Origin of the sequence: Candidatus Pelagibacter sp. HIMB1505 (assembly GCF_052047915.1) — a bacterium.
In the GTDB taxonomy this organism is placed as follows: Bacteria; Pseudomonadota; Alphaproteobacteria; order Pelagibacterales; family Pelagibacteraceae; genus Pelagibacter; species Pelagibacter communis_A.
Window position 1 is genome coordinate 1,087,920 of record NZ_JBNAIR010000001.1, and the last position, 94,728, is coordinate 1,182,647.

General features: G+C 29.8%; 99 protein-coding genes and 1 pseudogene (1 of these 100 cut by a window edge). 47 read left to right on the forward strand and 53 right to left on the reverse strand.

What is annotated here, in order from left to right; genetic code table 11:
• The 7 genes in view from purB to grxD are tightly spaced (at most 3 nt apart) and all read left to right on the forward strand, a layout consistent with a single transcriptional unit that may run on beyond the window.
• Positions 1-866, forward strand: partial view of an adenylosuccinate lyase gene (purB, locus tag ACTTAU_RS05815; RefSeq protein ID WP_438303904.1) — the 3' portion only. The gene continues 427 nt to the left of window position 1, outside the view; 866 of the gene's 1,293 nt are visible here — the last part of the coding sequence; its start codon lies beyond the left edge, outside the window; it ends in the stop codon at positions 864-866.
• The gene (purC, locus tag ACTTAU_RS05820) at positions 866-1,651 is read left to right on the forward strand and encodes a phosphoribosylaminoimidazolesuccinocarboxamide synthase (protein ID WP_438303907.1); all 786 of its coding nucleotides are present in this window, start codon (positions 866-868) and stop codon (positions 1,649-1,651) included. Before purB ends, purC begins: the two co-directional genes overlap by 1 nt.
• Positions 1,648-1,890, forward strand: a complete 243-nt coding sequence (purS, locus tag ACTTAU_RS05825) for a phosphoribosylformylglycinamidine synthase subunit PurS (protein ID WP_438303908.1) — start codon at positions 1,648-1,650, stop codon at positions 1,888-1,890. Before purC ends, purS begins: the two co-directional genes overlap by 4 nt.
• A gap of 3 nt (positions 1,891-1,893) precedes the next feature.
• Positions 1,894-2,577 (forward strand): phosphoribosylformylglycinamidine synthase I, encoded by a 684-nt coding sequence (gene purQ / locus ACTTAU_RS05830; protein ID WP_438303909.1) that lies wholly within the window; start codon positions 1,894-1,896, stop codon positions 2,575-2,577.
• On the forward strand, positions 2,574-4,766 hold the full coding sequence (purL, locus tag ACTTAU_RS05835; RefSeq protein WP_440632922.1) for a phosphoribosylformylglycinamidine synthase subunit PurL: 2,193 nt from the start codon (positions 2,574-2,576) through the stop codon (positions 4,764-4,766). The genes purQ and purL overlap by 4 nt, the downstream gene beginning before the upstream one ends.
• A gap of 1 nt (position 4,767) precedes the next feature.
• The gene (locus ACTTAU_RS05840) at positions 4,768-4,998 is read left to right on the forward strand and encodes a BolA/IbaG family iron-sulfur metabolism protein (RefSeq protein WP_438303912.1); all 231 of its coding nucleotides are present in this window, start codon (positions 4,768-4,770) and stop codon (positions 4,996-4,998) included.
• Entirely contained in the window at positions 4,998-5,333 is a 336-nt protein-coding gene (gene grxD / locus ACTTAU_RS05845) for a Grx4 family monothiol glutaredoxin (protein WP_438303913.1), read from the forward strand. The genes ACTTAU_RS05840 and grxD overlap by 1 nt, the downstream gene beginning before the upstream one ends.
• A gap of 8 nt (positions 5,334-5,341) precedes the next feature.
• Here grxD and ACTTAU_RS05850 read toward each other — a convergent pair whose 3' ends face one another.
• The 10 genes from ACTTAU_RS05850 to ACTTAU_RS05895 are packed head-to-tail and all read right to left on the reverse strand — an operon-like array spanning position 5,342 to position 15,823.
• Complete coding sequence (locus ACTTAU_RS05850; RefSeq protein WP_438303916.1) at positions 5,342-5,953, reverse strand: class I SAM-dependent methyltransferase; 612 nt, start codon at positions 5,951-5,953, stop codon at positions 5,342-5,344.
• A 5-nt stretch (positions 5,954-5,958) separates the two neighbouring features.
• Positions 5,959-6,576 carry a 30S ribosomal protein S4 gene (gene rpsD, locus ACTTAU_RS05855; RefSeq protein WP_438303918.1) on the reverse strand — a complete coding sequence of 206 codons (618 nt, stop codon included), beginning with the start codon at positions 6,574-6,576 and terminating at the stop codon, positions 5,959-5,961.
• A gap of 40 nt (positions 6,577-6,616) precedes the next feature.
• Complete coding sequence (locus tag ACTTAU_RS05860) at positions 6,617-7,327, reverse strand: RNA methyltransferase (protein ID WP_438303921.1); 711 nt, start codon at positions 7,325-7,327, stop codon at positions 6,617-6,619.
• A 2-nt stretch (positions 7,328-7,329) separates the two neighbouring features.
• Entirely contained in the window at positions 7,330-8,193 is an 864-nt protein-coding gene (locus ACTTAU_RS05865) for an urea carboxylase-associated family protein (protein WP_438303923.1), read from the reverse strand.
• A gap of 2 nt (positions 8,194-8,195) precedes the next feature.
• Positions 8,196-9,797: a citramalate synthase gene (gene cimA, locus ACTTAU_RS05870; RefSeq protein ID WP_438303925.1), complete on the reverse strand. Its 1,602-nt coding sequence runs from the start codon at positions 9,795-9,797 to the stop codon at positions 8,196-8,198.
• On the reverse strand, positions 9,794-11,143 hold the full coding sequence (gene cysS, locus ACTTAU_RS05875) for a cysteine--tRNA ligase (protein WP_438303927.1): 1,350 nt from the start codon (positions 11,141-11,143) through the stop codon (positions 9,794-9,796). The genes cimA and cysS overlap by 4 nt, the downstream gene beginning before the upstream one ends.
• Before the next feature lie 45 nt (positions 11,144-11,188).
• Complete coding sequence (gene nadE / locus ACTTAU_RS05880; protein WP_438303929.1) at positions 11,189-11,926, reverse strand: NAD(+) synthase; 738 nt, start codon at positions 11,924-11,926, stop codon at positions 11,189-11,191.
• Between the two features lie 39 nt (positions 11,927-11,965).
• Positions 11,966-13,345 (reverse strand): class II 3-deoxy-7-phosphoheptulonate synthase, encoded by a 1,380-nt coding sequence (locus ACTTAU_RS05885; RefSeq protein WP_438303931.1) that lies wholly within the window; start codon positions 13,343-13,345, stop codon positions 11,966-11,968.
• A 31-nt stretch (positions 13,346-13,376) separates the two neighbouring features.
• Positions 13,377-15,197, reverse strand: a complete 1,821-nt coding sequence (glmS, locus tag ACTTAU_RS05890) for a glutamine--fructose-6-phosphate transaminase (isomerizing) (protein ID WP_438303932.1) — start codon at positions 15,195-15,197, stop codon at positions 13,377-13,379.
• Positions 15,198-15,199: 2 nt separating this feature from the next.
• A complete protein-coding gene (locus tag ACTTAU_RS05895) occupies positions 15,200-15,823 on the reverse strand; it encodes a DapH/DapD/GlmU-related protein (protein ID WP_438303933.1) in 624 nt (207 codons plus the stop codon).
• Positions 15,824-15,895: 72 nt separating this feature from the next.
• Here ACTTAU_RS05895 and ACTTAU_RS05900 point away from each other — a divergent pair, with 72 nt between their 5' ends.
• From ACTTAU_RS05900 to ACTTAU_RS05915, 4 genes are read left to right on the forward strand one after another with little or no spacing between them, the layout of a single operon-like run.
• Positions 15,896-16,579 carry an HAD family hydrolase gene (locus ACTTAU_RS05900; RefSeq protein ID WP_438303934.1) on the forward strand — a complete coding sequence of 228 codons (684 nt, stop codon included), beginning with the start codon at positions 15,896-15,898 and terminating at the stop codon, positions 16,577-16,579.
• A 53-nt stretch (positions 16,580-16,632) separates the two neighbouring features.
• Positions 16,633-18,135: an MmgE/PrpD family protein gene (locus ACTTAU_RS05905; RefSeq protein WP_438303935.1), complete on the forward strand. Its 1,503-nt coding sequence runs from the start codon at positions 16,633-16,635 to the stop codon at positions 18,133-18,135.
• On the forward strand, positions 18,135-19,031 hold the full coding sequence (gene prpB, locus ACTTAU_RS05910; protein ID WP_438303936.1) for a methylisocitrate lyase: 897 nt from the start codon (positions 18,135-18,137) through the stop codon (positions 19,029-19,031). Before ACTTAU_RS05905 ends, prpB begins: the two co-directional genes overlap by 1 nt.
• Positions 19,031-20,155, forward strand: a complete 1,125-nt coding sequence (locus ACTTAU_RS05915; RefSeq protein WP_438303937.1) for a bifunctional 2-methylcitrate synthase/citrate synthase — start codon at positions 19,031-19,033, stop codon at positions 20,153-20,155. The genes prpB and ACTTAU_RS05915 overlap by 1 nt, the downstream gene beginning before the upstream one ends.
• A gap of 12 nt (positions 20,156-20,167) precedes the next feature.
• Here the strand turns inward: ACTTAU_RS05915 and ACTTAU_RS05920 are convergent, their stop codons facing one another.
• Together ACTTAU_RS05920 and ACTTAU_RS05925 are read right to left on the reverse strand one after the other, a co-directional pair.
• On the reverse strand, positions 20,168-21,181 hold the full coding sequence (locus ACTTAU_RS05920; protein ID WP_438303939.1) for a ribonucleotide-diphosphate reductase subunit beta: 1,014 nt from the start codon (positions 21,179-21,181) through the stop codon (positions 20,168-20,170).
• Positions 21,172-23,106 (reverse strand): ribonucleoside-diphosphate reductase subunit alpha, encoded by a 1,935-nt coding sequence (locus ACTTAU_RS05925; protein WP_438303942.1) that lies wholly within the window; start codon positions 23,104-23,106, stop codon positions 21,172-21,174. Before ACTTAU_RS05925 ends, ACTTAU_RS05920 begins: the two co-directional genes overlap by 10 nt.
• Positions 23,107-23,263: 157 nt before the next feature.
• On the opposite strand from ACTTAU_RS05925, the gene ACTTAU_RS05930 reads away from it, so the two are divergent.
• The gene (locus ACTTAU_RS05930) at positions 23,264-24,718 is read left to right on the forward strand and encodes a phosphomannomutase/phosphoglucomutase (RefSeq protein WP_438303943.1); all 1,455 of its coding nucleotides are present in this window, start codon (positions 23,264-23,266) and stop codon (positions 24,716-24,718) included.
• 65 nt (positions 24,719-24,783) lie between these two features.
• On the opposite strand, the gene ACTTAU_RS05935 is transcribed toward ACTTAU_RS05930, so the two are convergent.
• From ACTTAU_RS05935 to ACTTAU_RS05955, 5 genes are read right to left on the reverse strand one after another with little or no spacing between them, the layout of a single operon-like run.
• Positions 24,784-25,230: an HIT domain-containing protein gene (locus tag ACTTAU_RS05935; RefSeq protein ID WP_438303945.1), complete on the reverse strand. Its 447-nt coding sequence runs from the start codon at positions 25,228-25,230 to the stop codon at positions 24,784-24,786.
• A 2-nt stretch (positions 25,231-25,232) separates the two neighbouring features.
• A complete protein-coding gene (locus tag ACTTAU_RS05940) occupies positions 25,233-26,018 on the reverse strand; it encodes a sulfite exporter TauE/SafE family protein (protein WP_438303946.1) in 786 nt (261 codons plus the stop codon).
• Between the two features lie 40 nt (positions 26,019-26,058).
• Positions 26,059-27,051 (reverse strand): tRNA dihydrouridine(20/20a) synthase DusA, encoded by a 993-nt coding sequence (gene dusA, locus ACTTAU_RS05945; protein ID WP_438303947.1) that lies wholly within the window; start codon positions 27,049-27,051, stop codon positions 26,059-26,061.
• Positions 27,052-27,073: 22 nt separating this feature from the next.
• A complete protein-coding gene (rpoZ, locus tag ACTTAU_RS05950; protein ID WP_438303949.1) occupies positions 27,074-27,625 on the reverse strand; it encodes a DNA-directed RNA polymerase subunit omega in 552 nt (183 codons plus the stop codon).
• A 44-nt stretch (positions 27,626-27,669) separates the two neighbouring features.
• The gene (locus ACTTAU_RS05955) at positions 27,670-28,875 is read right to left on the reverse strand and encodes an MFS transporter (RefSeq protein WP_438303951.1); all 1,206 of its coding nucleotides are present in this window, start codon (positions 28,873-28,875) and stop codon (positions 27,670-27,672) included.
• An 11-nt stretch (positions 28,876-28,886) separates the two neighbouring features.
• On the opposite strand from ACTTAU_RS05955, the gene ACTTAU_RS05960 reads away from it, so the two are divergent.
• Positions 28,887-29,756, forward strand: coding sequence for an NAD(P)-dependent oxidoreductase (locus tag ACTTAU_RS05960; protein ID WP_438303953.1), 870 nt, complete (start codon positions 28,887-28,889; stop codon positions 29,754-29,756).
• A gap of 6 nt (positions 29,757-29,762) precedes the next feature.
• On the forward strand, positions 29,763-30,362 hold the full coding sequence (locus tag ACTTAU_RS05965; RefSeq protein WP_438303956.1) for a flavin-binding protein: 600 nt from the start codon (positions 29,763-29,765) through the stop codon (positions 30,360-30,362).
• Between the two features lie 11 nt (positions 30,363-30,373).
• Here the strand turns inward: ACTTAU_RS05965 and ald are convergent, their stop codons facing one another.
• Together ald and ACTTAU_RS05975 are read right to left on the reverse strand one after the other, a co-directional pair.
• Positions 30,374-31,486 carry an alanine dehydrogenase gene (gene ald, locus ACTTAU_RS05970; protein ID WP_438303957.1) on the reverse strand — a complete coding sequence of 371 codons (1,113 nt, stop codon included), beginning with the start codon at positions 31,484-31,486 and terminating at the stop codon, positions 30,374-30,376.
• 35 nt (positions 31,487-31,521) lie between these two features.
• Positions 31,522-32,868, reverse strand: coding sequence for an aminotransferase class III-fold pyridoxal phosphate-dependent enzyme (locus tag ACTTAU_RS05975; protein WP_438303959.1), 1,347 nt, complete (start codon positions 32,866-32,868; stop codon positions 31,522-31,524).
• Positions 32,869-33,058: 190 nt separating this feature from the next.
• Here ACTTAU_RS05975 and ACTTAU_RS05980 point away from each other — a divergent pair, with 190 nt between their 5' ends.
• The 3 genes from ACTTAU_RS05980 to ACTTAU_RS05990 all read left to right on the forward strand — a co-directional run bounded on the left by ACTTAU_RS05980 (position 33,059) and on the right by ACTTAU_RS05990 (position 36,803).
• Positions 33,059-34,000: an ABC transporter substrate-binding protein gene (locus tag ACTTAU_RS05980; protein WP_438303960.1), complete on the forward strand. Its 942-nt coding sequence runs from the start codon at positions 33,059-33,061 to the stop codon at positions 33,998-34,000.
• Between the two features lie 84 nt (positions 34,001-34,084).
• Positions 34,085-34,879, forward strand: coding sequence for a taurine ABC transporter ATP-binding protein (locus ACTTAU_RS05985; RefSeq protein WP_438303961.1), 795 nt, complete (start codon positions 34,085-34,087; stop codon positions 34,877-34,879).
• Between the two features lies 1 nt (position 34,880).
• Positions 34,881-36,803 (forward strand): ABC transporter permease subunit, encoded by a 1,923-nt coding sequence (locus tag ACTTAU_RS05990; RefSeq protein WP_438303963.1) that lies wholly within the window; start codon positions 34,881-34,883, stop codon positions 36,801-36,803.
• A 7-nt stretch (positions 36,804-36,810) separates the two neighbouring features.
• Here the strand turns inward: ACTTAU_RS05990 and ACTTAU_RS05995 are convergent, their stop codons facing one another.
• Complete coding sequence (locus ACTTAU_RS05995; protein WP_438303964.1) at positions 36,811-37,689, reverse strand: hypothetical protein; 879 nt, start codon at positions 37,687-37,689, stop codon at positions 36,811-36,813.
• Positions 37,690-37,763: 74 nt separating this feature from the next.
• On the opposite strand from ACTTAU_RS05995, the gene ACTTAU_RS06000 reads away from it, so the two are divergent.
• From ACTTAU_RS06000 to hisD, 7 genes are all read left to right on the forward strand, one after another.
• Positions 37,764-39,113 carry a B12-binding domain-containing radical SAM protein gene (locus tag ACTTAU_RS06000; protein ID WP_438303966.1) on the forward strand — a complete coding sequence of 450 codons (1,350 nt, stop codon included), beginning with the start codon at positions 37,764-37,766 and terminating at the stop codon, positions 39,111-39,113.
• 3 nt (positions 39,114-39,116) lie between these two features.
• Complete coding sequence (locus ACTTAU_RS06005) at positions 39,117-39,965, forward strand: glycosyltransferase (protein ID WP_438303967.1); 849 nt, start codon at positions 39,117-39,119, stop codon at positions 39,963-39,965.
• Entirely contained in the window at positions 39,962-40,987 is a 1,026-nt protein-coding gene (locus ACTTAU_RS06010; RefSeq protein ID WP_438303969.1) for an NAD-dependent epimerase/dehydratase family protein, read from the forward strand. Before ACTTAU_RS06005 ends, ACTTAU_RS06010 begins: the two co-directional genes overlap by 4 nt.
• 4 nt (positions 40,988-40,991) lie before the next feature.
• Positions 40,992-42,050 (forward strand): NAD-dependent epimerase/dehydratase family protein, encoded by a 1,059-nt coding sequence (locus ACTTAU_RS06015; RefSeq protein WP_438303970.1) that lies wholly within the window; start codon positions 40,992-40,994, stop codon positions 42,048-42,050.
• The gene (locus ACTTAU_RS06020) at positions 42,028-43,032 is read left to right on the forward strand and encodes an Ldh family oxidoreductase (protein ID WP_438303972.1); all 1,005 of its coding nucleotides are present in this window, start codon (positions 42,028-42,030) and stop codon (positions 43,030-43,032) included. Before ACTTAU_RS06015 ends, ACTTAU_RS06020 begins: the two co-directional genes overlap by 23 nt.
• A 66-nt stretch (positions 43,033-43,098) precedes the next feature.
• Complete coding sequence (locus tag ACTTAU_RS06025) at positions 43,099-44,010, forward strand: bifunctional enoyl-CoA hydratase/phosphate acetyltransferase (RefSeq protein WP_438303974.1); 912 nt, start codon at positions 43,099-43,101, stop codon at positions 44,008-44,010.
• A 163-nt stretch (positions 44,011-44,173) separates the two neighbouring features.
• Entirely contained in the window at positions 44,174-45,460 is a 1,287-nt protein-coding gene (hisD, locus tag ACTTAU_RS06030; protein WP_438303977.1) for a histidinol dehydrogenase, read from the forward strand.
• Here the strand turns inward: hisD and ACTTAU_RS06035 are convergent.
• On the reverse strand, positions 45,457-46,065 hold the full coding sequence (locus ACTTAU_RS06035; protein WP_438303980.1) for a LysE/ArgO family amino acid transporter: 609 nt from the start codon (positions 46,063-46,065) through the stop codon (positions 45,457-45,459). The two genes, hisD and ACTTAU_RS06035, sit on opposite strands and share 4 nt — an antisense overlap.
• A gap of 44 nt (positions 46,066-46,109) precedes the next feature.
• Positions 46,110-46,520, reverse strand: a complete 411-nt coding sequence (locus tag ACTTAU_RS06040; RefSeq protein ID WP_438303982.1) for a VOC family protein — start codon at positions 46,518-46,520, stop codon at positions 46,110-46,112.
• A gap of 72 nt (positions 46,521-46,592) precedes the next feature.
• Between ACTTAU_RS06040 and epsC the strand changes: the two genes are divergently transcribed.
• Together epsC and ACTTAU_RS06050 are read left to right on the forward strand one after the other, a co-directional pair.
• A complete protein-coding gene (epsC, locus tag ACTTAU_RS06045) occupies positions 46,593-47,177 on the forward strand; it encodes a serine O-acetyltransferase EpsC (protein ID WP_438306224.1) in 585 nt (194 codons plus the stop codon).
• Complete coding sequence (locus ACTTAU_RS06050) at positions 47,170-48,174, forward strand: cysteine synthase A (RefSeq protein WP_438303984.1); 1,005 nt, start codon at positions 47,170-47,172, stop codon at positions 48,172-48,174. The genes epsC and ACTTAU_RS06050 overlap by 8 nt, the downstream gene beginning before the upstream one ends.
• Here ACTTAU_RS06050 and ACTTAU_RS06055 read toward each other — a convergent pair.
• Positions 48,166-50,379 carry a hypothetical protein gene (locus ACTTAU_RS06055; RefSeq protein ID WP_438303986.1) on the reverse strand — a complete coding sequence of 738 codons (2,214 nt, stop codon included), beginning with the start codon at positions 50,377-50,379 and terminating at the stop codon, positions 48,166-48,168. The genes ACTTAU_RS06050 and ACTTAU_RS06055 overlap by 9 nt on opposite strands.
• Positions 50,380-50,411: 32 nt before the next feature.
• On the opposite strand from ACTTAU_RS06055, the gene ACTTAU_RS06060 reads away from it, so the two are divergent.
• Positions 50,412-51,125 (forward strand): glycosyltransferase, encoded by a 714-nt coding sequence (locus tag ACTTAU_RS06060; RefSeq protein ID WP_438303988.1) that lies wholly within the window; start codon positions 50,412-50,414, stop codon positions 51,123-51,125.
• A gap of 10 nt (positions 51,126-51,135) precedes the next feature.
• On the opposite strand, the gene ACTTAU_RS06065 is transcribed toward ACTTAU_RS06060, so the two are convergent.
• Positions 51,136-51,939, reverse strand: a complete 804-nt coding sequence (locus ACTTAU_RS06065) for an inositol monophosphatase family protein (protein WP_438303989.1) — start codon at positions 51,937-51,939, stop codon at positions 51,136-51,138.
• A gap of 66 nt (positions 51,940-52,005) precedes the next feature.
• On the opposite strand from ACTTAU_RS06065, the gene ACTTAU_RS06070 reads away from it, so the two are divergent.
• A complete protein-coding gene (locus ACTTAU_RS06070) occupies positions 52,006-53,106 on the forward strand; it encodes a TauD/TfdA family dioxygenase (protein ID WP_438303991.1) in 1,101 nt (366 codons plus the stop codon).
• Here ACTTAU_RS06070 and ACTTAU_RS06075 read toward each other — a convergent pair.
• Genes ACTTAU_RS06075 through iolD form a run of 6 tightly spaced genes read right to left on the reverse strand, consistent with a single transcriptional unit; the run spans position 53,096 to position 59,188 of the window.
• Positions 53,096-53,683 (reverse strand): FMN-dependent NADH-azoreductase, encoded by a 588-nt coding sequence (locus ACTTAU_RS06075; RefSeq protein WP_438303993.1) that lies wholly within the window; start codon positions 53,681-53,683, stop codon positions 53,096-53,098. The genes ACTTAU_RS06070 and ACTTAU_RS06075 overlap by 11 nt on opposite strands.
• Before the next feature lie 9 nt (positions 53,684-53,692).
• On the reverse strand, positions 53,693-54,400 hold the full coding sequence (locus ACTTAU_RS06080; protein WP_438303994.1) for a cytochrome c biogenesis CcdA family protein: 708 nt from the start codon (positions 54,398-54,400) through the stop codon (positions 53,693-53,695).
• Positions 54,401-54,406: 6 nt separating this feature from the next.
• Positions 54,407-55,252: a fumarylacetoacetate hydrolase family protein gene (locus ACTTAU_RS06085; RefSeq protein ID WP_438303996.1), complete on the reverse strand. Its 846-nt coding sequence runs from the start codon at positions 55,250-55,252 to the stop codon at positions 54,407-54,409.
• A 21-nt stretch (positions 55,253-55,273) separates the two neighbouring features.
• Positions 55,274-56,176 carry an ROK family protein gene (locus ACTTAU_RS06090; RefSeq protein WP_438303998.1) on the reverse strand — a complete coding sequence of 301 codons (903 nt, stop codon included), beginning with the start codon at positions 56,174-56,176 and terminating at the stop codon, positions 55,274-55,276.
• A gap of 3 nt (positions 56,177-56,179) precedes the next feature.
• On the reverse strand, positions 56,180-57,337 hold the full coding sequence (locus ACTTAU_RS06095) for a Gfo/Idh/MocA family protein (protein ID WP_438304000.1): 1,158 nt from the start codon (positions 57,335-57,337) through the stop codon (positions 56,180-56,182).
• Between the two features lie 6 nt (positions 57,338-57,343).
• Complete coding sequence (gene iolD, locus ACTTAU_RS06100) at positions 57,344-59,188, reverse strand: 3D-(3,5/4)-trihydroxycyclohexane-1,2-dione acylhydrolase (decyclizing) (RefSeq protein ID WP_438304002.1); 1,845 nt, start codon at positions 59,186-59,188, stop codon at positions 57,344-57,346.
• A gap of 64 nt (positions 59,189-59,252) precedes the next feature.
• Here iolD and ACTTAU_RS06105 point away from each other — a divergent pair, with 64 nt between their 5' ends.
• From ACTTAU_RS06105 to ACTTAU_RS06120, 4 genes are read left to right on the forward strand one after another with little or no spacing between them, the layout of a single operon-like run.
• The gene (locus ACTTAU_RS06105; RefSeq protein WP_438304004.1) at positions 59,253-60,695 is read left to right on the forward strand and encodes an NAD-dependent succinate-semialdehyde dehydrogenase; all 1,443 of its coding nucleotides are present in this window, start codon (positions 59,253-59,255) and stop codon (positions 60,693-60,695) included.
• Positions 60,695-61,486: an HpcH/HpaI aldolase family protein gene (locus tag ACTTAU_RS06110; protein ID WP_438304006.1), complete on the forward strand. Its 792-nt coding sequence runs from the start codon at positions 60,695-60,697 to the stop codon at positions 61,484-61,486. Before ACTTAU_RS06105 ends, ACTTAU_RS06110 begins: the two co-directional genes overlap by 1 nt.
• Position 61,487: 1 nt before the next feature.
• The gene (locus ACTTAU_RS06115; RefSeq protein ID WP_438304008.1) at positions 61,488-62,453 is read left to right on the forward strand and encodes a hydroxyacid dehydrogenase; all 966 of its coding nucleotides are present in this window, start codon (positions 61,488-61,490) and stop codon (positions 62,451-62,453) included.
• A gap of 2 nt (positions 62,454-62,455) precedes the next feature.
• Positions 62,456-62,956, forward strand: coding sequence for a hypothetical protein (locus ACTTAU_RS06120; RefSeq protein WP_438304009.1), 501 nt, complete (start codon positions 62,456-62,458; stop codon positions 62,954-62,956).
• Position 62,957: 1 nt separating this feature from the next.
• On the opposite strand, the gene iolE is transcribed toward ACTTAU_RS06120, so the two are convergent.
• Positions 62,958-63,851 (reverse strand): myo-inosose-2 dehydratase, encoded by an 894-nt coding sequence (iolE, locus tag ACTTAU_RS06125; RefSeq protein WP_438304011.1) that lies wholly within the window; start codon positions 63,849-63,851, stop codon positions 62,958-62,960.
• A 32-nt stretch (positions 63,852-63,883) separates the two neighbouring features.
• Between iolE and ACTTAU_RS06130 the strand changes: the two genes are divergently transcribed.
• The 6 genes from ACTTAU_RS06130 to ACTTAU_RS06155 all read left to right on the forward strand — a co-directional run bounded on the left by ACTTAU_RS06130 (position 63,884) and on the right by ACTTAU_RS06155 (position 69,564).
• Positions 63,884-65,017, forward strand: a complete 1,134-nt coding sequence (locus tag ACTTAU_RS06130; RefSeq protein ID WP_438304013.1) for a Gfo/Idh/MocA family protein — start codon at positions 63,884-63,886, stop codon at positions 65,015-65,017.
• On the forward strand, positions 65,014-66,015 hold the full coding sequence (gene iolG, locus ACTTAU_RS06135) for an inositol 2-dehydrogenase (protein WP_438304015.1): 1,002 nt from the start codon (positions 65,014-65,016) through the stop codon (positions 66,013-66,015). The genes ACTTAU_RS06130 and iolG overlap by 4 nt, the downstream gene beginning before the upstream one ends.
• 116 nt (positions 66,016-66,131) lie before the next feature.
• Positions 66,132-67,055 carry a sugar ABC transporter substrate-binding protein gene (locus ACTTAU_RS06140; RefSeq protein WP_438304016.1) on the forward strand — a complete coding sequence of 308 codons (924 nt, stop codon included), beginning with the start codon at positions 66,132-66,134 and terminating at the stop codon, positions 67,053-67,055.
• Between the two features lie 68 nt (positions 67,056-67,123).
• Positions 67,124-68,251, forward strand: coding sequence for an ABC transporter permease (locus ACTTAU_RS06145; protein WP_438304018.1), 1,128 nt, complete (start codon positions 67,124-67,126; stop codon positions 68,249-68,251).
• Positions 68,251-69,045, forward strand: a complete 795-nt coding sequence (locus ACTTAU_RS06150) for an ATP-binding cassette domain-containing protein (RefSeq protein ID WP_438304021.1) — start codon at positions 68,251-68,253, stop codon at positions 69,043-69,045. Before ACTTAU_RS06145 ends, ACTTAU_RS06150 begins: the two co-directional genes overlap by 1 nt.
• A 195-nt stretch (positions 69,046-69,240) precedes the next feature.
• Positions 69,241-69,564 (forward strand): GYD domain-containing protein, encoded by a 324-nt coding sequence (locus tag ACTTAU_RS06155; RefSeq protein WP_438304022.1) that lies wholly within the window; start codon positions 69,241-69,243, stop codon positions 69,562-69,564.
• A gap of 24 nt (positions 69,565-69,588) precedes the next feature.
• On the opposite strand, the gene ACTTAU_RS06160 is transcribed toward ACTTAU_RS06155, so the two are convergent.
• Complete coding sequence (locus ACTTAU_RS06160) at positions 69,589-70,419, reverse strand: phytanoyl-CoA dioxygenase family protein (RefSeq protein WP_438304024.1); 831 nt, start codon at positions 70,417-70,419, stop codon at positions 69,589-69,591.
• A 46-nt stretch (positions 70,420-70,465) separates the two neighbouring features.
• Here ACTTAU_RS06160 and msrP point away from each other — a divergent pair, with 46 nt between their 5' ends.
• Both msrP and ACTTAU_RS06170 read left to right on the forward strand, forming a co-directional pair.
• Entirely contained in the window at positions 70,466-71,374 is a 909-nt protein-coding gene (gene msrP, locus ACTTAU_RS06165; protein ID WP_438304026.1) for a protein-methionine-sulfoxide reductase catalytic subunit MsrP, read from the forward strand.
• Entirely contained in the window at positions 71,374-71,958 is a 585-nt protein-coding gene (locus ACTTAU_RS06170; protein ID WP_438304027.1) for a sulfite oxidase heme-binding subunit YedZ, read from the forward strand. The genes msrP and ACTTAU_RS06170 overlap by 1 nt, the downstream gene beginning before the upstream one ends.
• Here ACTTAU_RS06170 and ACTTAU_RS06175 read toward each other — a convergent pair.
• The 7 genes from ACTTAU_RS06175 to ACTTAU_RS06205 form a co-directional block, all read right to left on the reverse strand.
• Positions 71,944-72,513 carry a nucleotidyltransferase family protein gene (locus tag ACTTAU_RS06175; RefSeq protein ID WP_438304029.1) on the reverse strand — a complete coding sequence of 190 codons (570 nt, stop codon included), beginning with the start codon at positions 72,511-72,513 and terminating at the stop codon, positions 71,944-71,946. The genes ACTTAU_RS06170 and ACTTAU_RS06175 overlap by 15 nt on opposite strands.
• Positions 72,510-73,190: an XdhC family protein gene (locus ACTTAU_RS06180; protein ID WP_438304031.1), complete on the reverse strand. Its 681-nt coding sequence runs from the start codon at positions 73,188-73,190 to the stop codon at positions 72,510-72,512. Before ACTTAU_RS06180 ends, ACTTAU_RS06175 begins: the two co-directional genes overlap by 4 nt.
• Positions 73,190-73,519 (reverse strand): XdhC family protein, encoded by a 330-nt coding sequence (locus tag ACTTAU_RS06185; RefSeq protein WP_085114031.1) that lies wholly within the window; start codon positions 73,517-73,519, stop codon positions 73,190-73,192. Before ACTTAU_RS06185 ends, ACTTAU_RS06180 begins: the two co-directional genes overlap by 1 nt.
• Before the next feature lie 21 nt (positions 73,520-73,540).
• A complete protein-coding gene (locus tag ACTTAU_RS06190) occupies positions 73,541-74,326 on the reverse strand; it encodes an FAD binding domain-containing protein (RefSeq protein ID WP_438304033.1) in 786 nt (261 codons plus the stop codon).
• Positions 74,327-74,338: 12 nt separating this feature from the next.
• Complete coding sequence (locus tag ACTTAU_RS06195; protein WP_438304035.1) at positions 74,339-76,717, reverse strand: xanthine dehydrogenase family protein molybdopterin-binding subunit; 2,379 nt, start codon at positions 76,715-76,717, stop codon at positions 74,339-74,341.
• A gap of 17 nt (positions 76,718-76,734) precedes the next feature.
• The gene (locus ACTTAU_RS06200) at positions 76,735-77,196 is read right to left on the reverse strand and encodes a (2Fe-2S)-binding protein (protein ID WP_085114028.1); all 462 of its coding nucleotides are present in this window, start codon (positions 77,194-77,196) and stop codon (positions 76,735-76,737) included.
• 123 nt (positions 77,197-77,319) lie between these two features.
• Positions 77,320-77,895 carry an SRPBCC family protein gene (locus ACTTAU_RS06205; RefSeq protein ID WP_438304037.1) on the reverse strand — a complete coding sequence of 192 codons (576 nt, stop codon included), beginning with the start codon at positions 77,893-77,895 and terminating at the stop codon, positions 77,320-77,322.
• A 22-nt stretch (positions 77,896-77,917) separates the two neighbouring features.
• Between ACTTAU_RS06205 and ACTTAU_RS06210 the strand changes: the two genes are divergently transcribed.
• The gene (locus ACTTAU_RS06210; protein ID WP_085114026.1) at positions 77,918-78,163 is read left to right on the forward strand and encodes a DUF1244 domain-containing protein; all 246 of its coding nucleotides are present in this window, start codon (positions 77,918-77,920) and stop codon (positions 78,161-78,163) included.
• Here the strand turns inward: ACTTAU_RS06210 and ACTTAU_RS06215 are convergent, their stop codons facing one another.
• Positions 78,164-78,664 (reverse strand): molybdenum cofactor synthesis domain-containing protein, encoded by a 501-nt coding sequence (locus ACTTAU_RS06215; protein WP_438304039.1) that lies wholly within the window; start codon positions 78,662-78,664, stop codon positions 78,164-78,166. It lies immediately after the preceding gene.
• Between the two features lie 14 nt (positions 78,665-78,678).
• On the opposite strand from ACTTAU_RS06215, the gene ACTTAU_RS06220 reads away from it, so the two are divergent.
• Genes ACTTAU_RS06220 through ACTTAU_RS06230 form a run of 3 tightly spaced genes read left to right on the forward strand, consistent with a single transcriptional unit; the run spans position 78,679 to position 80,967 of the window.
• Positions 78,679-79,425 (forward strand): sulfite exporter TauE/SafE family protein, encoded by a 747-nt coding sequence (locus ACTTAU_RS06220; protein ID WP_438304042.1) that lies wholly within the window; start codon positions 78,679-78,681, stop codon positions 79,423-79,425.
• Positions 79,426-79,453: 28 nt separating this feature from the next.
• Complete coding sequence (locus tag ACTTAU_RS06225; RefSeq protein WP_438304044.1) at positions 79,454-80,044, forward strand: putative 2OG-Fe(II) oxygenase; 591 nt, start codon at positions 79,454-79,456, stop codon at positions 80,042-80,044.
• Positions 80,045-80,061: 17 nt separating this feature from the next.
• Complete coding sequence (locus ACTTAU_RS06230; RefSeq protein WP_438304046.1) at positions 80,062-80,967, forward strand: homocysteine S-methyltransferase family protein; 906 nt, start codon at positions 80,062-80,064, stop codon at positions 80,965-80,967.
• Here ACTTAU_RS06230 and ACTTAU_RS06235 read toward each other — a convergent pair.
• Positions 80,960-81,847: a DMT family transporter gene (locus ACTTAU_RS06235; RefSeq protein ID WP_438304048.1), complete on the reverse strand. Its 888-nt coding sequence runs from the start codon at positions 81,845-81,847 to the stop codon at positions 80,960-80,962. The two genes, ACTTAU_RS06230 and ACTTAU_RS06235, sit on opposite strands and share 8 nt — an antisense overlap.
• On the reverse strand, positions 81,844-82,323 hold the full coding sequence (locus ACTTAU_RS06240) for a YbaK/EbsC family protein (protein ID WP_438304050.1): 480 nt from the start codon (positions 82,321-82,323) through the stop codon (positions 81,844-81,846). The genes ACTTAU_RS06235 and ACTTAU_RS06240 overlap by 4 nt, the downstream gene beginning before the upstream one ends.
• Before the next feature lie 143 nt (positions 82,324-82,466).
• On the opposite strand from ACTTAU_RS06240, the gene glnA reads away from it, so the two are divergent.
• Entirely contained in the window at positions 82,467-83,873 is a 1,407-nt protein-coding gene (gene glnA, locus ACTTAU_RS06245; protein ID WP_438304052.1) for a type I glutamate--ammonia ligase, read from the forward strand.
• Positions 83,874-83,880: 7 nt separating this feature from the next.
• Here glnA and ACTTAU_RS06250 read toward each other — a convergent pair whose 3' ends face one another.
• The 9 genes from ACTTAU_RS06250 to ACTTAU_RS06290 all read right to left on the reverse strand — a co-directional run bounded on the left by ACTTAU_RS06250 (position 83,881) and on the right by ACTTAU_RS06290 (position 90,284).
• Entirely contained in the window at positions 83,881-84,051 is a 171-nt protein-coding gene (locus tag ACTTAU_RS06250) for a hypothetical protein (RefSeq protein WP_172819937.1), read from the reverse strand.
• 66 nt (positions 84,052-84,117) lie between these two features.
• Positions 84,118-84,453: a HesB/IscA family protein gene (locus ACTTAU_RS06255; protein WP_438304055.1), complete on the reverse strand. Its 336-nt coding sequence runs from the start codon at positions 84,451-84,453 to the stop codon at positions 84,118-84,120.
• The gene (locus tag ACTTAU_RS06260; protein ID WP_438304058.1) at positions 84,453-84,749 is read right to left on the reverse strand and encodes an iron-sulfur cluster assembly protein; all 297 of its coding nucleotides are present in this window, start codon (positions 84,747-84,749) and stop codon (positions 84,453-84,455) included. Before ACTTAU_RS06260 ends, ACTTAU_RS06255 begins: the two co-directional genes overlap by 1 nt.
• A gap of 5 nt (positions 84,750-84,754) precedes the next feature.
• Complete coding sequence (sufU, locus tag ACTTAU_RS06265) at positions 84,755-85,225, reverse strand: Fe-S cluster assembly sulfur transfer protein SufU (protein WP_438304060.1); 471 nt, start codon at positions 85,223-85,225, stop codon at positions 84,755-84,757.
• The gene (locus tag ACTTAU_RS06270) at positions 85,225-86,442 is read right to left on the reverse strand and encodes an aminotransferase class V-fold PLP-dependent enzyme (RefSeq protein WP_438304063.1); all 1,218 of its coding nucleotides are present in this window, start codon (positions 86,440-86,442) and stop codon (positions 85,225-85,227) included. Before ACTTAU_RS06270 ends, sufU begins: the two co-directional genes overlap by 1 nt.
• Complete coding sequence (gene sufD / locus ACTTAU_RS06275; RefSeq protein ID WP_438304065.1) at positions 86,432-87,679, reverse strand: Fe-S cluster assembly protein SufD; 1,248 nt, start codon at positions 87,677-87,679, stop codon at positions 86,432-86,434. Before sufD ends, ACTTAU_RS06270 begins: the two co-directional genes overlap by 11 nt.
• Positions 87,679-88,413, reverse strand: coding sequence for a Fe-S cluster assembly ATPase SufC (gene sufC, locus ACTTAU_RS06280; RefSeq protein ID WP_438304067.1), 735 nt, complete (start codon positions 88,411-88,413; stop codon positions 87,679-87,681). The genes sufD and sufC overlap by 1 nt, the downstream gene beginning before the upstream one ends.
• 1 nt (position 88,414) lies before the next feature.
• Complete coding sequence (gene sufB / locus ACTTAU_RS06285) at positions 88,415-89,857, reverse strand: Fe-S cluster assembly protein SufB (protein WP_438304069.1); 1,443 nt, start codon at positions 89,855-89,857, stop codon at positions 88,415-88,417.
• Entirely contained in the window at positions 89,847-90,284 is a 438-nt protein-coding gene (locus ACTTAU_RS06290) for an RrF2 family transcriptional regulator (RefSeq protein WP_438304071.1), read from the reverse strand. The genes sufB and ACTTAU_RS06290 overlap by 11 nt, the downstream gene beginning before the upstream one ends.
• A 145-nt stretch (positions 90,285-90,429) precedes the next feature.
• Here ACTTAU_RS06290 and ACTTAU_RS06295 point away from each other — a divergent pair, with 145 nt between their 5' ends.
• Entirely contained in the window at positions 90,430-91,074 is a 645-nt protein-coding gene (locus tag ACTTAU_RS06295; RefSeq protein ID WP_438306226.1) for an alpha/beta hydrolase, read from the forward strand.
• Here ACTTAU_RS06295 and ACTTAU_RS06300 read toward each other — a convergent pair.
• Complete coding sequence (locus tag ACTTAU_RS06300; RefSeq protein WP_438304073.1) at positions 91,071-92,216, reverse strand: anhydro-N-acetylmuramic acid kinase; 1,146 nt, start codon at positions 92,214-92,216, stop codon at positions 91,071-91,073. The two genes, ACTTAU_RS06295 and ACTTAU_RS06300, sit on opposite strands and share 4 nt — an antisense overlap.
• 48 nt (positions 92,217-92,264) lie before the next feature.
• On the opposite strand from ACTTAU_RS06300, the gene tyrS reads away from it, so the two are divergent.
• Positions 92,265-93,494 (forward strand): tyrosine--tRNA ligase, encoded by a 1,230-nt coding sequence (gene tyrS, locus ACTTAU_RS06305; protein WP_438304075.1) that lies wholly within the window; start codon positions 92,265-92,267, stop codon positions 93,492-93,494.
• Here tyrS and ACTTAU_RS06310 read toward each other — a convergent pair.
• Positions 93,491-94,728, reverse strand: a pseudogene (locus ACTTAU_RS06310) (hypothetical protein); the annotation flags it as partial. The gene tyrS and the pseudogene ACTTAU_RS06310 sit on opposite strands and share 4 nt — an antisense overlap.

Below are 94,728 nucleotides of genomic sequence, written 5' to 3' on the forward strand. Positions count from 1 at the left end.
TTCATGCTGAACCTATAACATTTGGATTAAAATTGGCTTCGTTTTACGAAGAATTTAAAAGGAACCGTAAAAGACTTGTTGATGCTATAAATGAAGTTTCTACCTGTGCCATTTCAGGTGCTGTTGGAACGTTTGCAAATATTAACCCAAATGTTGAAAAACATGTTGCAAAAAAATTAGGATTAAAAGTAGAACCTATATCAACACAAGTTATTCCAAGAGACAGGCATGCATTTTATTTTTCTATTTTAGGAATTATCGCAGGTTCAATTGAAAGAGTTGCAATTGAGATCAGGCATCTACAAAGAACTGAAGTATATGAATTACAAGAATTTTTTTCAAAAAATCAAAAAGGTTCATCGGCAATGCCACACAAAAAAAATCCAATTTTAAGTGAGAATTTAACTGGACTAGCAAGAATGGTTAGAAGTGCTGTTGTGCCTGCCTTAGAAAATATTGCCCTATGGCATGAAAGAGATATTTCACATTCAAGTGTTGAGAGAAACATTGGTCCAGATGCAAATATTACAATTGATTTTGCATTAGTAAGATTAACAAACATTCTTAATAATATGGTTGTGTACCCAAAAAAAATGTTAGAAAATTTAAATTTAACTAAAGGATTAATCTTTTCACAAGAATTAATGCTAGAACTTACCAAATCTGGTCTAAGCAGAGAAAAATCTTACAAAATGGTACAAACATACTCAAAAAAATGTTTTGCTGAAAACTTAAATTTATTTGATGTAGTATTAAATGATAAATTTATCATGAGCAAAATTACTATAAAAAAATTAAAAGAAATTTTTAGCTACAATAAACATTTCAAAAACGTTAATTTAATTTTTAAAAGAGTATTTGAATAATGAAAAAAGGTAAAAAACTTTACGAAGGAAAAGCAAAAATTATTTATGCTACAACTGATAAAAATTTAGTTATTCAGTATTTTAAAGACGATGCAACTGCTTTTAACAATCAAAAAAAAAGCACTATTGAAGGAAAAGGTGTTTTAAACAATAGAATTTCAGAACATATTCTTTCAAACTTATCTCAAATAGGAATTAAAAATCATTTAGTTAAAAGACTTAATATGAGGGAACAGATTATAAAGTTAGTAGAGATAATTCCTATTGAATTTATTGTAAGAAACGTTGCAACAGGTTCTATTACAAAAAGACTTGGAATTGAAGATGGAACAGTTTTAAAAGAACCTCTAATTGAATATTGCTTAAAAGATGACAAACTTGGAGATCCATTAATAGCTGAGGAACATGTCTATGCTTTTGATTGGGCTACAAAGAAAGAAATAGAAAAAGTAAAAAAAATGATTTTAAGAATTAATGACTTTATGATTGGTATGTTTAGAGGTGTTGGTATTAAACTAATTGATTTTAAACTAGAATTTGGAAGATATAAATTTAATGGAAAATCAGAAGTAATTTTGGCTGATGAAATAAGCCCTGACACATGCAGATTGTGGGATAGTATTACTGACAAAAAACTTGATAAGGATAGGTTTAGAAAAGATTTAGGTGATCTAATTCCAGCATACACTGAAGTGGCCAAAAGACTTGGTATACTTCATGAACAGTCTAACGTTTCAGCAGTAAATGTCACAAAATTGTCTTCAGTCAAAAAAAAACGTAAATGAAAATTTCAGTAATCATCACACTTAAAAAGGATGTACTTGATCCACAAGGAAAAGTTATCCAGCAAACTTTAAATGGTATTGGATTTAATAACATTAATGAAGTTAGGCAAGGTAAATACTTTGAAATAGATACAAAAGAAACAGATCCAAAAAAAGCTAAAGATCAAGTAGAAGAAATGTGTAAAAAACTTTTAGCAAATCTTGTCATTGAAAATTATAAAATTATTGATGCTCAATAATTAATGAAATCATCAGTCATTACATTTCCTGGTTCAAATTGTGACAGAGATATGGACGTTGCTTTAAAAAAATTTGGTTTCAAAAATAAAATGGTTTGGCACAATGATGTTGAATTACCAAAAAGTGATTTGGTAGTTCTTCCTGGCGGTTTTTCATATGGCGATTATTTAAGATGTGGAAGTATGGCATCTAAATCCAAAATAATGCAATCTGTTATCAATTTTGCAAATTCTGGAGGCATGGTAATGGGTATTTGTAATGGTTTTCAAATTTTAGTTGAAACAGGTTTGGTTCCAGGGGTGCTGTTAAGAAATAAATATCTAGAATTTATTTGTAAAAATATTTTTGTAAAAATTAACAACAAGCAGAACACTTATTTTAAAAATATTGATAATGAAATTTTAGAATTGCATATAGCTCATAACGAGGGTAATTATTTTTGCACTAATGATCAATTAAAAAAAATTAAAGATAATGAGCAAATAGCAATTAATTATTGCAGTAAAGATGGAAAAATTGATGAACAATTTAATCCAAATGGTTCAATTGAAAATATTGCGGGCATTTTTAATAAAGAAAAAAATGTTTTGGGGATGATGCCCCACCCTGAAAGAATGATTGATAAGTACTTATCTGGAGAAGATGGGTCACTTTTTTTTAACAACCTTCTTAATAATATGAAATGATTGTAAACGAACAAGTGGCTATAGATCACGGTCTTAAAAAAGAAGAATATAAAAAGATATGTGAACTTTTAGATAGAACTCCTAATATTACTGAACTTGGAATATTTTCTGCAATGTGGAATGAACATTGCTCTTATAAATCTTCAAGACTGCATCTTAAAAAACTTCCAACTAAAGGGAGACAAGTAATTCAGGGTCCTGGTGAAAATGCCGGTGTAGTTGATATAGGAGATGATGATGCAATTGTATTTAAAATAGAAAGTCATAATCATCCATCATTTATAGAACCTTATCAAGGTGCTGCAACTGGGGTTGGTGGAATAATGAGAGATGTGTTTACTATGGGTGCAAGACCTATTGCTAATTTAAATTCAATTCACTTTGGTTCTCCTCAACATAAAAAAACAAAAAATTTATTAAGAGGTGTTGTTCATGGAATTGGTGGCTACGGAAATTGTATTGGAATTCCAACTATAGCTGGTCAAACAAGTTTTGACAGCTCTTACAATGGTAATATTTTGGTAAATGCAATGACTTTGGGTTTGGTTAAAAAAGATAAAATATTTTACTCAAAAGCTGCTGGATTAAATAAGCCAGTAATATATGTAGGTTCTAAAACTGGTCGTGATGGCATTCATGGTGCAAGTATGGCCTCAGCTAGTTTTGATGAAAAAATTGAAGAAAAAAAACCAACTGTCCAAGTTGGAGATCCTTTTACTGAAAAATTATTACTTGAGGCTTGTCTCGAGTTAATGGCTGGAGATTCAATTATTGCAATTCAAGACATGGGCGCGGCTGGACTAACTTCATCAAGTATTGAAATGGCTTCAAAAGGAAATTTAGGAATAGAAATTGATTTAAACAAAGTGCCCACAAGAGAGGCAAACATGACTCCATATGAAATTATGTTGTCTGAAAGTCAGGAAAGAATGTTGATCGTTCTTGAAAATGGTAAAGAGGAAGCTGCAAAAAAGATATTTGATAAATGGGATCTAGATTTTGCTGTAATTGGAAAAACAACTAAATCTAAAAAAATTGAACTTTTTTTTGATAAAGAAAAAGTTGCAGATATCCCTGTAAATACATTGGTTGAAAACTCACCTATGTATGATCGTAAATGGAAAAAAGCTAAACTTCCAAAAAAAATTAAAATTAAAAAAGAAGATGTTAATAATTTAAAAATTATTGAAGTTCTTAAGAAAATTTTATCTAATCCAAATATTTGTAACAAAGAATGGATTTGGCAACAATATGATCATACTGTTATGGGAGATACTATTCAAAAACCAGGCGGAGACTCAGGTGTGGTAAGAGTGCACGGCACAAATAAAGCTGTAGCTGCATCTGTGGACTCATCTGCCGTTTATTGTTGGGCTCATCCACTAACAGGTGGAAAACAGGTTGTTTGTGAAAGTTTTAGAAATTTAATTTCTGTCGGAGCAAAACCTATTGCTATTACAAATTGTTTAAATTTTGGAAGCCCTGAAAATGAAGAAAATATGGGTGAGTTTGTTGAATGTGTTAAGGGAATTAGTGAAGCTAGTGAATATTTAAAATTTCCAGTAGTTTCAGGAAACGTGTCTTTCTACAACCAAACAAAAAACATTGGTATTAAACCAACACCCTCAATTGGTGGAGTAGGATTAATTAAAGACTATCAAAAAATGATTACGATGGATTTAAAAGAGGTAGATAATATTGTTTTAGTTATAGGAAAAACTGAAGGTCATATTGATCAAAGTGTGTTTGCAAGAAATATTTTAGATGAAAAAAATGGTCCTCCTCCTGACGTTAATCTTTTTAACGAAAAAAATAATGGTGAAACAGTATTAAAACTAATTGATGCTGGCTTAATTAAAAGTGCTCATGATGTTTCTCTTGGTGGAATTATAACTGCAATTAGCAAAATGTGCATAAAAGGAAATAAAGGAATTAATCTTAAAAAATCAAAATATCTTATCAGTGATATTGAGTATTTCTTTTCAGAAGATCAGGGTCGTTACTTAATTGAAGTAACCAAGAAAGATTTGAAAAAAGTAACTAATGTGCTTGATAAAAATGCAGTTCATTATGATGAATTAGGAATAATAAATGAAGATCAACTTTATATTAATGAAAAGTCAAAAATTACAATTGACGAGCTAAAATCATCAAATACAAGTTGGTTGAGTAAATATATGGATAATTAAAATGGCAATGGATTTAAAAGAAATTGAGAGTTTAATTAAAGATGCATTGACTGATGCAACTGTTGAAATTCAAGACTTAGCAGGAGATGGAAATCATTATTCTGCGACAGTAACCTCTTCTCAGTTTTCTGGTAAAAGTAAAATTGAACAACATAAGATGGTATACAATTCTCTAAAAGGCAAAATGGGAAACGAATTACATGCACTAGCAATTAAAACAAAGGAACAATAATGGATGAAGATATAAAAAATTTGATTGAAAATCATATTAACACAAATGAAGTATGTTTATTTATGAAAGGAACACCGGATGCTCCGCAATGTGGATTTTCAATGGCAGTTTCAAATATGCTTAAAATCTTGGATGTTAGTTTTAAAGGTATAAATGTTTTAGAAGATCAGAATCTAAGAGAAGGTATTAAAACTTTTAGTGACTGGCCAACCATCCCGCAGCTATATATCAAAAAGGAATTTGTTGGCGGTTGTGATATTGTTAAAGAAATGTATGAAAATGGTGAGCTTAAAAAAATGCTTGAGAGTAAAGGGATAAACTTCAAAAAAAATTAATTTTAAATCTATCTTATTATATTTCTTAATATTTTTGAAAAAAACTTTCTGATTAACGTTAATCTTGAAATTTTTTCAAACCTAAAACTATCATTTTCAATTAATTCAAATTCAATTGAATTTTGCCAGAATAATTCCAGTATTAAGCTCTGCCTAAAATATTTTGAGAGTTTTTTTGCAGTAGAGACAGTTATTAATGGTTCTAAATATTGAATTCTTTTTTTAATTAATAATCTATTCTCTATATCATCAAATTCCACATGCCAAATATGATCATTTTTATTTTCAAAAACCAAATTATCTTCTAATGGAGTTGGTAACTCAATATAACCTGTTGAAGAAATTCTCTCTAATTCTTTAATAAAAAATGTTACATCTTCAACGTGTTCAATCACATGAGAGGCTATTACAAAATCAAATTCTTTATCTCTAAAAGGTAATTTTTTGTCATTAAGTTTAATAAATTTTTTATCTTTATAGAAATTTGATAAATCTTGAACATCACATACTACGTTAGCTTTTTTATGTGCCGTAAAACCACAACCGATATCTAATACCTTCCAATCTGGATTTTGGATAATTAGGTTATCTATGAATTGTTTTGAAGATCTTTTGATCAAAACTATTATCTTGAATAATATTCAATAACCAGGTTTGGCTCCATCACAATAGGATATGGAACCTCTTCAAATTTAGGTATTCTTACAAATTTTAATTTCTTATTTTTTTCATCCATTTGAATATATTCTGGCGTTTCTCTTTCTTTATTTGCTAGAGCTATATCAATAATTGCAAGCTGTTTAGACTTGTCTCTAATTTCAATTGAGTCTTCTTCTTTAGCTGAATATGAGGCTATGTTAACTTTTTTACCATTCACTTTTACGTGACCATGGTTAATTAATTGTCTTGCAGAAAATATAGTAGATGCAAATTTTGCCCTATAAATAATTGCATCAAGTCTTCTCTCTAAAAGACCAATTAAATTCTCACTTGTATCACCTTTAAGCATAGTAGCTTTTTTGTAAATATTTCTAAACTGTCTTTCATTAATATTACCATAATAAGCTTTTAATTTTTGCTTAGCTTGCAACTGAATTCCATAATCAGATGGTTTTGAAGATCTTGTTTGACCATGTTGACCAGGCCCATATGCTCTTGTGTTAAAAGGACTTTTTGGTCTTCCCCATAAATTAACCTTTAATCTTCTATCTACTTTATGTTTAGAGTTTAATCTTTTTGTCATTTGAATATGGGTTTTATAAACTTACTCTTAAGATTGTCAATCAACGTTTTTTTCCTAAACTTGCAAATACACCAGATAAAATGCGGGTTTCTTTAGATGATAATTCCATTCTGTAAAAGATATTTCTTAAGTTCTCCAACATAATTGCTTTCTTTTCCTTAGGTTTAAAAAAATTAATTTCATCTAAATTTTTTACACATAAATCAGCCATCAGTAAAATTTCTTGCTTTGAAGCTGGTCTAATTTTGCTTGATTTTAAAAACTTTAAAGTTCTAGATCTAAGAATACTTGAAGCATAATTGGCAATAATTATTAGACTATGAGATAAATTTAATGATTTAAATTTAGGATTAGTTGGTATTTGTAAAGTATAATTGCAATAACTTATTTCATTATTTGATAATCCTGAAGCTTCTGAACCAAAAAGAAAAGCTATTTTTTTTTTAAAATTTATTTCCTTTAAATCTTCTAATTGAATATGTTTAATATTTTTATTTCTAAATCTTGCTGATGTTGCAATAACAATATCAATATTTTTAAGAGCAGATTTTAAATCTTTAAAAGTTTTACTTCTATTTATAACATCTTTAGCACCAACAGAGGTTGCTAGAATTTTATCATTTGGAAAAATTGGTTTAGGGTCAACTACAATCAATTTTTGAAAATCAAAATTTTTCATTGCCCTAGCACAAGCACCGATATTCTCTGAAAGTTGAGGCTTATGTAAAATAAAAGAAATATTATTCGGCATAATTATTTTATGCCATGATCTCTATTATAATTTGAAATATTTGATGCTTTAAAACCATTTAAATATTCTTGATCAACTAACCAAATACTAACTTTTAGTGGATAGCATTTTGCAGTATCTGATGAATGTTCTGAACCGCAATCTCCCCCAGGACAAGCTGAAAGAGCACCCAGGATATCTGTCTCAGCATAGAATTCTAAATAGTCACCTGGTCTAACTGGACTTGCCTTCATAAAATATTGTTTAGTGTCATTTGTAAATCCGGTTAACATAAAAACATTTAATACATCATGAACAATTTTTTCAGCTTCATCAATATTCAGATTTTTTTCCTTAACTAAAGCTCTGGTTAAATTTGAGTGACAACAGTAATGATAATCATTACCCGATAATAATTTAGAAGTATAAGGATCACATCTCGTTCCAATTACATCATGAACTGAGCCTCCGTCTTCATCATAATCATACCAGTCCAATGTATCCCAAGTTATCGTTGCTAGAGACCTTAAATAAGGAAAGCTACTGAACATTTTGTCCCCAACGGATAAATGTGTCCCATAAAGTGCTCTAGTTTTACCAGAATAAAATTTTTCATCTAAATTATTCAAATTAAATAAATTTAAATCTCCAACTTGAGGACCCTCAACACTTTCAATCCTAAAAAATTCTCCTTCTTTAACCTCAAAAGTTTTTGCATCTCTAGGTGGAATTAAAATTTCACTTTTTTTAACAAGGTTTTTTCTAGCTTTATGAAGAATATCTAAATTTTTTTCCTCTATATTATTATTGGGGTAACAAACAATGGGTTTAGCCCCTATTCTATCATTTATATCATCAGGTTTTTTTGAAAATTTTTTAATTTTCATACTTAATTGCTTGCAGGTGCATTATCTTTAAATAATTTATAATCTAAACTGTCTATTAATGCTTTAAATGATGCATCAATAATATTTGGTGATACCCCAATAGTAAACCAGTTGACCCCTTTTGCATCAGTGCTTTCAATGCTTACTCTTGTAACTGCTTCTGTGCCTGTATTTAAAATTCTTACTTTGTAATCGACTAATTTTAAATCTTTTAAGTACGAAGAATACTTTTCAAGTTTATTAACATTTTTTCTAATTGCGTTATCAAGAGCATGAACTGGCCCATTACCTTCACCTTCACATAATATTTTTTGACCATCTACTTCTAATTGTGCTTTTGCATAAGAAATTATTTCTCCTGAGACATTTTTCTTAACTGAAACATCATATTCATTAATTGAGATATATCTTGGGATTTCACCCATCAAACGCCTTGCTAATAATTCAAATGATGCATCAGCACCATCATAACTATAACCAATAAACTCCCTGTCTTTAACTTCGTTTAAAAGTTTTTTGATTTTAGGATCATTTTTTTCAATTTTTACACCTATTGAATTTAATCTTGAAATAATATTCGATTGACCTGATTGATCAGACACAACAATATTTCTTGAGTTTCCAACTGCCTCTGGCTCAATATGCTCATAAGTCTTAGGATCTTTTTGAACTGCTGAGACATGCATACCACCTTTATGTGAAAAAGCTGACGCACCAACATAAGGTAAATGTTTGTTTGGTTTTCTGTTTAATAATTCATCTAATAGTCTTGAGCATTGAGTTATTTTTTTTAAATTTTCTGGTTTAATATTTAATTCATAATTTTCAGAATAATCTTTTTTTAAAAAAAAAGTTGGTATTAGAGATGTAAGATTGGCGTTTCCACATCTTTCACCTAGCCCATTAATAGTTCCTTGAACTTGACGTACACCAGCTTGGACAGCTGCTAAACTGTTTGCAACTGCATTCTCTGTATCATTGTGAGCATGTATACCTAGATTATTTCCAGGTATAAGTTTTGAAACCTCAGAAACAATATTTCCAACTTCATGAGGAAGTGTTCCACCATTTGTATCACATAAAACAATCCATCTTGCGCCATTATCATAAGCTGATTTTATACATGCTAATGCATATTCTGGATTAGACTTGTATCCATCGAAAAAATGCTCTGCATCAAACATAAATTCCTTGCCTGATTTAACAATATGTTTTGTACTTTCACTGATATTGATAAGATTTTGTTCATTAGTAATACCTAAAGCAACATCAACTTGAAAATCCCAAGACTTACCAAACAGACAAACGGAAGAGCTTTTTGAGTTAATTAATGATGCTAACATTGGATCATTTTCGGCACTGTGTTCTAATTTCTTTGTCATTCCAAAAGCTGTAAGTTTTGCATTTTTAAATTCATGATCTTTATTAAAAAATTCAGTATCTGTCGGATTAGCTCCAGGCCAACCTCCCTCAATGTAATCTACACCTAAAATATCAAGTGAGTTTGCTATTTTTTGTTTATCATCAATAGAAAAATCTACACCTTGAGTTTGAGCTCCATCTCTAAGTGTTGTATCAAATATGTAAAGTCGTTCTTTACTCATTTTAATTTCCAAGAAGTTTTACCATCTTTATCTTCTATTAAAACACCTTTGTCTAAAAGGTAGTCTCTAATATTATCTGCTTCTTTATAGTTCTTATCTGCTCTAGCTTTGTCTCTAAGCTTTATTTTTTTTTTAATTTCTGCATCAGAAATTTCTACTTTAATCTTTTTAAAATCTAACCATTCTTTTTTAGTCTCATGAAGTAAACCTATAAAATTACATGCAGAATTAAAAATTTGTTTATCTTCATCATTTCCTTTGTAAGCTTTATCATAAAGCTTATGTAAATTAGCAATAAATCCTGGAGTATTTATATCATCATATAAAGGTTTAATAATTTCATCAGTTATTTTTTTGTTTGACGGTAAATAAACATTATACCATTTATCAATCGTATTTTGACAATCATCTAATAATTTATCATTCCAATCTAACGGTTGCTTATAGTGAGCGCTAATCAAAGCTAACCTTAAAACTTGTCCACTAATTTTTCCTTTAAAATCTTTAATCTTTAAAATATTTCCTTGAGATTTTGCCATTTTTTCATTCGACATAGTAATAAAAGCATTATGTAACCAATAGTTAGCAAAAACCTTGGTGTCATTTGCACACCTTGATTGAGCTATTTCATTTTCATGATGTGGAAAAATTAAATCAATGCCCCCACCATGTATGTCAAACTCATTACCTAAAAATTTCTTAGACATTGCAGAACATTCTAAGTGCCAACCAGGTCTACCTTTGCCCCAGGGAGAGTCCCATGATGGCTCATTTTCTAAAGAAGGTTTCCATAATACAAAATCTTCTGGGTTTTTTTTATTTTCACTTACTTCAATTCTTGAGCCTGCAATTAATTCATCTAACTTTTTATTTGATAATTTGCCATATTCATCAAACTTTTTAACTTCAAAATAAACATGGTTTTTATTTTCATAAGCATAACTTTTTTTAATTAGTTCAGAGATCATCTCGATCATTAAATTAATATGTTCAGTTGCTTTTGGTTGTTCTGTAGGATTTTCACAGTTTAAAAATTTACAATCATCGCTGAAACTTTTAATAATAGTTTGTGTTAAGTCAGAAATAGATATTTTTTTTTCCTCGGAAGATTTAATAATTTTATCATCTACGTCTGTAATGTTTCTAACATAAGTGACTGATGAATATTTGCTTTTAAGTATCTTAAATAAAACATCAAAAATAACTAAAGGTCTTGCATTACCAATGTGTGGATCATCGTAAACTGTTGGGCCACAAACATACATCCCTACATTTTTTTCATCAATCGGAACAAATTTTTCTTTTTTGTTATTTAGATTATTGGTTAAAAAAATATCATTACTCATAATTTTAGAAATATACCTAATTTATAGATTTGTGAATCTAATTGATTAATTTGGAATTTTGCAAACTGGAATTGGCTCCATTTTATGCAAATTTTGTTTTCTAATACTCTCGTATTTTTCTCTATTTACTGAATTGGGATTTACCATTGCTTCTTCTAACTCTTTATATTTTAATCCTAACTGACCTTCGTCAGTTCTTGCATCATCCCATAATCCATCAGTTGGTGCAGCCACTATAATTTCTTCAAGTATTCCAAGTTCTTTACCAAGTTCCCATACTTCTGTTTTGTTGCAATCAGCAATGGGTGATATATCTACTCCACCATCACCGTATTTAGTATAAAATCCAACACCAAAATCTTCAACCTTATTACCTGTGCCAACAACTATTCCCTTATTTGCAGCAGCTACTTGATAAAGTGTTGTCATTCTTAATCTTGCCCTAGAGTTTGCCATTCCATGCTCACTATTAAATTTAGATAAACTAGAAGTAAAAGATTGAAATAAATTATCTAAATTAATGGTGTACGCCTCAACATTTTTAAAATTTTTAACCAGCCAATCTTGGTGTTTTAAACTTAAATCATGTTGATTTGTTTTTTGTCTAATTGGCATAGACAGTGCAATTGTTTTGATACCCGTCATAGCACAAAGAGTGCTGGAAACAGAAGAGTCGATTCCACCTGATATTCCAATCACAAGTGATTGTGCTTTTGAAGGCATATTATCTACATAATTTTTTATCCAATTTGATATGAATATTTTTTTTTCTGAAGCTTTCATTATATTTAATAAATTTTTTAAAACTTTAAATTACAATACTTAAGATGCAACTTTATTTGCATTTTTGGAATAAGAGCTATTCTTTTTAATCTCATCTGAAATCAAAAAGGCTAATTCTAAAGCTTGATTTGCATTAAGTCTTGGATCGCAATGGGTATGGTATCTTGATGATAAATCCTCTTCTGAAATTTTATGAGCTCCACCAATACATTCTGTTACATCTTGACCAGTCAGTTCAATATGTAAACCGCCAGCATAACTGCCTTCACTTTGATGACATGCAAATACATTTTGTACTTCTTTTAACACACTATTAAAAGGTCTTGTTTTAAAACCAGTTGCAGCTTTAATAGTGTTACCATGGCATGGGTCACATGACCAAATAACGTTTAATCCTTCTTTTTTAATGGCTCTTATAAGTTTTGGTAAATATTTAGAAACATTATCAGCACCAAATCTTGAGATTAAGGTAATTTTTCCCTTTTCATTATTTGGATTAATTCTGTTACATAAATTAATTAAATCATCAGGTTCAAGAGTTGGACCACATTTGATACCTATTGGGTTTTCTATTCCTCTGCAAAATTCAACATGACCACCATCTAATTGTCTTGTACGGTCACCAATCCAAACAAAGTGTGCAGACGTATCATGATTTTCACCAGTTGTTGTATCAGTTCTTGTCATTGCTTCCTCAAATGGCAATAACAATGCTTCGTGTGAAGTCCAAAAATTAACAGTGTATAACCTATTATTGAAATCAGAATTTATTCCACATGCTTCCATAAAAGCTAAAGCATCTGCAATTTTATCCTCTAATTCTTTAAATCTTTTTGTTTCTGGGGTTTTTTTTATATAATCCAAGTTCCATAAATGAACTTTATTTAAATCTGCAAATCCACCTTTAGAAAATGCTCTGATTAAATTCAAAGTTGAAGCTGATTGTGAATAAGCTCTAAATAATCTTTTTGGATCTGGAACTCTAGCACTTTCTGAAAATTCCATCCCATTAATGTTATCCCCTAAATAGCTTGGTAATTCTACTCCATCTTTTACTTCAACAGGTGAGCTTCTTGGCTTAGAAAATTGACCAGCAATTCTTCCTAGCTTAACAACTGGTAAAGAGGCTGAATAGGTTAATACTAAAGACATTTGTAATAATAATTTAAATGTGTCTTTTATATTATCAGGATGAAACTCTGCAAAACTCTCAGCACAATCTCCTCCTTGTAATAAGAATGCTTTGCCATCAACAACATCAGCTAATTGAGATTTTAAATGTCTAGTTTCACCTGCAAATACTAATGGTGGAAATGCCTCAATTTTTTCCAAAACATTATCTAATTCTTTTTTATCTGGATACTCCGGTATGTGTTTAACAGGATAATTTCTCCAGCTATTTTTTTTCCAATTTTTCATACAACTAGGAATTGTTAACAGAGTTTAGGAATTATTCAACTGTGACTGATTTTGCTAAATTTCTAGGTTTATCAATATCATAACCCATTTTTAAAGCAGAATAATAAGCTAACTTTTGTAAAGGAATTGTAAGTAAGAAGGGTAATAAATCATCATTTGTATTTTCAACTTCGATTTTTTCCCAAATGTTTTCAGATAATACTTCATCTTTACTTTTATTGGTTATCAATAAAACTCTTGCACCCCTTGCTATAACTTCTTGCATATTTGAAATTGTTTTTTTGTAATAATTATCTCTAGGAGCTAAAACTACAACGGGCATTCCTTCCTCAATTAATGCAAGTGGGCCATGTTTCATTTCTCCAGCAGGATAACCTTCTGCATGAACATATGATAGTTCTTTTAGTTTTAATGCACCTTCAAGAGCGATTGGAAACGAAAAACCTCTACCTAAAAACATTGAACCTTTAGCTTCATTAAAAGTTGAAGATATGGCTTGTATTTCATTATCTAATAGTAAAGTTTGTTCAACTAATTTTGGTAAATTTTTCAATTCTTTAATTTTTTCCTTATAATCTTCTGTTTTAATATCTTTTTTCAAATGACCTAATTTTAAAGATAAAATATATAAAATTAGTATTTGACCTAAAAAAGCTTTTGTTGAAGCTACCCCAATTTCTGGACCACAATGAATAGGTAAAACAAAATTAGCATCTCTTGCTATCGAACTTTCTATCACATTTACAACAGCACAAGTTTTCATATAATTTTTCTTACACAAATCTAAAGCTGCGTATGTGTCTGCAGTTTCTCCTGATTGTGAAACAAAAATATATAAATTCTCAGACTTAAATCGGTTTTTTCGGTATCTAAATTCAGATGCTATATCAACATTTACATCTAATGATGTTAGTTCTTCAAACCAATATTTTGCCATTAAGCAAGAATGATAGGCAGTACCACAACCAATTAATGTGATGGATTTAATATCATTAATGTTCCATGGAAAATTAATAATATTTATATCTTCATTAATACTATCAACATACTCCTTAATTCCTGTTTTTAATGTTATTGGCTGTTCTTCAATTTCTTTAGCCATGAAATGTTTAAAATCACCTTTATCGTATATTTTTTCATTTGAAGAAAGTTCTAGTATTTTTTTATTAATTTTTTTTCCATCATCATTAAAAAAAGAAACGTGATCTTTTTTTATAATACAAAATTCTCCATCTTCTAAATATGAAATTTTATTAGTCATAGATTTTAATGCATAAGAGTCTGAGCCTAAATAATTTTCATTTGGACCATAGCCAACTGCTAATGGTGACCCTCTTCTTGCTCCAACAATTAAATCAGGAAGATCTTTAAAAACAATACCAAGAGCAAAGCTGCCATGTAATTGTTTTAAAGTTTTAGTGATCGCATCCTCTAGTTCTAACTCTTTTAAATTTTCAGTAATCAAATGTACGATTACTTCAGTATCGGTTTGAGATTTAAATTTATGACCTTTATTTGTTAAAAATTTTTTTAATATTGTTGAATTTTCAATAATTCCATTATGAACAATTGAAACATTCTTCGATGAATGTGGATGAGCATTAACACTATTGGGGATGCCATGAGTTGCCCATCTAACATGTCCAATGCCAACATTTCCTTTTAAATCTTTTAGATTAAAGTTTTGCTCTAGTTCATCTACTCGCCCTTTTGATTTAACTTCATTAATTTCTCCGTCAAAAAGAGTGGCTAATCCTGCTGAGTCATAGCCTCTGTACTCAAGTTTCTTTAATGAACTAATAATGTTAGCTGAAACAGATTTATGACTTGAGATACCTATTATTCCACACATAATTATCTTACTTTTCTCTTATAGTTCATAATTTCAGTTTGAATAGATCTTGTTAATGCCAATGATTTCTTTTTTACATTTTTAGTAATAACAGAGCCCGCTCCTACTACACTGTCACTATTAATAGTTATTGGAGCAACTAATGATGAATTTGACCCTATAAAAACGTTATCTTTAATTTTTGTTTTACTTTTCTTAAAGCCATCATAATTACAAGTTATTGTTCCAGCACCAATGTTAACTGATTTTCCAATTACGCTATCTCCCACATATGATAAATGATTAACTTTAGATTTTTTTCCAATTGTACTTTTTTTTATTTCTACAAAATTTCCAACCTTAGATCCTTCTTTAAGAATTGTGTCCGGACGTATTCTAGCGTATGGACCAAGCTCAACTTTATTTTCTATTTTACAAGACTCTAAGTGAGAAAAAGATTTAATAATTACGTTATTTCCAATTTTAACATTTTTTCCAAATACAACATATGGTTCTATTGTTACATTTTTTCCAATTTTTGTATCTTCAGAAAAAAAAACAGTTTCTGGACCTTTCATTTTTACTCCAGATTTTAAAAATTTATTTCTAAGTTTGTTTTGAATTTTGCTAATATTTAAAGCTTTCATCTTTGAAATTCTTTATATTAAGTATATAGCTAAATTAATTCACATAATATTTCTTAAAAATACTTTTAAACTATGAAGCAAATTTTTACTGTTTTATTCGATCTTGATGGAACATTAGTTGATACAGCGCCAGATTTAATGAGAGCACACAATCATGTTATGGAAAAATTTGGGTATCCTACAAAATCTACAGAAGAAATACGAAATCTAGTTGGGCAAGGTGCTGGTGCTATGCTTGGAAGATCCATTTGGGGACAAGCTAAAAAAGAATTTGGAAAAGTTGAAGATCAAAAAATTAAAAAGCAAATGATTGATGCATTTATAGATTATTATGGAAAAAATATTATCAATGAAAGTACTCTGATTAATGGAGTTAAAGAATTTTTGAAATGGTGCAAAGAAAAAAATATTTCAATGGCAGTGTGTACTAATAAACAGGAGCACTTAGCAATTGACCTTCTTAAAAAAATTGGAATTTATGATTATTTTGAATATGTAGCTGGATCTAATACTTTTGATTACTGTAAACCTGATCCTCGACATTTAACAAATGTAGTTGAAATTTTAGGTGGGGAAATAAAAAAATCAATTATGATTGGTGATAGTGAAACAGATGCTAATGCAGGAAAAAATGCTGGTATCCCAGTAATTTTACTAGAGGATGGTTATACAGAAAAAAATACTATAGAAATTTATCACAATCACCTAATTAAAGACTTTGTAGGTATTGAGAAAATTATCTCAACCTATCTTTAAGATTGATTATTTTATTTTTGACTATAAAACTCATTTAAACCTAAGGAGTTATCTTGATCAATCATAAAGTTAGAGTTTATCCATCAAAAATACCATTACCAAAAAAGAAACAACTTGCTTGGAAAATTGCAGAAATAGCCAGTGATAATGCAAAGCTTGATAAAGATGCAGTTGAAATGGTAATTAATAGAATTATTGATAATGCTTCAGTTGCTATTGCCTCTTTAAATAGAAGACCAGTTATTTCATCAAGAGAGATGGCATTAAAACACTCAAGAAAAAATGGTGCTACACTTTTTGGAGTAAGTAATAAGTTAAAATTTGATTGTGAGTGGGCTGCGTGGTCAAATGGAACTGCAGTAAGAGAATTAGATTTTCATGACACTTTTTTAGCAGCAGATTATAGTCACCCAGGTGACAATATTCCTCCGCTAATCAGTGTTGCTCAACAAAATAAAAAAAGTGGTTTAGATCTTTTAAGAGGAATAATTACAGCATATGAAGTTCAAGTAAATTTAGTAAAAGGTATATGTCTTCACAAACACAAAATCGATCACATAGCTCATCTTGGACCAAGTGTTGCAGCAGGATTAGGATCAATGTTAAGATTAAATACTGAAACAATTTACCAAGCAGTGCAACAAGCGCTTCATACAACTATTTCAACAAGACAATCTAGAAAAGGGGAAATTTCTAGTTGGAAAGCATATGCACCAGCTCATGCAGGAAAACTTGCTATAGAGGCAGTGGATAGAGTTATGCGAGGTGAAGGAGCTCCTAGTCCAATTTATGAAGGTGAAGATAGTGTAATTGCAAGAATATTAGATGGAAAGAAAGCACTATATAATGTTCTACTTCCAAAAAAAAATGAGAGCAAAAAAGCTATTCTAGAAACATACACAAAAGAGTATTCTGCAGAATATCAATCTCAAGCTCTCATTGATTTAGCGAAAAAACTTAAGAAAAAAATTCCAAATCTTAATCAAATAAAAAAAATTGATATTTTCACTAGCCACCATACTCATTATGTTATTGGGACAGGTGCAAATGATCCACAAAAAATGGATCCAAATGCTAGCAGAGAAACTTTAGATCACTCTATTATGTATATTTTTGCTGTAGCATTAGAAGATGGTGATTGGCACCATGTAAAATCTTATACAAAAGCTAGAGCTAACAAAAAAAGTACAATTAAAATTTGGAGATCAATTAAAACATTTGAAGATAAAAAATGGACTAAAAAATATCATGATCCAGATCCAAAAAAGAAATCATTTGGTGCTAAAGTTGTCGTCACTTTAAATAATGGAAAAAAAATTATTGAAGAACAAGACAGAGCAGATGCGCATCCATATGGCTCAAGACCATTTAAAAGACAAAATTATATCAATAAATTTTTAACTCTTACTGATGGGATTTTAGACAAAAAAGAAAGTAATAGATTTATTAAAACTGTGCAAAAACTAAAATCATTAAAACCTGGTCAACTTGATCAACTTAATATTGAAGTAAAAAAAAGTAAGATCAAAAGAAATTTAAAAAAAGGAATATTTTAGTGCACTTTGTTGAAAAAGAACCAAGTCAAAAGAGAATAGATTTTTCTGAAAAACTAAAATCAAATAAAATTTTAAGAGTGCCTGGTGCATATAATCCTTTAACAGCAAAACTTATTGAAGAAATTGGTTATGATGCAGTTTATGTGTCTGGGGGTGTGATGGCAAACGATCTTGGTTTTCCTGATATTGGATTAACAACTTTACAGGACGTAAGTACAAGATCTTATTTAATTTCACGAGTTACAAATTTACCAACAATAGTAGATATTGATACAGGATTTAAATCTTGCAAAGAAACTATTCAAACATTTGAAGATTTTGGAATAACAGCTGTTCACTTAGAAGATCAAATTGAGAGAAAACGTTGTGGTCACCTAGATAATAAAGAATTAGTTTCAACAGAAGCTATGGTTAAAAAAATCAAAGAATGTGTTGATGCAAAAAAAGATGAAAACTTTAAAATTATAGCAAGGTCTGATGCTAAAGGTGTTGAAGGTATCGATAAAATGATTGATAGATGTAAGGCTTATATTGATGCGGGTGCAGAAATTGTTTTTCCAGAGGCATTATATGATGAAAAAGATTTTGAAAAGGTCAGAAAAGAATTATCCTGTTACTTGTTAGCCAATATGACAGAGTTCGGGAAATCAAAACTTTTTAACTACAAAGAATTGGAAAATTTTGGCTATAATATTGTAATTTATCCAGTTACAACCCAAAGATTAGCAATGAAAAATGTCGAAGATGGCTTGAGGGACATTTATACTAATGGACACCAAAACAATATTATTGATAAAATGCAAACTAGAAAACGTCTTTATGAACTAGTAGAATATGAAAAATATAACTCATTAGATGAAAAGATTTATAACTTTAGTACGGAAGGACATGAATAATGGCTGACGATGTAAAAAAAGGATTACTTGGAATAGTAGTTGATGAAACAGAGGTCTCTAAAGTTATGCCAGAAATTAACTCTCTAACATATAGAGGTTATGCTGCTCAAGATTTATGTGAATATTGTAAGTTTGAAGAAGTTGCCTATTTAATTTTGAATAAAGATTTACCTAACTCAATTCAATTAAAAAAATTTGAAAAAGAAGAGAGAAATAATAGAGAACTATCAAAAGATCTTTATGCGATGATTAAAAGAATGCCAAAAAAATCTCATCCTATGGATGTTGCAAGAACAGCTGTAAGTTTTATGGGATTGGAAGATAAAGAAACCTCAAACTCATCTCCTGAGGCAAACATGAGAAAAGCATTAAGAATTTTTGCAAAAACTCCTACTGCACTTGCTGCATTTTATAGACTTAGAAAAGGAAAAAAAATTATAAAACCTAAAAAGAAATTAAGTTTTGCTGAAAACTTCTTTTATATGTGTTTTGGTAAAGTGCCTCAAAAAGAGATCGTAAAAGCTTTTGATGTATCTTTAATTTTGTACGCGGAGCATAGTTTTAACGTCTCAACTTTTACCGCAAGAACAATTACTAGTAGTTTATCTGATATTCATGGAGCAATTAGTGGAGCAATAGCTAGTCTTAAAGGCCCTCTTCATGGTGGTGCCAATGAAGAAGTGATGCACATGATGGATAAGATTAAAAAACCTGAAAATGCACTTAAATGGATCAATAATGCTCTTGAAAATAAAGAGGTTGTGATGGGATTTGGTCATAGAGTTTATAAATCTGGAGATTCTAGAGTTCCAACAATGAGAGAATACTTTGGTAAAGTTGCAAAAATTAAAAAAGACAAAAAATTTGAAAAAATTTATGACATTGTTGAAAAAGTTATGATTGAAAAGAAAAATATTTATCCAAATGTCGACTACCCTACTGGCCCAACATACCATTTAATGGGTTTTGATACAGATTTCTTTACACCAATTTTTGTAATTTCACGTATTACAGGTTGGTCAGCTCATATCATGGAGCAACATGCCGCAAACAAACTTATTCGACCACTTGCGAAATACAAAGGTAGTAAGCATCGAAAAGTAATGCAGCTTAACTACAGATAAATTTAATAAAACTTAACTAAAAACTTCTGACCAAGTTCCTTGAGTTGATGCTTTAGAATATTCAGTTGCTCTTCCTTCAAAGAAGTTCATATGTTCAACTGCATTCAACATAGTATCAAGCCATCCAAGAGGATTTTTTTGAACATCATAAATATCCTCTAAGCCTAGCTGAGATAATCTTCTATTTGCGATAAATCTAATATATTGTTTAACATCATTTGCAGTTAAACCTTCCATTGGACCCATTTCAAAAGCTAAATCAATAAAAGCATCTTCATGTTTAATTATTGTTCTGCAAGCTTCATAAAGTTCTTTTTTAAGTTGAGGTGTCCAAGTTTCAGGATTTTCTTTAATGAAATCTTTAAACAATCTAATCATTGAATTACAATGCAATGTTTCGTCTCTTACAGACCAAGTAACTATTTGACCCATACCCTTCATCTTATTGTGTCTTGGAAAATTTAATAAAATTGCAAAACTTGCAAACAATTGAAGACCTTCAGTGAATGCACTAAATACAGCAATTGTTTTTGCAATATCATGGTTTGATTTAACATCAAATCCTTGCATATAATCATACTTGTCTTTCATTTCTTTATATTTCATGAAAGCAGTATATTCAGTTTCTGGCATACCAATTGTATCAAGTAAATGCGAATAAGCAGCAACATGAACTGTTTCCATTGATGCAAATGATGACATCATCATTAAAACTTCAGTAGGTTTAAATACATTCATGTAATGTCTGATATAACAATTACTTACTTCAACATCAGCTTGTGTAAAAAATCTAAAAATTTGGGTTAGTAAATTTTTTTCAGAAGTGCTAAGATTTTTTTGCCAATCCCTAACATCATCCCCAAGTGGTACTTCTTCTGGTAACCAGTGAATTCTTTGTTGTGTTAACCATGCATCATAACACCATGGATATCTAAAAGGTTTGTAGACAGGATTTGCAACTAACAATCCATTATTATTTTTTTTTGGGTTTGTTTCTTCAGAATTAATTTTCTCTGCTACTGACATGATAGACACTCCTCGTACTCTGGTTCTTTTTCGGTTGATTTATTTTTATAAACATTTGCAAGAATATCTGTTGATTTTGCATCATTAATATTCTCTGCTCTTTGGATTGATTTTGATCTGCAATAATAAAGGCTCTTTAAACCTTTTTTCCAAGCATCAAAATGAATTTTATGTAATTCTTTTTTATGAACATCGGCTGGTAAGAATAAATTTACAGACTGTGCTTGAGAAATAAATGGTGTTCTGTCACCACTTAACTCAATTATCCAACTTTGGTTCAGTTCAAAAGCTGTTTTAAAAACATCTTTCTCTAAATCAGTTAAAAAATCTAAATGAGAAACAGAGCCTTGGTTAGTTGTTATTGTCGACCAAGTTTCATCATCATTTTTTCCATGACTTTCAAGAATTTCTTCCAAATATCTATTTCTAACATTAAAGGATCCAGATAAAGTTTTATGTGTGTAGCTATTAGCTGCAATTGGTTCTACCCCAGGTGAGGCACCACCACAAATAATTGAAATTGAAGCTGTAGGTGCAATAGCTGTTTTATTTGAAAATCTTTCTTGATAACCATATTCAGCTGCATCAGGACAAGCACCTCTTTCATCTGCTAAATCTTTAGATGCTTGGTTTACTTTTTCATGAATATTTTTAAATATTTTTTTATTCCAGGCTTTAGCCATTACTGACTCAAGAGGAATTCTATTCTTTTGTAAATAAGAGTGAAAACCCATAACACCAAGACCAACACTTCTTTCTCTTTCAGCAGAATATTTGGCATCTTTAAATTGGTCTGGGGCTTTATTAATGAAATCAGTTAATACATTATCAAGAAATCTCATAACATCATTGATCATGTTAGGATCATCTTTCCATTCATCATATTTTTCTAAATTTAGAGAAGATAAACAACAAACAGCCGTTCTATCTTTTCCATCTTTGTCTATTCCAGTTGGCAAAGTAATTTCACTACATAGATTTGAAGTTTTAACAGTTAAGTTTGCAAGCTTATGGTGTTGTGGAATTTGTCTATTAACTGTATCGATGTAAATGATATAAGGTTCACCAGTTTCAATTCTTGCAGTTAATAATCTTATCCATAAATTTCTTGCAGAAATAGTTTGTTGAATTGTTCCGTCAGCAGGACTTTTTAATGCCCACTGTTCATCAGTCTCAACAGCTCTCATAAACGCATCTGATATTAAAACACCATGATGAAGATTTAGTGCTTTTCTATTTGGGTCACCGCCTGTTGGTCTTCTCATCTCAATAAATTCTTCAATTTCAGGATGATCAACTGGAAGATAACATGCAGCCGAACCTCTTCTTAAAGAACCTTGACTGATTGCCATAGTTAAAGAGTCCATAACTTTAATAAAAGGAATTATTCCTGATGTCTTTCCAACCTTACCAATTTTTTCACCAATAGATCTTAAGTTACCCCAATAACTACCAATTCCTCCGCCCTTTGCTGCTAGCCAAACATTTTCACTCCATAAATCTAAAATACCACCTAAGCTATCTGAAGCTTCATTTAGAAAACAAGAAATAGGTAAACCTCTTTTTGTTCCACCATTTGAAAGCACTGGTGTTGCGGGCATAAACCACAAGTTACTTATGTAGTTGTAAATTCTTTGAGCGTGTAAATTATCATCTGAATAAGTGCTTGCTACTCTTGCGAATAAATCTTGGAAAGATTCATTGTGACCTAGGTATCTATCTTTAAGTGTCGCTTTACCAAAGTCAGTTAAATTAGCGTCTCTAGAACGGTCAATTTTAATAATAATACCTTTGTCATTTTGAAAAAGTTCAGTTTCATTATTTAATGAAAATAAATCAGGTCTTGTGCCTTTTGGAACTTCATTTACTGATGGGCTATATTCAGAGACAGCTTTCTTGAGTGCTTGTGATAGAATCTTGTTCATATTTTTATTATAAATTGTTGTTTAAGCGAAAACAACTATATGTTGTATGCGCTTTGACTTAGTACACTATATAAATAGCTTTTCAATAGAACATTTATAGAACACGACAAAAAAATTATCAATAAAAAAATTGGAAAAAGTGTAAGTAATTAACAATATGAGTGAACAACTTAAAATAGACCCCTACGGATTTAGAGAATACGACGCGCGATGGTTGTATGAAGAAAACATAAATAAATTTGGAATAACGAATCTAGGCAAAGGTTTAGGAACACAAATTATAAACCATACAAAAAAAAATAATCCTAGAGTAATCGTTGGTCAAGATTATCGATCTTATAGTGAAGAAATAAAAGAAGCTTTGAAGGAAGGATTAATTTCAACAGGATGCTTGATTGAAGATGTTGGGCTATCTTTATCTCCAATGGTTTATTTTGCTCAATTCAATTTAGATGCAGATGCTGTTGCTATGGTTACAGCAAGTCACAATGAAAATGGTTGGACGGGGGTAAAAATGGGTATTGCAAAAGGGTTAACACATGCTCCAGAAGAGATGAAAGAATTAAAAGAAATTACACTCAATCAAAAATTTATTAAAGGAAAAGGACAAGAAAAAAAAATTAATAATTTTCAAAAAATTTATAAAGACGATTTAATAAACAAAAATCAAATCAAAAAAAAGATAAAAACTGTTGTGGCATGTGGAAATGGTACAGCAGGAATATTTGCACCAGATATATTAAGAGGAATAGGTTGTGAAGTAATTGAGTTAGACTGTAATTTAGATTGGACATTTCCAAAATACAATCCAAATCCAGAAGATCTTGAAATGCTACATGCGATTGCAAAAGCAGTTAAAGAAAATAAAGCTGATATAGGTTTTGGATTTGATGGAGATGGAGATCGAGTTGGTGTTATAGATAATAATGGTAATGAAATTTTTTCAGATAAAATAGGTTTATTAATTGCTCGAAACCTAGCTCCAAAACATAGTAACTCAAAATTTGTAGTGGATGTAAAATCAACAGGGCTTTTTTCTAAAGATGAAATATTAAAAGAAAATAACTGTGAAACTGTTTATTGGAAAACCGGTCATTCCCATATTAAAAGAAAAGTTAATCATGAAAAGGCTTTGGCTGGTTTTGAAAAAAGTGGTCATTTCTTTTTCAATCAACCATTAGGTTATGGTTATGATGATGGAATTAACTCTGCAATTCAAGTTTGTCATTTATTAGATAATCAAGATAAGACGATGAGTGAAATTATTAAAGAACTTCCAAATACCTTTCAAAGTCCAACAATGGCTCCATTTTGTAAAGATGAAGAAAAATATCAGGTAGTAGAAGATATTGTAAAAGAATTTGAGGAATTAAAAAAACAAGGAGCTGAAATCGATAATCAGCCCATAAAAGATATTCTAACAGTAAATGGTGTAAGATTTACATTTGAAGATGGTTCATGGGGGCTAATAAGAGCCTCATCAAATAAACCTTCATTAGTGATCGTAACTGAGAGCCCAACTTCAGATGAAAGAAAGAAAAAGATTTTTGAATTTATTGATCAATTACTCCAAAAAACTGGGAAGATTGGTGAATATGACCAAAAAATATGAGTTTTTTTATTGTTCACAAAATTAAATTACAACTATTAAGTGTTCATAAAACTGTAAAGAATCAATTAAATTTTATTCTGAGGTGATAGAGGGAGACTGAAGTCACCTCTTTTTTTTATACCCTCTTCTAACTTTTTAATCATACTTTTAAGTAGAGATTTTTTATAAGGTTTTCCCTTAACTACCCACACAGACAAAGGCCAAGAACTATCACTTTTTTTTCTAGCTATAATATGAATATGTAACTGTGGAACTATATTACCAATTTTTTCAACATTTAATTTGGTAGTTTTAAAGATTTTTTTCATAACATTACTGCAAAAAACGATTTCTTTGATTAAGGTAACTTGATCCTTGGAATTTAGATTGGTTATATCAGTTACCTTGTTTCTTTTGGGGACAAGTATGATCCAGGGAAATTTTTCGTTATCAATAAGTCTGACACTGCACAATTTCAAGTCTGTTATATAATGAGAGGTTTTTAAAAAATTCTTATTAACTTTATTTACCATGATTATATCTTGAAATATTCGTACAGAAATTTACCAGCAACGATTAATAAAAATATCCCAAAAATTTTGCTTATTTTATTTTTATCAATTTTATGAACTGTACGAGCACCAATCCTTGCCATAAATGTTGTTATCGGGATAAAGATTAAGAAAGCTGGAATGTTTAAAAAACCAATGCTAAGTGGAATATTAGTTTTTAGATAACTGCCAGAGATTAAAAAACCTATTGCACCAAATACTGATATTAAAAAACCAATTGCAGCAGCACTACCTATTGCTCTGTTTATTGAATAACCAAAGAATTTTAATATTGGCACATTCATAATAGCTCCTCCAATTCCCATTGGAGCAGATATAAAACCAACGATTGTTCCCAATATAATTTTTAAATGTAGTTTTATTGGAATTATAATGGACTTCTCTTTTTCCTTAAGCAACAATAAATAAATACTGAGTAAAAGTATAACAATAGAAAAAAATAAAATAAGTGTTTTTGTTTTGAGAGATGCAGCAAAAATTGTTCCAAGTACAACGCCCATTACAACAAATAATCCATAATTTTTTACAATTTCAAAATCGACTGCTTTAAATTTATGATGAGTTAATACAGATACTGTTGATGTAGGAATTATTATTGCAAATGAAGTACCTACGGCTAAATGCATTAGATATTGTTGATCTACTCCTAAAGAATTAAAGATATAATACAAAAATGGTACAGTTATTAATCCACCTCCAATACCAAATAATCCGGCAACAAATCCAACAGGAAAAGCTGTAAATAACATTAATAAAATTGGATAAAAATATTGGCTATCTAGAATTGTATTAAGCAGATTGACCTACGCTATTTTCAACATTGTTATATTTTATCTTATCCATGATGTGATCTATTTTTTTAACATCAGCATCACGTACACACATGTTTTCACTTAAATATCTTTTCCAATGACTTGCACCTGATTGACCATGAAACAATCCAAGTGTGTGTCTCATAATTTGATTCAGTCTTGTCCCTTTTTTAAGTTCATCTTTTACATATGGAATTAATTGCTCAATTACTTCCTGTCTGCTTAATATATTTTCGTTATTAAAAATCTCTCTTTCAATATCTGCTAAAATATAAGGTGTGTGATAAGCTGATCTTCCGATCATTACTCCATCAGTTTTTTTAAGATGTTGCTTAACTTGTTCAACATCAGTAATTCCACCATTTATTATTATTTCATCTTCTGGAAAATCTTTTTTAAGATTATAAACATAATCATATTTTAAAGGTGGAATGTTTAAATTTTGTTTTGGAGTGAATTTTCCAAGCATTGCTTTTCTTGCGTGGATAATAAAAGTTTTTACTCCAGTCGATTTGATTGTTGAAATAAAGTTATAAAAAGTTTCATAGTCTTCAACATTATCATAGCCAATTCTTGTCTTAATAGTAATTGGTAGTTTTGTAACTGATTGCATTTTACTTAAACAATCAGCAACCAAATTAGGCTCCTTCATTAAACATGCACCAAATTTATTTTTTTCGACTTTTTTACTAGGACAACCAAGATTTAAATTTATTTCATCGTATCCAAAATCTTCTCCAACTTTAGTAGCCTCAGATAAAAGTTTAGGAGAAGAGCCTCCTAATTGAAGTGCTACAGGTTTTTCATTGATATTAAATTCAAGTAATTTTTTTTTATCTCCTCTATTGATAGCCTCATCAACTACCATTTCAGTATAAAGAAGAGTGTGTTTTGAAATTAATCTTAAAAAGTACCTTTCATGACGATCTGTGCAATCCATCATAGGAGCAACTGATACTTTCCTGTTCATAACTGGACTTTATATGATTTTATTAAGAGTTTGAAGTTTCGTTATCTTCAGAGTTTTCTTGCACTTCTATAGCAGCATCTTGTTGGCTTTCTGTCTCAGAAACTTCATCTAATGAAACTTCACCATCTTCAGAAATGTTCTCCTCAGCAACAGAGCTTTCAACATCAGGTTTTGCCGTTTGTGATAATTCTGCTAAATCTTCTTGTGATACTTGAATTTTTTCAGGAGCTTTCCTAGCTCTTTTTGAAGGAAGTATTGGTACACCACTTTTTGAAATTTCACCTTTGTATAAACTTTCAAAATCATCACCTACTTCTTCATCATCTTCAGCTCCATCATCAACTTGCTCGACATGTTTTCTAAGCTTATAAACTGCACTTTCAGTTAAATCTGGAACTTTAATTTTTTCTTCAGCAATTTCTCTTAATGCAATTACTGTATTTTTATCATTATCTCTATCAAGGGTTGGTTCTATACCTGAATTCAATTGCGTTGCTCTTTCTTTTGCAACTAAAACTAATTCATAAGGACTATCTACTTTATCGATGCAATCTTCTACGGTCACTCTAGCCATGCGCAGTATCTATACAGTAGCCTTTAAAAAATCAAGCTTAAATTCTAAAGATATTCTGGGTTTAGCTTATTTTTAATTGAAAATAACAAGATAATTGAAGCTAGGATGTAAATCCCAGCAACAATAGATATTTGTTCTATAGAAAAGCCAAAATCTATTAATATGCCAAATAAAGCGGTTCCAAATGCAGTTGAAAAAACCATTAGAGCTGTAGTTAAAGCTTTTATTGAACCAATATGTTTAACGCCATAAATTTCTGCCCAAGTTGAAGAGCCTAAAACATTAGCTAGACCATTTGAAATCCCTATTAAACCTAAAAAAATAAATGATGAAATTTCAGAATTAAAAAAATAAAGAACAACTGCTGAAAAAAATAAAGGAATATTAATAAACAATAATAATTTTCTACTTGTAAATTTGTCAATTAAAAAACCTGAGATAAATAAAGTTATAACTGACAGTATTGAATAAACCATAAATGATTGTGCAATAACATATGGTCCCCAATTTTTTGATGTTGTGATAAATGACTGGTAAACAAAAGTACCAGTAGCAATCCAAGGCATCGCTAACATAGTCATGCAAATGATATAAAATCTGAAATCCTTTAAAACTTCAATTCTCTTCCATTGTCTAATCTCTCTTGAATTATTTAATTCTTTTGCTTCTTCACGAGTGTCTAGCTTAACATCTCTAATAAATACGTATGCAACTATTGGTAAGATTATTATTACAATGATTGAAATTGTAATCCATATATCTCTCCAGCCTAAAAAAGTTAAAAGAAAAACGATTAATACAGGCAATATAAATTCAGCTAAAGACAAACCTAACCAACAAGTGCTTAAAGCTTTTCCTCTACTTTTTTCAAAAAATCTAGATACTGTCGTTGTAGCAGTATGCGTGGTTAATCCTTGACCAGCTAAACGCATTAAAAAAATTCCAAAAAATAAAAAGATGACTGAAGAAATTTTTGAAAATATAAAACAGGATACTGCTAAAAAAATTATCACATAAGATGCAAATTTTATAACATCTACATCATCTATTTTTTTTCCAATCCAAACTAAAACAAAACTACTTAAAAGTGTTGCTGAAGCATAAATTGAACCGAATTGTCCATGACTTATAGATAATGCATCTCTTATACTTGAATTAAACAAGCCAAGAAAAAAACTCTGTCCAAAACTAGAAAAAAATGTAAAAATGAATCCAAATATAATTACTTTTAAACTTAAACTTTTAAACATAGAGAGAATTTATGACTTGTAATGTTGCTTTCATAGGTCTTGGGGTAATGGGCTACCCAATGGCTGGATATATATCAAAAGCCGGACACAATGTAACTGTTTTTAATAGAACTAAATCTAAAGCTGAGAAATGGGTTTCTGAATACAAAGGTAAATTAGCTGACACTCCTGCTGAAGCAGCAAAAGATGCTGAATATGTTTTTACATGTGTAGGTAATGATAATGATTTAAGAGAAGTAACATTTGGTGAAAATGGAGCTTTTAAAACAATTCAAAAAGGATCTATCTATATTGATAACACAACTGCATCAGCTACAATTGCAAGAGAGATTTATGATCATGCAAAAAAAAATGGATTTGGTGCATTAGATGCACCTGTATCAGGTGGTCAAGCTGGAGCTGAAAATGGTGCGCTGACTGTAATGATAGGTGGTGATCAAGCTGATTTTGATAAAGCACAAGATAAAATTGATTGTTACAGTAAAAAAATGAAATTACTTGGCAATGCTGGTTGTGGACAACTTGCTAAAATGGTTAATCAAATATGTATTGCTGGATTAGTTCAAGGTTTATCTGAAGGTATAAACTTTGGAATGAAAGCTGGCCTTAATATGGAAGATGTAATTGAAGTCATATCAAAAGGTGCTGCACAATCTTGGCAGATGGAAAATAGATACAAAACAATGATTGAAGATAAATTTGATTTTGGTTTTGCAGTAGATTGGATGAGAAAAGATCTTAAAATTGCTATGGATGAAGCTAAGAATAATGGAGCTTCATTACCTGTTACAGAAATTGTAGATAAATACTACGGAGAAGTTCAGGAATTAGGTGGCAATAGATGGGATACATCAAGCTTAATTAAAAGATTCAGAAAATAATATCGTATGCAACCAGCATACTATGAAAATTTTGATGAGATAATTAAAAAAATTTGGTTGATGCTTAATGATGCAGTAACCAATAGAAGTTCTCAATTTAGAATACCTGTTTTTATTTGTGGCACTCAAAATGATTTTGATGGAAGAATTGTTGTCTTAAGAAAATCAGATCAAGATAAAAATCTAATTCAATTTCATAGTGATATTAGATCAGATAAAGTTGAAAAGCTTAAATCAAACAACAGAGCTAGTTTAATTTTCTATGATAAAGAAGAAAAAATACAGGTAAGAACTAAAGTTGAATGTACTGTTAATCATAAAAATGAAGTTACTGAACAATCTTGGTTAAAGACTGCACATATAAGCAGAAAATGTTATCTTGTTGATAATGGTCCTGGCACAGAGTCGGATGAACCTACTTCTGGTCTAAAACCTGAAAAAGATAATTTTGATTACACAATGGAAGAAAGTGAAAAAGGATATGAAAATTTCACTGTCATTCAATGTAAAGTTAAATCTTTTGAGTGGTTATATCTTGCAGCAAAAGGTCATCGAAGAGCAAGATTTGATCTTAAAAATGATAAAAGAACTTGGTTAGTGCCTTAGTAAGTTGAAAATTAGATAACTTTTAAAGGATCTGTATACTCAAGACCAAAAACATCTGCAACTGCCTTATAAGTAACTTGACCTTTGTGAACATTTAATCCTGCAAGAAAGTTTTTATCCTCACCTAAAGCTTTTTGATATCCTTTGTTAGCAAGTTTTACTAAAAAAGGCAGTGTTGCATTATTTAATGCAAGTGTTGAAGTTCTTGGAACTCCGCCTGGCATATTGGCTACACAATAATGAACTACATCATCCACAATATAAGTTGGATCACCGTGTGTAGTTGGTTTACTAGTTTCAACGCAACCTCCTTGATCAATTGCGACATCAACAATTACAGATCCTCTTTTCATTAATTTCAACATATCTTTGGTGACTAATTTTGGTGCCTCAGCTCCTGGAATTAAAACTCCACCAATTAATAAATCTGCTTCTGCCACCAATTTATTTAAATCAATTTTATCACTTTGTTCTGGGATTATTTTATCACCAAACATTCCAACTAATTGTTTTAGTCTTGCCTCTGATTTATCAACAATATGAACTTTTGCTTGCATACCAGTTGCAATTACAGCAGCATTTTCTCCAACAACTCCACCACCTAAAATTACAACGTTTCCACCAGTAACTCCTGGTGCACCACCCAATAAAAGCCCTCTTCCTTTTTGGTTTTTTTCTAAGCAATGTGCCCCGGCTTGAACAGACATACGTCCTGCAACCGCACTCATGGGTGCTAATAATGGAAGTCTTCCGTTATCATCTGTTACAGTTTCATAAGCAATGTTAATGCTTTTAGATTTAATCAAACCTTCTGTTAATTCTTTTGCAGCAGCTAAATGAAGATAAGTATAGACAATTTGATTTTCCCTAATCATGTCTACTTCAACTTTTTGAGGCTCTTTTACTTTAACTATAATTTCAGCATCATTAAAAATATCAGAGGCTTTATCTACTATTTTTGCACCCGCAGCAGTATATTGCTCATTTTCAAAACCTGCTTCAAAACCACCGTTATTTTCAACTAAAACTTCATGACCTTCGGAAACTAAAGTTTTAACACTTTCAGGTGTTAAACCAATTCTATTTTCTTGAGGTTTAATTTCTTTAGGTACGCCTATCTTCATAACACTCCTACAATTTAATAATAAAAAATTAGAAACTAATTTTTTTGATTTTTTTGGTAATTAGTTATTCCAGTTCTTAGTTTATCAATAATCTCATCAATATGTTTTTCTTCACATATGAATTGAGGAGCAATGATTAAACAATCTCCTGTAGCTTTGAAATTAACTCCAGCTTCGTAACAAGCTTTAAAACATTCATAACCTGCTTTACCTGGTTTGGTATTTAATTTCATATCAATACCACCCATCATTCCGTATCCTCTTATATTATCAACAGACTCTAAATCTTGAAGAGAGAACAATCCTTTTTGAAAATAAGGTGCTAAATTTTTTGCTCTTTCAAAAATATCATCTTTTTCAAAAATATCTTGTACTGCTAATGCTGCGGCTACTGCAACTGGAATTCCAGAGTAAGTATATCCATGAAATAACTCCACAGCACCTTTCGGACTATCATCCATAACTGCATCGTAAATTTCATCTTTACATGCAACCACACCCATTGGAACAACTCCATTGGTTGTTGCTTTTGCCATTGTCATTATATCCGGAGTAACTCCAAATTCATGCCCTGCAAATGATGAACCAGTTCTTCCCCATCCAGTAATAACCTCATCAAAAATTAAAAGTATTCCGTGTTTATCACAAATCTCTCTTAATTTTTGTAAATATCCCTTAGGTGGAACTAGTGTTCCAGTTGAACCTGCAATTGGCTCAACGATACATGCTGCAATGTTTTCTCCACCAAAGTTTGCTGCTATTCTATCTAAATCATCCGCAAGATCTGCACCTGTTTCTGGTTGACCACTAACAAATTTATGTTCTGGTAAATGCGTGTGTCTCATGTGTTGGACGCCTGGCATTAAAATACTTGCAAACGTTTTAACATTGTTAATCATTCCACCAACAGACACACATCCAATGTTCATTCCGTGGTATCCTCTTTCACGTCCAACAAATCTAAATCTTTTGCTATCCCCTTTTGCTCTATGATAAGCTATTGCAATTTTAATGGCTGTTTCAACTGCTGTTGATCCACAAATAGTATAAAAAATTTTATTTAAATTTCCTGGTGTGTGTTTTGAAATTCTTGTAGCAAGTTCAAATGATCCTCCAAAACCTTGTTGGAAAGGTTGAGCGTAATCTAAGGTATCTAATTGCTTTGTAACAGCTTCAGTAATTTCTCTTCTTCCATGACCAAGTGGATTACAAAATAATCCTGAGCTTGCATCAATTTGAGTTTTGCCGTGATGAGTTTTTAAATAAACGCCTTTAGCTTCAGTAATTAATCTCGGGTTTTCCTTAAAATCTTTATTAGATGTAAACGGCATCCAATGTTCATTTAAAGAATTAGGTACTGAAGTTCTGTTTTCTGCGCTCATATTTGTCTCTCTATATATAAGTTAAATTAAGTTAATAAACTTCTTTAGACTAAATTTATTTCCTGTACCACCATATTTTTGACTACAACCTATAATTGTACATTTAATCACGTGCGACTTTTTTTGTTTTACAACTCTTATAAATTAAAATTAAAGTTGCAATTATTACAAATCAAAAAGAGAGGAATAAATGAAAAAAATATTAAGTTTTATTCTTAGTTCAATCGTAGCTCTTAATCTTTCAATTTCAGTTGCAAACTCTGCAGCGAACGAAGTTAGAGTTGCTTACTTCTTAGAATGGCCAACACCAAACTTAGAAGACATGAATAAGAAAATGTATGAAAAAGCATTAGGAGTACCAGTTAAGTGGACAAACTTCACTAACGGTGGAGCAATGACTGATGCAATGTTAGCAGGAGATATTGATATCTCTTACTCACAAGGTTTAGTGCCTTTCATCAATGCTGTAAAATCTAAAGCGCCTATCAAGTTAGTTGATATTGCAATGGAATACGGAATGGGTGGAACAACTTGTGTAACATCAAATGCTTCTGGAATTACAAAAGCAAATGGTTCTGAATTAGAAGGTAAAAAAGTTGCTGTTCCACTTGGAACAATGGCTGAATACGTTTTTGATGAAAGTATGAAAGTTGTTGGTGCTGACAGAAATAAAATGGATATCATTCAAATGGACCCTGAAGAAGGTGCTGCTGCTTTAGTAAGTGGTGACGTTGTAATGGCTTGTCTATTTGGTGGTAACTCTATAAAAGCTGCAACAGCAGTTGGATCAAGACTTTTAACAGTTCAAGAAGCTAGAGATGCTGGAATTTTAGGTATCGATATTACTTCTGTAACTTCAAAGTTTATGAAAGAAAATCCTGGAATGGTAAGAACTTTCATCGAAGTAACTCATGAAGCTAACGCTAGATATGCTGCTGGTAAATCAGATCTTAATGCAATGGCAAAAGAGTCTGAAATGTCAGTTGCAAACATGAATGAGACTTTGGCTGGATTTAAATTTTTAAATGCTGAAGAAACTGCAGAGTCTATGACTAAGGGTAACCTTCACAAATTCTTAGAAGGAATGGGCACACCTAAAGGAAATGTAGACACTAGTTTCTTACCTCTATAATTTTGTAGAGATTAAAACTTTAATAGGCACCAAATTTTTTTTTGGTGCCTATTTTTATTAAAAATTCTAATATACAATTATTCAATGAGTGAATTAGTTTCTCAAGATCTAAACATGATTTTTAAAACTCCTAAAGGAGAAACTGTTCATGCTTTAAAAGATGTAAATTTCACTCTAAAAAAAGGTGAACTCTTAACTGTTCTTGGCCCTTCTGGATGTGGAAAAACAACTCTATTAAATATTACTGCTGGATTTATAAGACCAACGTCTGGCAAGATAACTCTAAACGATAATGAAATTGATGGACCTGGTGTGGAACGAGGAATGGTTTTTCAACAAGGTGCTTTATTTGAATGGTTAACGGTTGCTGAAAATGTAAACTTTGGTCTTCGTATGAAAAAAGAAGATCCATCAACAACTCAAAAAAAAGTTAATGAATGGTTGGATATTGTTGGTTTAAAAGGATTTGGTAATACACCAACTTATCAATTGTCAGGAGGTATGCAGCAAAGAATAGCGCTTGCAAGATGCTTAATTAATGACCCTGATTTAATTCTAATGGACGAACCTCTTGGTGCATTGGATGCATTAACACGAGAAAAGATGCAGTCATTAGTCTTAAAAATTTGGAAAGAAACCGGAAAAACAATTATTTTAATTACACACTCTGTAGAAGAAGCATTATTACTTGGTGAAAGATTATACGTAATGGCTCCAAGACCAGGGAGAATTCACAAAGAATATACACTTCCGTTTGCAAACAGAGGGCTAAAAGAGGATCTAAGAGAAATTAAAAAAGATAAAGAATTTTCAAAAACACGTGAAGAAATCTTAACCATGATTTGGAACATGGAAGAAGAAATTATGGGTAAAGAATAAAATGCTTACACAAATTCTAACAATTTTAATTTTAGCTACAATTATTGGATCTATTGTTTACGGAAGAAAATTAATTCAAACTGAAAAAGTCGATGCAGTTTTTGGTAATCCAGAACGATCAAAAGGCGGTACTCATTGGGTAATTTTAGGAAGCTGCACAATACTTTTAATATGGATGTACTATTCTTGGGACATTGCAAGAGGATTTTATCCAAAATCTGCAAATGAGCTTTGCCAAGTTGCAAAAGTAAACGACTCATTACTAGGATTAAAATATCAATTTCCAATCGAGCAAAGAGAACTTAAAAGTACAGCGCAAATTAAAAAAGAAAATGAAAACATTGGAAACTTATCTATCGAAATTCAAAACTCAGATGTAAGTACTCAGCAAAAAGAAATTTTGATTGGTTTTCTAAATCAAACCTCTCAATTAATTCCATTATTAACTAACGAAGATTTAATTGAAAATGAGACCAAAGAGAAAATAAAGGAAATTACTGGAAAAATAAATCTATTAACTGAAAATTTTGAAAAGCCTGATTATCCATTTGAAACTGAACAACAACTTCAAACAAGACTTCAAGCAGCAAATGATGAAGGTGGTTGGGGTATTGTAAAAGTAAATGCTGGATCGGGATCTATTGAAAATACTCTTGAGGTTCCATTAGTTCCATCAACTAAAAAAGGTTTAAAATTTCATGCAGCAGCAGAGGAGATAAGTTTAATAAGTGAAGAATTTTTTAAACTCAGAAATCATAATGTACAGTTTAAAAATCAAATTAAGGAAATCAAAGATCAAATTAAAATTTATAGAAGTGAGTTAAGTGATAGCGAAGAAGTAGCGTCTGAGTATGCAAAAAATATTGTAAAGATTGCAAGACGTATAGAATTTGCAAGTATCTATCCACCAAATGCACTAGATAATCTACAAGAAGCAGTTGTTAATTTTGACAATGCAAAAAATGATGTTCAGGGTGGATTAAAATTAATTGATGCATTGTTATTTCCTGCTGGAACTATTGTAGCTAGTGGACAAAGTTGTTCTGAACAAGGTTCAGGTAGATGGCTTCCAAAACCATCTGATACATTTAATAAATTTGTTTTAATGTCAAAACCGAGTGTTGGTTATAAGGATGTACCGCTTTTATGGATCCAATTAATTGATGTTAGTCAAATGATTGGTTTTATTTTACCTGATTGGATTGCAGATATCATACCAGGTGAGTACCCTATTCACACTAAAGAAGGTGTTGTTGAACAAAACTTTAAAGGAAATGTTTTAAAAATTGTTACTGGTGACTTTAGTTTATTTAAAGTTCCTGTTCCTTATGGACACATTTGGGATTCATTTTTAAGAGTTTTATTGGGTTTAATTTTTGGAATAATAATTGGTGTTCCTTTAGGATTATTTATGGGTCTTAATAGATTTGCTAAAGGATTTTTTGATCCTCTAATTGAACTTTATAGACCAGTTCCTCCTCTTGCGTGGGCACCGTTAATTATTTCTGTACTTGGTATAGATAACTCAGGAAAAATCTTCCTACTTTTCATGGTCTCTTTATCTATCATGATTATATCAGCAAGAGCTGGGGCATCTGGAACACAGTTATCAAAAATTCATGCTGCTCACTCACTTGGAGCATCTAAAAAACAAATTTTAAGATATGTAATTTTTCCTAATTCATTACCTGAAATACTGACAGGGATAAGAGTTGCAGTTGGTATGTGTTGGGGAACTTTAGTTGCGGCTGAGTTTTTAGCAGGAACTACTGGAATTGGGTTTGTTGAAAACGTGGCTAAAAAGTATTTCCAATATGAAGTAATTTGGATCACAATTTTTATCATGGGTATGCTTGGTTTATTGTTTGATGTGACTTTAAGAAAACTTATCGATAAATATATACCGTGGCGAGGAAAAGGATAAATTTAATTCAAACAATCCAGCTTTTGTATTTTTCTAGATTTTTTTTAATGTATTCAGGTAAATCTTCTATTCCAACTAAGTTTAATTTAAATTGATTATTTTGTTTTTGACTTGAAGATTTTTTAGAATCAGCCATATGGTCATAATTTACATAACCATTTAAAATTTTATTTTCAATTTCCGCTAAACTTACTTTGTGTTGTTCAAATTCGGAATGCATTTCATCATTTAAGTACTTTTTTAATAAATCTCTTGGGCTTTTTAAATTTGTAAAATGCCAACCACCATTCTCAATAATTTTTAAATCAATATATTTTGATGAAGAAAATAAGGTATCAATTCTGAAAAAATTGTACTTTTTGGTTTTAATATTTCTTAACCAAGATACATTTTTTAAGTTTTTAAATCTACAAGCCTTACTACCATACCAGCTTAATTTGTCATAATGTAAGTTAAATTTATAATAATAAAGTTTTTGCCTAAAAAGGATAATTTTTGAATTAATCTTTTTAAAATTAATATTTTCTAATTTTGGAATCTCATCATTATCACTATAAATTATAAGATCATTTGGATTGGCATCATTTAACCCTTCAAAAATTTTATTTCTTTGAAATTCAATTCTTTTAATACTGTTAAATCTTTGCTCTAAAGAATTATAATTCTTACTGATTGCTACTGGGTCCTTATCAACAATTATATGTATTATTTTATCCTTAAATTTTTTAAAATTATTTGGATCAAATTTAATTTCCTTTTTTTGACCACTGTGCGAAAAATTTGCTTCACAGACAATAAATTTATCAACATATTCATTGAGAATATTGAATCTTAAATCCATCATCAAATCTTCTTCATAATATGTAGTTGTGTCGTATATTTTCATTTTAAATTTTAAATTAATGATAGAAAATGTATTATTTGTTAACTTAAATATGATATTTAATATATAAAAACTTTATGTCTATTTTATTCAGTAATCCACCTTGGTGGGAAGGTAAAGAAAGTAGAGGATTTTTAAGAAAAAAACGTTGGCGTAGAGGAGTAAGGGCTGGTTCTAGATGGCCATTCACTTACCAAGGCCGATGTACTCCTGATAATCCAAGAGCAAAAGATTATATTCCATATCCTTATTTTTTAGGCTACGCCACTAGTTATATTTCTAAGAAAATAGGACAAAAAAATGTTTTTTTTAGAGATAGTATAGCGCTCTCAGAGTCATATAAATCTTTTTATGATTATTTAGATTCTATAAAAGATAAGATTGAATACTTCTTAATTGAAAGTGCGACCCCTTCATGGGATCATGATTATAAATTAATAAAAGATATCAAAAATAAATATCCAAAATTAAAAATTATTGTAGCCGGACCTATTTCTACATCCCAACAGAATTGGGATAGTGAGATTGTTTATGCAGTTCTTAAAGGTGAATACGAAAAAAATACAATGAAAATACTCGATGGACAAAACGGTTTGAAAGAACATGATTTATTAACTTTAGATGAAATGAATCAAGCACCTTTTCCTTATTATGATGAATTTATTTTTGACAAATACTTTGATGGGAATCCAATACCAATGAATACATTAAGCCCTCAGGCACATATCCTTACTAGTAGAGGGTGTCCCTTTAAATGTATATTTTGTGTATGGCCTGCTGCGATGACAGGAAATGATCCTGATGGAGAAAACAAAAGATCTGTAAGACAATATAAACCAGATTACATTGAGGGACTCCTAAACGAAATTACAAATAAATATAAATTTAAAGCTATCTACTTAGACGATGATACTTTTAACATTGGAAATAAACACACGGAAAATATAAGTAAAGTAGTTGGTCAATATAACATACCTTGGTTTGCAATGTGTAGAGCCGATACATGTAGAAAAGAAAGCTGGAAAATAATGAGTGATAATGGATGCAAAGGAGTTAAAATTGGAATTGAATCTGGTAGTCAATATGTTGTTGATAAAATTGTAAATAAACATCTTGATCTAGAATATACTAGAAAAATAGTCGATCATATTAGAGAGCTTAATATGTCGGTGCATGGTACTTTTACTTATGGTTTGCCTGGTGAAACAAAAGATCAAATGTTAGAAACAAAAAATTTTATTAAAAATACTAATTTTAATACTGTACAAGAATCTGGCACTGCAGAAATTGAAGGGACTCCCTTACACACATTGAATTCAAAAAATTTAAAATCTTATCCAGGTGCAAGCCTAAATACAGAATATGACAGACAAAAAGATGGTGGTAAAAAATGGCAAAGTCTTGTTAAAAGTCTACAAAATAATTAAAAATTGAATTTTCAAAAAGTAACAATCTACATTGCAGCATATAATGCAGAACGCACAATTGTACAATGTATCAATTCTATTTTAAATCAGACTATCAAATTTAACGAAATTATTATAATTGACGACCATTCTTCAGACAATACAGTAAATTTAGTAAATAATTTTAAAAATATAAAACTAATCAAAAATCAAAGTAACAAAGGTTTAAGTTACTGTAGAAACCTAGCTTTCAAGAAAAGTCAAAATGATATTATAGCAAGTATCGACTCTGACGTTGTCTTAGAAAATAATTGGTTGGAAATCATGCTCCAAATGATCAAAAAAAATGATTTAACTCTATATGGTGGTAAAATGGTTGAAAAATATACCAATAATATATTTAATAATTGGAGAGCAAAATATTATAGTCAAAACTGGGGTCTCAATGATCTAGACAATCCACCATTTATTTTTGGCTGCAATTCAATACAAAAAAAAGATGTATGGAGAAAAGTTGGTGGTTACAATGAAAATCTTATGACAAATGGTGAAGATGTTGATTATTCTAATAAAGTCAAAATGATTGATGAATTTAGTCTTTTTTATTCCTCAAAAGCTATAAGTTATCATTTGCAAGAAGATGATTTGAAAAGCTTATCAGCTCGTGTTTGGCGATATCATTCCTTTGGTTACAAATTGAAGAAAATTACTTTATTAAGATTTTTTAAATTAAGTATTAAACAAATAAAATTTTTTTTCCAAAGAACATTTGAAGATTTTTTGACTTTAAAGTTTAACTATATATTTGTAAATTTTTTTGTATTAATAAAATTTATACAATTAGAATTTAGAAATTATCTTGATAACAAATGAAAAATATACTGATCACTGGAGGCTGTGGATTTGTTGGTACTAATTTAGCAGTTTTTTTAAAATCTAAAAAATTTGTTGTTAATACATTAGATAATTTTATCAGGAAAGGATCAAAGTATAATTATAGGATTTTAAAAGATAATAAAATAAAAAATTTTAATATCGATATTACTAATTTAAAAAAAATTTTAAATCTTCCAAAATATGATTTAATTATTGATTGTTGTGCAGAAGCTGCTGTGGAAGTTTCAAAAAATGAGATAGATCGAGTTTTTAATACTAACTTAGTTGGAACTCTCAATATTCTTAAAAAAGTTCGCAAAGATAAATCTAAAATAATTTTTTTATCAACTAGTAGAGTTTATCCTCTAAGAGATTTAAATAATTTAGTTAAGAATAAAAATATTAAAAAAAAAATAAATTTAAAAAAAAAATTTAACGAGAAAGATAATATTCAAGGACCTAAAAGCTTATATGGTTTTACAAAATTGGCCTCTGAAATGTTAATTGAAGAGTTTTCTTTTTTATTTAAGATAAAATTTATAATTAACAGATGTGGGGTTTTATCTGGTCCTTTGCAATTTGGCAAACAAGATCAAGGATTTGTAAGTTTATGGATTTGGAATCATTTAAATAACAAAAATATGAAATATATTGGTTATGGTGGTCATGGAAATCAACTAAGAGATGTTCTTCATATAAATGATCTGTGTAAGTTGATTTTTCTTCAAGTTAAGAAAATGAATATCATAAACAATAAAATTTTCACAGTTGGAGGATCAAAAAAAAGTTATACTTCTTTAAATTCTTTAACAAAATTATGTGAAAATATAACTAATAATAGAATAAAATTTAAAAAAATTAAAAAAACATCAGATTATGACATTCCTTATTTTATTAGTGACAATAAAATGGTTAGTAAAACTTATAGATGGAAACCAAGAAAAAATATAAGAGATATTGTGGAAGATACCTATAATTGGCTTAAAGCAGATAAAAAAACATTAATAAAATATTTATAACTATATGAGTATAGCTCTTATAACAGGTGCAACTGGGTTAGTGGGATCAGAAGCTGTAAGTTTTTTTCATGAAAAAGGGTTTGAAATTATTGGTATAGATAATAACTTAAGAAAATTTTTTTTTGGAAAAGATGGTTCAACAATTAATGTTAAAAAAGATTTATTAAAAAAAAATAAGAGATTTACAAATTTTAATTTAGATATTCGAAATTTTAATCAATTAGAAAAAATTTTTAAAAGATATAGTAAAAATATCAAAATTATAATTCACTGTGCTGCTCAACCCTCACATGATTATGGAAAAAATTATCCAAGAATAGATTTTGATGTAAATGCTTCAGGAACTTTAAATCTCTTAGAATTAACAAAAAAATACTGTCCAAATTCAGTCTTTATATTCATGTCAACTAACAAGGTTTATGGAGACAATCCAAATAAATTAAAAATAATTGAAAATAAAACTCGATGGGAACTTAATAAAAAAGATATTAATTATAAAGGTATTAGTGAATCTTTTTCTATAGATAATTGCATACATAGTTTTTTTGGAGCATCTAAAGCATACTCAGATTTAATTGTTCAAGAATATGGTAAAAATATTGGTCTAAAGACTGTATGCTTTAGAGGAGGTTGTATTACTGGACCTAACCATAATGGAGCTAAATTGCACGGCTTCCTTTCATATTTGGTTAAAAATACTTTAAATCAAAAAACATATTCTTTGATTGGTTATAAAGGAAAACAAGTAAGAGATAATATTCACAGTTTAGATTTAATTAATTGTTTTTGGGAATTTTTTAAAAAACCAAAAAGAGGTGAAGTTTATAATATTGGTGGAGGTAGATTTTCTAACTGTTCAATAATAGAGGCTTTGGATCTAGTTGAGAAAATATCCAAAATAGAAATCAAAAGAAAATATATAAAAAAGCCAAGAACTGGAGATCATATATGGTATATATCAGATATTTCAAAATTTAAAAAAGACTACCCAAACTGGAAACAAGTCTATAATACCAAAAAAATAATAAATGAATTAATTGATGAAAATTTCGAAGCTAAATAATCTTTTAAATTTAATTTTTATAAAACATGGTCTTAAAAAAGATCATGCTTCTACATCTGCTAAGGCTTTAATTAATGCTGAGTTAGTTGGCGCGTACGGTCATGGTCTATCTAGACTTAAAATGTATTGTGAGCGTATAAAAAGTGGTATTATTAATCCAAAACCAAAAATTAAGATAAAAATAATTTCACAATCTATTTCGCACGTAGATGCAAATGATAGTATTGGTTTTGTTGCAGCAGATATCGGTATTAAAAAAGCAATCGATAATGCCAAAAAAACTGGAATTGGTTTAGTTGCAGTAAAAAATAGTGGGCATTATGGTTTGTCAGGTTATTACGCAGAGCAAGCTGTTAAAAAAAATTTAATCACCATGATTTATACAAATGCGCCTCCTGCTGTAGCACCCCATGGAGCATTGAAAAGTTTGTTTGGAACAAATCCAATATGTTTTGGAACTCCCACTGGTTCTAAAATTCCTTTTATTTTAGATACATCGATATCAATGATTAATAGAGGTAAAATAAGAGTTGCTGCGAGAAATAATCAAAAAATTCCTGAGGGAGTTGCTTTAGATAAATTTGGAAATCCTACAGTTGATGCAAAGAAAGCTTTAGCTGGTGTTCAGTTACCTATAGCAGGTTTTAGAGGATCTGGTCTTGCTTGGATGGTTGATATTTTGAGTGGAACTTTAACTGGTGGAAATCATGCTGGAAAAGTTAAAGACCCATTTGATGATTTTTCAGGACCACAAAATATTGGACATTTATTCATAACCTTTAAGGCAAATTTATTTCAAAAAAATTATAACCAAAGAATAAAAGAAAATATTAGAACAATTAAAAGATTGCCTAAAATAAAAGGAGTAAAAGAAATTATGTATCCTGGTCAAAACAAATTCAAAAGGTTTAAAGAGAATTCAAAAAAAGAGATCAATATTCCAGAAATCATAAAAAAAGATCTAGAAACACTACTAAATTAGACAAATTAAAACCATATTATTGATTTAATTTATTGTTCTTTTATTAGAAGATTATATTTATACGAAATGCTTTCAAACAAAGAAATAGTTTGTCCAAATAATTTATTAGACTTTGCTCATAAAAAAAAAGGAGTAAAAGTTGCTGTGGTTAATGCAGGAAAGCCTTTACCAATGCTTTCTGTACAAGATGCAGTAAATGAAAATTTAATAGAACCAATATTTATTGGAGATAAAGAAGAAATTAATAAGTGTGCTCAAGATTTAAAATGGGATATTTCTGATTTTGAGATTATTCATGAACCTGTTGAAAATAATACAGCTACAATTGCTGCAAAATTAGCATCAGAGGGAAAGGTTAAAATTATAGTCAAAGGACACATTCATACTGACGTACTAATGAAAGAAGTTTTAAAAAGAGAATATGATTTATTAGGTAAAACTAGATTAAGTCATATTTGGCATATGACAGTTGGTAAAAATGACAAACCCTTAATTATCACAGATGGTGCACTTAATGTTTTACCAAATGTAAAAACCAAAATGCATATTTTAAAAAATGTAATTAATTTTTCAAAACGAATTGAAATTGTGAGACCAAAAATTGCTCTACTGTCTGCCACGGAAGAAGTATTGGACAGTGTGCCAAGTTCAAAAGATGCAGCAGAGATTACTAAACTTGCAAAGGAAGAAAATTTAGATGCAGATGTTTTTGGACCTTTAGCATTTGATAACTGTGTTTCAAAAAAATCAGCTGCAATTAAAGGAATTAAAAATGAAGTTGCAGGTATTGCAGATGTTTTGCTAGTACCAAGTGTTGAAACAGGAAATAGCTTAGTAAAAATGATGATTTATTTCTGTGGTGCTTGTGCTGCTGGAGTTGTGGTTGGTGGTAAAGTTCCAGTGGTTATTACAAGTCGATCTGATGAAGCTCAAGCAAGACTTGCATCTATTGCAGCGGCAGTTGTTGCTTTAGATTAATTTTAATGAGACCTATTGATTATATTAGCCTATATTTGCTGGTAACTATTTTGTGTGTAGTTAGTGTAAATTTTTTCTACAGAGTGTATTTTTAATAACACATTGAAATATAATTGTTTTTAATCTATTAAAGCCTTTCAAAATTATTAAAAGGAACATTATAATGGCTATTAAATATTTAAAGAAATCACCAAAGACATCTTCAACAGATGACACTAAAACGACTGGAATTGTTCAGGATTTATTAAAAGATTTAGAAACTTCAAAAGAACAAGGTTGTGTCGATTTAACAAAAAAGTTTGATAAATATGATGGTGAAATAATTGTTTCAAAAGAAAGAATTGAGGAAATCAAAAAAACTTTAGATCAAAAAACTAAAGATGATATTCAATTTTCATACGATAGAGTTAGAAAATTTGCCGAAGCACAATTAAAAAATTATGGACAAGATTTTGAAGTAGAATTATCAGATGGCTTATATGCTGGACAAAAGCTTGTGCCAGTAAACACTGCTGGATGTTATATCCCTGGTGGAAGATACGCTCACATAGCATCAGCTGTAATGAGTGTAACAACAGCTAAAGTTGCAGGGGTTAAAAATATAATTGCATGCAGTCCGCCAAAAGAAGGTGTCGGCGCACATCCAACAATTGTTTATACTGCTGATTTATGTGGAGCAGATGTAATTCTTAATTTAGGTGGAGTTCCTGCAATTGCATCAATGACTAACGGTTTATTTAACAATCCCCCTGCAGATATAATTGTAGGTCCAGGTAATCAGTTTGTTGCTGAGGCTAAAAGAATTTTGTTTGGAAAAGTTGGAATTGATTTATTTGCTGGTCCAACAGAAATCGGAATTATTGCTGATGCTAAAGCAGATCCTGAAATAGTAGCTGTTGATTTAGTAGGCCAAGCAGAGCATGGCTACAATTCACCATGTTGGTTATATACAACCAGTAAAAAGCTAGCTGAAAAAGTAATGAAAAGAGTTCCAGAATTAATTGCAGAACTTCCTGAAGTTCCAAGAACAAATGCAGATGCTGCATGGAGAGATTATGGTGAGGTGATACTTTGTGACACTGATGAAGAAATGGTTAAAATCAGTGATGAGTATGCTCCTGAACATTTAGAAGTTCAAACTGAAAATTTAAAATGGTTCCATGAAAGATTGACAAATTATGGTTCACTTTTTGTTGGTGAAGAAACAACAGTTGCTTATGGAGATAAGTGTTCTGGAACTAATCATATCTTACCAACTAAAGGTGCTGGTAGATATACAGGTGGATTATTTGTAGGAAAATTTATTAAAACATTAAGTTTCCAAAGAATGACTAAAGAATCTACTGAGCTTGTTGGAGCTGCAGCTGCTAGAATATCAAGATATGAAGGTATGGAAGCGCATGCTAGAACTGGTGATGTCAGATTAAAGAAATATGGTTATTCAAATTAAAGAATAATCCCTTTAATAACTATTAATACCAAAACACTCATAAAGATTATTATAGAGTAATTGATGTATCTCCATATTATTTCGTTATGAGCATATTTTGAAAAATATTTAGCCATATAACCAATTAAGAAAAAAAATAAAAAAGAGGCTACAGATGCCCCTACTCCAAATTTAATCTTTTCAAAAATTGAAAAGTTTTTTGAAAAATTACCTAAGAAAAAAACAGTATCTGAATAGACGTGAGGATTTAAATAAGTAAAACCTAATGTTTTCAAAACAATACTTTTAAGTGATATTTCTTCAATTGATTGATTAAAGTCCGTTTTATTATTTCTTGATTTAATCTTTGAATAGATGAAATGGATAAGAAATATTAACAATAAAATATTGAATATTAATTCAACAGTGGAATTAAAATATTGATTAAAATAATGAAAAAGAAATAAACCTAAAAATATTAGCAACCCATCAGAAACTGAACATATTAAACAAACTGTAAAAATATATTGTTTTTTAAGACCTTGTTCTATGACAAAAATATTCTGCGCACCAATTGCTAATATTAAACTTAAACTAGTTAAAAACCCTAATAGTAAATATTCCATTAAGAATTTTTATATACAAATTTAAAGATTATTTAATCTTAAAATTAATCTGAGTTAGCGGTTAGAGTTTTGATCTCTAAAATATTTTCATTTGGATCTTTTACAAAAAAAGTTTCTTGCTCATACTTTGTGCCTTTAAATCTTAAGTATGGCTCATCATAATATTTTGTACCATTATTTTTTAGTCTTTGTTTAAGAGCATCAAAATCTTTTCTAGATAAATGCACACCAAAATGTGGGACAGACACATTGCCCATATCTACATCATGTCTTTCATTTTCTAATTTTTGTTCACTTGCATGGAGTGTTAACTCGTTTCCCCAAAAATCCACATCTGCCCATTCTTGATCAGCATTATCTAACCTACAGCCTAATGTCTCGCTATAAAATTTCTTTGCTTTTTCTAAATCACCACAAGGTATTGCTAAATGAAAACAGTTAGTATTTTTGTACATATTTAGTTCTTTAATAAAATTATTTAATAACTATATATGTCAGTAATTTTATATCAACCTGGCAAAAAGCTCATGAATGATTTTTTACAATCCATAATTGATAGAGATCCTGCTGCAAAATCAAAATTAAGTTTAATTTTAACCTATCCAGGTGTTAAAGCTGTTTTTTTTCACAGATTTGCAAATTTTTTTGCTAAAGCAAAATTCAACTTGATTGCAAGAATCATCTCGCAATTTTCAAGATTTCTAACTGGAATAGAAATTCATCCAAATGCAAATATTGGAAAAAATTTATTTATTGATCATGGTATGGGAGTTGTGATTGGTGAAACATCCGACATTGGAGATAACGTAACTATTTATCATATGGTAACATTAGGAGGTATTGCACCAAGCATTAATTCAAACAATCAAAGAAACGTTAAAAGACATCCAACAATTCAAGATGAAGTGGTAATTGGTTCTGGTGCGCAAGTACTTGGTCCAGTTACAGTTGGTAGATGTGCAAAAATTGGTGCAAACGCAGTAATCACTAAAGATGTTCCTGAAAAAGCTGTAATGGTTGGAATACCTGCTAAGAACGTTGGATTAGCAGATAGTGAATTTAAACCGTATGGTATCACTCCAGATAGTGATGCTAAAAAAAATAATGAGTAACATTCAAGACGATTTTATTTCAGGGATTGGGAATACTCCTCTTATCAAATTAAGAGCAGCATCAGAAATTACTGGCTGTAATATTTATGGAAAAGCTGAATTTTTAAACCCAGGTGGATCTGTGAAAGATAGAGCTGCATTAGCTTTATTGAAAGATGCTCAAGAAAAAAAACTTATTTCCAAAGGTGGAACAGTTGTTGAAGGTACTGCGGGTAATACCGGAATTGGCTTAGGGCTTCTTGGAAATTCACTTGGATATAAAACAATTATTGTTATGAACGACAATCAAACTCAAGAAAAAAAAGATATATTAAGGAATTTAGGTGCAGAGTTAAGATTAGTGCCTGCAAAACCCTACAAAGATGAAAATAATTTTGTAAAAGTTGCTGCAAGACTTGCTGGTGAATTAAGACCAACTAATAACAATGGAGTTATTTGGGCCAATCAATTTGATAATACCGCAAATGCTAGAGGTCATTACGAAGGAACAGGCAGGGAAATTTGGGAACAAACTGAAGGTAAAGTAGATGGATTTGTTTGTTCTTCAGGAACTGGAGGAACAATTTCTGGAGTTAGTAATGCTCTCAAAGAAAAGAATAAAGATATAAAAATATATTTATCTGATCCAAAAGGTTCTGCTCTTTACAATTATATCAAGAATGGTGAATTAAAATCTGAGGGTGGTTCAATTACGGAGGGAATTGGATCAAGTAGAGTTACAAAAAATTTTGAAAATGCAAAAATAGATGATGCATATTCTATTGATGATAAAGAAGCATTACCCATATTGTATGATTTAATCCAAAATGAAGGTTTAAGTTTGGGTACAAGTTGTGGGATTAATATTGCTGGAGCAATAAGAATGGGTAAAGAATTAGGACCTGGAAAAACTATTGTTACAATTCTTTGTGATAAAAGCGACAAATATTCATCAAAAATGTTTAATAAAAAATTTCTTGAGGAAAAAGCACTTCCCTACCCAAGTTGGCTAAAATAAATCATCAAAATTTAAATTAAATGGTTTGTAGGTAAATTTTACTGTTGATATTCCCTTTTTAATAAAAACTGATTTATATGCTTGAAATAACTTATTCATTTTAACATTTTCATTATTTACCGTTGAAGTCCAATTAGGATCCCAAGTGTCAATATATGTCAACCAACCAGATTGACTAGTGCTGATAATGATTTGAACTTCATTACCATTATAAAAAGAAACTTTGCTATTAAATTCACTCTCTGACTCTTTTTTTATGCTATCCGATATAAAATCATTAATTTCTAAATGATCAATTTTATTAGAAAAAAAAAGTTTTTTTGCACTTTTATCAAGACCAAAAAAATATTTTACGTTTTTAATTGTATTTTTTTCTAAATCTTCTTTAAATTCTCCGTTAGATTTAAAGTATTTCTTAAATATTTGAACATGATTTTTGTTACCCCAATTAGAAATATGATTTATGTTAAATTTCTTGTTATTTCTGTAGTAGGTATTACCCTCATAGTGGTTATTTCCACTTTTTTCGATTGAAATTCGACTGGCATTAAATGCTTTTTGTAAATCTAATAAAGGATCTTCATTAAATGAATTGTAATTTACCTTTAAGTTTAAATTCTTAAATCCTGTGTCATAGTACCTATATGGTATTGCCCATTGAATATTAGTAAGAAAAAATAATTCAGTAAATACTATTATTGCAAAAATAAAACAAATCTTTGTAGAATTTTTAATCAAATAAATATTTAATTTTTTATTTCTAAATATGAAGAAAATTAACAGAAAAGATATTGTAAAGAAAAAAGGATACAGAAAATTATTATAAGAAGCTGCTAATATTTTTAAAAAATAAGGAAATAAATCTATAGCATAATTAATTCTTTTTTCGTGCCATGTATCCCAATAATTATTTTCATAATTACTAAAAAAAATAAAATAAATTTGTAGTAAAATAATTACTATAAAAATTATAAATAATTTTTCTAAAATTTTATTTCGTATTAAAATTTCTCTTTGTTTTAAAAGCATAATAATAAGGTTTAACGATATTGCTAAGGCAAGAGAAATAATAGGAACTAAAATAACATTAATTCTTATCCAAAATCTAAAATTTTGAATAAAATCTAAATTGTCCCAAAAAATTCTAAATATTAATGAATCTTTTGGATTAGAAAATTGATATGTAAAAAATAATAAGAATATTAATAAAATTAGAATAAATTTGTTTTGATAAAATTGAGTTTTTTCTTTTTCTTTAACAAATGTTATTAACAAAGATGTGATAATCAACATCACGCTTAAGGCTCCAAAGTAATACCAACCTTCTGTATTAGCAAAGGGAGGGAATATCCAAGAACCTAATTGATCTACTAAATTGCTACTTAAATTTAATGAAAAATTGTAATCTAATTGATCTCTTCCATCCGTAATACTCATTAATTGAGAAACTTTCAGTAGCCATGGTAATGAAAAAAGTAACGAAAGAAGAGATGGGTATAAACATTTTAAGAAAAACTTATATTTTTTTTCTATTATATCTTTTTGACAATTAAAAATTAAGTTTTTTTTATTATTTAGGAAAATAAAAATGAAATAAACTGAAGACAAAATAAATCCATAAAATATATAGTATGGATATCCTGCAGTAAAAAGCATTAAAGTTGAAAAAAATATTACAAAAAAACTTTTTTTTGATTCATTTTTTATTATTGCTAAATTAATCCCATGTAGTACCCAGGGAAACCATGCAAGTGAATGTAAAGCATTTGGAAATCGTAACAATTCTGTGACTTTTAAGCTTAAGCAAGTTATGAAAATTGTACAAATTATAACTTTATAATTAATCTTAAAATCTTTAAGAAACTTATAAAGTCCTATATTAAAAATTGAAATTGCAAAAATCGTATAAACTAAAAAACTATACTTACTTAATTCTCCAATAACTAAACAAAAAATATAAAATATCCAAGATGGTAAATAAAAAAATTGAGATAAAGGATTAAATATTAATGAATAACCAGATGCTTCGGCAGGAGACCAAAAAGGAATTATTCCAATTCTAAAAAATTCAAAAATATATTTTTTATATGTGAAATAATATAGTTCAAAATCATTTCCTACTTCAATAAACTTAAATACATAAGGTGCTAAAATAAAATAGGGAATTAGCACCAAATATAAATTAATGAATGTATTTTTCTTCACAGGCGATATATTCTATACCAAATAAGTAAATAATGAAATTTTCAATTATAATTCCTATTTTAAACGAAAAAAAAAATATCACTATTTTAATTAATAGAATCAATTACTATCTTAAATATAAAAATTACGTTTATGAAATCATAGTTGTTGATGACTCATCAACTGATGGATCTATAGAGACTTTAAAAAAATTAAAAAAAAAAATAAAAAGATTAAAAATAATTTTTAGAAATAAAAAAAGAGATCTGTCACAATCATGCAAAGATGGTTTTGAATTCTCAAAATTTGATAATATTTTAGTTATGGATGGAGATCTTCAGCACAATCCAAAATATATCAGAAAAATGTTTGATAATTTCAGAGATAATAATTATGATTTTGTAATTGGTGCAAGAGATCTCTTAAATAAAAGGGTTAAAAGTTTAAATATATTTAGGCAATTTTCATCTATATTTTTAATAAAGATTTTACATATCCTATTTGGAAACTCTACGATTGATCCTATGAGTGGTTTTTTTTTATTTAAAAAGAAAATTTATATAAATAATAAAAAAAGGCTTTTTTTGAATGGATTTAAAATTTTAGCTGATCTGATTTATACAAACAAGAATTATAAGGTCAAAGATATAAAAATTAAATTTGATTATAGAGTTAAAGGCAAAAGTAAACTTAACATAAGAATTTTATTAATATTAATTAAATTTATATTTATTAGATGTTTGCAAAAAATAAATATTATTAGGTAAAAATTTAAATTTACTTAATTGGTTTTAATAAGTTTATTAATTTTTTGTGTATGTTGATGTTTGCAGAACAAACAATGTTTCCAGCATTAACTGGATCTTCATTTTTCCAAGTACTAACAAAACCACCGGAAGCTTTAATAATTGGTATTAATGGATGGATATCCCATATCTTATTGGAACACTGAATTACTACATCAATTTTCCCTTCAGCAAAATGAGAATAACTCAGAGCATCAGCACATGGAAATTGCATTAATTCTAAAATTTTTGGAATTTTTTTCTGCTGATTGAGAGTTAAACCACCATGAAATGCTGCTGACATTTTCATGTTGGCAAAATCTACTTTGGAATTTACTTTGATTTTATGTTTTTTTCCATTTTCAACTACATGTGATGATTTATTTGATGAATTAAAATAATATTTTTTAAGTATTGGAAAATTAGCTAAACCAACAATTGGTTTGTCTTTATAATTTAATGATATTAAATTACTCCAAGTAGGGTTGCCAATTACAAATGATCTTGTTCCATCAATTGGGTCAATAACCCAAGTAAAATCACTTTTCGATTTTTGGTGCCCAAACTCCTCACCAATAATTTGATGCTTAGGAAATTTTGAATTGATTTCTTTTCTAATAAATTTTTCAAAAGCTTTATCGGCAGTAGTTACAGGATCGTACCCTCTTCCTTTTAGTTTATTAGATGTAGTGAACTTTTTGTTTAATTTTGAATAATAAAATTTAGTTAATTTTTTGGCTAAATTTTCAATAAAGTTTGAAAAAGTTCTATAATCTGATGGTTTTATAATACTCACATTAATCTATTACTATTTTATTGATATTGATTAAAGCTAAAATTTAAATAATCATCAAACAATCTTATGAAAATTGAATTATCTGAAAATAAAGTTTTTTATAATGAGAATGGTCAAAAAAAAGAAATACATCCCTTTTGGCTTAGAGAAAGAGTAGATGGTGATCAATATGTTGATAGCATAACTAAGCAAAGGTTATTTGATCCTACACAATTAAAAGAAAATGTGGAAGTTTCTAAACTTAATTTGTCTGAAAACTTTTTGGAAGTAATTTTTAAGGATGGAGTTACCACTAAAATAGCAATCGAAAATATTTTTAAAGAAATTTCAACTGATAGCGACTTAAAGTTAATTAGAAAAATTAAATGGGATTCTAATCTTAAAAATTTTAATTATTTTGATTTTAAAGAAAATTTTTTTGAAGAAAAATCAATGTTTGATGCCTTAAATAAATTTTATCAATATGGTTTTGTTATTTTTAGAAAAGTACCTACATCCAATAATTTTTTAGTAAATTTTGCAAACTCAATTGGAAATATTCGAAGAACAAACTTTGGTGAGTATTTTGATGTTAAATCGAAACCAAATCCAAATGATTTAGCCTACACATCATTGCCACTAGCACCACATACTGACAATCCATACAGAAACCCTGTTCCTTGTATTCAAATTTTACATTGTATAAAAAATGAAGTAAGCGGTGGATACTCTACTTTAGTTGATGGATATACGGTAACCGAACAACTCAAAAATGATTTTCCAGAATTTTATGAAATTTTAACTGAAATTAAAATAAGATTCCAATTTATAGACGAAAGTGTAGTTCTCGAAAGCTGGGCAGAAATGATAAGTCTAGATGAAAATAATCAGTTTAAACAAGTAAGATTTAGTCCAAGATTAGATTTTGTTCCACTACTTGAAAAAAGTAAATTAGAACTTTTTTATAAAGCAAGAAATAAGATTTCTGAATTGTATAACTCTAATGATTTTAGAATTGAATTTAAATTAACACCTGGAGATTTATTAATGATGGATAATCATCGATTATTGCATGGTAGAACTGTTTATGACGCTAATGAAGGTAATAGATTTTTACAAGGTTGTTATATTGATTATGATAGCACCGAAGGTAAATTAAAATATTTAAAACGAAAATTTAATCTATAGATATATTTTCAATTTGAGTCTCAGCCTCTTTAATAGATTTTTCATAATCTAGAGCCATTTGATCTGCACTAACTACATCAACTTTTTCAATTCCAAAAAAATTTAATATAAATTTTAACCATGGGGTTAAAAAATCCTCATTACTATTAAGTTTTGTACCGCCAGAAGTAATCACTAAAAAGGCTCTCTTATTGCTAAGAAGACCTTCTCTTCTTCCATCAGGTTTAAATCTAAATGTTTCACCGACTCTTGCAGCAAGATCAGCCCAAGCTTTTAATGTTGCGGGTGGTCCATAATTATAAATTGGAGCAGAGATTATTATTACATCACTTTCTTTTAATTCGCTGACTAACTTATCAGATAATTCAAACATTTTTTTATGATGTTCAGTTCTATCTTTTTCCTCAATTTTCATACCCGACTCTGTTAATCCAGATACAAAAACCATCTCATCATCTAAGTCTCGATAAATCACCTCATCTTCAGGTTTCTTAATTTTATCTAAAAGTTTTTTTGCTAATGCTCTAGATGTTGATCCATCTTTTCTAGCACTTGAGTCAATTTGATAAAATTTCATAAAGATAAACTATCCTAAATTTTGTAAAAAAGGAAAAATATTAAGTAAATAGAAACCTAATGTTTGTAGTTGATTAGTTAGGATTAATACACCTGTAATCAATAAGATAATGCCACCAATTTTAGAGATTAAATTTATATTTTTTTTAAAATTTTTAGAAAATATCAAAAATTTCTGTATCAAAGCTCCAGATAAAATAAATGGAATAGCTAAACCCAATGAATAAAGACTAAGCAAAATTACTGCTTTAATTAAAGTTTCTTCAATTGCAGCAAGAGTTAATATTGAACCTAAAATTGGACCTATGCAAGGCGTCCAACCAAAACCAAACGCAAGACCAATTAAATATGGAAAAAAAATATTATTAGTTTTTTTTGCCTCAAATCGTTTTTCAAAATTTAAGAAATTTAAATTTAATATTCCAATTAATTGAAGAGAAAAGATTATAATAATAAAACCAGCTACAATCCTTAAAATATCTGAATTTTGTAAAAATATTTGACCAATTACTGATGCGGTAGCACCTAAAAGAATAAATACAGTTGAAAAACCTAGGCAAAATAAAACTAGTGGTGTTAGATTATTTTTTTTTTGATTGATGATCTCTTGTAAAGATTGCCCTGATACAAACGAAATATATCCTGGTATCAAAGGTAAAACACAAGGTGATAAAAAGCTTATCAGACCTGCTCCTATAGCAATTAGATATTCTGTCATTTTAAGTTATTTTTCAGAGACAACTTTGGACTTTTGTTCTCCTAGATGATCTACTTTTAAAAACAACTCATCACCATCTTTTAAAAATTTAGGAGGATTCATTCCCAAACCAACTCCAGGGGGTGTGCCTGTAGTAATTATGTCTCCAGGCATTAAAGTTATAAAACTACTTAAGTGAGCAATTAGATAATTAAAATTAAATATCATTAAACTTGTGTTTCCTGTTTGATGTCTATTGCCATTTACATCCAAACTTAAATTAAGATTATTCAAATTTTCTATTTCATCTTTAGTAACAAGATAAGGGCCTAAAGGTCCAAAAGTATCGCCTGATTTACCCTTAACCCACTGACCACCTTTATTTTTTTGCCAATCTCTTTCACTTACATCATTACAAATACAGTAACCAAATACATAATCTTGAGCCTCATTCTCATTTATTCTTTTTGCTTTTTTTCCAATGACCATGGCAATTTCAACTTCATGATCTAATTTTTTTGAATTTTTTGGGATAATAATATTGTCATTTGGACCTACAATTGAATGTACAGACTTATTAAATACAACTGGATAATCTGGAGCTTTAGCGCCTGTTTCTTCGGCATGTTCTTTATAATTTAACCCTATTGCAAAAAAGTTACCTGGTCTAGAAACACATGATCCAATTCTGATATCAGAACTAATCTCAGGTAAAGCTTTTAAGTCTATATTTTTAATTTTCTCAATTGTATCAAGGTTTAATGATCTTGAATTAAAATCATCAATATAACTTGATAAACTTCTTAATTTATTATCTGAGTCTAAAATTGCTGGTATCTCTTGATCAACCTCGCCAACTCTAAGTAATTTCATAATTTTATATTAACCTCATATTTAATAGTTTGTTCTTCTAGCTAATCGAGCAGCTCCTCTCACACCACTTGCGTCACCAAATTTTGGTTTTAAAAAAACACCTTCAAATTCACCACCTGCAACATATTTTTTAATCTTTTTTTTAATTTCATCAAAAAAATCTATCTCGTTTGAAACACCACCGCCAAATACAAAAACATCTGGGTCTAAAATATTTATTACTATTGCTAAAGACATCGCTAAACGTTCTTTATACTCATCAATAAAATTCTCAGCATCTAAGTCATGTTTTCTATAGAGTTCAAAAACTCTTTGAGCAGTAAAATCTCTTTTATACTTGTCTTTAAATCCCCTAGATACTCCAAGTCCTGCAACATATTGCTCTATCTCTCCGGCTCTTAAATTTGTTTTTTTAATTTTAGTCTCTCCCAAACCAACACTTGGTAACTGATTGTGCCCCCATTCTCCAGTAATTCCATTTGGCCCATTTACAATTTTCTTATCGATTACTAAACCTCCACCGATACCTGAACCCAAAATTAGACCAAAAACAATATTGTAATGTTTGCCAGATCCATCAATCGCCTCTGATAATGCAAAGCAATTAGCATCATTTTCACAATAAATTTCCTTGCTCAATGTTGTTCTAAGATCTTTTTGAAGAGGTTTTTCATTAATCCAATAAGAATTAGGTGCGTTTTTAACTAAACCAGTTTGAATGGAGTGAATACCTGGATGACATACCCCAACAGGTAAATCTTTACCTGCTTTTTTTTCAAGTTGAATAACTATATCCTTTATAGCTGATAAAGTTTTTTTATAGTCTTTTGGTGCATCAATTCTCTCTCTATGATGTTCATTGCCATCTTTATCCAATAAAACAAATTCAATTTTACTAGCTCCTAGGTCAATTCCAATTTGCATAATTTATATCAAAATTTTTTTAATGTCTTTCAAAGTAAATGAAGCAGGTTTCTTACAGCTTGTTTTAATCGCTTGTGTTTTGCCAGACTTACAAGCTTTCATAGTTGATTGAATTATGTCTAATACATGTAAAGATAATTCACCATTACATTTATTAATTCTCTTATTTTGAATTGAATAAGCCATTTCAGCTAAACCTACTCCTCGATAATTTGCATTAGTTGGAGACTCATTTGCTCTAGAGCTTTGGGATCTGATATTAATTTTTCCCAAAGGCATTTTATTTGTTTTATATTCTTTCCAAGGTCCACCTAAATTTTTACATACAAAAACTGAACCACCAAACATATTTGGATCTGGGACTATCATTGAACCTTTTTCACCATATAATTCTATATGATTTCTTTGATGGGCTATCACATCAAAAGAAAGAGTTAGTCTTATAATTGTTCCTTTTTCAAATATAATTGTTGATAAATAAGTTGTTGGGCATTCAACTTTAAATGTTTTGTTTTTTCTAGGGCCAATCCCAATTGTTCTTCTTTTAACTCCATTCAAAATACTTCCTGTTACTTTTTTTGCAGGTCCTAGCAAATTTACTAGAGCTGTTAAATAATAAGGACCCATATCAATAACTGGACCTCCCTCTTTTTTAGCAAACCAGGGCTCTGGGTTTGGATGATAAGATTGAATTCCTGGATAGGCAAAGATTGCATTTCCCAAATTAATTTTACCAATAATTTTTTTATCAACTAATTCTTTTGATCTTTGAATTCCTCCTCCTAAAAAAGTATCTGGGGCATTGCCTATATATAGTTTTTTCTTTTTTGCTATTTTAACTAAATCTTTCCCATCCTTAAAACTTATTGCTAATGGTTTTTCAGAATAAACATGTTTCCCGTTAACTAGCGCTTGTTTTGCAACTTTATAGTGAGCTTTTGGAATTGTTAAATTTAAAATGATTTCAACTTCTTTATCTTTTAAAAGTTCATTAACAGTTAGTGCTTTTATTTTATATGTTTTTGCACATCTGACTGCATTGTTGTGATTAATATCTGCACATTTGATAATTTTTATATTATTAAAATACCTTTCAGCTCTAAAATAAGTCTCTGATATATGTCCACACCCAATTAATCCTACTTTAAAAACTTTATTCATTAGGATTTAAATACCTTGTCTTTGTTTGCTTTTTCCTTCTTTATAAAGTTTTATTGCATCTTCATTTTCTTTAGTAGTTGGAATTTCTAATGTTGGGCTATCCCAGAAAGCTGAGCCTTCTAACCATTTATATGCATGAGTTTTTATTGAAATTACATAAGTAACATCTGATTGTTTTGCTCTTTTAAAAGCTTCAGCTAGTTCGGTTAAACTTTCTACCTTTTCTGATTTAGCTCCCATACTTTCTGCATGTTTAGCAAAATCAACATCTACTAATCCTGGTGTATTAGAACTTTTTAATAAATTATTGTATTCTTTGCCACCTTTGAATAATTGAAGACGATTAATTACGGCAAATCCTCCATTATCACAGACTATGATAATTAATTTATTCTTGGTAATTACTGATGAATATATATCAGTATTATTTAACAAATAAGAACCATCACCAACAAAAGAGATTACTTCCTTATCTGGATTTGCCATTTTAATTCCCAAAGCGCCGGATATTTCATAACTCATACAACTAAAACCCCATTCTGTTTCATGAGTATTGAGCTCTCTTGGACGCCAAACTTGTACTACTTCCCCAACAAGTCCACCTGCAGCTGTAACTGCAATATCGGATGGGTCTGAATTTTTATATATTGTACCAATTACCTGAACATAACTTGGTATCTCTTGATTAGAAGGTGCACTTTCCTTATCAACTTGTTCGTTCCAAGCTTTTAATTCTACTTGTGATTTTTTATTCCACTCATCACCTAATTTCCAATCTCCTAAAGCATTTGATAATTCTCTCAAAGAAACTTTAGCATCCCCTACAACTGCTTGAGCCAAATGTTTGTTTGCATCAAACCTAGAAACATTAATTGTTACTAATCTGAATTTTTCATTTTCAAAATTTGCCCATGAGCCTGTAGTAAAATCTGCAAGTTTTGTTCCCACTGCAATTGCAAGATCAGTTTGTTTTGCAAGTGTATTGGTATTTTTTCCTCCTAGACCACCTATTTGACCTGCAAAGTGTGAGTGGTCTCTTTTCATGGTGGAATATCCCATAACAGTTTGAGTAACAGGTATATTATGTTTAATAGCAAAATTACTCAAATCCTCCATTGCATCTGAATAAAAAACTCCACCGCCTGAAATTATTATAGGATTTTTTGATTTTTTTATTATTTCTGCAGCATCTTTTATTTGAAATTCATCTGGTCTAGGTCTTCTAATTTTATGAATTCTTTCCTCAAAGAATTCTTCAGGATATTCAAATGTTTGACCTTGTATATCTTGACTTAGTGCTATGCATGCTGGTCCACAATCAGCTGGATCTAACATGGTTTGAACTGCTGCTGGAAAAGATTGAATGATTTGTTCTGGCCTTGTAATTCTATCAAAATATCTTGTAACTGGTTTAAATGCATCATTTGCTGTAATACCTGGATTATTAAAATGTTCTACTTGCTGTAAAACTGGGTCTGGCATTCTATTGGCATAAGTATCTCCAGGTAAAAACAAAATTGGAAGCCTATTACTCATTGCAACTGCAGCAGCTGTTACCATGTTTGTTGCACCCGGACCTACTGATGAAGTTGCTATAAAAATTTGTTGTCTTCTCTTAGCTCTAGCATATCCAATTCCTGTTAAAGCCATATTTTGCTCATGATGGCCTCTATATGTTGGTAGTTCTTTTTTATTTTCCTCTAAAGCTTGTCCTAAGCAAGCAACGTTGCCGTGCCCAAAAATTCCAAACACACCTGGGAATAATGGCTCTTTTTTGCCATTTATAATAATTTTTTGAGAAATTAAGTATTTAACAATCGCATGAGCACATGTAAGCTTTAATTTTTTCATAATGGGGTATATAAAACGAAAATTAAATTAATTTCATTAAAAAACTTTAAACAAAAAATAGACTATGTACGAAAAATTTGGACAATTCATTAATGGTAAATGGCAAAAATCAGAAAACAATGAAACTTATGATGTAATAAACCCCGCAACCGAAGAAATTATTGGTAAGGCCTCAAAAGCAGGCAAAGGTGATGTTGAGAAAGCTCTTAAAGCTGCTGAACAAGGTTTAAAAGTTTGGAGAAACACAACTCCTTGGCAAAGATCCTATATAATAAGAAAAATTGCAGACAGAATTAGAGAAAAACAAGACGATCTAGCAAAATGGATGACTTTAGAGGTTGGAAAACCATTGGCTGAAGGTGTTGGTGAAGCTGGAGGTGCTGCAGATATCTTTGAATGGAATGCTGAAGAAACAAAGAGAATTTATGGTCAAACAGTGGAGAGTAGATTTCCTGAAACTAGAGTGCACGTTTATTACCAACCTGTTGGTGTAGTTGCGGCTTTAGTTCCTTGGAACTTTCCTTTAATATTAGCTTCAAGAAAAATATCTACAGCTTTAGCTGCTGGTTGTTCAGTAATTTGCAAACCTGATGTGATTACACCAGGCACTGTAATGGAATTAGTCAATATATGTAAAGAGTGTGGAGTTCCAGATGGTGTTGTTAATTTATTATCAGGAGATCCTGCATCAATCTCAGAACAATTAATTGAGTCTGATATTATTAAGAAAGTATCAATTACTGGATCAACAAGAGTTGGAAAGTTAATTTTAAAAAAAGCAGCAGACAAAGTTCAAAGAGTAACAATGGAACTTAGTGGTCATTCACCTTTTATTGTCTTTGAAGACTCAAATATAGATAAAGTTGCTGATATGGCGATTACTGCTAAATTTAGAAATAATGGTCAAGTATGTATTTCTCCTAATAGATTTTATATTCAAGAAAGTAAAAAAGAAGAATTCATTTCAAAATTTATTGAAAGAGCTAAAAAATTAAAAATAGGTAATGGAATGGATGAGGGTGTTCAGCTAGGTCCTTTAACTACTGATAAAAGATTAAGTGAAATTGAACAATTAGTTGAGACTACAAAGAAAGAAGGTGCTAAAGTTTTATTGGGTGGAAAAAGACCATCTGGATTTAACAAGGGTTATTTTTATGAACCTACTGTTTTTGATGATGTTAAGGACGATTTTACAATAATGAAACAAGAACCATTTGGTCCATTAGTTCCAATGTTATCCTTTAAGTCATTTGATGAAGTTATCGAAAGAGCAAACAGCAATGATCTGGGACTTTGTAGTTATATTTATACAAATTCTATGGAACAGGCTCATAGAGCATCTGAGCTTATGGAAACTGGCTGCGTTGCTGTTAACACTGCTGCAGTTGCAGTGGCTGAAGCTCCTTTTGGAGGTATCAAACAAACTGGATATGGACGTGAAGGTGGATCAATGGCCATAAAAGATTATCTAAATGTTAAATACACTCACATGGGATTAAAAAATTAATGAGAATTAATAAAATAAAAAAAATGATGAGTGAAGGTAAGCCCGTAATTAATGGATGGCTGCAAATTCCCAGTACTGTTTCTGCTGAAACAATGGCACAACAAGGTTGGGACTCCCTTACAATTGATATGCAACATGGTTTGGTTGATTACACAAATGCTCTGCCTATGCTTCAAACAATTTCAGCCTCAGATGTAACGCCTCTGGCTAGAGTGAACTGGAATGAGCCAGGTCAAATTATGAAGATATTAGATGCTGGCGCTTATGGAGTTATATGTCCAATGGTTAGTAATAAAGAAGAAGCTGAAAAATTTGTACAAGCGTGCATGTATCCGCCTAATGGTTACAGAAGTTTTGGTCCTGTTAGAGGTTTAATATATGGAGGACCAGATTATGCAAAACATGCAGATACAGAATTATTAAAATTTGCGATGATTGAAACTAAGGAGGCCTTAGATAAATTAGATGAAATTATGTCGGTTAAAGGTGTTGATGGAATTTATATTGGACCAGCAGATTTAAGTTTGGCTATTGGTGAGGAACCTGGATTTGATAAGCCTGAAAATACAAAAGCATATTCACATATTTTAAAAATTCTTGAGCATGCGAAAAAAAATAATATTTTTTCGGGAATACACAATGGAACACCTGAGTATGCAACTAAGATGATTGAAAAAGGATTTAATTTTGTAACTATTGGTTCAGATCAAAGAGGTATGGGAATTAAAGCTAAGACAGATGTTGAAAAAATAAAAGGTTCAACAAATAAAGCTGAGTCTAAATCATATTAAAGTGTCCAATAAAAAAAATATTTTGATTATCCAGCCTATCCATGAAGAGGGTATAAGATTATTAGAAAGTAATCCAAATTATAACTATGAGATTATAGAAGAAATCAAATTAGATGATATTAAAAATAAAATTCAAAATTGTGATGGACTTTCAATAAGAACTGCAAAACTTCCTGGTGAGATTATTGATTTAGGAAAAAAATTAAAAGTTATATCAAGACATGGAGTTGGTTATGACAACGTTGATCTTGCGGCTATTAAAAAAAATAAAATTACACTTACCATCACAGCAACTGCAAATGCAGTAGCTGTAGCAGAACATGTAATGTTTATGCTTTTAAATATTTGCAAAAGAAAAAGTATGTATGATGATGCTGTTAAAAATGGAAAATTTAATGATAGAAATAAATTACCAAAAACAATTGAGCTGTGGGGTAAAAATATTTTAATTGCCGGTTTTGGAAGAATTGGTCAGGCATTAATAAAAAGGTGTCTTGGATTTGAAATGAATGTTTTTGTTTATGATCCATTTATCAATGAAGAAAAAATTAAATCTTTAGGAGGAATTAAAGTTGATAACTTAGAAAATTCTTTATCTAAAATTGATATGATTTCATTACATCTACCTTTAACAAATGAAACTAAAAATTTGATAGATATAAATTTAATAAAAAAGATGAAAAAAAATTGTATTATTATTAATGCTGCAAGAGGTGGAATTATAAATGAAATAGATTTAGATAGAGCACTGAATGAAAACTTAATTTTTGGTGCTGGACTAGATGTATTTGATATTGAACCTCCAAAAGAAGACAATCCATTGTTAAAAAATGACAAAGTTTTTTTAAGTCCTCATACAGCAGCTTTTACTGAAGAATGTATGAAAAGAATGGGAAAAGAAACTATTCAAAACATAATTGACTTTTTTGATGAAAAATTAGAAAAATCTAAAATTGTAAAATTATAATAATGAATTTTGATATTAAAAAATTTGGTTTTTTAGAATATTTAGTCTCTTTATCAGCAATATTCGTGGTTGGAATGTTAATTTGGACTGCAAGCACCAGATCAGCTGTAGAGGCAAAAGCTCAATTAGTTAGAGATAATCACAATAAAGTTGTTGATCTTATTAATAACGAAATTAATAAATGTGACCGCTCGGAAAATGGAACAATTACTGTCTGGGGGAATCCATGTAATGGTGAATGGGAGGCTAAAAAAATAGTAAATTATATTAATAACAATCTTAATATAGAAAATCCTTTTTCAAATGACACAAATGTTAAAACAGACCCTGACCCAAGAATTAAAGCTGAAGGTAAAGCTGGTCAAGCAGTCGAAATGGGTGTGATATTTATTATGTCATCTAATTTTATGCCTGAACCTGGATCAGAATGGGTAGTTGGCACATGTTTTAAATCACCATGTGTGGCAGCTGGAAATAACGAGCTGACTTCTATCTATAGATAAATTAATAAGAAATTCCTGATTTATCTAAAGTCCTTGTCAAATAACTATATCCAATTTTAGCAAATTCAAATGGGTTTGCTTTAGAAGGATCTTGCTCTGCTTCCACAACTAACCAGCCTGAATAATTTTTTTTCTTTAAAATATCAAAAAGAGGTTTGTAATCGATACATCCATCACCAGGTACTGTAAATGCACCTTCTAAAAATGCTCCTCTAAAACTTAAATCTTGTTTTAAAGATTTTTCTAAAACATTTTTTCGAATATCTTTACAATGCATATGAATTAGTCTTTCACTAAAATTTTCTAGAATTTTTTTTGAATTCCCTTTGGCAAATAACATATGTCCTGTGTCTAGAGTTAATTTAACACTATCATTAGTATTTTCTAATAATCTAATAGTATCATCCTCAGTTTCTATAACTGTTCCCATATGATGGTGATAAGCAAGAGGCATGCCTTGATCCTCTAAATATTTTCCCATATCTGATAATTTATCGTTAAAACTTTTCCATTCATCATTATTCATCTGAGGTCTTGATGATAATTTTCGTTTAGGATCTCCTTGAATAGATCCAGACACCTCAGCAAAAACCATACATGGAGCATTACAGTCTTTAAAAAGTTTAAGTTGCTCTTGAATAACTTCTATTTCTTCTTTAACAGAATTTTTTCTTAAATTAGCACCATACCAACCTGAGCATAAATTTAATTTATATTTTTCTAGTAAAGGTAAAAGTTCTTCAGATTTTTTAGGAAATTTTCCTCCTGACTCAATTCCAATAAATCCTGCTTCACTTGCTTCCAATAGGCATTGTTCTAAAGGGGTATCTCCACCAAGCTCAGGCATATCATCATTACTCCAGGCTATTGGTGCAATTCCTAATTTTACTGACATAGTAAATATGTTTATATATAACCAGGTTATAAATGGCATCTAAAAAATTAAAGTTAGGTATTGTTGGGGGAGGACCAGACTCTTGGATAGGTCATGTTCACAGAATTGCTTCCCGCTTTGATAATCAATATGAAATAGTTGCTGGTGTTTTTTCTAGAAATATAAAAAAATCTATAGAATTTGGTAAAAAAATAGGTTTAGAGGAAAGTAGATGTTACTCAAATTACAAATTAATGGCAGAATGTGAGGCAAAACTAAAAGATAAAATAGATGTTGTGTCTATAATGACACCCCCTGGCAGTCATCAAATAATTGCTGAAAAATTTATTGATATAAATGTTAATATTATATCTGACAAACCTTTTGCAGGTAATTTAATTCAGGCAAAAAGCCTTATTAAAAAAATAAAGAGTAATAAAAAAATTAAATATGCTTTAACTCATAATTATTCAGCCTACCCAATGGTCAGAGAGGCAAAAATGCTTATTGAAAAAGGTAAAATTGGTAAAATTGAGCATATTAATTTTGAATATATTCAAGATTGGACTGAGGGTAAAAAAATCAATCAAAAAAACTCAAAAAAAATATTTGGTTGGAAACTGGATAAAAAAATAGCTGGTAGCTCAACAGTCTTAAACGAACTTGGATCTCATGGTTATCATCTTGCTTTATATATATCGGGCCTAAAGGCAAAAAGAGTATTTGCAGAAATTGACCAAATTTCAAAAAAAATAAATATGGATAGTAACGCACAAGTAATGATTTGCTTTGAGAATGGATCAAAAGGAATTTTTTGGACTAGTTGTGTTGCAAAAGGTGGTGTTTATGGCTTGCGAATTAGAATTTTTGGCTCAAAGGGAAGTTTAGAATGGGTACAAAACGATCCAACATATTTAAGGTTTAACCCATCAAGAGGAGCAGTTAAAATTCTTGAAAGAGGATTTCATAATGCAAACTTTTCAAAAAATTTCTCTAGAATTAAATATGGTCATCCAGAAGGATACCTCGATGCTTTTTCAAATATTTATAAAGAATTTGCAAAATCAATAAAATCAAAATCAAAAAATAGATATTTTTATCCCAATGAAAATGAAGGGCTAGAAACAGCAAAATTTATTGATGCTTGTAAAAAATCAAATCGAAAAAAGAAGTGGGTTAATTTATGATAAATGTTGCTTTAATAGGTCTTGGAAGAATTGGAATTATGCATGCTGAAAATTTAAATTCTCACAAAAATTTTAACCTCAAATATATATTTGATATTAATAAAACTCTTACAAGCAAACTATCCAAAAAACTAAATTCAACTCCAATCAATAATCCTCAAGAGGCATTCAGAGACAATACTATAAAAATTATTTTTATTGCTTCAAGTACTCCTACCCATATTAAGCTGATCGAGGAAGCTGCTAAACATAAAAAAATAATTTTTTGTGAAAAACCCCTAGATTTAAATATTGATAAAGTTAATAAATGTCTTAAAAAAATTAAAAGATATAATCCAAAAATACAATTAGGATTTAATAGAAGATATGACCCAGGTCATAGTTCAATTAAAAAAGATTTGCTAAGAGGAAAAATTGGTAGACTAGAGAAAATAATAATTACTAGTAGAGATCCAGCACCACCTTCTTTTGATTACCTGAAAGTCTCTGGTGGTATTTTTCATGATATGATGATTCATGATTTTGATTTGATAAGATTTTATTTAAAAGATGATGAAATAGAAAATATTTATTCTAATGCTAGTAATATTTCTGACAAAAGATTTGATAAAATTAAAGATTATGAACTTGCTTCTTGTATTCTAAAAACTAAAAAAGGAGTTCAATGTATTATAACTAACTCAAGACACTGTAGTTTTGGATATGACCAACGTGTAGAATTATTTGGCTCAAAAGGAATGTTAATATCGGGTAATAAAAAAGAAAATGAGACAGAACTATTTACAAAAAAAACAACATCTCAAAAAAAACCGCTGTTAAATTTTTTCATTGATAGATATGTTGATGCTTATAGAAATCAATTAGATGAATTATTTTTATATTCCCAAAAAAAATCTAAACCAATTTCCAGTTATGAGGATGGTAGAAGGGCTTTAATAATTGCAAATGCTGCAAAAAAATCCTTAAAAATAGGTAAAAAAATTAAAATTAATTTTTAAATCAACCTCAAGGTGAATCAACCTTAACGTTAACTAATTTTGTCATATTTACATCTCTGATTAATTTAAATAGCGTTCATTAACTAAATTTAACAAACAACACAAAGGAAAAGATAATGAAAACAATTTATAAATCTATTTTGGCTTTTGTTGCTTGGGTAATGTTATCAGTTTCTGCTTTTGCAGTAGACGTGATAGTAGTTTCTCACGGACAAGCTAACGACCCTTTCTGGTCTGTTGCAAAAAATGGTGTTGATACTGGCTGTAAAGATATGGGTATTTCTTGTAAATACACTGCACCAGCTACTTTCGACATGGTAGAGATGGCTAAACTAATTGACAATGCTGTATCTCAAAAACCAAAAGGTATAGTGATTACTCTTCCTGATGCTGCGGCTTTAGGAAAATCAGTTAAAGCTGCGATCGCTGCAGGAATTCCAGTTATCTCAATGAATTCTGGTTCAGACGATTTTGCATCTTTAGGAATTAGCGCACACGTTGGTCAAACAGAGTTTGAAGCTGGTGTTGGTGGCGGGGAAAAAATGAAAGCCGCTGGAGGAAAAAAAGCACTATGTGTTAACCACGAAGTTGGAAACGTTGCACTTGATAGAAGATGTGCTGGTTTCAAAAAAGGATTTGGTGGATCAGTGGATATTTTAGGTACTTCGAATGACCCAACAGAAATTCAAAGTGCTGTTGCTGCGAAATTAAATGGTGGATACGACACTATTTTAACTTTAGGTGCAGGTCTTGCAGGTGAAGCTGCTCTTAAAGCTCTAAAATCAGCTGGAAAAGTTGGTGATATTAGACTTGGAACATTTGATATGTCTCCAGGTATGTTAAAAGCTGCTGCTGCAGGTGAAGTAGAGTTTTTAATTGATCAACAGCAATACTTGCAAGGTTATCTGCCAATTGCTATTTTTGGGCAATACATGAGATATGGAACAATGCCAGCAGGTGTAGTAATGACTGGTCCAGGTTTCGTAACTCCTGATAATGCTGCTAAAGTAATTAAGTGGGCAGCTCAAGGTTATAGATAAAATATAAACCTAAAAAAGGCCTGATGAATTCATCAGGCCTTTTTTTTTAATTTAACACATAATATTTGATGTCTGAAAAAGCTAAAAGCATTGCGTCTAAAAAAGATTTTAATCAAGATGAGCGTTTAAAAAAAGTTTCAAATTTAAAAATTTTATTAAATCGCCCTGAATTAGGTGCGGTTGGTGGAGCGATTTTAGTTTTTATATTTTTTGGTATAGTTGCAGGTGACACTGGTATGTTTAGTGCATATGGAGCATTAAACTTTTTAGATGTTTCTGCAAATCTGGGAATTATAGCAATAGCAGCAGCAATGTTGATGATTGGTGGAGAGTTTGATTTATCAATTGGATCTATGATTGGATTTGCGGGAATTTGTATTGCAATTCCAGCAATTTATTGGGGTTGGCCCCTTTGGATTAGTATAATTTTTGCTTTTGCGATGGCTGTATTAGTTGGTTATTTTAATGGAATTTTGGTTGTAAAAACTGGCCTTCCCTCTTTCATAGTAACGCTTGCGATGCTTTTTATTTTAAGAGGTGCAACACTAGCAATTACAAGATTGATCACAGGCAGAACTCAGGTTCCAGGTTTAAGAGTTTTAATTGAAAATGATCCAATTGCATGGATGTTTGCAACAGATACTTTTAAATGGCTTTTTACATGGCTAGGATCAATGAATTTAATTGCCTTAAGAACTGACGGTACACCATTGGCAACAGGAATTCCTCCATCAGTAATATGGTTTATTGCAATAACATTATTTGCAACATGGATATTGATGAAAACAAGATATGGAAACTGGATATTTGCTTCTGGTGGTGACAAAACAGGTGCAACTAATGTTGGAGTTCCAGTTGGAAGAGTAAAAATAAGTTTGTTTATCGGAACTGCAATGGCAGCTACCTTATTTGCAACTATCCAAGTTTTAGATGCTGGTTCTGCTGATACAATGAGAGGAAATTTAAAAGAACTTGAGGCTATTGCAGCTGCAGTTGTTGGTGGATGCTTGTTAACTGGTGGTTATGGATCAGCTATAGGTGCTGCTTTTGGGGCTTTGATATTTGGCACAGTGTCAATGGGGATATTTTATACAGATGTTGATACTGATTGGTTTAAAGTTTTCTTAGGTGCAATGATGTTAATTGCTGTTGTGTTTAATAATTATATTAGAAAAAAAGTTACTGAGAATAAATAATGTCTGAATATTTAATTGAGTTTAATAATATCTCTAAATATTTTGGAAAAGTAATTGCTTTAAAAGATGTCACCATGAAATTAAAAAAAGGTGAGATTATGTGTCTATTAGGTGATAATGGAGCGGGTAAGTCAACATTAATCAAAACTCTAGCTGGTGTTCATAAACCTGACGAAGGTGAAATAATCATAGAAGGAAAAAAAACTGTATTCGACTCTCCTAAAGATGCATTAGATATGGGTATAGGAACTGTTTATCAAGATTTAGCATTAGTTTCTCTAATGAGTGTAACAAGAAATTTTTTTATGGGCAGGGAGCCTTTGAAAGGCATTCCATTTTTTAAAACATTTGATATTGGAAAAGCGGATAAAATTGCCGCTGAAAGGATGGGTCAGATCGGAATTGATGTAAGAGATCCATCTCAAGCTGTAGGTACAATGTCTGGTGGTGAAAGACAATGTTTGGCAATTTCTAGAGCAATATACTTTGGTGCAAAAGTGTTAGTTTTAGATGAACCAACATCAGCATTAGGAGTTCATCAAGCTTCGATGGTATTGAAGTATGTTGTTAAAGCTGCTTCGGAGGGTTTGGCAGTTATATTAATTACTCATAATGTTCATCATGCTTATCCTGTTGGAAATAGTTTTACAGTTTTAAATAGAGGAAAAAGTTTAGGTACATTTAATAAAAAAGATATTAGTAGAGAAGAATTATTAAGCATGATGGCAGGTGGTGAAGAGCTGGCAAAACTTGAAGTTGAATTAAAAGAAATGGATAGATTGGCTAAAATTTAAGCAATCAAAAAATTATTTACTTCATAGGTTCCACTATCTAATGATGGTACCCACTTACCATTAATGAATTGTCCAAATTTTTCTTACATAACTTGATAAACTAGAGGTTGAATAAATTTTTTAATAAAACTTTAATCGATCTCTTTTAACAAATATGTTTTAATTATTACAATTTAATAAAAAAAAGGAAATAATATGAAATTTGTTGTTTTAGGAAAGTATACTGAACAGGGGTTAGGTGGTTTTGTAAAAAATCCCTCAGATAATAGACAAGAAGCAGCCAAAAAAATTACAGAGGCAGCAGGAGCAAAACTCATAGAAATGATGACTTTAAGAGGAGCTTATGATTTTATCGCAATTATTGAAGGACCAAATTTTGAAACAGCTGCAGGAATGAAAATGTTAATGGAAGCAACTGGAACTATTAAAGATATGACAATAATGGAGTCTGTTGATTTTAATAAAGCTGCCGAAATTGCATCAAAAGCCGCAGCATCTTACAGACCTGTAGGTAAATAAACTTTTAAAAGATTAAAATTCTTTTTATTTTAAATACAAGGTGGGAAACATTTTTCCCACCAAACTATCGCCGTTACTATATCCCTCTTTTTCAAAAATTAATCTTTCCTCTTTAGCCCAATCTCCTCGATAATTTATTTTTGATCCCTCTTTAGCCATTCGAAGTGTAAATCGATGAATGTCTGATTTTGGTACTGTTTCATGTAAGCCACCGTGCAAAGTCCTGATATCAAAATACACGCAGTCACCAACTTCAAGATCCCATTCTAAAAATTCATATTTAGATTTATTATTGAGAATATCAGGTGTTAATTCATATTTTTTTCCGTTAACAATTCCAGCTTCACCATCAACATAATGCCCATCATTAAATCTTGTTCTTAAAAAAAGCTTATCCCACAAATGGGAACCTTTTACCCATGCAATGCCTTCTTCTTTTTTTACTGGTTCTAATGGTATCCACAAAACACACATTGATCCTTCAAAATCAAAATAGGAAATATCATGATGAAATGGTGGTTTTGATTTTGAGCCAGCCTCTCTAAAAAACCAATTATCCATAACTAAGTTAATTTGATTAGCATTAAGTAATTCAGATGCAATTTTCGCTGTAGGTGAATTAAAAACAAAATTCTCGAATTCATCATGTAAATTCCAAGTCCAAAAATCCTCTAAATATTTGGGTGAATTTGAATTTTTTGTATGGTTTGTAAATCTTGGGCTTGGATTAGATTTAGCTTTTTCAAAGCCTTGTTTTAATATTTTAATCCAACGGTCATCAAATTTATCTTTAATTAATACTGCTCCATCTTGTTTATATTGAGATATATGTTCATTAGAAAGTATTGATGACATAATGTTAAATTGTTTTTTATCTATAAAACATTAACATATTTAAATAATGAAAAAATTTAAATATTCTGAAATTACACCTGAAAAAATTTACAACAAAAGAAGAAAATTCATTAAAACTCTTGGACTTGGTATTAGTTCTTATGCATTAACAACTGTTTCAGGATTAAATAAAAGTTCAGCTAATACTGATCTTTCAAAATTAACATCTTATGAGGATGTCACAACTTATAATAATTATTATGAATTTGGAACTGGTAAGAGTGATCCGTATATTAAATCTCAAAGTTTTAAAACTCGTCCTTGGAACATAAGTATAGAGGGTGAAGTAGAAGAACCAATAAATCTTTCAATTGAAGAGATATTAAATTCATTTAATTCTGAGGAGCGCGTTCAAAGATTAAGATGTGTTGAGGGATGGTCAATGATTATTCCTTGGATGGGTTTTTCTTTAAGTGAAATTTTAAACAAAGTTAAAATAAAACCAGAGGCAAAATTTGTTAAATTTACAAGTGTTTTTGATCCTGAGCAAATGATTGGTCAAAGAAGAGCAGTTTTAAATTGGCCATATATAGAAGGTTTAAGATTGGATGAAGCAATGCACCCTCTTACCACTGTTGTAACTGGGGTTTATGGAAAAACTTTGCCAAATCAAAATGGAGCTCCATTAAGAATTTTCATCCCTTGGAAATATGGATTTAAAAGTGGAAAGGCAATTGTTAAAATTGAATTAGTAAAAAAAATGCCAACTAGCTCTTGGATGTGGGCGTCACCAAGAGAATATGGTTTTTACTCTAATGTAAATCCCAATGTAAATCATCCAAGATGGTCACAAGCAACCGAAAGAGTAATCGGTGCTGATATATTTGCACCAAGAATTAAAACATTAATGTTTAATGGTTATGGGGATGAAGTTGCATATTTATACTCGGGTATGGATCTAAAAAAATATTTTTAATGAAAAAAATATTAAAACCTGGTTTTTTTATTTTAAGTCTTATTCCATTAATAATAATTTTATATAGAATATTTTTTAATCAACTTGGTCCTGAACCAATAAAAGAAATTACTCATCATACTGGAGAATGGACTTTATTATTTTTGATTTTTACTCTGTCAATGACACCTTTGAAAAAGTTAACTAACTTAAGTATTTGGATTTCTTTCAGAAGAATGTTTGGTCTATTTGCCTTTTTTTATGCATCTCTTCATTTGATGACTTATGTTGGATTGGATTATCGATTTGATTTGAACAGTATCTCAAAAGACGTTTTAACAAAAAAATTTATCTTTATTGGTTTTGCAGCTTGGCTTTTGATGGTGCCATTGGCAATCACCTCTTCTAAAAAGATGATTGGTTTACTCAAGCATAATTGGAAAAAACTACACAAGTTAATTTATGTGATATCAATTTTTGGAGTAATTCACTTTATATGGCTTGTTAAAAAAGATTTAACTGAACCTTTGATATATCTTGCAATAATAATGTTATTACTTTCTTTCAGGGTTGATTATAAAAAGTTTCTTTTAAAAATCAGATAATCTATCAAAATCTTTAAAAATTTTTTCTGTTTTTACATTTAAGAAAACTGATTTTTTTTTTAACCTCTTAACCATAAATTTAGCTCCAACATCACCCTTAATCTTCTTAAATTTATTTAATACAGAAATATTAAATCCAATTGGGTTTCCAATTTTATTTTTAAACTTTAAAAGATGAACTAAATTATTGTTATCTAATATTGATTTATAAATTTTATTTAAATGAGTTGATTTTATAAATGGCATATCCGATTGGACAATTAAGAAACCTTTGTTTTTTTTGCCTATTTTTTTTAGTCCTTCTTTAATCGAAGATGCCATGCCAGTTTTAAATTTTTTATTAACTACAAATTGTATTTTTTTACTTTTCAAAGCTAATTTTTTTACTTTTAAATGTTCATGACCAAGAACAATAATAATTTTTTGAATTTTACTTTTGATAAGTTGACTTAAAATATGGTTAATTAAAAATTTTTTTTTATATTTTATTAATAATTTATTTTTTATTGGTACTCGTTTTGATTGACCTGCAGCAAGTAAAATTGCTGTAATCATTTTTTATAAGTTTCTGATACTAGTTGAGCAATGATTGAAAGAGCTATTTCTGGAGCAGATTTTCCACCTAGTTTTATTCCAATGGGACCAAATATTGAATTTATTTGATTTTCAGAATATCCAGCTTCTTTTAATCTTTCACATCTATTAGCATGTGTTTTTTTGCTTCCAAGCGCTCCAATATAATAAAATTTTTTATCTAAAGCATATTTTAATGCTGGATCATCAATTTTTGGATCATGTGTAAGAGCAATTAATGCTGTATTAGAGTCAGTTTCGATTTCTTTAAAAGCTTCATCTGGCCATTTATTTAAAATATTTATCCCTGGAAATCTTTTTTCAGATGCAAAATAACCTCTTGGATCAATAATTGTAATTTCAAAATTTAAACTTTTTGCAAAATCTACAAGATACTGTGCAATATGTACCGCGCCTACAATAACAACTTTGATTGGCCTAATATAAGTTTCAACAAAAATATCTGTTCCATCAATTACACCATTATTTTTTGATTTAAAAAAACTATCTATCTGATCCTTGTATTGAATAAAATCTTCATCAAGATCTTCATCTAATTTGTAAACTGTGGAATTAGAGTTTTTTAAATCTGTTACTATTGCAAATTCTTTTTTTTGTTTTTTTAAATCAACAATCTTTTTTAAAATTGAATGTTTCATCAATTAAATTGCTCTAGATAAACCGCAATTTCTCCACCACATGCTAAGCCAATCTCCCAAGCACTTTCATTTGAAACTTTAAATTCTAACTTTTTAAAGGGCTTGTTATCGTTAATTAATTCTTGAGCTTCTCTAACTACTGCAGACTCAACACAACCACCTGAAACAGAACCTGAAAAATCACCTTTTTCATTGATAATCATTCTGCTACCCGTGGGTCTTGGAGAGGATCCCCAGGTTTGAATAACTGTTGCTAAAACTACTTTTTGATTAGCATTAATCCAGTCATTTGCTTCATCAAGAATTTTTTCATCAAATGAGTTTCTCATTCGAGAAAATATAGATTTAAACTAACAAGCTTCAACAGCTTTTTTAGCATATAGAGAAACTAAGTTAGCTCTATATTCTGCAGAAGCATGCATATCTGAATTCATTTCACTATCATCAAGTTCTATACCTTCAATTGCACTTGATGAAAAATCAGACGAAAGTTTTTTAGATAAATCTTTATCTATATAAACACACGATTTTGCACCTGTTACCGCAACATTTACTTCTTTTTTATGTTTTGCAACAAATACACCAACTATTGCATATCTTGATGCTGGGTTTGGATGTTTTTGATAGTCAGCTTTTTCTGGAATTTCAAACTCAACAGCCTCAACTATCTCTCCCTTTTTAAGTGCTGTTTCAAACATTCCTTTAAAAAATTTACTTGCTTCAATCTTTCTATCATTTGTGTGAATAACAGCATTCAACGCCATACAAGCAGATGGATAACAAGCTGAAGGATCATTGTTAGAAATAGATCCGCCAATAGTGCCTCTATTTCTTACTTGAGCATCCCCAATATTACCTGCTAATTTTGCAAGAGCTGGAATAGCTTTTTGAACTTCTTTTGATGCAGCAACTTCTGCATGTTTAGTTGTAGCACCAATTGTAACTGCCTTAGAACTAACTTTAATTCCAGATAATTTTTTTATCTTTTTAAGATCAATTACATCCTTATAGGTTGCCATTCCTAATTTCATTGAAGGTATTGAAGTCATACCTCCAGCTAAAAAAGCAGAACTTGAAGAGGCTAACTTTGATGCTTCTTTAACATCTTTTGGTGAATGATAACTAAAAGTTTTCATAATTTTCCTCCCCTATGCTGCTTTTGCTTTTGATTTTTTCATTGCTTTACAAGCCTTCCAAACTTTTTCAGCTGTAGCTGGCATTGTAATTTCCTGACCACCTAATGCATCTATTACTGCATTCATTACTGTTGGCGGTGATGCAATTGCTCCTGCTTCTCCGCAACCTTTAACACCTAGTGGGTTTGATGTTGCATGAGTACAAGTAAATCCAAGATTAAACTCAGGAAAATTATCAGCTCTAGGCATTGTATAATCCATATACGATGCTGTCATCAACTGACCTGTTTCATCATATTGAGTATTTTCATGCAAAGCTTGTCCTATACCTTGTGCTAAACCTCCATGAACTTGTCCCTCAACAATATTTGGATTAACTATTCTTCCAAAATCATCTACCGCTGTATATTTTTCAACTTTTACATTTCCAGTATCAGGATCTATTTCTACTTCACAGATATGTGAACCTGCTGGGAAAGAAAAATTTGGTGGATCATAAAAAGCAGATTCTATTAAACCTGGCTCGTCTCCATCAGGTATTGGAGACTTCATTTCATCTCTTTGACCTGGAACATAACAAGCAAATGCTATCTCACCAATTGTTTTTTTCTTATTAGATTTAATTGCTACAAACTCACCATCTTTGAATTCAATCTCATCTGGACTGACTTCAAGCATTTTTGCTGCAACCCTTTTACCTTTTTCAACGATTTTTTTACAAGCATTAACAATTGCAATACCGCCTACTGTCAATGATCTTGAACCGTAAGTACCCATTCCAAATGTACTTTTATCCGTATCACCATGAACAACATCTATATTCTCCATAGGTACACCGAGTTCATCTGCTGCAATTTGCGCAAATGTAGTATCATGACTTTGTCCATGACTGTGTGAACCTGTGAAAACAGATATTTGTCCAGTAGGATTAAATCTTACTTCTGCAGATTCCCATAAGCCTACTCCACAACCTAATGACATTACTGCAGCTGATGGTGCAATACCGCAAGCTTCAAAGTAAGACGAAACTCCAATACCTCTTAATTTTCCATTTGCTTCAGATTGTTTTCTTCTAGCTTCAAAACCAGCATAATCTGCCATTTGTTTAGCTTTTTCTAAACCAGCCACATAGTCACCAGAGTCAACTGTATGAACTAATGTTTGTTTGAATGGAAACTGAGAAGGGAAATTTTTCATTCTAATCTCTGTTTTATCAATTCCTAATTCCATAGCAGCTTTTTCAACTAATCTCTCAATTGTGTAAGTTGCTTCTGGTCTTCCAGCACCTCTATAAGCATCTACTGGAGCAGTATTAGTATAAACTGCTTTAACATTTGAATATGCTGCAGGGATTACGTAGACACCTGTAGCACATGGTCCAAATAAATAGGTTGGTGTTACTGTTCCAAACACTCGAGCATAAGCACCAAGGTTTGCAATAGTTTCATTTTTAAAACCTAAAAATTTTCCATCATTTGTTACAGCAAGCTCTGCATGAGTAACATGATCTCTTCCATGAGTATCAGTTAAAAAAGATTCAGTTCTCTCAGCAACCCATTTAATTGGTCTTTCAATTTTTTTTGAAGCCCAGCTACAAACTATTTCTTCGTTATAAACATTAATTTTTGAACCAAAACCACCTCCAACATCTGGTGCAACCACTCTTAATTTATTCTCTGGTGCAACATTACCAAATGCAGACATTACCAATCTTGATAAATGTGGATTTTGACTTGTGGTATATAAAGTGATTTCTTCAGTTGCCGTGTTATAATCTACAACACATGCTCTTGGCTCCATTGCATTTGGAACTAATCTATTATTTATTAAATCAACTTTAATAATTTTGTCAGCTTTAGCAAAAGCTTCATCAACAGCTTTTCTATCACCAAGTAACCAATCATAACATAGGTTTTTATCCACATCTTTATGAATTGACTCGCTGTCCATTGCTTTAGCTGGATCAACCACTGCTTTTAAAATTTTATAATCAACTTCAACTTTTTCTGCGGCTGCTTTAGCTTCATCTAAACTTTCAGCAAAAACAACTGCGATAGGTTCACCAACAAAGTTTGCAAATTCATTTGCAAGTGGAGGATTGTTTGGAACTTTCATCTCAGATCCATCTTCACTTCTTATTGCCCAACCAGCGATTAGACCTCCAATTTTATCTTCTGCTATTTCTTTACCAGTTAGTACACCTACAACACCTGAGGATTTAAGTGCTTTTGAAGTATCAACTTTTTTTATTTGAGCTCTTGCGTGAGGAGATCTTACAAATATTGCATAAGTTTGATTTGCAATATTTATGTCAGCAGTATACCTGCCTTTTCCTGTTAAAAATTTTTTATCTTCTTTTCTTTCAACTCTTGATCCAACTAAACTTGCCATATTTGTTCCTCCTTAATTTACATTTTTCCTGCTGCTTCTTTAACTGCAGCAACAATATTTTGGTAACCTGTACATCTACAAATATTACCTTCTAACCATTCTCTTATTTCTTGGTCGCTCGGATTTTTCTTTGTTTGTAATAGATCGACTGCACTCATCACCATTCCTGGCGTACAATATCCACATTGTAGTCCGTGCGTTTTTTTAAATGCTTCTTGCATTGGATGAAGTTTCCCGTCTTTTGCTAAACCTTCTATGGTAGTGACTTTTGACCCTTCAATATCTACCGCTAATGTTGAACAACTCTTTACTGATTTTCCATCAATATGTACTACGCATGCACCACATTGACTGCTGTCACATCCAACATGCGTTCCTGTTAAATTTAGATTATCTCTTAAAAATGTTGATAAAAGTGTATGATCTGGAACTTCTTTGCTTACTTTTTTTCCATTAACTTCTAGTGTTACTTTTGCCATATAAGCAACCTCCTTTAATTAAACTATCTGATCATAAGTAAATTTTAGTTTCAATTACTAAAATAATTTAGATTCTACTTTTGGTAGAATGTGACTTTAAAATTTTATTGAAAATGAAGGATTTTATAAAATGAAATATGCTAAAATTAACGCACCCACAACAACTGCTGAATATATCAAAATTTTATTTTGATTTTTACTCTTTATATTGTTTTGATCAGTTAATTTTTGATCAATTTGATCTTTATTATTACCTTCGTCAGTTGAGCTAATTAATTCTGAAAATTTTCCAAAAAATATATCTGCCATTTTCTTTGCTGTCATATCTATAAGTCTAGAGCCAACTTGAGCAATTTTTCCGCCAACATTTGCCTCAACTTCATAAATCAATTTAGTTCCTTGTTCGTGATCTTCTAATTTTACAAAAGCTTCGCCTGATGCAAATCCAACTGGGGAATTGCCAGAGCCAGTAATTTTATAACTGTTTGGAGGATTAAGATCTTTTAACTCTACATCTCCAGTGAAACTAGCATTGAAAGGACCAATTTTATTTGTTGCCTTAGCAGTAAATTCTGTTTCTGAATTTTTTGTAAACTCTTCACATCCTGGGATAGCTTTTTTTAATATTTCAGGATCATTTAAAGCTTCCCATACTTTTTCTTTTGATAAATTTATTTGATATGATCCAGAAAGTTTCATGGTATATTTATATAAAATTTTTATGGACGATAACACAAAAAAAGAACTTCAGTCTGCTGCTTTTGAAAGACTAATAAACCATTTAAGAGAAAGAAAAGATGTTCAAAATATTGATTTAATGAATTTAGCAGGTTTCTGTAGAAATTGTTTATCTAAATGGTACCGAGAAGAGGCTGGAAAAAAAGGTATTGAAATTTCAGATCCTGATGCAAGAGAGCATGTTTATGGAATGCCCTACTCTGAGTGGAAAGAAAAGTATCAGAAATAATTATTTTTCTTTTAATCTAGGAATTAGTTCAACAAAATTACAAGGTTTGTGATTAACATCTAACTGGTGTTTTAAAATTCCTTCCCAAGCATCTGTTACACCTCCTGAAGAACCTGGTAAAGCAAATACATACTTACCCTTAGCAAGCACAGCACATGCTCTTGATTGAATAGTAGAAGTTCCAATTGTTTTGTAACTTAAATACCTAAAAATTTCACCAAAACCTGGAATGTACTTATCTGCAATTACATCTAATGCTTCTGGTGTAATATCTCTACCCGTTAAACCTGTTCCACCAGTTGTAATAATTACATCAACTTGATTGTTGTTTATCCAGTCTTTGAGAATTACTACAATATCGTCTTTATTGTCTTTGCAAATCTTTCTATCTACTAAATTGTGATTGGCTTCATTAATTTTTTTTACAAGTATTGCTCCTGATTTGTCATTATCTATTGTTCTAGTGTCTGTTACAGTTAATAATGCTATATTTACTTTCATAAATTTTTTTTAATATGTTTATATTATCAATATTATTTTTTATAACAGCAATTTTATATTCAAGTGTTGGTTTTGGCGGAGGATCAACTTATCTTGCTCTACTATTAATTTGGGATGTTCCTTATTATATTTTTCCTGTCCTAGCTTTAATTTGCAACATTATAGTCGTTTCTGGAAATTCAATAAACTACATAAGAACTGGGAATTTAAATCTTAAGATATTAGTACCGTATTTAATAGGCTCTATCCCTTTCGCTTTTATTGGGGGATCGATAAGTTTAGAAAAGGAAATTTTTGAAATCATTTTATTTTTAGTGCTTAGTATTGCTGGCCTTCTTTTATTAATAAATAGTAACTCATATAAAGAGACAAAGCTTAAAATTAGACAAATACCAAAATATATATCCATTATCATTGGTTCAATACTAGGATTATTGTCTGGTATAGTTGGCATTGGTGGTGGAATTTTTTTAAGCCCTATTCTTTTTTTATTAAAAGCTGGATATCCAAGACAAATAGCTACAACAGCTTCATTGTTTATATTAATAAACTCGATATCTGGAGTTTTTGGTCAATTCACAAAACAAAATGTATTAAATAATATTATTGATTATTGGCCTTTATTTATCTTAGTTTTTATAGGTGGACAAATAGGCAATTTTCTTAATTTAAAATTTCTATCAAATAAATTATTAGCAATTATTACCTCTGGACTGGTTATATTTGTGGCAATCAGGATTGGTTTAAAAATCTTTTCTTAAATTTAATATAGTGTATTAGCAATAAAATATGAAAAATATTAAACCTTTTGGGCCAACAATTGGAAAAACTAGAATTTCAAGAAATTTTATTAAAAAAATTAATAGTGAATTTGATTTAAAAACTAAAAATAAAAAATCTGATTATAGCTCAAAACTTGCAAGTCAGATTAAAAATGAAATTAAATTAAATTCAAATTTTATTAAAAAAAATTTAGCTAAAGAAATAATCATTAATGCTAAAAAATTTTTGAAAAATGAAAAAATATTAAAAATAAAAGAAATTCGTATTTTAAATGTGTGGGTTGTTAGACAATTCAAAGGTGAATACAATCCTATTCATTATCATGAAGGTAACTTATCGGGAGTTGGTTATTTAAAACTTCCAAAAAATATGACTAGAAATAAAGAGGTAAAAAATAAAAAAATTAGAACAAATGGAACTATAGATTTTATTAATGGTCAAAAAAATTTTTTGAGCAAAAGTATTTATAATGTTATTCCAAAAATTGGTGAAATGTATATTTTTCCAAACTATTTAATGCATACAGCTTACCCATTTAATGTAGAAGGTGAAAGAAGATCTTTTTCATTTAATTTAAAGATAATATTTCAAAAATAATTAATAGATTAAGAAAAATGATTGATTTAGATTTTTTTAAAACAACTAGAATACTTGATGGCGGTATGGGTCAAGAATTACTTGCAAGTGGAATGAGCCCTAATGGAACTTTGTGGAGTGCAAATGCAGTGCTTAAAGAAGAGTATCATCAACTTCTTTTAGATACTCACTCTAATTTTATAAAAGCAGGTGCAGAAGTAATTGTAACAGCTACTTTTACAATGCGAAGAAAAAGATTAAGAGATAATTCTGTTGAAGATAAATTTGAATATTTAAATCAAAAAGCTGGTGAAATAGCATTCAAGACAAAAAAAGATTATCCAAATGTTAAAATAGCTGGTGGATTACCTCCTCAAAATTTAACATATGAAGCAGATGAAAGAGGTGAGAATGAGATTGAAGATGACCTTAATGAACAAGCAAAATTACTAGATCCTTTTATTGATTTTTATTATTTTGACGTTTTAAGCAGTGTGAAAGAGTTCAAATGTGGAATAAAAGCTATTAAGGAATTTAATAAGCCCTACTTAATTGGAATACACATATCTGAGGGAACAAAATTACCAAGTGGAGAAAAAATCTCGGAAATTAAAAAAATCATAGACAAAAATGCACTAGGTGTAATGCTATCTTGCGTATCTCCTGAGACCTATGAGCAAAACTTTGATGAGATGAAAAGTTTAGGAGTGCCTTTTGGTTTTAAATTTAATGCATTTCAAACAACAAAACCAAAAGGTGGTTACACAAGCAATTATGGAAAAAGCAAAGGAAATCCTAATGAATTTTTAGGACAAAGAACTGATCTAAATCCAATTAAAATTGCAGAGTTTGCAAAAAAATTTAAGGAAGGTGGAGCTACTATTTTAGGTGGTTGTTGTGAAACAAGACCATCACATATTAGAGAAATTGCAAAGCTTAAGTAGTTTTTTTAATACCAGCCTTTTTAACAAAATATATTCCAATAATTACTGCAAATAAAGAAACTAAAACTTTGATTGTTATTATTTCATCTAGAAAAATATAACCTAGTATAACTCCAAAAATTGGAATTAAATAAGAGACTTGTGATTGAAAAATTAATCCATTTGTTGTTAGAATTTTAAATCTTAATAACCAAGCTAAACCTGTTGAAACTAGACCTAAATAAATTACTGATATAGTTGAGTCTAATCTAGGAGTTGAATTCCAAGGTTGTTCAACTAAACTTACTAGTGGTATCAATATTATAGTTGCCCAAATTAGTATCGAACCAGTTACATTTTCATTTTTCTTCTTACTTATTTTTAAAGTCAGCAATCCTCCAATAACATAACAAGTTGCACCTAAAAGAATTAATAAAGCAGAAGTAAAATTATTTTCTGTAATTAATAAATTATCTGAAAATAAATAAACGATACCTGAAAAACCAATTAACACACCAATAGTTCTTGTAAGATCAAATCTCTCATTTTTTGTATAAAAGTGACCAAGAACTGTTGAGCTTAAAGCTGTTGATGACATTAAGATTGCAGCTAAATTACTTTGAACAGATTTAACTCCATAAGCAATTAAAAAAAATGGAGCCACTAAATTGATAAAGCCAATCATTGCAAACCAGTGCCAATCTTTTGAAAAAGCTTCTACTTTTATTTTTTTAAAATAACAAAGTAACAAAACAGGCAGAGCTCCAAAAAAAACTCTTAGAAAAGCAATTGTAATAGGTCCAAATGAATAAGTTGCTATTTTGATATTAAAAAAAGCTGATGCCCAGATCACAGCTAATACGGTTAATAATATATAGTCAATAAGTATAGGTTGTCTCATTCAGTAATATCTAAAATTGAACCATCTGTTATTTGAACTAAGTTTTTAAAATCTATCTTAAAAACACAGTTTGGATGACCCGCTGCTGCATAGAGATCTTTAAACCTGTCTAAATTTTTATCAATATAAATATTAATCTTTTTTAAATGACCTACTGGAGAAACACCTCCAATAGTATAACCTGTTACCTCTTTTACATCTTCAGCTTTTGCCATTTCCATATTTTTGATATCTAAATTTTTTTTCAGTTTATTTAATGAGGCCTTTTTATCTCCTGAAACTAAACAAAGAATGAACTTATCATCAGCTGAAAAAAGTAGACTTTTAACAATTGCTCCTACTTCACATTTAAGAGAATAAGCAGCATCAGCAGCAGTTCTTGCAGATGTTTCAAGTGAAATCACATTAAGATTAATGTCAAATTCTTTAAGAAATTTTTCTGCTCTTTGAACTGGTTCTTTTTGTAAAAAACTCATTATACAACTTTTGATTGCTAGTAATTTTGACCTTTAAATAGCACACTTATGTAAAATTTGCATAGGTGTTATATGTTAATAGAGCGTTGTTAAACAACACTAATTTGATAATTCATACACACAAAATTTAAAAAGGAGTGAAAATGAGTGCAGCAAATGTTTTAAAATTTATTAAAGAAAAAGAAGCAGAATTCGTAGATCTTAGATTTACTGATCCAAGAGGTAAACTTCAACATTTGACAATGGATGCAACTATTGTTGATGAAGATATGCTTAACGAAGGTGTTTTCTTTGATGGTTCATCAATTGCTGGTTGGAAAGCTATTAATGAGTCTGACATGATTTTAAAACCAGATACTGCAAGAATGTTTATGGATCCTTTTACATCGCATAATACGGTAGTACTTTTTTGTGACATCTTAGATGCTGTAAAAAAATCTCCCTACGAAAGAGATCCTAGAGGTGTTGCTAAAAAAGCAGAAGAATATCTAAAATCTTCTGGCATAGGCGATAAAGCTTTTTTTGGTCCTGAACCAGAATTTTTTGTTTTTGATGATGTAAGAATTAATAATGATCCAAACAACACTGGATTTGTTTTGGATAGTAAAGAAGGTCCATATAACTCAGGTAAAGTTTATGAAAATGGAAATATGGGACATAGACCTCCAGTTAAAGGTGGATACTTTCCGGTTCCTCCAGTTGATAGTGAACAAGATATGAGAGGAGAATATCTTAAGAATTTAAAAGAGGTTGGAATTAAAGTTGAAAAACATCACCACGAAGTTGCTCCAAGTCAGCACGAGCTTGGTATGTATTTTGGAACTTTAGTTGATCAAGCAGATAACGTTCAATTATACAAATACGTTGTACAAATGGTAACACACTCATTTGGTAAAACAGCTACTTTTATGCCTAAACCAGTTGCTGGAGATAATGGATCAGGAATGCACATTCACCAATCAATTTGGAAAGGTGATACTCCAGTATTTTCAGGTGATGCATATGCAGGTTTATCAGAAACTGCTTTGCACTATATTGGTGGAATATTAAAACATGCAAAAGCAATTAATGCATTTGCTAATTCAACAACTAATAGTTACAAAAGATTAGTTCCTGGTTTTGAAGCACCAGTGCTACTTGCATATTCTGCAAGAAATAGATCTGCATCATGTCGTATACCAATTACCTTAAGTAAAAAAGGTGCAAGATGTGAAATCAGATTTCCAGATGCATCTGGTAACCCATACCTTACATTCGCAGCAATGCTAATGGCTGGACTTGATGGAATTAAAAACAAAATTCATCCTGGTGAGTCATTTGATAAAGACTTGTATGAGCTTCCACCTGAAGAAGTAAAAGCTATTCCAACAGTTTGTGGATCATTGAGAGAAGCAATGGAAAGCTTAGATAAAGATAGAGATTTTCTAACTCAAGGTGGGGTATTTACAGATGATCAAATCGATGCTTACATTGCACTTAAATTTGAAGAGATTCATAAATTTGAGCACGCACCTCATCCTGTTGAGTTTGAGATGTACTATAGCAGTTAATATTTAGTTACTGTCTAGTAGTTGCAACTGTATCTTTGTTAATTCCTTTTTTGACCACGTAGTCCTGCGTGCCGTTAGCACCAGTTTCTACTTCTTTTCTCAGGTCTTTAAAAAAAGTTCTCTGTTGCAGAGAATTTTTTAAGGATTTAACTAAGTTTTTAAATTCAAATTTGTTCATATGAATCATATATATTAGATATGCATATTATGCAATACTGATATGCGTGTTATGGGATGTTATGTCCTATCCTATTTTAAAGGACTCTCCACACCCACATCTCTCAGTTTCATTGGGATTATTGAATACAAATGATGAGGATAACTCATCTTTTTTGTAATCCATTTCAGTACCAAGTAAGTACATAATAGCAGCTGAATCGACGAAAACTTTTACGCCTTTATCCTCAATTATCTCATCGCCTGGATTTGCTTTTTTAGTGTATTCCATCACATAAGACATCCCGGCACAACCACCTGACTTAACTGAAACTCGAACCCCTAGGGCATCTTTTTCTGCTTGAGACATAATTTCCTTAATACGTTGTGCCGCATTATCACTGAGTTTAATTATTGGGTTCATTATAAATTCAACTCCAATTTTGCAGCTTCAGACATCATATCTTTATTCCATGGAGGGTCCCAAACTAATTGTAAATCTACATCCTCTATTTCTTCAACTTGCATTGCACCATCCTTAACTTCTTTTGGTAAACTTTCTGCAACTGGACAATTTGGAGTAGTTAATGTCATTTTAATTTTTGCTTTTTTATCTTCAACTTGAATATCGTAAATTAAACCCAGCTCATAAATGTTTACTGGTAGTTCTGGGTCATAAATTTTTTTAATTTCTTCAATTATTTTTTCTTTTGCACTCATAATGTTTAATTTGTTTTTTCAGTATTAACTTCTGTATTCTTTCCATCAATTGCTGTCACTAATGTGTGCCAAGATAAAGTTGCACACTTAACTCTCATTGGATATTGTTTTACTCCAGATAAACACATAAGCTTTGTTTTTTCATCTTCTTTTAAAAGATTCGTTTTTAAATCTGGATTTTCTTTGATCATTGATAGAAAGTCCTCAACAATTTCTTTAACTTCTTTTTCAGCTTTACCTTTGACAAGGTCAGTCATTATCGATGCAGAGGCCATAGATATCGCACATCCACTACCTTCAAAAGAAATATCATGGACTTTTTTATTTTCATCTAATTTTAAATAAACATGGACATTATCGCCACACAATGGATTGTTACCTTTTGCGTCCTTATTAAAGTTTTCTGTTTTTCTTAAATTTCTAGGATTTTTCCCATGTTCTAAAATAATCTCTTGATATAGTTCTTTTAAATTCATTATAGATCAAAAATTTTTTTACACTTATTAATAGACTCATTTAATTGGTCTAAATCATCTTTAGTATTATAAATTCCGACAGATGCTCTAGCACTAGCAGGAATTCCCAATTTATCATGAAGAATTTGACAACAGTGGTGTCCTGCTCTTATTGCTACGCCATCTTCATCTAAAATTGTTGCGATATCATGTGGATGCACTCCTTCAATAGTAAATGATAATACACCACCTTTATTTTTTGGATTCCCAATTAATTTAACAGAATTATTTTTTTTTAAAATTTCCTGTCCATATTCAATTAATTCTTTTTCATGTTGGATCACATTTTCTATTCCAACCTTTTCTAAAAATTTTATAGACTGATCAAATGCTATAACTTGAGCAGTTGCCATTGTTCCAGCTTCATATTTATTTGGTAAATCACCATAAGAAATACGATCTTTTTTTACCTCTCTAATCATTCCGCCACCACCCTGGTAAGGAGGTAATTCATCTAGCCATTTTTTTTTACCATAAAGAATACCAAGGCCTGTAGGTCCATACATTTTGTGACATGAAATAGCATAAAAATCACAATCTAAATCTTGAACATCAATTTTTAAATGTGGTGCTCCTTGACACCCGTCAACAACAACAATTATTCCCTTAGAATGAGCTAATTGAGTTATTTCTTTAATTGGTAAAATCGCTCCAGTTACATTTGATAAATGATTAACAGCAATAATTTTTGTTTTTGCAGTAATTAATTTTTCAATATTCTCAATAGGAACTTCACCAAATTCATTTATTTCAGCAAAGTTAATCTTTATATTTTTAGATTTTCTTAAAAAATGCCAAGGCACATAGTTAGAATGGTGTTCCAATTCTGTGATAATTACTTCATCACCTTCTTCTAAATATTTTTGTCCTAGAGTATTTGCAACTAAATTAAGGGCTTCTGTTGCACCTTTTGTAAAAACAATTTCGTTTTTATCTTTAGCATTAATATATTTTTGAACAGATGTTCTTGTATTTTCATACAAATTTGTTGCTGCAACAGCTAAATAATGAACACTTCTCCCAACGTTAGAAAATTGCTTTGTATAAAACTCATTTATTCTATCAATAACCACTTTTGGTTTTTGTGATGAATTTGCACTATCTAAATAAACAAGATCATTATTTTGAATCTTTTCATCAAAAATTGGAAACTCTTTTTTAATTTGATCAATTTTCATCTTTAATTCCAGTTATTCTTTTTATTAATTCTTTAATCTGAGATACAGATATTTTTTCTATTACTTCTTGTAAAAAACCATTTATAAGTAGTTGTCTTGATTGATGATACGATAATCCCCTCGACATAAGATAAAAAATTGCATCTTCATCAATATTTCCTGAGGTTGAGCCATGTGAGCATTTTACATCATCAGCATAAATTTCCAATTCAGGTTTAGCATTAAATTCACTTTCATCACTAAGCAACAGTGCTCTACTTAATTGATAACCATCTGTTTTTTGAGCTTTCTGATCAACGAAAATTTTTCCTTGATATACTCCCTTAGATTTTTCATTAAGTGCATTCTTGATTAGTTGATAACTTCGACAATTTTCTTCATTGTGATTAATAGTAGTCTTAATTTCATGTTGATTGTCTTTACCTAGATTTAAAATACCATTTATAACTGCTGATCCATATTGTTGATTTAATGAGCAATTAATGTCATGTTTTTTAAATTTAGACCCACTAGAATAAATAAAGTATTCTAAATGACTATTTTTATTTAAATCAATTTCATCAAAATTATATTCAATAATATTTTTTTTATCTTTGTTAATATTAAAAACTTTAAGTACAGCATTATCCTTTATGGTCATGCTACAGAAGCTATTAAAAAAATTAATATGCTTAGGTGTGTTTGATAAATTTATAACCTCTAATGAACTATCTTCTCCAAGGATTAATTCTATATTCGAATTGATAATAGAAGATTTACTTTTATCTGAAATATTGCTGTAAATAATCAGTGGTTTATTAGCTTTATAACCGCTTAAAACCTCAATTTTAAGTCTCTTTTTAATAAATGCATGGTTTAAGTTAACTAAACTATTTTCATTTATTTGCTCATCATAATATTTTTCATTAGAAATTTTGATTTTTTCTATATCTTCAAATTGAAAGTTACTTTTAAAAAAAACACCATCTAATAAAAAAATTTGATTATGCTCAAACTCTTTTATAATTTTAAAATATTCTTCGTTGGCATCAATTAAGTCTTGTTGAAAATTGAAATTTTTAAATTCTGATTTTAATATCTGATTAAAATCTAGAAATTTCCAATCTTCTAATCTTTTATTTGGAAATCCATTCTTTAAAAAATTACCAAAATTTAATTTTTTTATTTCTAATTCTTTTGAAGAAAGATTATTATCTTTAACAGATTTTTCAAAGTTTAATTGTAGTTCATCGAGCATTATTCAAAATCCTCATAACCTTTTTTTTCTAAATCCATTGCTAACTCAGGCCCACCTGATTTTATAATTTGACCATTTTTAAGTACATGTACGAAATCTGGTTTTATATAATCAAGTAATCTTTGATAGTGAGTTATAATTAAAAAAGAGTTGTCTTTTGTTCTTAATGAATTTACTCCTTCTGAAACTATTCTTAACGCATCAATATCTAATCCTGAATCTGTTTCATCTAAGATAGATAATTTCGGATTTAAAATTGACATTTGAAGTATTTCATTTTTCTTTTTTTCACCACCAGAAAAACCTACATTCAATTGTCTGCTTAATATTTTTTCATCAAATTTTAATTCTTTAGATTTTTCTTTAATCAGTTTTAAAAATTCTAAGGCATCAAGCTCTTTTTCTCCTCTTGCTTTTTTTATGGCGTTTAATGATGTTTTTAAAAATGTATTAGTATTTACTCCTGGAATTTCCAATGGATACTGAAATGCCAAAAATATTCCTTTATGGGCTCTCTCTTCTGTTTCTAGTTCTAATAGATCTTCTTTATTGAAATTAACTTTACCTTCAATTTCATATCCTTTTTTTCCAGATAAAATATTTGATAGTGTACTTTTGCCTGAACCATTAGGGCCCATTATCGCATGAACTTCTCCAGGATTAATTTCTAAATTTAAACCTTTTAGAATTTTTTTATTATCAATTTTTGCTTTTAAATTTTGAATTGATAACATCTTAACCAACGCTTCCTTCTAAACTTATCCCAACAAGTTTTTGTGCTTCCACTGCAAATTCCATCGGCAATTGCTGAAGAACTTCTTTACAAAAACCATTTACAATTAAACTTACTGCTTCTTCTTGGCTTAATCCTCTTTGATTACAATAATAGAGTTGTTCATCGCTAATTTTTGATGTTGTTGCTTCATGCTCTATATTTGATTTTATATTTTTGTTTTTAATATAGGGAATAGTATGAGCTCCACATTTATTTCCCATCAGTAGAGAGTCACACTGCGTAAAATTCCTTGAATTATCTGCTTTTGAAGAGATGTCTACGAGCCCTCTGTACATCATATCAGATTTTCCTGCTGAAATTCCTTTAGATATAATTTTACTTTTTGTATTTTTACCAAGATGAATCATCTTTGTTCCAGTATCTGCTTTTTGATGATTGTTAGTAATGGCAATAGAATAAAATTCACCTGTTGAGTTATCACCTTTTAATATACAGCTTGGGTATTTCCATGTGATTGCAGATCCTGTTTCTACTTGTGTCCAAGAAATTTTAGAATTTTTCCCCTTACACAATCCTCTTTTTGTAACAAAATTATATATACCACCTTTGCCATTTTCATCGCCTGGGTACCAATTTTGAACTGTTGAATATTTTATCTCAGCATCATCAAGTGCAATTAATTCAACATTGGCTGCATGAAGTTGATTTTCATCTCTCATTGGAGCAGTACAACCTTCTAGATAACTAACATAGCTACCTTTATCCGCTATGATAAGAGTTCTTTCAAATTGACCTGTTTCAGATGCATTAATTCTAAAATAAGTTGATAGTTCCATGGGGCATCTGACACCTTCAGGAATATAAACAAAAGATCCATCCGTAAAAACTGCTGAATTTAATGTAGCAAAAAAATGATCTGTTGTTGGAATTACTGAACCAAGGTATTTTTTAACGAGTTTTGGGTGCTTTTGAATTGCTTCTGACATCGAGCAAAAAATTATTCCTTGTTTTGTTAACTCTTCTTTAAATGTTGTTGCAACTGAAACAGAGTCGAATACTGCGTCAACAGCTATTCCATTTATTCTTGCTTGTTCTTGAAGAGGAATACCAAGTTTTTTATATGTTTCTAAAAGTTTTGGATCAAGTTCATCTAAACTTTTTGGTTTGTCATTCATGCTTTTTGGTGCTGAATAATAATATAAATCTTGATAATCAATTTTTGGATATTTAGGTTTTTGCCAATTTGGCTCTTTTAAAACTTTAAATCTTTCAAATGCATTTAGTCTAAATTTTAACATCCACTCTGGCTCTTTTTTAATGTTGGAAATAAATCTTATGACATCTTCATTTAGACCCTTGGGTGCTCTTGTATTTTCAATATCTGTAGAAAATCCATATTTATAATCTTTAAGCTTTTCTATATCTTTTTCTCTAGTGTCCATAATGAATTCTTTCTTGTGTTTTTTTAGTGATTAAATCTTCTAAACTTTTTTCTTCAAAAAATTTATTGATATGATTTTCTAATTCATCCCAAAGATTATGAGTTAAACATTTGGTTGCTTTTCCATTACATCCTTTTTTAGATTCTTTTTTACACTGAACAGTCTTTACTTTTTCATCTACTGCATCAAAAATATTAGTAAGTTTGATTTCATTCGGTTGTCTATTCAAAACATATCCACCTTGTGTCCCTCTAATACTTTGAACAATTTCCTTTTTTTTTAATTTTGAGAAAATTTGTTCAAGAAAATCTATTGATATGCCTTGTCTTAGAGATATATCTCTCAGAGAAACTGGATTATCACGGTTAAATCTAGCCAAATCTACTAGGGCGGTGACAGCGTATCTTCCTTTTGAAGTTAATTTCATAAAATATATTGATTTACGAGGGTATATAGATACTTGACTAAAATAGTCAAGTTTAGGTCATTCAAAAAAGTACTAACATTTTGACGCGCAGATATGCTAAATAAACGTCTTTTTAATCAAAAATTTAAATAATATGGACAATAAAATTTTAGAAATATTTATACCTGGACCAGCTGGAAGATTAGAAGCAAAATATTTTAAGAGTAAAAAAAATACCTCTCCAGTTGCTTTGGTTCTTCAGCCACACCCACAATATGGTGGAACAATGAATAATAAAATTGTTGTGGAAACATTCAAAACATTCATGGAAAACGATTTTTCAGTTTGTAGAGTGAATTTTAGAGGTGTTGGTAAAAGTGATGGAGAATTTGATAATGGCCAAGGAGAATTAGCTGATGCTGCAGCAGCTTTAGATTGGCTTGAAAGAGAAAATTTTGACAACTCTCAATGTTGGGTTTCTGGTTTTTCATTTGGATCCCTAATAGCTATGCAATTACTTATGCGTAGACCTGAGATCAATAGATTTATTGCAATTTCTCCTCAACCAAATGCTTATGACTTTTCTTTTCTTTCACCATGTCCCACTTCAGGGATGATGATTTACGGTAAAAAAGATGAATTAGTTCCTCTCGAATATATAACAGAGCTAGATAAAAGATTAAGTGCTCAAAAAGGAATTAAAGTTGAATTTCAATCTGTTCCTGATGCAAATCATTTTTTCTCAAAAAGTGAAGATCAATTAGTTAAGCATTTAGATAAATATATAAAAAAAGAAACTGCTCTTTATTAAAAATTTTTTATAATCTCACCACCTAATGATGGATTTTTACATCTAGTTGTTGTTGGAAAAGTAATTGCTAAATTTAAAATTCTTTTTACCGCAAGATATCCAAATGCTTGAGACTCTATAAAATCACCATCAAATTGATAAACATCAATATCTTTAATAACTAATTTTTTATCACCAAAATATTTATAAATATTTTCAACAAGTTTTTTATTTTTTCTACCTCCACCACATATAATAAAATTTTTAACCTCAATATTATTAATTTGATTAATTTTTTTTAATCCTTCTGAAATTAAATAAGCGGTAAATTCATTTAAAGTTGAACATCCATCTTCAAGATTTAAACCTTTCGCAAACGAAATATCAAAATCATTTATATCCATTGAATCTTTTATCGAAGATATTTGAAAATTATCTATAGATTGATTTAGAATTAATTCATTTACTTTTCCAGATGATGCAAGAAATCCATTTTCATCAAATTTTTTATTGCTATTTTTCCTTACCCATTCATCAATCAAGCAATTACCAGGGGCGACATCATACGCAAAAATTTCTTTTTGAATCTCTTCATTACCTAAAATAGTAGAAACATTAGTAATTCCACCAATATTAATAATGTTTAAAGGATAAGTTAATTTTTTTTTCTTATTTATTTGCTTTGAAATTAAATAATGAAATATTGGAGTTAAAGGAGCTCCTTGCCCAGAATTATCTATATCTTGTTTCCTGAAATTATTAACAACTGTACAATTTGTTAGTTGAGATAAAAGATTACCATCTCCCAACTGTTTAGAAATTTTTTCTTTAACATTGTGGTAAACTGTTTGTCCATGGAAACCTATTAACTCAGGTTTTGGGCCATTTTTTTTGACAAATTTATTTATAATTTTAGCATTAAAAATTGTGAATTTCTTTTCAATTTCACTTATGGATACAATGTTTTCATCTAAATCTTTAAGCTCATTAATTTTTTTTCTAAGAGATATTAAATCTTTATACAATTCATTATTAAATTCATAAAATTCATTAGATATTTGCTCAAAGTAATCATATCCATCTGTTTTAATTAAAGATACATCAGCTCCATCCATCGAAGTTCCACTCATTAAGCCTAGAACAGTAAATATTTTTTTTTTCATATTTAATTTTTTTTTAAAAATTTTTGTATATTGTAGAACTATAAGCTTATGAATAAATTTTTAAAAGAATTTAAAGATAGAGGTTTTTTCTATCAATGCACCAATGAAAAAGAATTATCTGATTTACTAAATCAAAAAAAAATAAAAGCTTATATTGGCTTTGATTGTACAGCTGAAAGTTTACATGTTGGTAGTTTGCTTCAGATAATGTGCCTACGACTTTTACAAAAGCATGGTCATCAACCAATTGTTTTGTTAGGTGGTGGCACTACTAGAATTGGTGATCCTTCAGGAAAAGATAAGACTAGAAAAATTTTAGATGAAAATGAAATTGAAAAAAATACAAAAAATATAGAAAATATTTTAAAAAATTATTTATCCTCTGGTGATAAAAATACAAAACCAATTTTTGTAAATAATTATTCTTGGCTAAAAGATTTAAACTATATTTCTTTTTTAAGAAATATTGGAAAACATTTTACAATCAATAAAATGTTAACTTTTGATAGTGTAAAAACTCGATTAGATAGAGAGCAATCATTAAGTTATATGGAATTTAACTATATGATTTTACAAGCATATGATTTCTTAGAGCTCAACCAAAAAGAAAATTGCATCTTGCAAATCGGTGGCTCTGATCAATGGGGAAACATTGTTAATGGAGTTGATTTAATAAAAAGATTTTCAAATAATCAAGCTTATGGACTAACAACTCCACTAATTACATTAGCCTCAGGTGCTAAAATGGGCAAAACAGAAAATGGTGCTGTATGGCTAGACAAAAAATTTTTATCACCATACGACTATTGGCAATTTTGGAGAAATACTGACGATAGGGATGTAAAAAAATTTTTAAATATTTTTACAGATTTAACAATTGAAGAAATTAATAATTTCAAAGATAAAGATATTAACGAACTTAAAATTTTATTAGCTAATAAAACTACTGAAATGCTTCATGGAGAGAATGAAGCTCGAAATTCTGAAAAAATAGCCAAAGAAACATTTTCTGAAAACTCATCAGGTTCAAATCTACCGTCTGTAAAAATTAAAAAAGATCAATTGAACGAAAATTTTAATATATTAGATCTTGTAATTTTTTCTAAATTAGAAAAGTCAAAAAGTGAAGTCCGAAGACTTATAAAAAATAATGGTGTCAAAATTAACAATGAGATCATTATTGATGAAAAAAAAATTATTTCTATAGAGTTATTTAATGATAATTTTTTAAAATTATCATTAGGAAAAAAAAGACATATAAAAATTGAACTAAACTAATTTTTTTTAATTTTTTCTAATGTTCTTGTTATAAATCTTGGCGTAAGTGTTTTTATTGGGTTCACTGTTGTTTCTAAATTTTTAGGTGGTCCTTTAACTTTAAAACTTACCCCAAAAACACCTTCACCAACTTTTTTACCAACTAATATATTACCAATCAATGGTATAGACCCTATAGCTTTGTTGATAGTAGTTGCTGGAACTAAAGTTCCTCTCAAGCTAATTAAGCTATCTTTTTCAACATATCCTTCCATTAAAATAGAAATAGCAGGACCAATTGCATAAATTTCATCAATTGTCATAAGATTTCCTTTATTAGAAAAGTTCATTTCAAATTCATTAAAACGAATTCCTTCACCTGACAATAGATCAGCAATTCCCTGCAAAGATGCTAAAGTTAAAATTTTTGTTAATGCGGGTAATTCTTTTAATTTAAAGTCATAAATCTTTAGTGTCGATTTTGATTCATTGTCTTTTTTAGTTGAATAAAAATCTAGCTTTCCTTCACTAAAACCTTTTATGAATTTATATCTATCTACCAAAGGTTTGGCTTCATCTGAGAATAATGTTGTTATTTTTTCACCACTATTTTCTCTTATGGTAAACGTTATTTTTTGATTATTAGAAAAATTTGAATCTAAGTTTAATTTTGTTATTTTGTTATTATTAAAAGCAATTTCACCTTTTAAATTATTGATTGCATTATTTGGATCCAATAAAATTTTTTTAATATCAATCTTTAATTTAAAATTTTTACTAAAAAATTGTTTTTTATCATTATCATTCGATTTTAATAAATTAGTTAGTAATTTATCAGCATTAAAACTTTTTCCAGTAATTAAGTATTCATTATTATTCTTTTTGAGCTCTAACTCGTTTTTATGATTTGATTTGTCTTGAAAATTAAATTGAATATTGTTTACTTCTTCAATCTCATATTTATCTGATAGCTTTAAATTTTTAATAGATATAACATTCTTATTTTCTGATAAAATAATTCTATCAAATTTTAATCTATTTTTTATTAGTTCACCTTTTATTTGTAAGTTTAAATTATTTTCAATATTTTTTTCAAAATTTATTAAATCAACAACCAATGGATTTTTCTTAATATCTAAATTTAAATCATAAAAATAATCATCTTTAATATTAGTAATTTTATATTTAACAAAATCAGCATTATTTTGAATAAAAACTTCACCAGATCCAACAATCTTAATTATATTGTTATTGT

What these genes read in the sequence shown, in the direction of transcription:
- ACTTAU_RS06250 (WP_172819937.1), bottom strand. Translation starts at nt 84,051, where the DNA reads ATGAACAAATTTGAATTTAAAAACTTAGTTAAATCCTTAAAAAATTCT.
- ACTTAU_RS05990 (WP_438303963.1), top strand. Translation starts at nt 34,881, where the DNA reads ATGCTTACACAAATTCTAACAATTTTAATTTTAGCTACAATTATTGGA.
- ACTTAU_RS06085 (WP_438303996.1), bottom strand. Translation starts at nt 55,252, where the DNA reads ATGAAATTACTTAGAGTTGGCGAGGTTGATCAAGAGATACCAGCAATT.
- tyrS (WP_438304075.1), top strand. Translation starts at nt 92,265, where the DNA reads ATGAATAAATTTTTAAAAGAATTTAAAGATAGAGGTTTTTTCTATCAA.
- rpsD (WP_438303918.1), bottom strand. Translation starts at nt 6,576, where the DNA reads ATGACAAAAAGATTAAACTCTAAACATAAAGTAGATAGAAGATTAAAG.
- ACTTAU_RS06185 (WP_085114031.1), bottom strand. Translation starts at nt 73,519, where the DNA reads ATGAGAAACTCATTTGATGAAAAAATTCTTGATGAAGCAAATGACTGG.
- ald (WP_438303957.1), bottom strand. Translation starts at nt 31,486, where the DNA reads ATGAAGATAGGCGTACCTAAAGAAATTAAACCTCAAGAAAATAGAATT.
- ACTTAU_RS06155 (WP_438304022.1), top strand. Translation starts at nt 69,241, where the DNA reads ATGAAATTTGTTGTTTTAGGAAAGTATACTGAACAGGGGTTAGGTGGT.
- ACTTAU_RS06075 (WP_438303993.1), bottom strand. Translation starts at nt 53,683, where the DNA reads ATGAAATTTTATCAAATTGACTCAAGTGCTAGAAAAGATGGATCAACA.
- msrP (WP_438304026.1), top strand. Translation starts at nt 70,466, where the DNA reads ATGAAAAAATTTAAATATTCTGAAATTACACCTGAAAAAATTTACAAC.
- ACTTAU_RS06035 (WP_438303980.1), bottom strand. Translation starts at nt 46,065, where the DNA reads ATGGAATATTTACTATTAGGGTTTTTAACTAGTTTAAGTTTAATATTA.
- ACTTAU_RS06025 (WP_438303974.1), top strand. Translation starts at nt 43,099, where the DNA reads ATGCTTTCAAACAAAGAAATAGTTTGTCCAAATAATTTATTAGACTTT.
- sufD (WP_438304065.1), bottom strand. Translation starts at nt 87,679, where the DNA reads ATGCTCGATGAACTACAATTAAACTTTGAAAAATCTGTTAAAGATAAT.
- ACTTAU_RS06225 (WP_438304044.1), top strand. Translation starts at nt 79,454, where the DNA reads ATGAAAAATATTAAACCTTTTGGGCCAACAATTGGAAAAACTAGAATT.
- ACTTAU_RS06140 (WP_438304016.1), top strand. Translation starts at nt 66,132, where the DNA reads ATGAAAACAATTTATAAATCTATTTTGGCTTTTGTTGCTTGGGTAATG.
- rpoZ (WP_438303949.1), bottom strand. Translation starts at nt 27,625, where the DNA reads ATGGCTAGAGTGACCGTAGAAGATTGCATCGATAAAGTAGATAGTCCT.
- ACTTAU_RS06050 (WP_438303984.1), top strand. Translation starts at nt 47,170, where the DNA reads ATGAGTAACATTCAAGACGATTTTATTTCAGGGATTGGGAATACTCCT.
- cimA (WP_438303925.1), bottom strand. Translation starts at nt 9,797, where the DNA reads ATGAGTAAAGAACGACTTTACATATTTGATACAACACTTAGAGATGGA.
- ACTTAU_RS06220 (WP_438304042.1), top strand. Translation starts at nt 78,679, where the DNA reads ATGTTTATATTATCAATATTATTTTTTATAACAGCAATTTTATATTCA.
- ACTTAU_RS05940 (WP_438303946.1), bottom strand. Translation starts at nt 26,018, where the DNA reads ATGTTATTTACAGCTTTTCCTGTTGGATTTGTTGCCGGATTATTTGGT.
- ACTTAU_RS05860 (WP_438303921.1), bottom strand. Translation starts at nt 7,327, where the DNA reads ATGCCGAATAATATTTCTTTTATTTTACATAAGCCTCAACTTTCAGAG.
- ACTTAU_RS05840 (WP_438303912.1), top strand. Translation starts at nt 4,768, where the DNA reads ATGGCAATGGATTTAAAAGAAATTGAGAGTTTAATTAAAGATGCATTG.
- ACTTAU_RS05985 (WP_438303961.1), top strand. Translation starts at nt 34,085, where the DNA reads ATGAGTGAATTAGTTTCTCAAGATCTAAACATGATTTTTAAAACTCCT.
- ACTTAU_RS05975 (WP_438303959.1), bottom strand. Translation starts at nt 32,868, where the DNA reads ATGAGCGCAGAAAACAGAACTTCAGTACCTAATTCTTTAAATGAACAT.
- ACTTAU_RS06205 (WP_438304037.1), bottom strand. Translation starts at nt 77,895, where the DNA reads ATGAAACTTTCTGGATCATATCAAATAAATTTATCAAAAGAAAAAGTA.
- ACTTAU_RS06070 (WP_438303991.1), top strand. Translation starts at nt 52,006, where the DNA reads ATGAAAATTGAATTATCTGAAAATAAAGTTTTTTATAATGAGAATGGT.
- ACTTAU_RS06240 (WP_438304050.1), bottom strand. Translation starts at nt 82,323, where the DNA reads ATGAGTTTTTTACAAAAAGAACCAGTTCAAAGAGCAGAAAAATTTCTT.
- ACTTAU_RS06015 (WP_438303970.1), top strand. Translation starts at nt 40,992, where the DNA reads ATGAGTATAGCTCTTATAACAGGTGCAACTGGGTTAGTGGGATCAGAA.
- ACTTAU_RS05915 (WP_438303937.1), top strand. Translation starts at nt 19,031, where the DNA reads ATGGCTGACGATGTAAAAAAAGGATTACTTGGAATAGTAGTTGATGAA.
- ACTTAU_RS05920 (WP_438303939.1), bottom strand. Translation starts at nt 21,181, where the DNA reads ATGTCAGTAGCAGAGAAAATTAATTCTGAAGAAACAAACCCAAAAAAA.
- ACTTAU_RS05900 (WP_438303934.1), top strand. Translation starts at nt 15,896, where the DNA reads ATGAAGCAAATTTTTACTGTTTTATTCGATCTTGATGGAACATTAGTT.
- ACTTAU_RS05965 (WP_438303956.1), top strand. Translation starts at nt 29,763, where the DNA reads ATGCAACCAGCATACTATGAAAATTTTGATGAGATAATTAAAAAAATT.
- ACTTAU_RS06200 (WP_085114028.1), bottom strand. Translation starts at nt 77,196, where the DNA reads ATGGCAAAAGTAACACTAGAAGTTAATGGAAAAAAAGTAAGCAAAGAA.
- ACTTAU_RS06090 (WP_438303998.1), bottom strand. Translation starts at nt 56,176, where the DNA reads ATGCAAATTGGAATTGACCTAGGAGCTAGTAAAATTGAATTTGTTTTA.
- grxD (WP_438303913.1), top strand. Translation starts at nt 4,998, where the DNA reads ATGGATGAAGATATAAAAAATTTGATTGAAAATCATATTAACACAAAT.
- dusA (WP_438303947.1), bottom strand. Translation starts at nt 27,051, where the DNA reads ATGAACAGGAAAGTATCAGTTGCTCCTATGATGGATTGCACAGATCGT.
- ACTTAU_RS06020 (WP_438303972.1), top strand. Translation starts at nt 42,028, where the DNA reads ATGAAAATTTCGAAGCTAAATAATCTTTTAAATTTAATTTTTATAAAA.
- ACTTAU_RS06110 (WP_438304006.1), top strand. Translation starts at nt 60,695, where the DNA reads ATGAGAATTAATAAAATAAAAAAAATGATGAGTGAAGGTAAGCCCGTA.
- ACTTAU_RS06130 (WP_438304013.1), top strand. Translation starts at nt 63,884, where the DNA reads ATGGCATCTAAAAAATTAAAGTTAGGTATTGTTGGGGGAGGACCAGAC.
- ACTTAU_RS06080 (WP_438303994.1), bottom strand. Translation starts at nt 54,400, where the DNA reads ATGACAGAATATCTAATTGCTATAGGAGCAGGTCTGATAAGCTTTTTA.
- ACTTAU_RS06215 (WP_438304039.1), bottom strand. Translation starts at nt 78,664, where the DNA reads ATGAAAGTAAATATAGCATTATTAACTGTAACAGACACTAGAACAATA.
- ACTTAU_RS05895 (WP_438303933.1), bottom strand. Translation starts at nt 15,823, where the DNA reads ATGAAAGCTTTAAATATTAGCAAAATTCAAAACAAACTTAGAAATAAA.
- iolE (WP_438304011.1), bottom strand. Translation starts at nt 63,851, where the DNA reads ATGTCAGTAAAATTAGGAATTGCACCAATAGCCTGGAGTAATGATGAT.
- ACTTAU_RS06260 (WP_438304058.1), bottom strand. Translation starts at nt 84,749, where the DNA reads ATGAGTGCAAAAGAAAAAATAATTGAAGAAATTAAAAAAATTTATGAC.
- cysS (WP_438303927.1), bottom strand. Translation starts at nt 11,143, where the DNA reads ATGAGTAATGATATTTTTTTAACCAATAATCTAAATAACAAAAAAGAA.
- glmS (WP_438303932.1), bottom strand. Translation starts at nt 15,197, where the DNA reads ATGTGTGGAATAATAGGTATCTCAAGTCATAAATCTGTTTCAGCTAAC.
- ACTTAU_RS06230 (WP_438304046.1), top strand. Translation starts at nt 80,062, where the DNA reads ATGATTGATTTAGATTTTTTTAAAACAACTAGAATACTTGATGGCGGT.
- ACTTAU_RS06095 (WP_438304000.1), bottom strand. Translation starts at nt 57,337, where the DNA reads ATGAATAAAGTTTTTAAAGTAGGATTAATTGGGTGTGGACATATATCA.
- ACTTAU_RS06060 (WP_438303988.1), top strand. Translation starts at nt 50,412, where the DNA reads ATGAAATTTTCAATTATAATTCCTATTTTAAACGAAAAAAAAAATATC.
- sufB (WP_438304069.1), bottom strand. Translation starts at nt 89,857, where the DNA reads ATGGACACTAGAGAAAAAGATATAGAAAAGCTTAAAGATTATAAATAT.
- ACTTAU_RS06180 (WP_438304031.1), bottom strand. Translation starts at nt 73,190, where the DNA reads ATGAAACATTCAATTTTAAAAAAGATTGTTGATTTAAAAAAACAAAAA.
- ACTTAU_RS06235 (WP_438304048.1), bottom strand. Translation starts at nt 81,847, where the DNA reads ATGAGACAACCTATACTTATTGACTATATATTATTAACCGTATTAGCT.
- ACTTAU_RS06300 (WP_438304073.1), bottom strand. Translation starts at nt 92,216, where the DNA reads ATGAAAAAAAAAATATTTACTGTTCTAGGCTTAATGAGTGGAACTTCG.
- ACTTAU_RS05955 (WP_438303951.1), bottom strand. Translation starts at nt 28,875, where the DNA reads ATGTTTAAAAGTTTAAGTTTAAAAGTAATTATATTTGGATTCATTTTT.
- ACTTAU_RS06170 (WP_438304027.1), top strand. Translation starts at nt 71,374, where the DNA reads ATGAAAAAAATATTAAAACCTGGTTTTTTTATTTTAAGTCTTATTCCA.
- ACTTAU_RS05925 (WP_438303942.1), bottom strand. Translation starts at nt 23,106, where the DNA reads ATGAACAAGATTCTATCACAAGCACTCAAGAAAGCTGTCTCTGAATAT.
- sufC (WP_438304067.1), bottom strand. Translation starts at nt 88,413, where the DNA reads ATGTTATCAATTCAAAATTTAAAAGCAAAAATTGATAATAAAAAAATT.
- iolG (WP_438304015.1), top strand. Translation starts at nt 65,014, where the DNA reads ATGATAAATGTTGCTTTAATAGGTCTTGGAAGAATTGGAATTATGCAT.
- ACTTAU_RS05995 (WP_438303964.1), bottom strand. Translation starts at nt 37,689, where the DNA reads ATGAAAATATACGACACAACTACATATTATGAAGAAGATTTGATGATG.
- ACTTAU_RS06145 (WP_438304018.1), top strand. Translation starts at nt 67,124, where the DNA reads ATGTCTGAAAAAGCTAAAAGCATTGCGTCTAAAAAAGATTTTAATCAA.
- ACTTAU_RS05865 (WP_438303923.1), bottom strand. Translation starts at nt 8,193, where the DNA reads ATGAAAATTAAAAAATTTTCAAAAAAACCTGATGATATAAATGATAGA.
- purQ (WP_438303909.1), top strand. Translation starts at nt 1,894, where the DNA reads ATGAAATCATCAGTCATTACATTTCCTGGTTCAAATTGTGACAGAGAT.
- ACTTAU_RS06000 (WP_438303966.1), top strand. Translation starts at nt 37,764, where the DNA reads ATGTCTATTTTATTCAGTAATCCACCTTGGTGGGAAGGTAAAGAAAGT.
- ACTTAU_RS05935 (WP_438303945.1), bottom strand. Translation starts at nt 25,230, where the DNA reads ATGGTAAATAAAGTTAATAAGAATTTTTTAAAAACCTCTCATTATATA.
- ACTTAU_RS06010 (WP_438303969.1), top strand. Translation starts at nt 39,962, where the DNA reads ATGAAAAATATACTGATCACTGGAGGCTGTGGATTTGTTGGTACTAAT.
- purL (WP_440632922.1), top strand. Translation starts at nt 2,574, where the DNA reads ATGATTGTAAACGAACAAGTGGCTATAGATCACGGTCTTAAAAAAGAA.
- ACTTAU_RS05930 (WP_438303943.1), top strand. Translation starts at nt 23,264, where the DNA reads ATGAGTGAACAACTTAAAATAGACCCCTACGGATTTAGAGAATACGAC.
- sufU (WP_438304060.1), bottom strand. Translation starts at nt 85,225, where the DNA reads ATGAATTTAAAAGAACTATATCAAGAGATTATTTTAGAACATGGGAAA.
- ACTTAU_RS05885 (WP_438303931.1), bottom strand. Translation starts at nt 13,345, where the DNA reads ATGAAAAATTGGAAAAAAAATAGCTGGAGAAATTATCCTGTTAAACAC.
- glnA (WP_438304052.1), top strand. Translation starts at nt 82,467, where the DNA reads ATGAGTGCAGCAAATGTTTTAAAATTTATTAAAGAAAAAGAAGCAGAA.
- hisD (WP_438303977.1), top strand. Translation starts at nt 44,174, where the DNA reads ATGGCTATTAAATATTTAAAGAAATCACCAAAGACATCTTCAACAGAT.
- epsC (WP_438306224.1), top strand. Translation starts at nt 46,593, where the DNA reads ATGAATGATTTTTTACAATCCATAATTGATAGAGATCCTGCTGCAAAA.
- nadE (WP_438303929.1), bottom strand. Translation starts at nt 11,926, where the DNA reads ATGAAAGCTTCAGAAAAAAAAATATTCATATCAAATTGGATAAAAAAT.
- ACTTAU_RS06255 (WP_438304055.1), bottom strand. Translation starts at nt 84,453, where the DNA reads ATGAACCCAATAATTAAACTCAGTGATAATGCGGCACAACGTATTAAG.
- ACTTAU_RS06040 (WP_438303982.1), bottom strand. Translation starts at nt 46,520, where the DNA reads ATGTACAAAAATACTAACTGTTTTCATTTAGCAATACCTTGTGGTGAT.
- ACTTAU_RS06195 (WP_438304035.1), bottom strand. Translation starts at nt 76,717, where the DNA reads ATGGCAAGTTTAGTTGGATCAAGAGTTGAAAGAAAAGAAGATAAAAAA.
- ACTTAU_RS06290 (WP_438304071.1), bottom strand. Translation starts at nt 90,284, where the DNA reads ATGAAATTAACTTCAAAAGGAAGATACGCTGTCACCGCCCTAGTAGAT.
- ACTTAU_RS06270 (WP_438304063.1), bottom strand. Translation starts at nt 86,442, where the DNA reads ATGAAAATTGATCAAATTAAAAAAGAGTTTCCAATTTTTGATGAAAAG.
- purC (WP_438303907.1), top strand. Translation starts at nt 866, where the DNA reads ATGAAAAAAGGTAAAAAACTTTACGAAGGAAAAGCAAAAATTATTTAT.
- ACTTAU_RS06105 (WP_438304004.1), top strand. Translation starts at nt 59,253, where the DNA reads ATGTACGAAAAATTTGGACAATTCATTAATGGTAAATGGCAAAAATCA.
- ACTTAU_RS05960 (WP_438303953.1), top strand. Translation starts at nt 28,887, where the DNA reads ATGACTTGTAATGTTGCTTTCATAGGTCTTGGGGTAATGGGCTACCCA.
- ACTTAU_RS06175 (WP_438304029.1), bottom strand. Translation starts at nt 72,513, where the DNA reads ATGATTACAGCAATTTTACTTGCTGCAGGTCAATCAAAACGAGTACCA.
- ACTTAU_RS06210 (WP_085114026.1), top strand. Translation starts at nt 77,918, where the DNA reads ATGGACGATAACACAAAAAAAGAACTTCAGTCTGCTGCTTTTGAAAGA.
- ACTTAU_RS05980 (WP_438303960.1), top strand. Translation starts at nt 33,059, where the DNA reads ATGAAAAAAATATTAAGTTTTATTCTTAGTTCAATCGTAGCTCTTAAT.
- ACTTAU_RS06160 (WP_438304024.1), bottom strand. Translation starts at nt 70,419, where the DNA reads ATGTCATCAATACTTTCTAATGAACATATATCTCAATATAAACAAGAT.
- ACTTAU_RS06190 (WP_438304033.1), bottom strand. Translation starts at nt 74,326, where the DNA reads ATGAAAACTTTTAGTTATCATTCACCAAAAGATGTTAAAGAAGCATCA.
- purS (WP_438303908.1), top strand. Translation starts at nt 1,648, where the DNA reads ATGAAAATTTCAGTAATCATCACACTTAAAAAGGATGTACTTGATCCA.
- ACTTAU_RS06150 (WP_438304021.1), top strand. Translation starts at nt 68,251, where the DNA reads ATGTCTGAATATTTAATTGAGTTTAATAATATCTCTAAATATTTTGGA.
- ACTTAU_RS06120 (WP_438304009.1), top strand. Translation starts at nt 62,456, where the DNA reads ATGAATTTTGATATTAAAAAATTTGGTTTTTTAGAATATTTAGTCTCT.
- iolD (WP_438304002.1), bottom strand. Translation starts at nt 59,188, where the DNA reads ATGAAAAAATTAAAGCTTACATGTGCTCATGCGATTGTTAAATACTTA.